The organism is Xanthomonas sp. AC360, assembly GCF_979258225.1.
Map to the genome: position 1 here is coordinate 459939 of NZ_OZ409846.1, position 114634 is coordinate 574572.

101 protein-coding genes, 5 other RNA genes and 2 pseudogenes (2 of these 108 only partly in view) are annotated in these 114634 nt (G+C 64.7%); 48 read left to right on the forward strand and 60 right to left on the reverse strand.

Annotated features, from left to right (window positions below; all coding sequences use genetic code 11):
• A protein-coding gene (gene dinB, locus ACZZ0O_RS01910) for a DNA polymerase IV (protein WP_463592533.1) crosses the window boundary here: on the reverse strand, positions 1-749 show its 5' portion. 331 nt of this gene lie to the left of the window's left edge; only the first 749 of its 1080 coding nucleotides appear in the window; the start codon lies at positions 747-749; the stop codon falls past the left edge of the window.
• A 340-nt stretch (positions 750-1089) separates the two neighbouring features.
• Between dinB and fabA the strand changes: the two genes are divergently transcribed.
• Together fabA and fabB are read left to right on the forward strand one after the other, a co-directional pair.
• A complete protein-coding gene (gene fabA / locus ACZZ0O_RS01915) occupies positions 1090-1605 on the forward strand; it encodes a 3-hydroxyacyl-[acyl-carrier-protein] dehydratase FabA (protein WP_039421849.1) in 516 nt (171 codons plus the stop codon).
• On the forward strand, positions 1605-2813 hold the full coding sequence (gene fabB, locus ACZZ0O_RS01920; RefSeq protein ID WP_115528947.1) for a beta-ketoacyl-ACP synthase I: 1209 nt from the start codon (positions 1605-1607) through the stop codon (positions 2811-2813). The genes fabA and fabB overlap by 1 nt, the downstream gene beginning before the upstream one ends.
• Before the next feature lie 240 nt (positions 2814-3053).
• Here fabB and ACZZ0O_RS01925 read toward each other — a convergent pair whose 3' ends face one another.
• From ACZZ0O_RS01925 to ACZZ0O_RS01935, 3 genes are all read right to left on the reverse strand, one after another.
• Positions 3054-3725, reverse strand: coding sequence for an SH3 domain-containing protein (locus ACZZ0O_RS01925; protein ID WP_463592534.1), 672 nt, complete (start codon positions 3723-3725; stop codon positions 3054-3056).
• Positions 3726-3877: 152 nt separating this feature from the next.
• On the reverse strand, positions 3878-5902 hold the full coding sequence (locus tag ACZZ0O_RS01930; protein ID WP_463592067.1) for a M3 family metallopeptidase: 2025 nt from the start codon (positions 5900-5902) through the stop codon (positions 3878-3880).
• A 96-nt stretch (positions 5903-5998) separates the two neighbouring features.
• Positions 5999-7102, reverse strand: coding sequence for a PLP-dependent cysteine synthase family protein (locus tag ACZZ0O_RS01935; protein WP_055848051.1), 1104 nt, complete (start codon positions 7100-7102; stop codon positions 5999-6001).
• 132 nt (positions 7103-7234) lie between these two features.
• Here ACZZ0O_RS01935 and ACZZ0O_RS01940 point away from each other — a divergent pair, with 132 nt between their 5' ends.
• The 4 genes from ACZZ0O_RS01940 to gloA all read left to right on the forward strand — a co-directional run bounded on the left by ACZZ0O_RS01940 (position 7235) and on the right by gloA (position 11675).
• Positions 7235-7630, forward strand: a complete 396-nt coding sequence (locus ACZZ0O_RS01940; protein WP_463592068.1) for a CopL family metal-binding regulatory protein — start codon at positions 7235-7237, stop codon at positions 7628-7630.
• A 225-nt stretch (positions 7631-7855) separates the two neighbouring features.
• On the forward strand, positions 7856-9664 hold the full coding sequence (locus ACZZ0O_RS01945) for a copper resistance system multicopper oxidase (RefSeq protein ID WP_463592069.1): 1809 nt from the start codon (positions 7856-7858) through the stop codon (positions 9662-9664).
• A 212-nt stretch (positions 9665-9876) separates the two neighbouring features.
• Positions 9877-10935: a copper resistance protein B gene (locus ACZZ0O_RS01950; protein ID WP_463592535.1), complete on the forward strand. Its 1059-nt coding sequence runs from the start codon at positions 9877-9879 to the stop codon at positions 10933-10935.
• A 215-nt stretch (positions 10936-11150) separates the two neighbouring features.
• Complete coding sequence (gene gloA, locus ACZZ0O_RS01955; RefSeq protein ID WP_115513935.1) at positions 11151-11675, forward strand: lactoylglutathione lyase; 525 nt, start codon at positions 11151-11153, stop codon at positions 11673-11675.
• A gap of 102 nt (positions 11676-11777) precedes the next feature.
• Here the strand turns inward: gloA and ACZZ0O_RS01960 are convergent, their stop codons facing one another.
• Positions 11778-12923: a hypothetical protein gene (locus ACZZ0O_RS01960; RefSeq protein ID WP_323537804.1), complete on the reverse strand. Its 1146-nt coding sequence runs from the start codon at positions 12921-12923 to the stop codon at positions 11778-11780.
• A 234-nt stretch (positions 12924-13157) separates the two neighbouring features.
• A complete protein-coding gene (locus tag ACZZ0O_RS01965) occupies positions 13158-13631 on the reverse strand; it encodes a hypothetical protein (protein ID WP_463592070.1) in 474 nt (157 codons plus the stop codon).
• A 643-nt stretch (positions 13632-14274) separates the two neighbouring features.
• Here ACZZ0O_RS01965 and ACZZ0O_RS01970 point away from each other — a divergent pair.
• Entirely contained in the window at positions 14275-16776 is a 2502-nt protein-coding gene (locus ACZZ0O_RS01970) for a hypothetical protein (RefSeq protein ID WP_463592071.1), read from the forward strand.
• A gap of 48 nt (positions 16777-16824) precedes the next feature.
• Here the strand turns inward: ACZZ0O_RS01970 and glmS are convergent, their stop codons facing one another.
• Positions 16825-18654, reverse strand: coding sequence for a glutamine--fructose-6-phosphate transaminase (isomerizing) (gene glmS, locus ACZZ0O_RS01975; RefSeq protein ID WP_055848030.1), 1830 nt, complete (start codon positions 18652-18654; stop codon positions 16825-16827).
• A gap of 205 nt (positions 18655-18859) precedes the next feature.
• Between glmS and ACZZ0O_RS01980 the strand changes: the two genes are divergently transcribed.
• The 7 genes from ACZZ0O_RS01980 to ACZZ0O_RS02010 all read left to right on the forward strand — a co-directional run bounded on the left by ACZZ0O_RS01980 (position 18860) and on the right by ACZZ0O_RS02010 (position 26969).
• Positions 18860-20131 (forward strand): efflux RND transporter periplasmic adaptor subunit, encoded by a 1272-nt coding sequence (locus ACZZ0O_RS01980; RefSeq protein WP_463592072.1) that lies wholly within the window; start codon positions 18860-18862, stop codon positions 20129-20131.
• A gap of 47 nt (positions 20132-20178) precedes the next feature.
• On the forward strand, positions 20179-20898 hold the full coding sequence (locus ACZZ0O_RS01985) for an ABC transporter ATP-binding protein (protein WP_115528958.1): 720 nt from the start codon (positions 20179-20181) through the stop codon (positions 20896-20898).
• Positions 20899-20909: 11 nt separating this feature from the next.
• Complete coding sequence (locus tag ACZZ0O_RS01990; protein ID WP_463592073.1) at positions 20910-22205, forward strand: ABC transporter permease; 1296 nt, start codon at positions 20910-20912, stop codon at positions 22203-22205.
• Between the two features lie 65 nt (positions 22206-22270).
• Complete coding sequence (locus tag ACZZ0O_RS01995; RefSeq protein WP_463592074.1) at positions 22271-23479, forward strand: ABC transporter permease; 1209 nt, start codon at positions 22271-22273, stop codon at positions 23477-23479.
• A gap of 120 nt (positions 23480-23599) precedes the next feature.
• Positions 23600-24070 (forward strand): hypothetical protein, encoded by a 471-nt coding sequence (locus ACZZ0O_RS02000; RefSeq protein ID WP_463592075.1) that lies wholly within the window; start codon positions 23600-23602, stop codon positions 24068-24070.
• Between the two features lie 194 nt (positions 24071-24264).
• On the forward strand, positions 24265-25608 hold the full coding sequence (locus ACZZ0O_RS02005; RefSeq protein WP_463592076.1) for a sigma-54-dependent transcriptional regulator: 1344 nt from the start codon (positions 24265-24267) through the stop codon (positions 25606-25608).
• An 8-nt stretch (positions 25609-25616) separates the two neighbouring features.
• Positions 25617-26969, forward strand: coding sequence for a sensor histidine kinase (locus tag ACZZ0O_RS02010; RefSeq protein ID WP_463592077.1), 1353 nt, complete (start codon positions 25617-25619; stop codon positions 26967-26969).
• A gap of 144 nt (positions 26970-27113) precedes the next feature.
• Here the strand turns inward: ACZZ0O_RS02010 and ACZZ0O_RS02015 are convergent, their stop codons facing one another.
• The 4 genes from ACZZ0O_RS02015 to ACZZ0O_RS02030 all read right to left on the reverse strand — a co-directional run bounded on the left by ACZZ0O_RS02015 (position 27114) and on the right by ACZZ0O_RS02030 (position 29834).
• Positions 27114-28034 carry a right-handed parallel beta-helix repeat-containing protein gene (locus tag ACZZ0O_RS02015; protein WP_463592536.1) on the reverse strand — a complete coding sequence of 307 codons (921 nt, stop codon included), beginning with the start codon at positions 28032-28034 and terminating at the stop codon, positions 27114-27116.
• Between the two features lie 15 nt (positions 28035-28049).
• A non-coding RNA gene (locus ACZZ0O_RS02020) (sX9 sRNA) lies at positions 28050-28119 on the reverse strand.
• Positions 28120-28313: 194 nt separating this feature from the next.
• The gene (glmU, locus tag ACZZ0O_RS02025) at positions 28314-29678 is read right to left on the reverse strand and encodes a bifunctional UDP-N-acetylglucosamine diphosphorylase/glucosamine-1-phosphate N-acetyltransferase GlmU (protein ID WP_463592078.1); all 1365 of its coding nucleotides are present in this window, start codon (positions 29676-29678) and stop codon (positions 28314-28316) included.
• A gap of 80 nt (positions 29679-29758) precedes the next feature.
• A non-coding RNA gene (locus ACZZ0O_RS02030) (sX9 sRNA) lies at positions 29759-29834 on the reverse strand.
• A gap of 134 nt (positions 29835-29968) precedes the next feature.
• Between ACZZ0O_RS02030 and ACZZ0O_RS02035 the strand changes: the two genes are divergently transcribed.
• Positions 29969-30352: a GtrA family protein gene (locus tag ACZZ0O_RS02035; protein WP_046963367.1), complete on the forward strand. Its 384-nt coding sequence runs from the start codon at positions 29969-29971 to the stop codon at positions 30350-30352.
• A 404-nt stretch (positions 30353-30756) separates the two neighbouring features.
• Here ACZZ0O_RS02035 and ACZZ0O_RS02040 read toward each other — a convergent pair whose 3' ends face one another.
• The 10 genes from ACZZ0O_RS02040 to ACZZ0O_RS02085 form a co-directional block, all read right to left on the reverse strand.
• The gene (locus ACZZ0O_RS02040) at positions 30757-31344 is read right to left on the reverse strand and encodes a chorismate mutase (RefSeq protein ID WP_055848013.1); all 588 of its coding nucleotides are present in this window, start codon (positions 31342-31344) and stop codon (positions 30757-30759) included.
• 233 nt (positions 31345-31577) lie between these two features.
• On the reverse strand, positions 31578-32000 hold the full coding sequence (locus tag ACZZ0O_RS02045; RefSeq protein ID WP_055848010.1) for a F0F1 ATP synthase subunit epsilon: 423 nt from the start codon (positions 31998-32000) through the stop codon (positions 31578-31580).
• A 169-nt stretch (positions 32001-32169) separates the two neighbouring features.
• A complete protein-coding gene (atpD, locus tag ACZZ0O_RS02050; RefSeq protein WP_055848007.1) occupies positions 32170-33576 on the reverse strand; it encodes a F0F1 ATP synthase subunit beta in 1407 nt (468 codons plus the stop codon).
• Positions 33577-33700: 124 nt separating this feature from the next.
• A complete protein-coding gene (atpG, locus tag ACZZ0O_RS02055) occupies positions 33701-34564 on the reverse strand; it encodes a F0F1 ATP synthase subunit gamma (RefSeq protein WP_055848004.1) in 864 nt (287 codons plus the stop codon).
• Positions 34565-34745: 181 nt separating this feature from the next.
• Entirely contained in the window at positions 34746-36293 is a 1548-nt protein-coding gene (gene atpA / locus ACZZ0O_RS02060; RefSeq protein WP_055848002.1) for a F0F1 ATP synthase subunit alpha, read from the reverse strand.
• A 47-nt stretch (positions 36294-36340) separates the two neighbouring features.
• Entirely contained in the window at positions 36341-36868 is a 528-nt protein-coding gene (locus ACZZ0O_RS02065; RefSeq protein ID WP_055847999.1) for a F0F1 ATP synthase subunit delta, read from the reverse strand.
• Between the two features lie 3 nt (positions 36869-36871).
• Entirely contained in the window at positions 36872-37342 is a 471-nt protein-coding gene (locus tag ACZZ0O_RS02070) for a F0F1 ATP synthase subunit B (RefSeq protein WP_055847997.1), read from the reverse strand.
• Between the two features lie 113 nt (positions 37343-37455).
• Positions 37456-37758, reverse strand: a complete 303-nt coding sequence (gene atpE / locus ACZZ0O_RS02075) for a F0F1 ATP synthase subunit C (protein WP_002814105.1) — start codon at positions 37756-37758, stop codon at positions 37456-37458.
• Between the two features lie 73 nt (positions 37759-37831).
• A complete protein-coding gene (gene atpB / locus ACZZ0O_RS02080) occupies positions 37832-38632 on the reverse strand; it encodes a F0F1 ATP synthase subunit A (RefSeq protein WP_463592079.1) in 801 nt (266 codons plus the stop codon).
• Between the two features lie 25 nt (positions 38633-38657).
• Complete coding sequence (locus ACZZ0O_RS02085) at positions 38658-39023, reverse strand: hypothetical protein (RefSeq protein WP_074059361.1); 366 nt, start codon at positions 39021-39023, stop codon at positions 38658-38660.
• Between the two features lie 632 nt (positions 39024-39655).
• Between ACZZ0O_RS02085 and ACZZ0O_RS02090 the strand changes: the two genes are divergently transcribed.
• Positions 39656-40468 carry a hypothetical protein gene (locus ACZZ0O_RS02090; RefSeq protein WP_055847993.1) on the forward strand — a complete coding sequence of 271 codons (813 nt, stop codon included), beginning with the start codon at positions 39656-39658 and terminating at the stop codon, positions 40466-40468.
• Between the two features lie 52 nt (positions 40469-40520).
• Here the strand turns inward: ACZZ0O_RS02090 and ACZZ0O_RS02095 are convergent, their stop codons facing one another.
• Entirely contained in the window at positions 40521-41207 is a 687-nt protein-coding gene (locus tag ACZZ0O_RS02095; RefSeq protein ID WP_463592080.1) for a DUF6624 domain-containing protein, read from the reverse strand.
• A gap of 291 nt (positions 41208-41498) precedes the next feature.
• Between ACZZ0O_RS02095 and ACZZ0O_RS02100 the strand changes: the two genes are divergently transcribed.
• Positions 41499-41574: non-coding RNA, sX9 sRNA (locus tag ACZZ0O_RS02100), on the forward strand.
• A 385-nt stretch (positions 41575-41959) separates the two neighbouring features.
• On the opposite strand, the gene ACZZ0O_RS02105 is transcribed toward ACZZ0O_RS02100, so the two are convergent.
• From ACZZ0O_RS02105 to ACZZ0O_RS02130, 6 genes are all read right to left on the reverse strand, one after another.
• Complete coding sequence (locus ACZZ0O_RS02105; protein WP_463592081.1) at positions 41960-43237, reverse strand: Xaa-Pro dipeptidase; 1278 nt, start codon at positions 43235-43237, stop codon at positions 41960-41962.
• Between the two features lie 466 nt (positions 43238-43703).
• Positions 43704-45533, reverse strand: coding sequence for a dihydrolipoyl dehydrogenase (lpdA, locus tag ACZZ0O_RS02110; protein WP_463592082.1), 1830 nt, complete (start codon positions 45531-45533; stop codon positions 43704-43706).
• 16 nt (positions 45534-45549) lie between these two features.
• Positions 45550-46197, reverse strand: coding sequence for a hypothetical protein (locus tag ACZZ0O_RS02115; RefSeq protein ID WP_115513950.1), 648 nt, complete (start codon positions 46195-46197; stop codon positions 45550-45552).
• On the reverse strand, positions 46194-47954 hold the full coding sequence (locus ACZZ0O_RS02120; RefSeq protein WP_463592083.1) for a dihydrolipoyllysine-residue acetyltransferase: 1761 nt from the start codon (positions 47952-47954) through the stop codon (positions 46194-46196). Before ACZZ0O_RS02120 ends, ACZZ0O_RS02115 begins: the two co-directional genes overlap by 4 nt.
• Positions 47955-48081: 127 nt before the next feature.
• The gene (locus tag ACZZ0O_RS02125) at positions 48082-48840 is read right to left on the reverse strand and encodes a DUF2884 family protein (RefSeq protein WP_463592084.1); all 759 of its coding nucleotides are present in this window, start codon (positions 48838-48840) and stop codon (positions 48082-48084) included.
• A 185-nt stretch (positions 48841-49025) separates the two neighbouring features.
• Positions 49026-49586, reverse strand: coding sequence for a DNA-deoxyinosine glycosylase (locus ACZZ0O_RS02130; protein ID WP_463592085.1), 561 nt, complete (start codon positions 49584-49586; stop codon positions 49026-49028).
• Between the two features lie 144 nt (positions 49587-49730).
• Between ACZZ0O_RS02130 and ACZZ0O_RS02135 the strand changes: the two genes are divergently transcribed.
• From ACZZ0O_RS02135 to ACZZ0O_RS02145, 3 genes are all read left to right on the forward strand, one after another.
• Entirely contained in the window at positions 49731-50402 is a 672-nt protein-coding gene (locus ACZZ0O_RS02135; RefSeq protein ID WP_055847974.1) for an OmpW/AlkL family protein, read from the forward strand.
• A gap of 161 nt (positions 50403-50563) precedes the next feature.
• Positions 50564-51169, forward strand: a complete 606-nt coding sequence (locus tag ACZZ0O_RS02140; protein ID WP_463592086.1) for a hypothetical protein — start codon at positions 50564-50566, stop codon at positions 51167-51169.
• Entirely contained in the window at positions 51153-51728 is a 576-nt protein-coding gene (locus ACZZ0O_RS02145; RefSeq protein ID WP_463592087.1) for a hypothetical protein, read from the forward strand. Before ACZZ0O_RS02140 ends, ACZZ0O_RS02145 begins: the two co-directional genes overlap by 17 nt.
• Before the next feature lie 193 nt (positions 51729-51921).
• Here the strand turns inward: ACZZ0O_RS02145 and ACZZ0O_RS02150 are convergent, their stop codons facing one another.
• From ACZZ0O_RS02150 to ACZZ0O_RS02170, 5 genes are all read right to left on the reverse strand, one after another.
• A complete protein-coding gene (locus tag ACZZ0O_RS02150) occupies positions 51922-52479 on the reverse strand; it encodes a DUF1453 domain-containing protein (RefSeq protein ID WP_463592088.1) in 558 nt (185 codons plus the stop codon).
• Positions 52480-52642: 163 nt separating this feature from the next.
• Entirely contained in the window at positions 52643-53443 is an 801-nt protein-coding gene (locus tag ACZZ0O_RS02155; RefSeq protein WP_463592089.1) for a MetQ/NlpA family ABC transporter substrate-binding protein, read from the reverse strand.
• Between the two features lie 217 nt (positions 53444-53660).
• Complete coding sequence (locus tag ACZZ0O_RS02160) at positions 53661-54353, reverse strand: methionine ABC transporter permease (protein WP_193552510.1); 693 nt, start codon at positions 54351-54353, stop codon at positions 53661-53663.
• A 2-nt stretch (positions 54354-54355) separates the two neighbouring features.
• Positions 54356-55363 carry a methionine ABC transporter ATP-binding protein gene (locus tag ACZZ0O_RS02165; RefSeq protein ID WP_055847963.1) on the reverse strand — a complete coding sequence of 336 codons (1008 nt, stop codon included), beginning with the start codon at positions 55361-55363 and terminating at the stop codon, positions 54356-54358.
• A 142-nt stretch (positions 55364-55505) separates the two neighbouring features.
• The gene (locus ACZZ0O_RS02170; RefSeq protein ID WP_463592090.1) at positions 55506-56402 is read right to left on the reverse strand and encodes a DMT family transporter; all 897 of its coding nucleotides are present in this window, start codon (positions 56400-56402) and stop codon (positions 55506-55508) included.
• A gap of 106 nt (positions 56403-56508) precedes the next feature.
• On the opposite strand from ACZZ0O_RS02170, the gene ACZZ0O_RS02175 reads away from it, so the two are divergent.
• The 6 genes from ACZZ0O_RS02175 to ACZZ0O_RS02200 all read left to right on the forward strand — a co-directional run bounded on the left by ACZZ0O_RS02175 (position 56509) and on the right by ACZZ0O_RS02200 (position 61852).
• A complete protein-coding gene (locus ACZZ0O_RS02175) occupies positions 56509-56994 on the forward strand; it encodes a YajQ family cyclic di-GMP-binding protein (RefSeq protein ID WP_055847960.1) in 486 nt (161 codons plus the stop codon).
• A 144-nt stretch (positions 56995-57138) separates the two neighbouring features.
• Positions 57139-57600 carry a hypothetical protein gene (locus ACZZ0O_RS02180; RefSeq protein WP_463592091.1) on the forward strand — a complete coding sequence of 154 codons (462 nt, stop codon included), beginning with the start codon at positions 57139-57141 and terminating at the stop codon, positions 57598-57600.
• Positions 57593-59332, forward strand: coding sequence for an ATP-binding response regulator (locus tag ACZZ0O_RS02185; protein ID WP_463592092.1), 1740 nt, complete (start codon positions 57593-57595; stop codon positions 59330-59332). The genes ACZZ0O_RS02180 and ACZZ0O_RS02185 overlap by 8 nt, the downstream gene beginning before the upstream one ends.
• Positions 59310-60167 (forward strand): alpha/beta hydrolase, encoded by an 858-nt coding sequence (locus ACZZ0O_RS02190; protein ID WP_463592093.1) that lies wholly within the window; start codon positions 59310-59312, stop codon positions 60165-60167. The genes ACZZ0O_RS02185 and ACZZ0O_RS02190 overlap by 23 nt, the downstream gene beginning before the upstream one ends.
• A 130-nt stretch (positions 60168-60297) precedes the next feature.
• A complete protein-coding gene (locus tag ACZZ0O_RS02195; protein ID WP_055847951.1) occupies positions 60298-60858 on the forward strand; it encodes a DUF1415 domain-containing protein in 561 nt (186 codons plus the stop codon).
• A gap of 187 nt (positions 60859-61045) precedes the next feature.
• Entirely contained in the window at positions 61046-61852 is an 807-nt protein-coding gene (locus ACZZ0O_RS02200; protein WP_463592094.1) for an SDR family oxidoreductase, read from the forward strand.
• A gap of 465 nt (positions 61853-62317) precedes the next feature.
• On the opposite strand, the gene ACZZ0O_RS02205 is transcribed toward ACZZ0O_RS02200, so the two are convergent.
• From ACZZ0O_RS02205 to ACZZ0O_RS02215, 3 genes are read right to left on the reverse strand one after another with little or no spacing between them, the layout of a single operon-like run.
• Positions 62318-62998, reverse strand: coding sequence for an HAD family hydrolase (locus tag ACZZ0O_RS02205; RefSeq protein ID WP_463592095.1), 681 nt, complete (start codon positions 62996-62998; stop codon positions 62318-62320).
• Positions 62995-63708 (reverse strand): pseudouridine synthase, encoded by a 714-nt coding sequence (locus tag ACZZ0O_RS02210; RefSeq protein WP_323516718.1) that lies wholly within the window; start codon positions 63706-63708, stop codon positions 62995-62997. The genes ACZZ0O_RS02205 and ACZZ0O_RS02210 overlap by 4 nt, the downstream gene beginning before the upstream one ends.
• Positions 63705-64772: a class I SAM-dependent methyltransferase gene (locus ACZZ0O_RS02215; RefSeq protein ID WP_055847941.1), complete on the reverse strand. Its 1068-nt coding sequence runs from the start codon at positions 64770-64772 to the stop codon at positions 63705-63707. The genes ACZZ0O_RS02210 and ACZZ0O_RS02215 overlap by 4 nt, the downstream gene beginning before the upstream one ends.
• Positions 64773-64984: 212 nt before the next feature.
• Here ACZZ0O_RS02215 and ACZZ0O_RS02220 point away from each other — a divergent pair, with 212 nt between their 5' ends.
• Entirely contained in the window at positions 64985-65245 is a 261-nt protein-coding gene (locus tag ACZZ0O_RS02220; protein WP_115513966.1) for a hypothetical protein, read from the forward strand.
• Positions 65246-66060: 815 nt separating this feature from the next.
• On the opposite strand, the gene ACZZ0O_RS02225 is transcribed toward ACZZ0O_RS02220, so the two are convergent.
• The 5 genes from ACZZ0O_RS02225 to ACZZ0O_RS02245 all read right to left on the reverse strand — a co-directional run bounded on the left by ACZZ0O_RS02225 (position 66061) and on the right by ACZZ0O_RS02245 (position 70873).
• Positions 66061-67398 carry a PQQ-dependent sugar dehydrogenase gene (locus ACZZ0O_RS02225; RefSeq protein ID WP_115513967.1) on the reverse strand — a complete coding sequence of 446 codons (1338 nt, stop codon included), beginning with the start codon at positions 67396-67398 and terminating at the stop codon, positions 66061-66063.
• Between the two features lie 88 nt (positions 67399-67486).
• Positions 67487-67795, reverse strand: a complete 309-nt coding sequence (locus tag ACZZ0O_RS02230) for a DUF3247 family protein (protein ID WP_463592096.1) — start codon at positions 67793-67795, stop codon at positions 67487-67489.
• Positions 67796-67992: 197 nt separating this feature from the next.
• Positions 67993-70026 (reverse strand): PAS domain-containing hybrid sensor histidine kinase/response regulator, encoded by a 2034-nt coding sequence (locus ACZZ0O_RS02235; RefSeq protein ID WP_055847933.1) that lies wholly within the window; start codon positions 70024-70026, stop codon positions 67993-67995.
• A 123-nt stretch (positions 70027-70149) separates the two neighbouring features.
• Positions 70150-70440, reverse strand: a complete 291-nt coding sequence (locus ACZZ0O_RS02240) for a hypothetical protein (protein ID WP_055847930.1) — start codon at positions 70438-70440, stop codon at positions 70150-70152.
• Entirely contained in the window at positions 70427-70873 is a 447-nt protein-coding gene (locus tag ACZZ0O_RS02245; RefSeq protein WP_161961691.1) for a hypothetical protein, read from the reverse strand. Before ACZZ0O_RS02245 ends, ACZZ0O_RS02240 begins: the two co-directional genes overlap by 14 nt.
• Before the next feature lie 248 nt (positions 70874-71121).
• Between ACZZ0O_RS02245 and ACZZ0O_RS02250 the strand changes: the two genes are divergently transcribed.
• Positions 71122-71697, forward strand: coding sequence for a DUF3016 domain-containing protein (locus tag ACZZ0O_RS02250; RefSeq protein ID WP_463592097.1), 576 nt, complete (start codon positions 71122-71124; stop codon positions 71695-71697).
• Between the two features lie 537 nt (positions 71698-72234).
• Here the strand turns inward: ACZZ0O_RS02250 and alr are convergent.
• Complete coding sequence (gene alr, locus ACZZ0O_RS02255; RefSeq protein WP_463592098.1) at positions 72235-73320, reverse strand: alanine racemase; 1086 nt, start codon at positions 73318-73320, stop codon at positions 72235-72237.
• Complete coding sequence (locus ACZZ0O_RS02260) at positions 73320-74609, reverse strand: D-amino acid dehydrogenase (RefSeq protein ID WP_055847919.1); 1290 nt, start codon at positions 74607-74609, stop codon at positions 73320-73322. The genes alr and ACZZ0O_RS02260 overlap by 1 nt, the downstream gene beginning before the upstream one ends.
• 147 nt (positions 74610-74756) lie before the next feature.
• Here ACZZ0O_RS02260 and ACZZ0O_RS02265 point away from each other — a divergent pair, with 147 nt between their 5' ends.
• Positions 74757-75236 (forward strand): Lrp/AsnC ligand binding domain-containing protein, encoded by a 480-nt coding sequence (locus tag ACZZ0O_RS02265; protein ID WP_005992148.1) that lies wholly within the window; start codon positions 74757-74759, stop codon positions 75234-75236.
• Between the two features lie 389 nt (positions 75237-75625).
• Here the strand turns inward: ACZZ0O_RS02265 and ACZZ0O_RS02270 are convergent, their stop codons facing one another.
• Complete coding sequence (locus ACZZ0O_RS02270) at positions 75626-76054, reverse strand: hypothetical protein (RefSeq protein WP_311238827.1); 429 nt, start codon at positions 76052-76054, stop codon at positions 75626-75628.
• Between the two features lie 584 nt (positions 76055-76638).
• Here ACZZ0O_RS02270 and msrB point away from each other — a divergent pair.
• The 7 genes from msrB (at position 76639) to ACZZ0O_RS02305 (ending at position 81801) form a co-directional block, all read left to right on the forward strand.
• Entirely contained in the window at positions 76639-77103 is a 465-nt protein-coding gene (gene msrB, locus ACZZ0O_RS02275) for a peptide-methionine (R)-S-oxide reductase MsrB (protein ID WP_463592099.1), read from the forward strand.
• Positions 77104-77270: 167 nt separating this feature from the next.
• Positions 77271-77450 carry a hypothetical protein gene (locus ACZZ0O_RS02280; RefSeq protein ID WP_463592100.1) on the forward strand — a complete coding sequence of 60 codons (180 nt, stop codon included), beginning with the start codon at positions 77271-77273 and terminating at the stop codon, positions 77448-77450.
• 97 nt (positions 77451-77547) lie between these two features.
• Positions 77548-78402, forward strand: a complete 855-nt coding sequence (motA, locus tag ACZZ0O_RS02285; protein ID WP_055847909.1) for a flagellar motor stator protein MotA — start codon at positions 77548-77550, stop codon at positions 78400-78402.
• 10 nt (positions 78403-78412) lie between these two features.
• Positions 78413-79594, forward strand: a complete 1182-nt coding sequence (gene motB / locus ACZZ0O_RS02290) for a flagellar motor protein MotB (RefSeq protein WP_463592101.1) — start codon at positions 78413-78415, stop codon at positions 79592-79594.
• A gap of 205 nt (positions 79595-79799) precedes the next feature.
• Positions 79800-80381 carry a hypothetical protein gene (locus ACZZ0O_RS02295; RefSeq protein WP_463592102.1) on the forward strand — a complete coding sequence of 194 codons (582 nt, stop codon included), beginning with the start codon at positions 79800-79802 and terminating at the stop codon, positions 80379-80381.
• Between the two features lie 8 nt (positions 80382-80389).
• Entirely contained in the window at positions 80390-80674 is a 285-nt protein-coding gene (locus ACZZ0O_RS02300; RefSeq protein ID WP_463592103.1) for a DUF4031 domain-containing protein, read from the forward strand.
• Between the two features lie 440 nt (positions 80675-81114).
• Positions 81115-81801 (forward strand): response regulator transcription factor, encoded by a 687-nt coding sequence (locus ACZZ0O_RS02305; RefSeq protein WP_463592537.1) that lies wholly within the window; start codon positions 81115-81117, stop codon positions 81799-81801.
• Here ACZZ0O_RS02305 and ACZZ0O_RS02310 read toward each other — a convergent pair.
• Positions 81783-83159 (reverse strand): sensor histidine kinase, encoded by a 1377-nt coding sequence (locus ACZZ0O_RS02310; RefSeq protein ID WP_463592104.1) that lies wholly within the window; start codon positions 83157-83159, stop codon positions 81783-81785. The two genes, ACZZ0O_RS02305 and ACZZ0O_RS02310, sit on opposite strands and share 19 nt — an antisense overlap.
• 230 nt (positions 83160-83389) lie before the next feature.
• Here ACZZ0O_RS02310 and ACZZ0O_RS02315 point away from each other — a divergent pair, with 230 nt between their 5' ends.
• The 3 genes from ACZZ0O_RS02315 (at position 83390) to ACZZ0O_RS02325 (ending at position 88042) form a co-directional block, all read left to right on the forward strand.
• The gene (locus ACZZ0O_RS02315; protein WP_463592105.1) at positions 83390-85837 is read left to right on the forward strand and encodes a YadA family autotransporter adhesin; all 2448 of its coding nucleotides are present in this window, start codon (positions 83390-83392) and stop codon (positions 85835-85837) included.
• A gap of 62 nt (positions 85838-85899) precedes the next feature.
• The gene (locus ACZZ0O_RS02320) at positions 85900-87804 is read left to right on the forward strand and encodes a S8 family peptidase (RefSeq protein ID WP_463592106.1); all 1905 of its coding nucleotides are present in this window, start codon (positions 85900-85902) and stop codon (positions 87802-87804) included.
• Between the two features lie 162 nt (positions 87805-87966).
• Positions 87967-88042, forward strand: a non-coding RNA gene (locus ACZZ0O_RS02325) — sX9 sRNA.
• Positions 88043-88046: 4 nt separating this feature from the next.
• Here ACZZ0O_RS02325 and ACZZ0O_RS02330 read toward each other — a convergent pair.
• On the reverse strand, positions 88047-88598 hold the full coding sequence (locus ACZZ0O_RS02330; protein ID WP_055847893.1) for a DUF6630 family protein: 552 nt from the start codon (positions 88596-88598) through the stop codon (positions 88047-88049).
• A gap of 164 nt (positions 88599-88762) precedes the next feature.
• Here ACZZ0O_RS02330 and ACZZ0O_RS02335 point away from each other — a divergent pair, with 164 nt between their 5' ends.
• The gene (locus tag ACZZ0O_RS02335; protein ID WP_055847890.1) at positions 88763-89029 is read left to right on the forward strand and encodes a DUF3297 family protein; all 267 of its coding nucleotides are present in this window, start codon (positions 88763-88765) and stop codon (positions 89027-89029) included.
• A gap of 453 nt (positions 89030-89482) precedes the next feature.
• On the opposite strand, the gene ACZZ0O_RS02340 is transcribed toward ACZZ0O_RS02335, so the two are convergent.
• The 5 genes and pseudogenes from ACZZ0O_RS02340 to ACZZ0O_RS02360 form a co-directional block, all read right to left on the reverse strand.
• A complete protein-coding gene (locus ACZZ0O_RS02340) occupies positions 89483-90244 on the reverse strand; it encodes an ABC transporter permease (protein WP_463592107.1) in 762 nt (253 codons plus the stop codon).
• Entirely contained in the window at positions 90241-91185 is a 945-nt protein-coding gene (locus ACZZ0O_RS02345) for an ABC transporter ATP-binding protein (RefSeq protein WP_055847885.1), read from the reverse strand. Before ACZZ0O_RS02345 ends, ACZZ0O_RS02340 begins: the two co-directional genes overlap by 4 nt.
• A gap of 372 nt (positions 91186-91557) precedes the next feature.
• Positions 91558-93196: pseudogene (locus tag ACZZ0O_RS02350) on the reverse strand (Na+/H+ antiporter).
• A gap of 474 nt (positions 93197-93670) precedes the next feature.
• Positions 93671-94312, reverse strand: a complete 642-nt coding sequence (locus ACZZ0O_RS02355; protein ID WP_463592108.1) for a hypothetical protein — start codon at positions 94310-94312, stop codon at positions 93671-93673.
• A gap of 141 nt (positions 94313-94453) precedes the next feature.
• Positions 94454-94529, reverse strand: a non-coding RNA gene (locus ACZZ0O_RS02360) — sX9 sRNA.
• Positions 94530-94851: 322 nt separating this feature from the next.
• Here ACZZ0O_RS02360 and ACZZ0O_RS02365 point away from each other — a divergent pair.
• Entirely contained in the window at positions 94852-95409 is a 558-nt protein-coding gene (locus tag ACZZ0O_RS02365) for a fasciclin domain-containing protein (protein WP_005992178.1), read from the forward strand.
• Between the two features lie 300 nt (positions 95410-95709).
• Here the strand turns inward: ACZZ0O_RS02365 and ACZZ0O_RS02370 are convergent, their stop codons facing one another.
• The 4 genes from ACZZ0O_RS02370 to ACZZ0O_RS02385 form a co-directional block, all read right to left on the reverse strand.
• A complete protein-coding gene (locus ACZZ0O_RS02370) occupies positions 95710-97149 on the reverse strand; it encodes a UdgX family uracil-DNA binding protein (RefSeq protein WP_463592109.1) in 1440 nt (479 codons plus the stop codon).
• A gap of 348 nt (positions 97150-97497) precedes the next feature.
• On the reverse strand, positions 97498-98742 hold the full coding sequence (locus tag ACZZ0O_RS02375; protein ID WP_055847872.1) for a putative DNA modification/repair radical SAM protein: 1245 nt from the start codon (positions 98740-98742) through the stop codon (positions 97498-97500).
• Positions 98743-99075: 333 nt separating this feature from the next.
• Positions 99076-99882, reverse strand: coding sequence for a DODA-type extradiol aromatic ring-opening family dioxygenase (locus ACZZ0O_RS02380; RefSeq protein WP_463592110.1), 807 nt, complete (start codon positions 99880-99882; stop codon positions 99076-99078).
• 39 nt (positions 99883-99921) lie between these two features.
• Positions 99922-100332 carry a DoxX family protein gene (locus ACZZ0O_RS02385; protein ID WP_463592111.1) on the reverse strand — a complete coding sequence of 137 codons (411 nt, stop codon included), beginning with the start codon at positions 100330-100332 and terminating at the stop codon, positions 99922-99924.
• Between the two features lie 106 nt (positions 100333-100438).
• Between ACZZ0O_RS02385 and ACZZ0O_RS02390 the strand changes: the two genes are divergently transcribed.
• The 5 genes from ACZZ0O_RS02390 to ACZZ0O_RS02410 all read left to right on the forward strand — a co-directional run bounded on the left by ACZZ0O_RS02390 (position 100439) and on the right by ACZZ0O_RS02410 (position 106976).
• Positions 100439-101335: a LysR family transcriptional regulator gene (locus tag ACZZ0O_RS02390; protein WP_055847865.1), complete on the forward strand. Its 897-nt coding sequence runs from the start codon at positions 100439-100441 to the stop codon at positions 101333-101335.
• A 311-nt stretch (positions 101336-101646) separates the two neighbouring features.
• Positions 101647-102216 (forward strand): flavodoxin family protein, encoded by a 570-nt coding sequence (locus ACZZ0O_RS02395; RefSeq protein ID WP_115513992.1) that lies wholly within the window; start codon positions 101647-101649, stop codon positions 102214-102216.
• 626 nt (positions 102217-102842) lie between these two features.
• A complete protein-coding gene (locus ACZZ0O_RS02400; protein ID WP_463592112.1) occupies positions 102843-103838 on the forward strand; it encodes an aldo/keto reductase in 996 nt (331 codons plus the stop codon).
• A gap of 223 nt (positions 103839-104061) precedes the next feature.
• Entirely contained in the window at positions 104062-104757 is a 696-nt protein-coding gene (locus ACZZ0O_RS02405) for a glycosyltransferase (protein WP_463592113.1), read from the forward strand.
• Between the two features lie 149 nt (positions 104758-104906).
• Positions 104907-106976, forward strand: coding sequence for a M13 family metallopeptidase (locus ACZZ0O_RS02410; RefSeq protein ID WP_115554680.1), 2070 nt, complete (start codon positions 104907-104909; stop codon positions 106974-106976).
• A 613-nt stretch (positions 106977-107589) separates the two neighbouring features.
• On the opposite strand, the gene ACZZ0O_RS02415 is transcribed toward ACZZ0O_RS02410, so the two are convergent.
• Positions 107590-108510 carry an oxygenase MpaB family protein gene (locus ACZZ0O_RS02415; protein ID WP_463592114.1) on the reverse strand — a complete coding sequence of 307 codons (921 nt, stop codon included), beginning with the start codon at positions 108508-108510 and terminating at the stop codon, positions 107590-107592.
• Between the two features lie 513 nt (positions 108511-109023).
• On the opposite strand from ACZZ0O_RS02415, the pseudogene ACZZ0O_RS02420 reads away from it, so the two are divergent.
• Positions 109024-109744, forward strand: a pseudogene (locus ACZZ0O_RS02420) (hypothetical protein).
• 248 nt (positions 109745-109992) lie between these two features.
• Here ACZZ0O_RS02420 and ACZZ0O_RS02425 read toward each other — a convergent pair.
• The 4 genes from ACZZ0O_RS02425 to ACZZ0O_RS02440 all read right to left on the reverse strand — a co-directional run bounded on the left by ACZZ0O_RS02425 (position 109993) and on the right by ACZZ0O_RS02440 (position 114269).
• Entirely contained in the window at positions 109993-111588 is a 1596-nt protein-coding gene (locus ACZZ0O_RS02425; protein WP_055847846.1) for an APC family permease, read from the reverse strand.
• Between the two features lie 187 nt (positions 111589-111775).
• Positions 111776-112159 carry a hypothetical protein gene (locus tag ACZZ0O_RS02430; RefSeq protein ID WP_463592115.1) on the reverse strand — a complete coding sequence of 128 codons (384 nt, stop codon included), beginning with the start codon at positions 112157-112159 and terminating at the stop codon, positions 111776-111778.
• Between the two features lie 44 nt (positions 112160-112203).
• The gene (locus ACZZ0O_RS02435) at positions 112204-112980 is read right to left on the reverse strand and encodes a LytR/AlgR family response regulator transcription factor (protein ID WP_463592116.1); all 777 of its coding nucleotides are present in this window, start codon (positions 112978-112980) and stop codon (positions 112204-112206) included.
• Positions 112977-114269 (reverse strand): sensor histidine kinase, encoded by a 1293-nt coding sequence (locus tag ACZZ0O_RS02440; protein WP_463592117.1) that lies wholly within the window; start codon positions 114267-114269, stop codon positions 112977-112979. The genes ACZZ0O_RS02435 and ACZZ0O_RS02440 overlap by 4 nt, the downstream gene beginning before the upstream one ends.
• A 339-nt stretch (positions 114270-114608) precedes the next feature.
• Between ACZZ0O_RS02440 and ACZZ0O_RS02445 the strand changes: the two genes are divergently transcribed.
• Positions 114609-114634, forward strand: the 5' portion of a protein-coding gene (locus tag ACZZ0O_RS02445) for an FAD-dependent oxidoreductase (protein ID WP_463592118.1). It continues 1183 nt past the right edge of the window; 26 of the gene's 1209 nt are visible here — the first part of the coding sequence; its start codon is at positions 114609-114611; its stop codon lies beyond the right edge, outside the window.

Consider the following 114634-nt stretch of genomic DNA (forward strand, 5'->3'; position numbering starts at 1 on the left):
TCGCTGAAGGTGTCTTCCGAGGACACCGACTGTACTTCCTGGTCTGGCTCCACCGGGCGGTCGTCGATGCCGCGCGCGCGGCGATACAGGCTGTGTCCGAAGCTGCCGAAATGGGCTTGCAATTCTTCCAGTGGGCGCAGTCGCAGATCGGCCACGGTGACGATGCCCAACGCCGCCAGCTTGCCGTCCATCACCTTGCCCACGCCTGGGATGCGATTGACCTTGAGCGGCAGCAGGAACGCATCCACGCGACTGGGTGCGATGACGAACTGACCATCGGGCTTGCGCCAGTCCGAAGCGATCTTGGCCAGGAATTTGTTCGGCGCGATGCCGGCCGATGCGGTGAGCCGGGTTTCGTCGCGGATCTGGGTGCGGATCAGTTGCGCGATTTCGGTGGCCAGCTGCATGCCGGTCTTGGCGTGCGTGACATCCAGATAGGCTTCGTCCAGCGACAACGGTTCGACCAGATCGGTATGCCGATAAAAGATCTCGCGCACCTGCCGCGACACCGCCTTGTAACGCGCAAAATCCGGCGGCACGAACACCGCATCCGGACAGAGCCGCTCGGCGCGCAGCGCCGGCATCGCCGAGCGGATACCGAAGGTGCGTGCCTCGTAGGAGGCCGCGCAGACCACCGAGCGCGCGCCGCGCCAGGCCACCACCACCGGCTTGCCGCGCAGGCTGGGATCGTCACGTTGCTCCACGGACGCGTAGAACGCATCCATGTCCACGTGCACGATCTTGCGCATCAAGCTGGTGTCTCTTAACAGGGCTGTGGCCATGATAGAGCAGCCGCGTCTCACGCCTTGATCCAGTACTCACGGCAAAGCGGCACGAAACGGGCGCGACCGTCGCCGGTTCTCGCCTTCGCCATCGCGCTGGACCGACATGGCGGCGTCCCGATGTCGCTGTTGCCGACGGCTGGATTGCGTGTGCCGGGTCGAGGTGGCGACATACCCCATTGCGTGCCGCAGCGCGCAATCGGCTGAAAACAGCACGCATGCGTACGGATAAAACGTTTGATTGAACCGCGCCGGCTCATGCACCCTTGCCGGCTTCGCCATTCGCTCCTTGCAGGAAACGTTTGTCATGACTCGTCAAAGTGCGTATTCGCGCGACCAATTGCTGGCCAGCGCGCGCGGGGAATTGTTCGGACCCGACAGCGGCCGGCTGCCGAACGACCCGATGCTGATGTTCGACCGCATCACCGAGATCAGCGACACCGGCGGCGCGCACGGCAAGGGCGTGATTCGCGCCGAGCTGGATGTGCGCCCCGACCTGTGGTTTTTCGGTTGCCATTTCATCGGCGACCCGGTGATGCCCGGTTGCCTGGGGCTGGATGCGATGTGGCAGCTGACCGGCTTCTTCCTGACCTGGATCGGCGCTGCAGGCCGCGGCCGCGCGCTCGGTTGCGGGGAGGTCAAGTTCACCGGCCAGGTGCTGCCCAGCGCCAAGCTGGTGAGCTACGAGATCGATGTGAGCCGCGTGATCAACCGCAAGCTGGTGATGGCGCAGACCGATGCGCGCATGCTGGTGGACGGGCGCGAAATCTATACCGCCAAGGATCTGCGCGTGGGCATGTTCACTTCGACGGAGAACTTCTGATGCGTCGTGTCGTCGTCACCGGAATGGGCATCAATTCGTGTCTGGGCAATGACCTGGACACCGTCTCCACCGCATTGCGCGAAAGCCGCTCCGGCATCACCGCCCTGCCTGACCATGCCGAGGCCGGTCTGCGCAGCCAGGTGGGCGGTGCGGTCACGCTGGATCTGGAAGCACTGATCGACCGCAAGCTCAAACGCTTCATGGGCGACGCCTCTGCGTACGCCTATCTGGCCATGCGCGATGCGATTGCCGATGCGGGCCTGAGTGCCGAACAGGTCAGCGATGTGCGCACCGGCGTAATCGCCGGTTCCGGTGGTGGGTCCAGCCAATGGCAGGTGGAAACCGCCGACCTGCTGCGTAACCGCGGCGTGCGCAAGGTCGGCCCGTACATGGTGCCGCGTACGATGTGCTCGGCGGTGTCGGCCTCGCTGGCGACCGCGTTCAAGATTCGTGGCCTGAGCTATTCGCTGTCGGCCGCCTGCGCGACCTCGGCGCATTGCATCGGCGCGGCAGCCGATTTGATCCGGCATGGCGCGCAGGATGTGATGTTCGCCGGCGGCGGCGAAGAACTGCACTGGACCATGAGCGTGATGTTCGATGCGATGGGCGCACTGTCCACCGGCTTCAACGATCGCCCGGCAGTGGCCTCGCGTCCGTACGATGCGCAGCGCGACGGTTTTGTCATCGGCAGCGGCGGCGGCATGCTGGTGCTGGAAGACTACGACCACGCCGTTGCACGCGGCGCACGCATCCATGCCGAACTGCTCGGCTATGGCGTGACCTCCGATGGCGCGGACATGGTGGCGCCCAGCGGCGAAGGCGCGGTGCGCTGCATGCACATGGCCATGCAGGGGCTGGATCGCCCGATCGATTACCTCAACACGCACGGCACCTCGACACCGCTGGGCGATGTCACCGAGCTGGGCGCGGTGCGCGCGGTGTTCGGCGACAACGTGCCGCCGCTGTCGTCGACCAAGGCGCTGTCCGGTCATTCGCTGGGCGCAGCCAGCGTGCACGAGGCGATCTACAGCCTGCTGATGTTGCGCGATGGCTTCATGGCCGGCTCGGCGCATATCGACGAACTCGACCCGCGCGCCGAAGGCTTCCCGATCCTGCGGCAGACACAGGAAGCGACCTTGAACACGGTGATGTCCAACAGCTTCGGCTTTGGCGGGACCAACGGCACACTGGTGTTCGGGCGGGTGTGATGGCTGCATGCAAACGCGCGTTAGCGCGTTGTGCTGCCACGCGGGTACGGAGAGTCGATCCGTGTCCGCGCCGTGCAAGGGCTTGCCCCTCGTACATCAGTGGAAGACGGGCGGTGCAAATCAAGCAACCGCGATGCACCAGAACAGCGTTGCCAGCGCGCATGTTGCCGACATGCCTATGTGAAAGCGCGACGCGCACTCACGCGTTACCGCTCTGCGCCAAGGCGCAGGTGCGGTGTCCTATTCGTCCCGCAAGCGGTCGCAATCTTCCATCGAGGTCCCGCTGCTGGCGGGCTGGCTATTCGCGTCCCTGGCAGCGCTCTGCTCTTGTGCGCGCTGCCTGCTGCGGCACGCCGTGCGGGCCTGATCGCGCTTGAACTGCAAGCTCCTGGCCGCATCGATCTCGGCTCGCTCGCGGTTGGTCCGTTCGGTGTTTACGCGTGTCTCCTGCTTGGCGCGTCTTGCGATGGATGGGTCGCCGGTTTGCGGCAGGCCCTCACCAGGCGCAAGCACTTCCAGCGCCGGCGAGTTGCCGGGTGAATGGTCGCGCCACAGCGCGCGCTCACTCTCCACGGTCCATTCGCGGCCGCGGTAATGCGCGTCCCAATACGTGTCCAGCGAGAACTCGATTTTCGGCACCACGCGGCTCAGATCACCGCGCTCCAGTGCGATCGCTTGCGCAGGCATCCAGCCGCGCGCATCCGGCGCACGCACATCGCACCATCTGCCGTTCTTCAGGCACCCATAGACAGTGAGCGCGTTGCCGGCGCTGGCCTCGCCCACACGCCTGTATTCCTCGCCCGGGCCTGCGCGCAGGCCGGCCAGACTGCTGGCGTGACCGGTGTGCTGCGCCGCGGCCGGTACCGCCGCGGCAATCAACACCACCAAACTCCATGACAGACGTTGCTGCATTGCACGTTCCTTGATGTGCTGATCCAGTCGCGCATCGGCCACCTGGGTGACCGCGCTGCTGCGCTTATACGACAACCCACCTCACTGCATTGCGAACGCTTGTGTTGCGAACGCAGCGCCTACCAGCGATGGCAGGCGCACGACTGGCCCGCTCAGCCCGCCATGCCGTTATGCCGCAGCAGCGCATCGATGCTGGGCGCGCGACCACGGAAGGCGCGGAAGTTGTCGGCAGCGCTACGGCTTCCGCCACGCGACAGCACCTCAAAGCGGAAGCGCGCACCGGTCTCGGCCACCTGCTCGGGTGCTTCTTCGAACGCGGCATAGGCGTCGGCGCTGAGCACTTCGGCCCATTTGTAGCTGTAGTAACCAGCCGCGTAGCCGCCGGCAAAGATGTGGCTGAACTGATGCGGGAAGCGATTCCACGCCGGCGGGCGATTGACGGCGACCTCATCGCGCACGCGCTCGATCAGCTGCAGCACGCTGTCCTGTGCCGGGTCGAAACTGCTGTGCAATTGCATGTCGAACAACGCGAATTCCAGCTGCCGCACGGTGAACATGCCGCTCTGGAAATTGCGCGCGGCAAGCAGCCGGTCGAACAGATTGCGTGGCAGCGGCTCGCCGGTCTGCACATGTGCGGTCATCGCCTGTACGCGCTCCCATTCCCAGCAGAAGTTCTCCATGAACTGGCTGGGCAATTCCACCGCATCCCATTCCACGCCGTTGATCCCGGCCACACCCAGCTCGCCGATACGGGTGAGTAGCTGATGCAGGCCATGGCCCATTTCATGGAACAGCGTGGTGACTTCGCCATGCCGGAAGGTGGGCGGTGCATCGCCGCTGCCACGGCCGAAATTGCACACCAGATACACCAGCGGCGTCTGCACGCCATTGACGGTCTCGCGGCGGTTGCGGCAATCGTCCATCCAGGCGCCACCGCGCTTGCCTTCGCGCGCGTACAGATCCAGATAGAACTGGCCGACCAAGGCGCCTTGCGCATCTTCGAGCCGGTAAAAGCGCACATCCGGATGCCAGACCGGCGCGCTGTCCGGCTTGACGCTTAGGCCGTACAAGCTGTGGATCACATCGAACAGGCCGGCCAGCACTTTCGGCTCGGTGAAATACTGCTTCACTTCCTGCTCGGAGAAACTGTAGCGCGCCTGCTTGAGCTTTTCGCTGACGTAGGCCAGGTCCCAGGCCTGCAGGTCGTCCAGGCCAAGTTCGTCGCGCGCAAAGGCTTCGAGTTCGGCGCGATCGCGTTGCGCATACGGCTTGGCGCGGACCGCCAGGTCGCGCAGAAAGCCCATCACTTCATCCGGGCTTTGCGCCATCTTGGTGGCCACCGAATAGTCGGCATACCCGGAAAACCCAAGCAGCTGCGCCAGCTCCGCGCGCAGGGCAAGAATGCGATCGATATTGGCGCTGTTGTCCAGCGCGGCATCGCCGAATTCGGACGCGCGCTCGGCGTTGGCGCGATACAGCAGCGCGCGCAGGTCACGGCTATCGGCATCGCTCTGCACCGGCAAATAGCACGGCATCTGCAAGGTGAACTTCCAGCCCGGCACGCCATCTTTTTCTGCGGCAGCGCGGGCGGCGGCGATCACTTCGGCCGGCAGGCCGGACAACTGGGTGTCGTCTTCGGTCACGTACGACCATGCGTCGGTGGCGTCGAGCACGTTCTGCGAAAACTTGGCCGCCAACGCAGACAGCTCTTCCTGGATCTGCGCAAAGCGCGCCTTGGCCTCGTCGTCCAGCTCGGCGCCGCCGAGACGGAAATCGCGTAGCGCGTTATCCAGCACTTTGTGGCGTGCCGCGTCGTAATCGGCCGCTTCCGGCGATTGCGCCAGCGCCTTGTACTGCGCGTACAACGCCAGGTTCTGGCCCAGCGCGCTGCCGAAGCGGCTCACCTTGGGCAGATTGCTGTTGTAGGCCTCGCGTAGCTCTGGCGTGTTCATCACCGCCTGCAGGTGGCCGACCTGGCCCCACGCGCGCCACAACCGCTCGGTGGCATCGTCCAGCGGCACCACGAAGCTGTTCCAGCTCACCGGGCTGACCTGCTCGGCCGCCTTCACCGCCGCTTCCGCCTCGGCCAGCAGTTGGTCGATCGCCGGGCTCACGTGCGCAGGAAGAATGGCATCGAAGGACGGCAGTCCGGACAGGTCGAGCAGCGGGTTGGTCATGAGGCGCTCCGGCGGTGGACTGGATCAGGGATGACGAAGATGTCTGGTGACACCTGCCGACACGCGGCGCGCGTCAGCAGGCTCCCGATATGGCGATCATTCCAGCGCAGCACAAGGCAGCTGCGGCAATGCGCCGCCGTTGACAGCGCCGGCAATGGCCGCATCGCTGTCGGTGACATCGATCGCGCGTTCCACATACCAGGCCGGGTTGTAGTAACTGTGCGCGTAGCGCTCGCCGGCATCGCACAGGATGCTGACGATGGAGCCCTGACGGCCTTCCTCGCGCATCCGCTGCGCGGCGTGCAGCACGCCGATGAAGTTGGTGCCGGTGGAACCGCCCACGCGACGGCCCAAGGTGGCGCTGACGTGGCGCATCGCGGCCAGGCTCAAGGCATCGGGCACCTTGATCATTTCATCCACGCAACTGGCGATGAAGCTCGATTCCACCCGCGGCCGGCCGATGCCTTCGATGCGCGAGCCGCCGGTGATCGCCAACTCCTTGGGGCACTGCCCGTCCACCGCGCGGCAATAGCCGTCGAAGAACACCGACACTTCCGGGTCCACGCACAGGATGCGGGTGTGATGGCGGCGATAGCGCACATAGCGCCCCAAGGTGGCGCTGGTGCCGCCGGTGCCGGGGCTGCAGACGATCCAGTCGGGGATGGGGTGCGGTTCTTCGGCCAGCTGCTTGAAGATCGATTCGGCGATGTTGTTGTTGGCGCGCCAGTCGGTAGCGCGCTCGGCGTAGGTGAACTGGTCCATGAAGTGCCCACCGGTCTCGCGCGCGAGCTGGTGCGAGGCGCTGTCCAGATCGCAGGCGCGCTCCACCAGATGGCAGCGGCCACCCTGGAATTCGATCGCGGCGATCTTCTCCGGCGAGGTCGAGGCCGGCATCACCGCGATGAAGGGCACTCCCAGCAAGCGCGCGAAATAGGCTTCGGAAATCGCAGTCGACCCGCTGGAGGCCTCGATCACCGGGCGCCCTGCACGCAGCCAGCCATTGGTCAGCGCATACAAAAACAGCGAGCGCGCCAAGCGGTGCTTGAGGCTGCCGGTAGGGTGGCTGGACTCGTCCTTGAAATACAGGTCGATGCCCGGATAGCCCGGCAGGCCCATCGGAATCAGATGGGTGTCGGCCGAACGATTGAAATCGGCCTCGATCTTCTGGATGGCGGCGGCCACCCACTGGCGCTGCGACATGGGCACGGACGTGATGCGAAAGAGACGCCGATTCTACCGCCGCCAGGCGCGCACCCGGGGCGGGCAGTCATCGGGCGGACAGTTGCGGGCCGGTGGTATGCTCGCAGCGTCCTTTGCCAGCCCCGACCGCCCGTGCTGCGTTGCCTGTTCCGCCTGCTGTTATGCCTGTGCCTGGTCGCCAATACGGCCACCGGCGCGTGGGCGTCGGTAGGCATGGCGATGCCGGACATGGCCAGGCCGCAGGGAGCAGCACACGCGATGCAGGCGCGCATGACAGCAGCAATGCCTTGCCATGACGCCATGCTAGCGCCCGATACGGCGCCGTTGCCCGACAAAACCCAACACGCGCACGCAAGCGACTGCTGCAAGCTGGGCAGCTGCGACTGCCTGCAACATGGCAGTCTGGCCTTGCTGACCCTGCCTGCGGTTCCGGCAGGGCTGCTCGGCCATTCCGCGGTGGCTGCCGCCCTGGACGAAGGCCGTGCCAGCCCGGCACACGAACAACCGGTTCGACCTCCCATCGGCTAACGGCCGATACGACACGACGCGCTTCATCAGCGCTGAGTCGCCGCTGCTCAGCATCGGCAGGGGCTGCGCGAACGCTTCGACGATACGTGCGTCGTCCGCCTGATCTGACGATCGCGCGCCGCGTCCATCGGCCATTCCACGCATGCTTCGCCCCGCGTCCTCGCGCGCGGGATTTCCCAGCGATGCGCTGCGTCTGCCTGCTGTTGCAGACGCGCCGGAGGTGACATGTCTTCCGATTCCCCTGTGTTCGATCCAACATCCACACCCGCCATCAGCCGGCGCCGTTTTGTGCAGGGCCTGGCCCTGGGCGGGCTTGCCGCAGGCGCCGGGCTGTGGCGCACCGATGCGCGTGCGGCCGGCGCGGTCTCCACGCCGGTCCTCCGCGGCAGCAGCCAGTCGCTGCAAATTGGCCGCCTGCCGGTCAATTTCACCGGGCGCACGCGCCCTGCCATCACCGTCAATCAGAGCCTGCCTGCGCCAACGCTGCGCTGGCGCGAGGGCGACACGGTGAGCGTGCGTGTGCGCAATGCGCTGACCGACCAGCCCACCTCGGTGCATTGGCATGGCCTGCTGCTGCCCGCCAACATGGACGGCGTGCCGGGCATGAGCTTCGATGGCATCGCGCCTGGCCAGGAGTATCACTACCGCTTCGCGCTGCGCCAATCCGGCACCTACTGGTACCACAGCCACTCGATGTTCCAGGAGCAGGCCGGCCTGTATGGCGCCATCGTCATCGACCCGCTGACACCGCCGCCGTACCGCCACGATCGAGAACATGTGGTGCTGTTATCGGACTGGACCGATCTCGACCCGGCGGCGCTGTTCCGTCGTTTGAAACAGATGCCCAGCCACGACAATTACGCGCAACGCACGGTGGGCGATTTTTTGCGCGATGCGCGCGAAGACGGCTTGCGCGCGACACTGGCCGACCGCGGCATGTGGGGGCGCATGCGCATGACACCCACCGACCTGTCGGACGTCAACGCCAACACCTACACCTATCTGCTCAACGGCGTGGCGCCGGCCGGCAACTGGACAGGCTTATTCACCCCCGGCGAAAAGGTGTTGCTGCGTTTCATCAATGGCTCCTCGATGACCTACTTCGACATCCGCATCCCCGGCCTGCGCATGACCGTGGTCGCCGCCGACGGCCAATACGTGCATCCGGTCAGCGTGGACGAGCTGCGGATTGCCGCGGCCGAAACCTTCGATGTGCTCATCGAGCCGACCGGCCAGGACGCGTTTACGTTATTTGCGCAGGACATGGGCCGCACCGGATTTGCCTGCGGCACGCTGGCAGTGCGGCATGGCCTGCGGGCGCCCATTCCCGCACTGGACCCACGCGCGATCCTGACCATGCAGGACATGGGGCATGGCGATGGCATGGGGCAAGCCGATCACTCCATGCATGCTGACGATGCCATGCAGGGCGACATGCAGGCCGGACATGCGATGCCGATGCCGATGCCGGCCAAGCATGCGCATACCCCGGACAGCGCATCGAACAGGACACCGCACCACTCCGCCAGCGAAACTGGCAATCCGTTGATCGACATGCGTAGCAATGCCACTGCACCGCGACTGGACGACCCTGGCGTCGGGCTGCGCGATAACGGCCGCCGCGTGCTGTGTTACGGCGATCTGCACAGCCTGTTCGACGACCCGGATGGCCGCGAACCCGGCCGCGAGATCGAGCTGCATCTGACCGGCCACATGGAAAAATTCGCATGGTCCTTCGATGGCATCGCCTTCGCCTCCGCCGACCCGCTGCGGCTGCGTTACGGCGAGCGTCTGCGCATCGTGCTGGTCAACGACACCATGATGCAGCACCCGATTCACCTGCACGGCATGTGGAGCGACCTGGAAGATGCCGACGGTAATTTCCAGGTGCGCAAGCACACCATCGACATGCCGCCCGGCACGCGCCGCAGCTACCGCGTGCGTGCGGATGCGCTCGGCCGCTGGGCCTACCACTGTCATCTGCTCTACCACATGGAAGCGGGCATGATGCGCGAAGTGCGGGTGGACGCATGAGCGCGTCACGTCTACGCCCACTGTTCGTGAGCACGTGGTTGTTCAGTGCATCGTTGGCCGCACAGGAGCACACGGATCAAGCGACCAGCGGTGCAGCGCACGACCCGCATATGCATGCAATGCAGATGACGGCCGAAGCTGACGATGCCGATTTGCACACGGTGACAGCATCGGATGCGGAGTCGACAACTGCGCAGGACACGCCGCCTGCCATGGAGATGGCCCACGCGCACATGCAGCACGTCGGTCAGGCGTCATCGCCTGCAAAGACTGCTAACCACAACGCCGCACAACATGCAGCACACACCGATGTACCGGCGTTGCAGCACGCTGAGACGCAGGAATCCGCATCAAATCCGCCTACTGATCACAGCCACATGTCGCACGCGGGCATGGAACATGGCTCCATGGATCACACGGCGATGAATCACGCTTCCATGGATGAATCCCCAACGCAGCAGATGCCGATGGATCACACACCTATGGACCATGCGCAGATGCATCACGACGCACCTACAAACGTGCCGATGCAAACGCATGTCTCCACCCACAGCACCGCACTACCACGCGAGCCGATTCCAGAGCCGACCGCCGAAGACATCGCAGCGGCCTTCGCCCCGTTGCAGAGCCACGCGATGCATGGCATGGGAATCAACCGGTACGTGCTGCTCGATCGACTGGAGACCTTCGACAGCGATCGCGGAAGCGGCCAGCAATGGGAGGCGCGCGCGTGGATCGGTGGAGACATCAACCGGCTCTGGCTACGCAGCGAAGGCGAGCGACAACAGGGGCGCACGCAAGATGCGTCGGTCGAAGCGTTCTACGGCCACTCCGTCTCGCCCTGGTGGGATGTGCTGGTTGGCGTGCGTCAGGACATCGGCACCGACCATCGCAGTTGGGCAGCATTCGGCGTGCAAGGCCTGGCGCCGTACAAATTCGAAACCGAGGCCACCTTCTTCGTGGGCAGCGGCGGTCGCGCGGCCCTGCGACTGGAAGGCGAATACGACGTGCTGCTCACCAACCGCCTGATCCTGCAGCCGCGTGTGGAAGCAAACATCGCACTGAGCGAGGATACACAGCGCGGTATCGACAGCGGACTGGAGCAGCTCGAAGCGGGCGTGCGACTGCGCTACGAAATCACGCGCCGGTTTGCGCCCTACGTCGGCTGGGTGCATCAGCGCAACTTCGGCGACCGGACCCAGCGCGCCACGATGGATGACGAACCGGCACGCGACAGCCGCTTCATCGCCGGCGTGCGCATCTGGTTTTGAGATGGTCACAGCCGTGCGCATGGACCTGGCCGCTCCGGCCCATGCGCACGGCCTGTACGCAGGCAAACGCAGACATAAAGCAATGATCGACTACAGCGCGTTGCGGCCAGATCACCGACGCGCGCAATGCAGACACGCCGACAACCATTGCCTCGCTAACATCGGCCCCCACTGCAGCACTGACCTGTGCCCCCGATTTCAACAAGGAACCCAACATGCCTCTGACCGATCTGCAACACGTTCCCGGCGCTAGCACCGCGCCCGCTGAAACCAGCGGTTTCGTGTTCAACCACACCATGCTGCGCATCAAGGATGCGCAACGCTCACTGGACTTTTACACGCGTGTACTCGGCTTCCGCCTGCTGGATGCGCGTCACTTCGCCGAAGCAGAGTTCAGCTTGTATTTTCTCGCATTACTCCCGGAAGGCACAGCGATTCCCGACGACGACGCAGCGCGCCGTCTGTGGATGGCCGGCATCCCTGGCGTGCTGGAACTCACCCACAACCACGGCACCGAAACCCAGGACGGCCCGGTCTATCATGACGGCAATAGCGACCCACGCGGCTTCGGCCACATTTGCGTTTCGGTACCGGACATCCACGCCGCCTGCGCACGCTTCGACAGCCTCGGCGTGGCATACCAAAAACGCCTGGAAGACGGCCGCATGAAACACCTGGCTTTCATCAAGGACCCGGACGGCTATTGGGTGGAGATCATTTCCAATACGCCGCTGGCGTAATCCACAAAAATGCCCGGGGTTACCCGGGCATTTTTTTCAACCTTCACGCATTCCGTTGTGCAGACAGCCGTATCGGTCAGTTACCTTCAAGTCTGGTGCTGATCAGTTGGAGGCAGTCACAGTCGCTCTGTCTGGGAACCACTGCGGCAACTGCTCGGCAAATTTTGCAGCGCATTCGTCGCTATAGGCTTGTGCGGCCTCTTTGACCAATGCGTAATCGTTGGCTTCCCACTCTTCCAACGAGGCGGTGCGCGGTGTGGGCGTACAGTCCAGACTGACTGGGCTCGCCTTGCGCTTGAGAAGGCCCGTGCGTTCCCCACCGATCGTCACTGCGTAGCGTAACTCGTAGGGCGATTTGGTGTCGGCCAGGCTCTGATAAACCAGCAGCCAGTCCGACATCAGCACCTGCAATGGGAACCGATCCACCGGCAGCGCTGCCGGATGCCCGGTGAAGTAGGTCTTCAAATGCGCGTTGACCGCATCGCGCTGCAGTTGATAACCGGGATTGCCCACACCTTCCATCTTCTCGCCTTTCAGCTGACCCTTGCTGAAGGCAGATACAGTAACGCCGCGTGCAAACAAGCTGGTCGCGATCTGCAACCCCACTAACGCTCCGGTATGCCCGCGGCGCACCACGCGCAGCATTTCATCGCCATTGGGCAGACCGTTCGAGCCGACACGCATGGTGGCATGTAACGGCAGCAGCAACGCCCAATCTGCCGACGGTGCAACGACCGCGGCTACGTCGGCCTGCGCCTGTGACGAGGATTGCCCGTCTGCTGCCACCACCACTAGCGTCCCCGCCTCGGCAGCAGCGACATACGCGGTTGCGGTAGAAAAGTCCCCGCCCGCAAACGCGGGCACTACCGCGACAGCTTCTGCATGACGCGTCGGAGTACAGAACGTACTGGAAGCACGCATCTGCGCTGCATGGAAACCGATGCCGTTTGTCTGGTGCACCACGGCATCCTTGCCGTACTGCTCCACCAGCTTGGCGATCACTGCATCCGATGGCGGTTGCTGCGCGCAAACCTCGGCAGCCGCGATGCGCGACCAGGCGAACTGCAGTGCAGGATCCCAGCCCATCGCATCTTCGCCCACGAAGCCGTGGTCGTAGTGATACGCATAGATGGCAGGGTCGATTTCCTGCAGCGTCATTCCGCCCTCACCGGCATAGCCCGGCGGCAGGTCTTGTGCAACAGCAAGCCCAGGCAGTGCCAACAGCACCGCCGCGATACACGTCTTCATGAATCCACGTCCCTCTGGATGATTGCGACGCGCAGCATGTCCCCCATGCTGCGCGCACGATGCGCCGCAGCGCATCGACGCTACGACGATCAACACTGCAGGGCATTGATCGTGGGGTAATGGCACTCACCCGGCGGATCTGCCTGCCGGGGTAGTGTGCGCGCGGACGCGGGCAATCGCAGTCGGGGCGGGCCCGACGCGTATGTCGGGACCACCCCTGCCCAGGCTCACTGCTCAGGCATGCAAGATCCCGCCCGCTCCAGGTTGCCAATTGGGTGGCGTGCGTAATGCAGCAAGGACGCGAACCAACTCGCGATAACTATCGGCCAGTTGCGCGAACAGGCTTGCATCGCTGCAGCGGGTGTCGGCAACGTCAGAATAGGCGCCGCGTCCGAGATCGATGAAGTAGTCCACGCTGACCCGGCGACGTTGTGCCAGGCCGGGAAACAGCCCGGCAATCAGCAGACAGCTGTCGCCCACATCCCGCAACAAATCGGCACGCACACTGCCGACCTGCTCCTGCGCGTGTAACCACGCCAATGCCTGCGTGCGCGACAACAGATGCGCATCGCGCTGAAAGCGCAGCAACACGAAGACCAGATAATGCTCGCGCGACTCGTCCAGCGGACGTGCGATCCGCTGCCCCGCCTCGCGTACCAACGCCTGCCACAATTCGGCCGGCGCCCCCTGTTTGAAAGACTCGTGCATACGTCCTCCTGCGTGGTGTGGACCCTCGCAAGAAGCTTATGCATAACCTGGGCCAAAGCGTTGGCAGAGGCTGTGCTCGACCGCCAGAAACCGCTGACCAAGCTGCTGCCGGCCGTCAGGCAAGTATGGTCGTTGCGCGAATCGACCCGCGCTACTCGCAACAGCAGAGATGTCTGCGCCTCGCGACCACGGCGCAACCCCTGCGATGCACGCTCCACTCGCAATCGCTGCCTTGCCGATCGCATCGCATCGCATCGCAGAATGATTCCGTCGCGAGGGCGAAGGGAAGCGAACGATTCCGCAGCGCGATGCGGCAGCGGGCGACCACCCCACATCGCCTTCACATGTCTCAAAGAGTGACTCGGCTCCCGCAGCGAGACATTGGAACCAAGCGAGCACGACTGTGTGACATCTGTTCGCATTCAAACAGCTGCGCATCTCTAGGATGGCGCCTGCCCAGCGAGCCCCACGCCACTGAGCATCATGGTTCTGCGGTTGTAGCAGGCGCATGCGTGTGTGCGATGCACCGCTGTCGTCATCCAGCAATAACCGTTGAACCGTCTTGCACGATCCTTGCGCAACGCATCGCGTGGTGGTCGCACGTTCCGGAAGCCCTTCGCTTCCGCATCAGGAGTGATCCGACATGGGTGTAAAAACCTCCAAACTTACGGCCTTTATCGCAGTGACGCTTTGCGTTGCCAGCACTGATGGCAGCGCATCCCAACGGCCTGATCTGGGCGCTAACCAAGCGCGCACGGGAGGCGCGGCTTCTCCTGCATCGTTTGCTTATCCACGGCCTGACGAGGTGCCGCCAGGTACCGCAATGACGTTCTGGGCATCGCAGCCGGTCGATCGCAACGAGACGGTTGTCGTGAGCGGCGGCAATCTCAACCCAACCGCCACAGTGCGCCTTACCCGGCTCGACGATGGCGCAGTAGGCAGCCCATTGGATGTCGCCGACAGCACCAACAGTGGTTGGATCAACGTGGTGCCGAGTCAGGCCACCGAGCAATCACTCAAGTTTCAGCTGCCTGATCGTGCGCGCGGCGTCTACGCGTATCGGATCGTCACCGGCATCGGGACCGGTGCGACAACGCTGGTGAATGCGCCGGATATCTGGTTCGTGCAAGGCAACGTCGGCGGTGGTGCGTCTCCAGGCGGCAGACTCAACGTCTTCGGCACGGCACTGGGCAGAATGTCGGCATCGAGCCAACCGGTACGGATCGCATTGGTCAGAAACGGAAGCGTGCAGCGAATCCTGAGCGCAGATCTCTCCAATCCGAAGGAAGGCATGTATGTGCAGAGTTTTGCCATTCCCGCCGACGTGCCGCAAGGCGATTATGAGCTGTATCTACACAATGGCTCTGGTGGCCCAAGCGCGTGGAGTCGTTATCAAAACTTCGGCAGCGGACCGGATCGCACGGCGCCGCGTACTACCATCACCAGTATCAACATCGGGTATGCAACCAATTGGCCGCAAACCCGATGCAATGTCGCGCCGCCCATCGGCAACGGCGCTTCGGACGACGCCAGCTTTGCGGCCGCATTCGCCTGCGCGGCCAATGCAAAGGGTGGCGTGGTGTCCATTCCTGCGGGCAGCTACACCTTGTCCGGCCGAGGCTTCGACAATATCCCCAACCACACAGTCATCGCAGGTGCGGGCAAGCAGGCAACCGTGCTGAACTTTCCGCAGGTGGTCGGCAGAAAGGATGCGCCGGCGGTGATCTTCAAGGGTGGCTCCACTGCCTACAACCAGGCCAAACAACCTAAATGTGGCCGCCCGATCAATTATGCCGCTGGCGTGTATGGCATACGCGATCTCTCCATCAACGCGCCGAATCTGCGCGAAGGCAGTGCAATCCTGTTCGAACACATGTCCGTCGAGGACCTGCATTCGATTCCGTTCGTACGCGACTCAATCATCACACTCGGCAAGTCGTCAGATCGGACAAGAACCGATCCGCACACGACCGGCATCAAGGCCATGGATACGTCCAACTTGCAGATCACCGGCAACGACATCACCAGTAGCAAACCAATTTTCATGGACAGCAATGTTTATGGCGTGACAGTGCAGGGCAATACCTTGCGTTGGCACGAGACGGCGCTGGCGTTTAACCACGACGCGCAGAACGCGCTCATCACCCACAACAGGAACATTTCCGCAGGGGCGCCCTATTACGGTACACCGTCGGAACTGCAATTCAGCGCGCCAAGCCGGGATGTGTATTACGCCAACAACGCCAATCAATACCCAGTCGACGCCGAGGCCCCACCGTGGCAGCTCACGATGGACGAAGGCACGGGCAACTACCTCGGGAAGGTTGCTGCGGTCTCGGGGAAGCAACTGACATTGGCAAGGCAAGCCATCGATCTGGCGTACCGCTGCAATGCCGACGGCAACTCAGCGATGATCGTCGCTGGAAAAGGCACCGGACAGCAGCGCTACCTGACAGGCAACCCGCTGACTCTCGGCAACACCGTCACCCTAGACAGCGCCTGGCAGATCCCCCCTGATCAGCAATCGGATCTGAGCATCGTGACGACCAATGGCAGGATGCTGTTCGTCAACAACGATTACAACGGGTCCGGCCCTGTCACCAACTTTTATCCATCCGCTGATGTGATCCATGCGTACAACCGTTTCAATCGCTTCGGCGGGAGCCTGGTGCAGCCGAACGGTTTTTACACCGATGCCCAAGCGCTGCTACCCGGTTGGCATTCGCAAATGCTCAACAATGAGGTCACCGCCGAGGCGACGACGAATCCATTGTCGTCGCAAGACTCGACCGCAACGTTCAACGTACAAGGCGGCAATCGGATGATCAGCCAAGGCGAAGATCTGCAGAACCGCACGTACACCGGCTCCGTTCTCAGTACCGCCATCATCCGCAACAACCGGTTTGCCACCGGTGCGAGCGGCAGCGTTGGGCTGTTGGATCGGGTGAGCAATTCGCTGCTGGAGAACAACATCGTCCCGGCGTTTCGAATTCAGAATGAAAACGTCAAAGACTCGCTGATCCGCGCCAATCGCACTGCGGGCGGAGGCGAACCGCAGCGCTTGATCAATGAGCCCCGGCCTGGCAACGGCAACATGCTTTGCACAAGCACTGACGCCAGCACCTGCGCAGCACTCAACCGCTAGCGCGCACTCCCGGATGGACGCCGGCGCTGCACGCAAGCAGCGCTGGCGTTACTCCACCGTCACCGACTTGGCCAGGTTACGCGGCTTGTCCACGTCGGTGCCGCGTGCCAGTGCGGTGTGATACGCCAGCAGCTGCACCGGGATGGTGTGGATCACCGGCGACAGCACGCCGGCGTGGCGCGGGGTGCGGATCACGTGCACGCCTTCGGACTCGCTGAAGTGGCTGTCCTGGTCGGCGAACACGAACAGCTCGCCGCCGCGTGCGCGCACTTCCTGCATATTGGATTTGACCTTTTCCAGCAGGCGGTCGTTCGGTGCGATCACCACCACCGGCATGGCTGCATCCACCAGCGCCAGCGGGCCGTGCTTCAACTCGCCGGCCGGATAGGCTTCGGCGTGGATATACGAGATTTCCTTGAGCTTGAGCGCGCCTTCCAACGCGATCGGGTAATGCAGGCCGCGGCCGAGAAACAGCGCATTTTCCTTCGGTGAGAAGCGCTCGGCCCAGGCCATGATCTGCGGTTCCAGATTCAAGGCGTGTTGCACACTGCCGGGCAGGAAGCGCAGCTGCTCCAGATAATCGGCTTCTTCAGCCTCGCTGATGCGGCCCTGCAGCTTGCCCAGCACCATGGTGAGCTGGAACAGCACCGCCAGCTGGGTGGTGAACGCCTTGGTCGAGGCCACCCCGATTTCGGCACCGGCGCGTGTGTAGCAAACCAGTTCGCTGGCGCGCGGGATCGCGCTCTCGGGCACGTTGCAGATCGACAGGGTATGCAGATGGCCCAACGATTTCGCGTATTTCAGTGCCTCCATCGTGTCCAGCGTTTCGCCGGACTGCGAAATGGTGACGATCAGATGCTTGGGATTGGCGTACGCGGCGCGGTAACGGTATTCGCTGGCGATCTCCACGCTGCACGGCAGCCCGGCGATGGCTTCGATCCAGTAGCGCGCGGTCATGCCGGCGTAATAGCTGGTGCCGCAGGCCAGGATCTGCACGCCTTCGATCTCGCGCAACACCGCTTCTGCGTTGGCACCGAACAACGACGCCGGGAAGCCCTTCGCATCGATCGCCGCTTCGATGGTGTCGGCCAGCGCACGCGGCTGCTCGTGGATTTCCTTCTGCATGAAATGGCGGAACGGCCCCAGCTCCAGCGATGCCAGCGACACATCGGACAGATGCAGCGGGCGCTCGACCGGCGCGTCGTTGGCATCGAAGATGCGCACGCCCTCGCGACGCAGCTCGGCGGTATCGCCTTCTTCCAGGAAGATCACCTGGCGGGTGGCCTGCACGATGGCCGAGACATCGGAGGCGACGAAGTTTTCGCCCTCGCCCACCCCGATCAACAACGGGCAGCCCATGCGCGCGCAGACAAACCGCTCCGGCTCGGCCTGGCTCATCACCGCCAGCGCGTAGGCGCCGGTGAGTTCCTTGACCGTGCGCTGCAGCGCGCTGAGCAGATCGCCCGCGTCGGCCAGATGGTGATGGATCAGATGCGCGATGACTTCGGTGTCGGTCTGCGACTCGAAGCTGTAGCCGAGCGCACGCAGCTTTTCGCGCTGTTCTTCGTGGTTTTCGATGATGCCGTTATGCACCAGCGCCACGCCGGCACTGATGTGCGGGTGCGCATTGGCTTCGGTGACGCCGCCGTGGGTGGCCCAGCGCGTATGGCCGATACCCAGCGTTGCGCCGAACTGTTCGGCCTGCGCCGCCTGCGCCATCTCGACCACCCGCCCGGTCCGCCGCACCCGCCGCACCTGCGCACCATCGAGCACCGCAATGCCGGAAGAATCGTAGCCTCGGTATTCCAGGCGCTTGAGTCCTTCGATCAGGACCGGGACCACATCGCGCCCGGCGATCGCTCCGACAATGCCGCACATAGGGACAGCTCTTTAGGAAGAAGGCCGGCATTTTAGCGTGTCCGCTGTTGTCCCCTGCATGGCCGTGCCCGGACAGCGTGTCCGCGCCGGTGTCCGCGGACACTGCGGACACACGCACGTCCGGGATGAATGTCTTTTATTTCAGCCACTTGGCAGTTGGCACGCGCCCTGCATTGTCAGCGTGACGCCACCGAGCACGCCGACCATGATTCGCGACACTTCTGCCCAGGACCAGGTTCTCCGTACCCCCGCCCACCACGCGCCATGGCGCCGTTGGCTGTGGCCCAGCGTCGCCACCGTGGCGGTGCTGGCCGGTATCGGTTGGGCAATCAGCGCGTGGAGCGCCGGCAGCAGCTCGTTCGATGCCAGCCGGGTGCGGATCGCCACGGTAAGCCAGGGCGATCTGGTGCGCGACATCGCCGCTGATGGCCGGGTGATCGCCGCCAACAGCCCGGTGCTGTACGCCATCTCGGCCGGCACAGTGACGCTGAGCGTGGTGGCCGGCGATGTGGTCAAGCAGGGCCAGGAGCTGGCGCGCATCGACAGCCCGGAACTGCGCAGCAAGCTGGCGCAGGAACAAGCCACCCTGGCCGGACTGGAAGCCGAGTCCAGCCGCGCAGGGCTGGACGCCACGCTCGCCCGTGCCAACGCCAGCAAGCTCACCGACCAGGCAAAGATCGACAAGCAGGCCGCCGCGCGCGACCTGGAGCGCTATCAGCGCGGCTTTGATGGCGGCGCGGTGCCGCAGGTGGAGCTGGCCAAGGCGCAGGACACCTTGAAGAAAACCGATATCGACCTGCAGCACGCCGAGCGGGATGCGTCGTTGAAGAGCCAGGGTGCGGATCTGGATTCGCGCAACAAACGTTTGCTGGCCGACCGCCAACGCGCAGTGGTGGCCGAGGTGCAGCGCCAGGTCGATGCACTTACGCTGTTGTCGCCGTTCGATGGCCAGGTCGGCCAGGTGCAGGCGGTGCAACACACCCAGGTGGCGGCAAACGCTCCGATTCTGGGCGTGGTGGATCTGTCCAAGTTTGAAGTGGAGATCAAGGTGCCGGAAAGCTTCGCGCGCGATCTGGCGATCGGCATGCCGGCCCAGCTCACCAGCGGCAGCGGCGAACCCTTCCCCGGCGCCATTTCGGCGGTGTCTCCGGAAGTGGTCAACGGCGAAGTCACCGCGCGCATCCGCTTTACCGACAAGCAGCCGCCGGGCCTGCGCCAGAGTCAGCGCATGAGCGCGCGCGTGGTGATGGACACGCGTCGCAATGTGCTCAAGGTCGAACGCGGCCCGTTTGTCGAGCAGTCCGGCGGCAGCTACGCCTATGTGATGGATGGCAACACCGCAGTGCGCCGCCCTGTGCGCACGGGTGTCAGCAGCCTGAGCGAGGTGCAGGTGTTGTCCGGGCTGCAGGTCGGCGACCGCGTGGTGGTGTCCGGTGCAGACAATTTTGGCGACGCGCCGCGCGTCACCGTTCACTGATTCATTCAATCCTCTTCGTCGCACTCTCTTTCGCAAAGGAATCGGCAATGCTCAAGATGCAAGCGGTCTCCAAGGTCTTCCGCACCGAACAGGTGGAAACGCACGCGCTGCGCTCGCTGGACCTGCATGTGCGCGAAGGCGAATTCGTCGCGGTGACCGGGCCGTCCGGCTCGGGCAAGACCACCTTCCTCAACCTGGCGGGACTGCTGGAGACCTTTACCAGCGGCCAGTATCTACTGGATGGCGAAGACGTCAGCCATCTCTCCGACGACGCGCGTTCGCGGTTACGCAATCAGAAGATCGGTTTCATCTTCCAGGGCTTCAATCTGATCCCCGACCTCAACCTGTTCGACAACGTCGACGTGCCGCTGCGCTATCGCGGCATGCCCGCGTCCGAGCGCAAGCAGCGCATCGAAGAGGCGTTGACCAAGGTTGGGCTGGGTTCGCGCCTGAAGCATTACCCCACCGAACTGTCGGGCGGCCAGCAGCAGCGCGCCGCCATCGCACGCGCGCTGGCCGGCAGCCCGCGTCTGCTGCTGGCCGACGAACCCACCGGCAACCTCGACTCGCAGATGGCACGCGGGGTGATGGAGCTGTTGGAAGAAATCAATAGCCAAGGCACCACCATCGTGATGGTCACCCACGACCCGGAATTGGCCGCACGCGCGCAGCGCAACGTGCACATCGTCGACGGCCAGGCCACTGACCTGGAACGCAATCCCAGCCTGATGCGCGCGCCCACCGCCACTGCAAGCCTGGCCGAATAAGGACCGCCCCCATGTTCGGCTATTACTTCAATCTCGCGCTGCGCAGCTTCCGTCGCAACAAAGTGCTCACCGCGCTGATGGTGCTGGCGATCGCGCTGGGCATCGGCGCCAGCATGACCACGTTGACCGTGTTCTACATCCTGTCCGGCGATCCGCTGCCCGGCAAGAGCCAGACAATTTTCATCCCGCAACTGGATGCACGCTCGCGCGATCACCAAAGTACAGAAGCACTCGAGCAGTTCACACGGTTCGACGCAGAAGCCTTGCTCCGCGAGAAACGCGCCGATCGACAGGCGATGATGAGCGGCGGTGACGTCGCTGTGGAACCAGACAATGCATCCCTGCGACCGTTTTCGCTTGACGCGCGCTATACCTCCACCGATTTTTTCTCGATGTTCGACGCGCCTTTTCTCTATGGCGGCGCCTGGCCGACCAGCGATGACGGCAGCCGCGCGCGCGTGGCAATCCTGTCGGAGGCGCTGAACAAAAAGCTCTTCAACGGCGAAAACAGCGTGGGCCGAACCGTGCGCGTGAATCGCAACGCGTTGCGCGTCGTCGGTGTCCTCAAAGACTGGCGTCCGACTCCGAAATTTTACGACCTCAACAAGGGGAGCTATGCCAAGCTGGAACAGATATTCCTTCCCTTCAGCACCGCGATGGAGTTGAAATTTGCCACCAGTGGCTCGCGTTCCTGCTGGGGGTCGAGCAGCGCGGAGGCAAAAGGCATCGATGAGCCCTGTGTATGGGTCCAGTATTGGGTACAGCTGGACACTCCCCAAAAGGCCGTTGCCTATCGCCAGTACCTGGAGAATTATTCCGATCTGCAACGGCGTGCCGGGCGCTTCGAGCGACCCACCAATGTGCAGCTGCGTAGCGTGATGGAATGGCTCGAGTTCAAGAAAGTGGTGCCCAGCGATGTCCGTCTGCAGACCTGGCTGGCATTCGGGTTTCTGCTGGTCTGCCTAGTCAACACCATTGGTTTGATGCTGGCCAAATTTTTGCGGCGCAGCGGGGAGATCGGTGTGCGCAGGGCGCTTGGCGCGACCAGACGCAGCATCTTTGCGCAAGCGCTGGTGGAGGCCGGGACGATCGGGTTGACTGGCGGCCTGTTGGGTCTCGGCCTGGCCGGTCTGGGGCTCTGGGGCGTGCGACAACAGCCCAGCAGCTACGCCGATCTCGCCTATCTGGATCCAGCCATGCTGCTGAGCACCTTTGCGATGGCCCTGCTCGCCAGCATCCTGGCTGGAATGCTACCGGCATGGCGTGCCTGCCAGGTCGCGCCGGCCATTCAACTCAAGTCCCAGTGACGCCTTGGCAGCCGATGCGGCCTTCGTCGCATCGGCTGCAGCCAGCAACCAGAAAGGACATTCTCATGGAAATCCGCCCCATCCTGTCCACGCTGCAACGGCACAAGACCGCTGCTGCGTTGATCGTGCTTGAGATCGCACTGAGCTGCGCCATCATCTCCAACGCGTTGTTCCTCATCGGCAACCGGATAGAGCGTATACAGCGCCCCAGCGGCCTGGCCGAAAACGAAATCGTCAGCATCAGCATCGCCGGCATCGGCGAAGATCAAAACGCCAATGCACTGACCGAAACCGACCTCGCTGCGCTGCGCAACATCCCGGGGGTGAAGTTTGCCTCCTCGGTCAGCCAGGTCCCGTTCGGCGATAACATGTGGATCACCGGTATCAACCTGACCGCGCATCAACGCGTCCCGACCATTGACCTCAACGCTTACACTGGCGATTCCCAAATGCTCGATACGCTCGGCCTGCGGCTGGTGCAAGGGCGGCGCTTCACCGAAGGCGAATTTAGCTGGAGCAATGACAAGAAGGCCACGGTTCCCAGCGTCATCCTGACCAAAAGTGCAGCGGAAAAACTGTTCCCCGGGCAATCGGCATTGGGTAAATCCATCTACGCCGGAGACACGCCGAGTAAGATCGTCGGCATCGTCGAGCACCTGGCGCGTGTCAACAACTACGGTGGGGCGACTGCCTATGACGACTCGATGCTGTCGCCCGTCAAGGTTTCCTACAGCGAGGGGCATCGTTACCTGTTGAGGACCGATCCGGACCGACGCCAGGAAGTACTGAATCAAGCGGTCGCGATCCTGGAGAAGAACAGCAACAGTCGCATCATCCAGGAGAAGAAGACGCTGGAAGAAATGCGTCGCGACTTCTATCGCCAGGATCGTTCGATGTCCTGGCTGCTGGTCACCATGAGCATCGCGCTGCTGATCGTCACCGCATTGGGCATCGTCGGTCTTGCCAGCTTCTGGGTGCAGCAACGCACCAAGCAGATCGGCATTCGCCGTGCACTGGGTGCCACGCGTGGACAGATCCTGCGCTACTTCCAGATCGAGAATTTTCTATTGGCCTCGATCGGGATCGTGCTCGGCATGTTGATGGCCTACTCGATCAACCTGTGGCTGATGGCGCGCTACGAATTGCCGCGCCTGCCGTTGATCTACCTGCCAATCGGCGCGCTCACATTGTGGATGCTCGGCCAGATCGCCGTGTTCTGGCCCGCACGTCGCGCGGCGTTGGTGCCGCCGGCAGTCGCTACGCGCAGCGCCTGAGCACACCATGGGACGCTGCCTCAAACCCATCACCACACCCTGGTGCCCGGCGATGCCGGCCGCTGGTCAGCTGCGCATGCCGACAAACCGCGATACTTCCCTCCCAAGGACTCTCTCCCAATGCGTCCGATCGTCCATCCTCTTATCGTCGCCGGTGTACTCGCCATCGCTGCGATGAGCGGCACGCTGCATGCCGGCAGTGGCGCCTCCGTGCACCCCACAACGCAGACGCGTAGCGAAGTGACTGAGCGCACCGCGCTGCGTATCGACGATCATCAGCTGCGCTGGCAACACAACGCACAGACGCTGGCGCTGACCGCCACAGCCGCCGGTCTGCTGGTCACGCAGGCCAGCGATACGCTGGTACTGCAGCTGCGCAAGGGCGATACCCTGCGCGCAGCCGATGGCCGCGGCATCGCCACCGTGGAAGAACTGCTGCACGCATTACGCGCTGCCGCCGGCCGTCCAGTGCAGGTCCAGGTGGCACGCGGGCAGGCGCAGTTGAGCCTGACCTGGACCGCGCAGATATATGCATCGCTGCTGCCACCATTGCCGCCTGCGCCACCGACACCACCACAAGCGCTGCGGTAGCCGTCGCTTGCAGCCGGGGCACGCACGCGCGCCGGCCTGTCGCACGTCCAGCGCCAACTATGCCGGCGCACTGCCCCGTCGCAACGTCCGTTGCCATCGCCATCGGCTTGCGGCACGCGGTGTGCGGCGACACCGGCTGGCGCCGTATGCTGTGGCAAGTCCTTCCCCAACACCTTTCGCCTTTCGAGCGCGCAATGCCGCATATCCTGATCATCGACGACAACACCGCCGTGGCCACCGCGCTGGAGGTGCTGTTTTCCTTGCACGACATCGAAGCGCGGCATGCGTCATCGCCGCAGGCCGGATTGGCCCTGCTGGACGAGCAGGCGTTCGACCTGGTGATCCAGGACATGAACTTCACCACCGACACCACCTCCGGTGAAGAAGGCGAGGCGCTGTTTAGCCAGATCCGCCAGCGTCATCCGGATCTGCCGGTGATCCTGCTCACCGCCTGGACCCATCTGGGTAGCGCCGTCGGTCTGGTCAAGGCCGGCGCCGCCGACTACATCGCCAAACCGTGGGACGACACCAAGCTGCTGACCACGGTCAACAATCTGCTCGAACTCTCCGAGGCGCGCCGCGAACTCGCGCAGCGCCGCGAGCGCGAGCACCGCGGCCGTGAGCAACTGACCCAGCGCTACGATCTGCGCGGCGCGGTCTTTGCCGACCCCGCCAGCGAGCGGGCCATCGCGCTCGCCTGTCAGGTCGCACGCTCGGAGCTGCCGGTGCTGATCACCGGCCCCAACGGCAGCGGCAAGGAAAAGATCGCCGAGATCATCCAGGCCAACTCGGCGACCAAACATGGCCCCTTCATCGCGCTCAATTGCGGTGCTCTGCCGGGCGACTTGATCGAGGCGGAATTGTTCGGTGCCGACGCCGGCGCCTACACCGGTGCCAACAAGGCGCGCGAAGGCAAGTTCGAGGCGGCCGATGGCGGCACGCTGTTCCTGGACGAAATCGGCAACCTGCCGCTGGCGGGCCAGATGAAACTGCTGCGCGTGCTGGAAACCGGGCGCTATGAGCGGCTGGGTTCCAATCGCGAGCGGCATGCAAAAGTGCGCGTGATCAGCGCCACCAATGCCGACCTGCCGTCGATGATCCGCGATGGCAGCTTCCGCGAGGATCTGTACTACCGCCTCAACACCGTGGAGATCGCGCTGCCCGCACTGGCCGAGCGTCCGGGCGACATCGCGCCACTGGCCGAGCATTTCCTGGCGGGCGGCAAGCCGTTGTCTGCGCAGGCGCGCGATGCGCTGCAACGGCACGCGTGGCCGGGCAATGTGCGCGAGCTGCGCAACGTGCTGCAACGTGCGTCGCTGCTCGCGCAAGGTGCACGCATCGAAGCCAGCGATCTGAACCTGCCACGCGCCGTCGCGGCACGGCCGGTAGCAGCAGTCGCTGGCGAGCCCGATCGCGCGCGCATCGAACAGGCGTTGGCGCGCGCGCAAGGCGTAATCGCGCAGGCCGCCGCCGAATTGGGATTGAGCCGGCAGGCGCTGTACCGGCGCATGGACCGTTACGGCATCAAACCGGAATGAATCTCCGCATGCGGCATCGCTCCTTCACGTTCGCCCTGTTTTTACGGCTGTTGCCGGTGCTGGCACTGGCGGCCGCGCTGCCGTGGTTCATGGCGTACTGGCTGGATCGCGGCTGGCAGGTGGCTGCGATTTCGGTCGTCGTTTTGCTGGCCGCAATGTGGTTCAGCCTCAACCGCGCTACCGCACCGATGCGCTCGCTGTTCCGCGCACTGGCCGGCACCACCAGCAGCTACCGCGATGGCGAATACAACTTCGGCGTGCATTGGCGCGGCACCGACGAACTGGCGCAGTTGGTGCAGGCACATGCCGAACTCGGCGACGTGCTGCGCGCGCAACGGCGCGATCTGGTGCAGCGCGAATTGATGCTCGACACCATGCTGCAGAACACCCCTGTCGCGATGCTGTTGGTGGTGGCCGGCGGCGATGGGCTGCGCCGCATCGGATTTTCCAACAATGCCGCGCGCAAACTGCTCTACGGCGGACGCAAGCTCGAAGGCCAGCATCTGGACGATGTGCTCGAACGCATGCCTGGCGAACTACGCGACGCATTGGCACGCGGCGGCGACTGCCTGTTCGCCGTGCGCGAGGAAGGCGACGACGAGGACGACGAGCAGATCTACCACCTCTCGCGGCGCAGCTTCCACCTCAATGGCCGCGGCCACGAGTTACTGCTGATCCGCACCCTGACCACCGAATTGCGTCGGCAGGAAGTGCAGACCTGGAAGAAGGTCATCCGCGTGATCAGCCACGAATTGAACAACTCGCTCGCACCGATCGCCTCGCTGGCGCATTCCGGCGCCGAGCTGTTGCGGCGCGAACGCACCGACCGCCTGGGTACGGTTTTCGAAACCATCGAAGAACGCGCGCGTCATCTGGAAGGCTTTATTCGCGGCTATGCGCGCTTTGCCAAGCTGCCGCAGCCGCAATTGCAGACCATCGCCTGGGCGCCATTTCTGGAACGCCTGCGACAACAGATTCCGTTCCAGGTGCAAGGCGACCTTAGCGATGTCAGCAGCCGTATCGATGCAGCGCAGATCGAACAGGCCATGCTCAATCTGCTCAAGAACGCACACGAGGCCTGCAGCGAAGCGCAGCCGCCCAATAGCGACGTTGCGGTGCGCGTGACACGCGTATCGCAGTGGCTGCGGATCGAAGTACTCGACCGCGGCAATGGCATGAATGAAGCGGTCTTGCACAATGCCCTGATGCCGTTCTATTCGACCAAACGCAATGGAACCGGGCTGGGACTTGCGCTTACCCGCGAGATTGCCGAAGCGCATGGCGGGCGTATTTCGCTGCACAACCGCGAGCATGGCGGCCTGTGTGTAACCTTGTTGCTGCCCTCGGCATCGGCTGCGTAGGCATCCACTCGCGACACCGTGTTGCCAGCTCGAACGCGTGAGCCGACGCTGCTCCATGATCGATTGCCGAGCCGACAGGAACACTCCCGCCGCGCAGACAGTGACTGAAAAAACACGCGCAATCGCTTTATGAGTGCAGTGCCATCAACCGGATTTCAACGTGCCACGCTCTGCAATGCGCGGCCGTTTAAGCGCACCACATGCATCGTCTGCACCGGTGGTACGTGTCGCATCGATGGCACGGTAGTAACCGATGCCCACGGTATTGCCGACAAATTCACCGCCCTGCGAGGGACACTCGCCATCGGCTTTGAACCAGTCGGAAAACGCGGCGTATTTGCCAGCCCTGAGAAAGTGATTACCGCTGACATAGGTCTGGTCGGACGCATCGCGCGTGCGTATTGCATCGCCGTTGACGTCCACAAACGTATTGCCCTCGATCCGGTTACCAGACGAGTGCCGCGCCAGATACAGCGCGTGGATAAAGCCCGAGGTGCCGGTATCGTTTTCGATCGACTCAAAGCGATTGTGTTCGATGCGGTTGTCGCGCGACTGTTGCAGGCGGATCGCCGCAAACGAATATGCGGCCTCGTCACTGCGGCCGTAGCGCCCACCGATCCGTGCGAACTGCATGTTGCGGATCGTGTTGCCACCATTACCGTCTTCATCGGTCTTGCTGCTGCCCAGATCCAGCGCCATCCAGTAATTGCTGACCTTCAACCCATCGAAGGTCAGGCGCGTCGGTACATTTCGACCGCCTTTCAAGGCGAACCAGGTCGCGCCGCCGCGTCCGTCGAAGAGCGGCGGCGTGGCAGCGCCGGGAGCGACGATAAAACGGATGGGCGCGCCATTGGCAAAGGTCCATTGCACCGACTGTTGAAGATAGGTGCCCGAGGCGATCACCACCTCCACCGCCGCTGCCGGCCGTCGCTCGACCAGGCGTTGCTGCGCAGCACCGAGACTGCGCAATGCGGTCGAAGGCTCGGTACCTGCCGCCGCATCGTTGCCATCGGGCGCCAGATACAGCCGATAGCTCGACGCCGCTGCAATGCCCGGCTGCAGCATCAGCACGCCAAGAGCGGCCAACAACACGTAGCGCGCAATCGTCAGATGGATGCGCCCGGCGAACGGCAATGTGCGATTGGTCCATGCCGCGTCCGAGGAACGGCCACGCCCGCCTGGCGGCTGCGCCGTCGTTCCATCAGCCGCGCCGCGTAGCAGGATCAACAGCGTGTCTGGTCGTAGCTGCATCGTGCACCTTCCGTCATGGCCCGCAACGCTGCCCACCATTGCAGCAGAGCACAACTGCTGTCTCATGCGTCCGCACCGCGATAGCGCTCCATGCTACTTCTTGGTCGGCCGCTCCCAGCCTTCGATCACGGTCTGACGCGGGCGCGCAACGCTGAGCTGGCCGGCCGGCGCGTCGCGGGTGATCACCGAGCCCGCACCGATGGTGGCATTGGCGCCGATCTCGATCGGCGCCACCAACGCGCTGTTGGAGCCGACGAACGCGTTATCGCCGATGGTGGTCTGCGACTTGTTCACGCCATCGTAGTTGCAGGTGATGGAGCCGGCGCCGATATTGACCTTGCTGCCGATCGTTGCATCGCCCAGGTAAGTGAGGTGATTGGCCTTGCTACCCACCCCCATCGTGACCTTCTTGGTCTCGACGAAGTTGCCGATATGCACGCCATCGGCCAACAGCGTGCCCGGACGCAACCGCGCGAACGGGCCGATCATCACCGCACCCTCGGTCACCACGCCCTCCAGATCGCAGTGCGCACGCACGTGCGTGCCGGCACCCAGCGTCACATCGCGCAGCCGTACGAACGGGCCGATCACCACGTCATCGCCCAGCGTCACATCGCCTTCCAGAATCACATCGATGTCCAGTTGCACATCGCGCCCCACCTGCACCGTGCCGCGCTGCTCCACGCGCGCCGGGTCGGCCATGCGCACGCCCTGCAGGCATAGCGCACGCGCCGCACGCAACTGCCAGGCGCGTTCGAGCTGAGCGAGTTGCCAGGGGTCGTTGGCACCTTCCACATCCTGTGGGTCGCCCACATGCACCATGTCGGCCGGGGTGAAGTCGGCAGCGGCGCTGGCAAACACGTCGGTGAGATAGAACTCGCCCTGCGCATTGTTGTTGGACAAGCCACCCAGCCAACGCCGCAGTGCAGTGGATTCGGCGGTAAGGATGCCGGTATTGATGGTGCGGATGCGTCGCTGTTCGTCGTTGGCGTCCTTCTGCTCGACGATCGCCGCCACCTTGCCTTCGGCATCGCGCAGGATGCGTCCATAGCCGGTGGGGTTGGCAAGCTCGGCCACCAGCACCGCCATCCGGCCGGGCGCATGCAGCAACTGCAGCAGGCTCTCGCTCTGGATCAGCGGCACATCGCCGTACAGCACCAGCACGGTGGCCGCATCCGGAATCGCATCCATCGCCTGCTGTACCGCGTGGCCGGTGCCCAGCTGCTGCTGTTGCTCGGCCCACTGCAGATCGGCCTGCCCGGCAAATGCGGCACGCACCTGATCGCCGCCGTGCCCGTAGACGATATGGATCGCGGCCGGCTGCAGCTGCCGTGCGGTGGCGATGACATGCGCCAACATCGGCTGGCCCGCCAACGGCTGCAGCACCTTGGGCAGGGACGAGCGCATGCGCTTGCCCTCGCCCGCAGCCAGGATCACGACGTGCAGGGGCAGGGTCATCAAAAATTCCAAAGGCGGGAGATGCGCTAAATTCTAGTCGCAGCCATGCAAAACCGCGTGCTCGATCGATGTCTTAGAGCGGCTAACAAGACGTAGCGAGCAGTCGTCAGGTGGGTGCAGGCGGCGCGGAGGAACCGGAGGGTACAAGTGGTACATGCCGCACCGAGCACCGGCCGCGCCCGCCTGACGGCGAGCACAGTCGTTTTGTTAGCTGCTCTTAAACACGCGATGACAACTTTTTTAGCACTACGGCCGCTAGGATGGGCGCCCTTTCTTCGTCCCCGGCACGCATGAGCCTGTTTCGCCAAGGCAGCCAGTTCACCCTGATTGGCGGCCTGCAATTGGCTGTGGATTGCGGCATCTTCATCGCCGCCACCGCCGCCGGCATGCCGACGGTGCCGGCCAATCTGCTCGGGCGCATCAGCGGCGCGGTGCTGGGGTTCTGGCTCAACGGCCGCTACACCTTCGCCCAGCAAGGCGGCGCGCGGCTGGGCTGGCAGCGTTTCCGCCGCTTTGCGGTGATGTGGCTGGCGTTGACGTTGATCAGCACCTGGCTGCTGTCGGCGACGGTGGATCTGGTCGGCCTGCGCCAAGCCTGGCTGGCCAAGCCACTGGTCGAAGGCGGGCTGGCGATCGTGTCGTTCTTTCTCGGCCGGCATGTGGTGTATCGCTGAACGCACGCGGGCGACCAAGGCTGGAGCGCGCGTCGTTGAACCAAGGCAGCCGACTGTTTCCCGCTTAAGTCACTCAACAAGGCGCGCACTGCAGGCGTCCACCAAGCGTGCGCCGTCCACACGCTGACGAAGCTTAAGAGCGGCATCTGCCAACGCGCCGCCTTTGCGCACCACGGCGACAGCACACCCCATCTGTTGCAGGAAAACAGCAGCCAGCAAGCGATGCACATTGCCCCGCTGCCGGCTTCATCACCTCGATTGCGTTTTACAGGCGGATTGCGATCGAGGTGGAAGCCGCGCGGCACTCTGCGGCGGATTGGTTCGCATGGAACTGCGTCGACCTTGCTGAAACATCATTACGGCAGTCGCCTTGCGCCACCGTGCCTTGTGCCGACCACACCGCGCTAGCTCTTGGCGGGTACCTGCTGGCAAAAGTCGCCCAGGCCACGCACCAGTGCTGCACGATGCAAGGCATCCAGCTGCCATTGCCCAGCGTAATGTGCCGCCGCACGTGCCGTGCTGGCCGAGCATTGCGCCGCCGAGCGCGCCGCTGCGACATCGGCCAGCGCGTCGAGCAACTCGCCCTGCAACTGGTCCAGGCGCGCGCGCAGCGCGGCCAGATCCGGGCGTACAGTGTCCGGTGCCCGTCCACGTTCATGCCAATGGTTCAACAGCGCGTATTGCACCGATTTATTGGCCTCGATCTGCGCCGCAAAGAAGCGCGCCGCGTCGTCGGCATCCAGTCCGTGCGCCGGCGCCTGATCGCGCACGCTCTGCAGCACCGCCGCTTCGCGTGCCTGGTCCAGCACCGGCTTGCCGCTATCCCACTTGCTCAGCGCCACCGCATCGCCGATCGCATTGCGTTGCACGATGCGATCCAGCAACGGATCCAGCGGCGGCTGGCTGCGTACCGGAAGCGCGCAACCCAGCAGTGCAACTGCAAGCGTGCACGTCAGTGCATAACCGCGTAAGCCATCGATCGAGCGGGTCATGGGGTGTCCTCAATGTCGGGGGTGACCATGCCATGGCGCAGCGAAGCGAAGCGCTGCATGGCAACCTGCCACGCAGTGTGCGCGCTGTCCACAACACGCGGCCTTGTGCCACGCAAGCGCATCTCCCAAAACGAAAACGCCGACACGAAGGTCGGCGTTTCCAATCCACATCTGCCTGCGGCATTACAGCTGAAGCATCTCGCTTGCCCGCAGACAATGGGGCAGGCAATCGATCAGTGCTTGAGGGTGCGGCGCAACCGCTCCAGCGCCTGCAACTGCACCGTCGCCTCGGCCAGCTGACGCTGCGCCTGGGCCACGTCCACCGTGTCGCCACGGTTGGCCAGCAAACGCTCGGCTTCTTCCTTGACTTTGCGGACCGCGGCCTCGTCGATGTCCTGCGCCCGTATCGCGGTGTCGACCAGCACGGTCACTACCTGCGGCTGCACTTCCAGGATGCCGCCGGAGATGGCGAAATCCAGCTGTTCGCCGCTGGCGGTGGTGACCACCACCTTGCCCGGCTTCAGGCGGGTGATCAGCGGCGCGTGCTTGGGCGCAATGCCCAGCTCGCCCAGTTCGCCGGTGGCCACGACCAGCGTCGCCTCACCGTGGAAGATTTCCTTCTCGGCGCTGACGATGTCGCAACGAATAGTGCTCATGGTGCCTCACTGTAGTGAGGCGGGGAATCGGGAATCGGGAATCGGGAATCGGAAGAGCGGCTGACTGCACGCATTTCCAGCTTCCCGTGACTTCCAACTCACCTATCACCCGCCTTTACGATTCCCGATTCCCGATTCCCGATTCCAGCCGCATAGCGGCTGGGATCAATCAGGCCTTGGAGCTCATCTTGTTGGCTTTCTCGACGGCTTCTTCGATGTTGCCGACCATGTAGAACGCCTGCTCCGGCAGGTGGTCGTATTCGCCATCGCAGATCGCCTTGAAACCGCGGATGGTGTCCTTCAGCGACACGTACTTGCCCGGCGAGCCGGTGAACACTTCGGCCACGTGGAACGGCTGGCTGAAGAAACGCTCGATCTTGCGTGCGCGCGACACCGACTGCTTGTCTTCTTCGCTCAGCTCGTCCATGCCCAGGATCGCGATGATGTCCTTCAGTTCCTTGTACTTCTGCAAGGTCTGCTGGACGCGCTGGGCGGTGTCGTAATGCTCGTTGCCGATCACCAGCGGATCCATCTGACGGCTGGTGGAATCCAACGGATCCACGGCCGGGTAGATGCCCAGCGAGGCGATGTTACGGCTCAGCGTGACGGTGGAATCCAAGTGGGCGAAGGTGGTCGCCGGCGACGGGTCGGTCAGGTCGTCCGCAGGCACGTACACGGCCTGGATCGAGGTGATCGAACCGCTCTTGGTCGAGGTGATGCGCTCCTGCAACACGCCCATTTCTTCGGCCAGGGTCGGCTGGTAACCCACTGCCGACGGCATACGGCCGAGCAGCGCCGACACTTCGGTACCGGCCAGCGTGTAGCGGTAGATGTTGTCGACGAACAACAGCACGTCCTTGCCCTTGCCGTTCTCGTCCTTCTCGTCGCGGAAGTACTCGGCCATGGTCAGGCCGGTCAGCGCCACGCGCAGACGGTTGCCCGGCGGCTCGTTCATCTGGCCGTACACCATCGCGACCTTGTCCAGGACGTTGGAATCTTTCATCTCGTGGTAGAAATCGTTGCCCTCGCGGGTACGCTCGCCCACGCCGGCAAACACGGACAGACCCGAGTGCGCCTTGGCGATGTTGTTGATCAGTTCCATCATGTTGACGGTCTTGCCGACGCCGGCGCCGCCGAAAAGGCCGACCTTGCCGCCCTTGGCGAACGGGCACATCAGGTCGATGACCTTGATGCCGGTTTCCAGCAATTCGGTGCTGGACGACTGGTCTTCGTACGACGGTGCGGCGCGGTGGATTTCCCAATGGTCCGCTGCCTGCACGTCGCCGGCTTCGTCGATCGGACGACCCAGCACGTCCATGATGCGGCCCAGCGTACCGGCGCCGACCGGCACCGAAATGGCGCGCTCGGTGTTGGTCGCCAGCAGGTTGCGCTTCAGGCCGTCGGTGGAGCCGAGCGCAATGGTGCGCACGACGCCGTCGCCGAGCTGCTGCTGCACTTCCAGGGTGATGGCGGTGCCTTCGACCTTCAGCGCGTGATAGACCTTGGGTACTTCGTTGCGCTGGAACTCGACGTCGACGACCGCGCCGATGATCTGAACGATCTTGCCCTGACTCATTTGGATAACTCCACTAATGTCTGTTCGATTCTTGTGTCGGGAATGGGAAATCGAGAATGGGGAATGGGAAGATCAAGAGCACCGAAGCCTTGCCTATTCCCGTTTCACGATTCTCCATTCCCGGCTAGACAGCGGCCGCGCCGCTGACGATTTCCGAAATTTCCTGGGTGATCGCCGCCTGACGTGCCTTGTTGTAGATCAGTTGCAAGGTGCCGATCATCTTGTTGGCGTTGTCGCTGGCGGCCTTCATCGCCACCATGCGCGCGGCATGTTCTGACGCGACGTTTTCCAGCACGGCCTGGTACACCAGCGACTCGATGTAGCGCGTCATCACGTGCTCCAGCACGGTCGCCGCATCGGGTTCGTACAGGTAGTCCCAATCGTGATGCGCCACCTTGTGCTCGGCGGCCGGCAGCGGCAGCAGCTGATCGAAGCTGGCCTTCTGCGTCATGGTGTTCACGAAGCGGTTGTAGACCAGATACACGCGGTCGACCTTGCCGTCGATGAAGGCATCGATCATCACCTTGATCACACCGATCAGCTGCTCGACCTGCGGGCTGTCGCCCAGATGGGTCACGCTGCCAACCATGTTGACCTTGATGCGACGGAAGAACGCCGACGCCTTCTGACCGATGGTCACCACGTCGATCTCGGCGCCCTTGTCCTGCCACGGGCGAACTTCGCCCAACATCTTGCGGAACAGGTTGTTGTTCAGACCGCCGGCCAGGCCGCGGTCGGAAGAGATCACGATGTAACCGACCCGCTTGACCTGCTCACGCTCGACCAGAAACGGATGCTGGAAATCGGTGCTGGCCTGCGCCAGATGCCCGATCACCTGCTTCATCGCCTGCGCATACGGACGCGAGGTCTTCATGCGCTCCTGCGCCTTGCGGATCTTGGAGGCCGAGACCATTTCGAGCGCGCGCGTCACCTTGCGGGTGTTCTGCACGCTCTTGATCTTGGTTTTGATTTCGCGTCCGCCTGCCATTGCTCGCTCCGCTCGTGAGAATCGGGAATCGGGAATCGGGAATGGCCAGAGCCTCCCGCGTCCCACTTCACGACTCTCTAATTCCTAAATCTGGGATTCGGCAGCGGTGATTCGACATGGGACAACGCCCCGAACCACCGCTCCTACAAATCCCGAATGCCCAATCCCGAATCCCGGCGCCTTACCAGGTGCCGGTGGTCTTGAACTCTGCGATGCCCTTCTTGAACGCGGCTTCGATGTCGTTGTCCCAACCGCCGGTGCTGTTGATCTTGGAGATCAACTCGCCCTGGGTGTTGGCGAAGTGCGCGTGCAGGCCTTCTTCGAACGCCAGCAGCTTGTTGACCGGCACTTCATCGAGGTAGCCCTCGTTGACGGCGTAGATCGACAGCGCCTGGTTGGCGATGGACATCGGTGCGTACTGCTTCTGCTTCATCAGCTCGGTGACGCGCTGACCGCGCTCGAGCTGCTTGCGGGTGGCTTCGTCCAGATCCGAGGCGAACTGCGCGAACGCCGCCAGCTCACGGTACTGCGCCAGCGAGATACGAATGCCGCCGGACAGCTTCTTGATGATCTTGGTCTGGGCCGCACCACCGACGCGCGACACCGAGATACCGGCGTTCACGGCCGGACGGATACCGGCGTTGAACAGGTCGGTTTCCAGGAAGATCTGGCCGTCGGTGATCGAGATCACGTTGGTCGGCACGAACGCGGACACGTCGCCGGCCTGCGTTTCGATGATCGGCAGCGCGGTCAGCGAGCCGGTCTTGCCGGTCACCGCACCGTTGGTGAACTTCTCCACATATTCCTCGGACACGCGCGCTGCGCGCTCCAGCAGGCGGGAGTGCAGATAGAACACGTCGCCCGGGTAGGCTTCGCGGCCCGGCGGACGCTTGAGCAGCAGCGAGATCTGGCGGTAAGCCACGGCCTGCTTGGACAGATCGTCGTACACGATCAGCGCGTCTTCGCCGCGATCCATGAAGTACTCGCCCATGGTGCAGCCGGCATACGGGCTGATGTACTGCATCGCGGCCGATTCGGACGCGGTCGCAGCCACCACCACGGTGTGCGCCAGCGCGCCGTTTTCTTCGAGCTTGCGCACGATGTTGGCAACGGTCGAGGCCTTCTGGCCGATCGCCACGTACACGCACTTGATGCCGGTGCCCTTCTGGTTGATCACCGCATCGATCGCCAGCGCGGTCTTGCCGGTCTGACGGTCGCCGATGACCAGCTCGCGCTGACCGCGGCCGATCGGGATCATCGCATCGACCGACTTGTAACCGGTCTGCACTGGCTGGTCGACCGACTTACGCCAGATCACGCCCGGCGCAACGCGCTCGACCGGTGCGGTCTGGGTGGCGCCCAGCGGGCCCTTGCCGTCGATCGGCTCGCCCAGTGCGTTGACCACGCGACCCAGCAGTTCCGGACCCACCGGCACTTCCAGGATGCGACCGGTGGTCTTGGCCACGTCGCCTTCGCGCAGGTTTTCGTAATCGCCCAACACCACGGCGCCGACCGAATCGCGCTCCAGGTTCAACGCCAGGGCGAAGGTGTTGTTGGGCAGTTCGATCATTTCGCCCTGCATCACGTCGGCCAGGCCGAAGATGCGCACGATGCCGTCGGACACGCTGGTCACGGAGCCTTCGTTGCGCGACTCCGCGGACAGCTTGACCGTCTCGATGCGGGTCTTGATCAGGTCGCTGATTTCGGAGGGGTTGAGCGTGGTTGCCATCGTTCAGTCCTAGGTGCCGGCCGCGAGGGCCATGCGTTTATGTGAATTCAGTGGGCGAGCGAGCTTTGCAGACGCGCGAGCTTGCCCTTCAGCGAGCCGTCGATGACCACGTCGCCGGTGTCGATCACCGCGCCGCCGATCAGCGATGCATCTACCGCGGTGGTGATGTCCACCTCGCGGCCAAAACGCTTCTTCAGTGCAGCGGCGATCGTGTCCAGCTCGGCCGGCGTCATCTCGGTGGCCGAGGTCACGGTCGCCTTGACGACATGCTCGGCCTCGGCACGCAGCTGTTCGTACAGCCCCGCCACTTCCGGCAACAGCGACAGCCGATGCGCATCGGCCAGCAGGCCGAGGAAACGCAGATAGTGTTCGCCAGCCTGCGGCGGCGCCAGCAACGTCACTGCCTGTTCCTGGCGCAGGGCCGGGTTGAGCAGCAGCGCAGCCACGCGTGGGTCGCCGGCCACCTGTGCCGAAAACGCCAGCGCATCGGACCAGGGCGCGAACGTGCCGCCCTCACGCGCGATTGCAAACGCGGCACGGCCGTAGGGACGGGCAAGTGTGAGGGCCTGACTCATCGGTTAAATCTCCGCCGCCAGCTCGTCGAGCAGCGCCTTGTGGGCGTTGGCGTCGATTTCGCGCTTGAGCAGCTTCTCGGCGCCGCTGACCGCCAGCACCGAGATCTGCTTGCGCAGTTCTTCGCGGGCACGGGTGGCAGATGCGTCGATTTCGGTCTGGGCCAGATCCTTCTGACGGTTGGCTTCGGCAATCGCCTCGAGCTTGGCCGCTTCGATGATCTGATTGGCGCGCGCATGGGCCTGATCGATGATCTCGTTGGCCTTGGTGCGTGCGTCTTTCAGTGCTTCGTTGACCTTTTCCTGGGCCTGCGCCAGATCCTTCTGACTACGATCGGCGGCAGCCAGACCTTCAGCGATCTTTTGCTGACGCTCTTCGATCGCCTGCAGCAGCGGCGGCCAGATTTTGGTCGCGACGATCCAGATCAGACCGGCGAAGGCCAGCGCCTGGGCAAAGATGGTAAGGGTGATATCCATGGGTCGCTCAATCGCTGTTTAGGGGTGAAAGCGCCGCCGCAGTGGCGACGCTTTCCGACCTTCATCCGCGGGCGCAGCCGCACTGGCTGCATCCACATCCTGCTACCGCTGAATCAGCCGGCAGCCTGCGACAGACGCTCGATGAACACCTGGGCCAGCGGGTTGGCGAAGGCGAACAGCAGGCCGACGGCGACGCTGATGATGAACGCGGCGTCGATCAGGCCGGCGGTGATGAACATACGCACCTGCAGCACAGGAATCAGTTCCGGCTGGCGCGCGGCCGATTCCAGGAACTTGCCAGCCATGATGGCCAGACCGAGGCCGGCACCCAGCGCGGCCAGGCCGATCATGATGCCGACGGCGAGGACGGTGGAGCTCTGGACTTGAGCGAGGTTGGTCAGGACGGCGAGGTACATGGTGATCTCCGAACGAAAGTTTCTAAGGGTGATGGATGAATCGAGATGAAGCGTATGAAGGGTGTAGCGAAACTCAGTGACTGTCTTCCGCAAGGCTCAGATACACGATCGACAGCATCATGAAAATGAAGGCCTGCAGCGGAATCACCAACAGGTGGAACAGCATCCAGCCAAGGCCGAATACGCCGCCAGCGACCATGCCGGCGATGCCCGCACCGCCCAGCACCCAGATCAGCAGGAAGACGATCTCGCCGCCGAACATGTTGCCGAACAGTCGCATCGCCAACGAAATCGGCTTGCTCAGCCACTCGACGATGTTCAAAAGCAGGTTGAACGGCATCATCCATTTGCCGAACGGCGCCGTCAGGAATTCCTTGGTCATGCCGCCAACGCCCTTGGAGCGCAGCGAGAACACGATCATCAGGAAGAACACGCTGATCGACATGCCCAAGGTGGCATTGACGTCGGCGGTGGGCACCGGCTTCCAGGCGTGGATGCCTACCCAACCCAGCGGAATGGCGATGAAATCGGCCGGAACCATCTTGATGAGATTCATCAACAGGATCCAGAAGAAGATGGTGATCGCGATCGGCGTCACCAGCTTGCTGCTGCCGTGATAGGTGTCCTTGGCCTGCCGGTCGACGAACTCCAGGCAGATTTCCACGAATGCCTGCCACTTGCCCGGCACGCCGGCCGTGGCATTGCGGGTCGCCGTCCAGAACGCCAGCACCATGACCAGGCCCATCAACACGGCCATGACCAGGGTATCGACGTGGATGGTCCAAAACGTGCCGCCACCCTCGCGAACCGGATAGATCAGGTTCTGCAAGTGATGCTGGATATAGGAGGTAGGTGTTGCTGCCTCGCCCGCCATGTGTCTGGAGCCCTTTAAGTTCGAATCAACGCCTGGCCAGAGCCAGAACCTGAAAAATCAACCCGATGGCGATACCTGCCAACAGAGCCAGAGGAGGCAACCGCCACAGGGCAAAGCCCAGCGACAACGCCGCAAATACCAACACCCACTTCAGCACCATCGCCAGCACCAACCGCACCATCGCGATGCCGGCTGCCTGGATGCCGCCGCCGAGCGCGGTGCGTGCCGCAACCCAACCGCCCAGTACCGTCGCAAACCCGGTCAATGCCAGACCGGCAGAGTAACGGGGACCGACCAACAGCAACCCCAGACTGGTTATAGCTACAGCAGCAAGCGGATATACCGCAGCGCGCAGCATCAACCGCCGACCCGCGTCAACGGAGTTCAGCACTACGGTTACCTTACGTGTGAATGAGGGGGAAGCGCAGTTGCGCCTCGTCGAGCCGCGAAAGTATAGCAATGGGACAAATTGCGAGACAACCGGCAGAAGTCATTCGCTGCTGCAATGCACCAAGCATGCGTCGTGGCGGCGGGTGGGAACTTTGCCACAAACCGACGGTCAGAACCTGCGAGGCCTGCACATCCTCGTCGAAAGGTACCGCCGCAGGTCGCGTATGGGAGCCCTGGGAGACCGGGGCTCCCGCTTTTTACGCATTTTGTCGCACCCTGACACTTTCCCATCCGCGGTCCAATCCGCCGCACTGCACGATGTTTCAATCTGTGCAGTGGCTGGGTTCGGGGCACAGCAACGTGTGAAACGTCATCCGCTGCGCAGTTGGCGGCCATGACCGTACCTGATGGTATGCACTGCGACACACTTTGCGCAGGTCGTCTTCAACCCCCGATTTACCGCGCCCTGCGCGCGATGCCCATGCCTGTTGAACTTGCGGACCGTTTTGTCCGATTGCTATATCGGCCTTCACACGTGTGCGACGATTTCTTCACTTTTGAAAGACGCCGCCTTATCGATAGTGCGCGCCACTGGCCCATCGGCCTGACCATTCCAAGATTACGGAGCTCCCCATGAAACACCTCCTTGCACTGGCGATCCCGTGCGTTCTGGCCGTCGCCTACGTCGCACCCGCGCACGCCGAAGATAGCGATGACCGCTTCCAGATTCGCCTCGGTGCGATGAACGTGGACAACGACAACACCATCCGTGGCAACACGCTGGTGGCAGGCAACAATGTGTCGGTCAACGAAGATTTCAAGCTGGGCGGCAAGGAATGGGAGCCGCGCGTCGATGGCGTGTTCCGCATCAGCACCCGTCAGCGCCTGATCTTCGATTACTTCAAGTACGACAAGGATCGCCGCGAGACCCTGACCCAGGATCTGAGCGCCGGTGGCGTGACCGTTCCGACCGGTAGCTTCATCAAGGGTGAGTTGAAGTATCAGGTCGCGACCCTGGTGTACGACTACTCGGTGATCGATTCGCCGGAATTCAGCCTGGGCCTGCAGATCGGTGCCGAATACGCCAAGGTCGAAGCCAATGCGTATGCCGATCTGGGCAGCGTGTTCTCCGGCGATGTGCTGGACGAGAAGGCCGATGGCGTTGCGCCGGTGGTTGGCGTCCGCTTCACCGCGCGTCCGAGCGAGCATTGGCTGTTCAACGTGCAGGGCCAGTACCTCAACACCAGCTGGGGCAACTTCGACGACTACGAAGGCGACCTGAGCCGCGCCAACGCGATTGCCGAATACCGCTTCACCAAGAACTTCGGCATCTTCGCCGGCTACGACTGGTTCAAGCTCGATGTCGACCAGCGCGGCAGCGATGGCCTGATCGGCCTGAAGCAGGAGTTCAAGGGCCCGGTGGCAGGCGTGACGTTCGCGTTCTGATCTGCGCCACTGTTGCAAGCGAACGGCCCGCCCTGTGCGGGCCGTTTGCGTTTCAGCTGCCGGGCGGCGTCGACGACACCGGGAACAGCTGGGTGGCCACGCACACGTAGTCGGCTAGCGGCATCTCGTCCATGCCGGCGCGCAGTACGTCCACCTGCGCCGGATCGGCGATCGGCCTGGATACCCAACGTCCCTGCTCTGGGATCAGTTGGCTGCCGTAACGCTGCGGCTTGCCGTTCGCGATGAGCACGCGATCAGTCAGCAACACCAGTTGGTGCGCCGACACCTCGCCACCGCGTGCGCCATGCCGGGTCAGCGTGCCCAGCACGCGCTCCTGCAAGGCCGGATCGGCGTCGGCATGCTGCACCAGCAGCCAGGCGGCGGCCACGCCGTCGCGTCCGACCTGCGCCACGCTGGGCAAACCATCGTGTTCGGCGACGATGCGACGCATCTGCGGCAGATGCTCGGCGTCCATCGCCACCGTCTTGCCCATCGCTTCCTGCGACCAGTCACCGTTGCGGACCTGTTGATCCAGGCGCTCCATCTCCAGCAACCGCGCGCGCAATGCGGGGTCGCTGGGAGCCGCCGTCGCCTCGGCAGGCGTGGCGGTCGCGGCATCCGCCTTGGCCTGCTCCTGCGCGCGCACGAACGCCGCCGCACTTGGGCATTTGGCCAGCGCCGCCGCCATCTCCGGATCGTCCTGCGTGGACGCAGCTGCGGCGGTCACCGTCGCGAGCATGCAGCTCATCCATAGTCCGAGCACGGCCTTGCGCATCGATCGACACTCCCTGTGATGGACTGCGTGGCCGGACATCCGGACAGCTTCCACCTGCAGCATGCCCAAGCCACGATGCCTCGTGCAAGACGGGGCGCTAAGGTCTTGCAGCGGCTGAGCGGACGCCTGCGCTGTTGGCAGCGTGCGCAGACGTGGCCGCTCGCAGGGATGTCGTCCACGGCCGGTTCCGGGTAAGAGCAGCCAACAACACGACTGTGCTCACCGCCAGGCGGGGTGGCCGGTGCGCGCTGCAGCATGGACCACGCGCTCACTCCGGTTCCTCCGCGTCGTCCATATCCACCTGACGACTGCTGGCTACGTTCTGTTAGCCGCTCTGGGACGCGGCTGCGTAGCCACATCATCGGCCGGCTTGTGCCGCCATACCCACCTGACGGATGCTGGCTACGTCCTGCTAACCGCTCTGGGGCGCGGTTGCGCAGCCATGTCATCGGCCGGCTTGTGCCGCCATACCCACCTGACGACTGCTGGCTACGTCCTGTTAGCCGCTCTGGGGCGCGGTTGCACAGGAACGCCATCGGCCCGCTTGTAACGCCCATGCCGCTCTTGCCTGCGGACGCGCGGTTTTGCGTGCTCTTTCCAGTTCCGATCGCGTTGCCACGCTACTCGATGAGTCCCTTGTCGATCAGCGCACCAATGGCGCGCGCAGCGTCAACCAGCGGCACGCTGCAGCTAAGCACCGGCGAGCGCCAGGGTGCTCACTCGGCGACGCGTTCGCCGCCCTTGATCACGCCCTCTACCTGCCGCAGCACGGTGACGTCCTGCAGCGGATCGCCGCTGACCGCAATCAGATCGGCGTAGCGGCCCGGGGCGATGGCGCCGACATCGTTGCTGCGCCCCAGGGCCTCGGCTGCATCCACGGTGGCGGCGCGGATTGCTTCCAACGGCGTCATGCCCCACTCCACCATCTTGGCGAACTGGCGGGCGTTGTCGCCGTTGGGATACACGCCGCCATCGCTGCCGAACACCAGCTTCACTCCGGCCGCGTGCGCGGCGCGGAAGGTCTCACGCTGCTTGCGCCCGATCTGGCGCTCCTTTTCCAGCGATTCGGCGAACAGGCCGTTCTTTTCGCCCTCGGCCAGGATGTAGTCGTCGTTGTAGATGTCCATCGAAAACCAGGTGCCGTGCGCCTTGGCCAGCTTGAAGGACTCCGCATCGGCCAGGCTGGCGTGCTCGATGGTGTCGGCACCGGCGCGGATCGCATCGTTGATGCCGGCGGTGCCATGCGCGTGCACGGCGACCTTCAGGCCCAACCGGTGCGCTTCGTCCACCAGCGCGCGCATTTCCTCCAGGCTGTATTGCTGCCCACCGACGCTGTCGGTCTTGGACAGCACCCCGCCGGTGCCGCAGAACTTGATCACTTCTGCGCCGTATTTACGCAGCGTCCGCACCGCGGCGCGGATCGCGTCCGGACCATCGGCGACACCGGGGCCGGTGACCTTGACCGAGGGCGGGAATTCGGTGGCATCGCAGTGGCCACCGGTCGCGCCGATGCCGTAGGTCGCCGGCACGATGCGCGGGCCGGGCACGGTGCCGCGCTCGATCGCCTGCTTGAGCGCGACATCGTCGTAGTTGAGCGAACCGACATTGCGCACCGTGGTGAAGCCTGCGCGCAGCGTTTTTGCGGCATTGGCCACACCGACCACGGTCCAGAAATTGTCGGTGTACTCCAGGCCCTTGTAGCCGCCCAGGGTGGGGTCCACGGTGAGATGCACATGCATGTCGATCAGCCCCGGCAGCAGCGTGCGCTCGCCCAGATCGATGCGCTGCGCATCGGCCGGCAGCGGATCGCCCTGCCGACCGACGCGGGTGATACGGCCAGCGGCCACTTCGATCTGCGGTTTGTCCACATAGCGGCCGGTCTGCACGTCCAGCAGGCGCGCGGCGATGATCACGGTGGTCTGTGCGTACGCACACAGCGAGGCACACAGGCAGCCAGCAGCGGCGAGCAGCGCCGGCAAACGCATCTTCGACATCGGGGTCGTCCCTGAGCTGCGAACGGCGTGTCCGCGACCCGATGGTGCAAGCGCGCTGCGGGCTGTGCAAGCGCCACCGATATCGCACTGTGGTAATGCCATGCGTGGCGGCGTCAGCCCTGCCTGACGCACGCGCGATGCACGAGCGCCACGCGCCCAGACTGGAGGCTGCCGGATGACCTGCTAAATCCGCTTGCAGGGGTCGGCATTGTCGACGCATGCGATCGAGTGCAGCCGCCAAGCCTGTTCGCCACATGCGGCTGCGTACCACGCTGGAAACCGCGGAAAAATCCGCGCGTGCGCAGTAGCACCGCATGCACTTGACGCCTACCACACGCACGGCACGGCACCGCAACTGCAACGGCACAGGCAACGACCACAACAAAAGCGATCACGCGGACTGAGCCCCATCACGACAACGCCCCGCACAAGGCGGGGCGTTGCTGACAGCAGCCTAGGCGAGCCGTTACTTCTTCTTCGGGATGTACAGGTCGGTGATGGTGCCGTCGTACACCTCGGCCGCCATGCCGACCGATTCGCTCAGGGTCGGATGGGCGTGGATGGTGTGGCCGATGTCTTCGGCTTCGGCGCCCATCTCGATCGCCAGGCCGATCTCGGCCAACAGGTCGCCGGCATGCACGCCGACGATGGCGCCACCGATGATGCGGTGGGTGTCTTCGTCGAAGATCAGCTTGGTGAAGCCTTCGGTACGGCCGATGCCGATCGCGCGGCCACTGGCGGCCCACGGGAACTTGGCCACGCCGACCTTCAGGCCCTTGGCCTTGGCTTCGTTCTCGGTGACGCCGACCCAGGCGATTTCCGGGTTGGTGTACGCCACCGACGGAATCACCCGCGCCACCCATTCCTTCTTCTCGCCGGCAGCCACTTCAGCGGCCAGCTTGCCTTCGTGGGTGGCCTTGTGCGCCAGCATCGGGTTACCGACGATGTCGCCGATGGCGAAGATGTGCGGCACGTTGGTGCGCATCTGCCGGTCCACCGGGATAAAGCCGCGCTCGGTGATGGTGACGCCCGCCTTCTCCGCACCGATCTTCTTGCCGTTGGGCGAGCGGCCCACGGCCACCAGCACGCGATCGAAGGCAGTCGCCTGCAGGCCGGGCTTCTCGCCCTCCACGGCCGCTTCGAAGGACACAGTGATGCCGCTCTTGTCGGCCTTCACGTCGGTAGCCTTGGTCTTGAGATGGACCTCGACGCCCTGCTTCTTCAGGCGATCGGCCAGCGGCTTGACCAGGTCCTTGTCGGCGCCCGGCATCAGCTGATCCATGAACTCGACCACGGTGACCTTGCTGCCCAACGCGCTGTACACCGTGGCCATTTCCAGGCCGATGATGCCGCCGCCGACCACCAGCAGGGTCTTGGGAATGTCGTGCAGCTCCAGCGCGTCGGTGGAGTCCATCACGCGCTTGTCGTCCCACGGGAAGTTGGGCAGCTTTACCGCCTGCGACCCGGCGGCGATGACGCAATGCTCGAAGCGCAGCAGCTGCGTCTTGCCGTCGTCGCCGACGATCTCCAACTCGTTGGGCGAGACGAAGCTGGCCACACCGGTGACAGTGCGCACCTTGCGCTGCTTGGCCATGCTGGCCAGGCCGCCGGTGAGCTTGCCGACCACTTTTTCCTTGTACTCGCGCAGCTTGTCCAGGGTGATCTTGGGCTGGCCGAAGTCCACGCCGAAATCGCCGGCATGGGCCACTTCGTCGATCACCGCGGCGGCATGCAGCAGCGCCTTGGACGGGATGCAGCCGACGTTGAGACAGACGCCGCCGAGGCTGGCGTAGCGCTCGATCAGCACCGTGTCCAGGCCCAGGTCGGCAGCGCGGAACGCGGCGGTGTAGCCGCCGGGGCCGGCGCCGAGCACCACCATCTTGCAGTCGATGTCCGCGGTCCTGCCGCTGGCCAGCGCCGGCTTGGGCGCAGCCGGCTCGGCCGGGGCGCGGTGCGACGGCGTCACCGGCGGCTTGCTGCCGGGTGCGGCGGCCGCAGCAGCTGCAGGCGCGGCAGCCTTGGTCTCGGCCTTGGCGGGCGCAGGCGCGGCGGCCTCGCCTTCGGTTTCCAGCAGCAGCACTACGGCGCCTTCGGACAAGTTGTCGCCAATCTTGACCTTGAGCTCTTTGACCACACCGGCGGCCGAGGACGGCACTTCCAGCGTGGCCTTGTCCGATTCCAGCGTGACCAGGCCCTGGTCCTTTGCCACGCTGTCGCCCACGGCGACCAGCACTTCGATGACGGGGACATCGCTGTAATCGCCGATGTCAGGAACCTTGATTTCAATGACCGCCATTTGCTTCTCCTGTGGCTTAACCGGCAGTGCCGGCAAGCGTCTGCTGGAGTTCATCCAGCGACGATTCGATTTGGGTCCAGCGCTTGTCGCGCTTCTTTTCCTTGCCGTCGCTGGCTTCGATCAGCAGCGCGGCCTGTTGCAGCAGCAGTTCGCCGGCGCCGCAGCTCGGGCGCGTGCCGCTGTAGCGCACGCCCTCGACCTGGAACGACAGCACCTCGCCCTCGGTCACCGGCGCAGTGCGGCCGCTCGGTGCCAGCTGGGTCAAGGCCGCGGTCCAGTTGCTGACCAGCCGTTTGGCCAACGCCGCCGGAATCGGGATCTCGACCGTTTCCGGGGTCTGCTCGGTGCGGAACTGCACACTGCCGCGATCGCTCTGGCTGACCCAGCTGTAGACGCGCTCGTCGGCGCGGCTGTGGCGCAGGGTCCAGTCGGCGCCGTCCTTACCCGGCACCAGCGACACGCCGCTTTCCACGCCACGTGTGGGCAGGGTCAGCAACGACAATGCCGGCTTGTTGCCGCCGTCCAGCAGCGTGCTCACCGCGGTGCCGTAGTTGCCCACGGCCGGCGGCCAGCCGCGCCCCAGCGTGCTGTCGCACTCGCGTGCCACCGCGCAGGTCCACGGCAACACGCCGAGCACGGCGATCGTCAGCAGTGCAGTCTTCACAGCAGGACGCGACGCATGTCGGCCAGCACCTGGCTGAGGTAGGTGGTGAAGCGGGCCGCCAGCGCGCCGTCGATGACGCGGTGGTCGTAGCTCAGCGACAACGGCAGCATCAACGTCGGTACGAATTCCTTGCCGTTCCAGACCGGCTGCATCGCCGACTTGGACACGCCCAGGATCGCCACTTCCGGCGCATTGATGATCGGCGTGAACGCGGTGCCGCCGATGCCGCCGAGCGAGCTGATCGAGAAGCAGCCGCCGCTCATGTCGGCCGGGCCCAGCTTGCCGTCGCGCGCCTTCTTGGCCAGCTCGCCGCTTTCCTGGGCGATCTGCAGCACGCCCTTCTTGTCGACGTCGCGGATCACCGGCACCACCAACCCATTCGGCGTATCGGCGGCAAACCCGATGTTGATGTACTTCTTCAGCGTGAGGTTTTCGCCAGCTGCGTCGAGCGAGGCGTTGAACTCGGGGAACTTCTTCAGCGCCGCGGCGCTGGCCTTGACCAGGAAGGCGAGCATGGTCAGCTTGATACCGGCCTTCTCGTTTTCCTTGTTCAACGCCACGCGCAGTGCTTCCAGGTCGGTGATGTCGGCCGATTCGAACTGGGTGACGTGCGGAATCATGGCCCAGTTGCGCGCCAGGTTGGCACCGGAAATCTTCTTGATGCGCGACAGCGGCTGGGTTTCGGTCTCGCCGAACTTGCTGAAGTCGACCTTCGGCCAGGCCAGCAGGTTCAGGCCGTTACCACCACCGGCCGGTGCGGCACCGGCTGCGGCAGGCGCGCCACCAGTGAGCGCGGCCTTGACGAAGCGCTGCACGTCTTCACGGGTAATGCGGCCGCCCTTTTCGCTGCCCTTGAGCTGGTTCAGATCCACGCCCAGCTGGCGTGCGAACACGCGCACCACCGGGCTGGCATAGGCCACCTTGGACGGCAGCACGCTGTCGGCGTCGAAGGTCACCGGCGGGCTGCTCGGGTTGCCGGCCGATGGCTGGCTGCCTTGCGAGGCGTCACTGGAACGTGCGCCCTGCACCTGCGCGATCTCGCGCTGGGCCAGCTTGTCCGGCTCGGCCGACACCGCGACCGGCTCGACCTTGCCGGCAGTTTCGGCGGTGTCGGTGGTGGGTTTGGCCGGAGATTGCGCCGCACCGGCGCCGCCATCGCTGGCAGCGATGATCGCCACCACATTGCCCTGCGACAGCGTGTCGCCGACCTTGACCTTGAGCTCCTTGACCACGCCGGCGGCCGAGGACGGCACTTCCATCGTGGCCTTGTCCGATTCCAGCGTGACCAGGCTCTGGTCCTTGGCGACGATATCGCCGACGGCAACCAGCACCTCGATCACCGGGATGTCGGTGTAGTCGCCGATATCGGGCACGCGCGCTTCGACCAGACCGCCTTCGGCGGCAGGTGCAGCCGGCGCGGCCTTGGCAGCAGGTGCCGGTGCAGCAGCGGGCGCAGCCTTGGCCGGAGCAGCAGGCGCGGCAGCGGCCGGCTTGGCCGCAGTGTCAGCGCCGGCATCGGCCACTTCGATCAGCGCCACCAGGGCGCCCTGCGACAGCGAATCGCCGACCTTGACCTTGATCTCCTTGACCACGCCGGACACCGACGAGGGCACTTCCATCGTGGCCTTGTCCGATTCCAGCGTGACTAGGCTCTGGTCCTTCGCGACCGTATCGCCGACCGACACCAGCACCTCGATTACCGGGACGTCGCTGTAGTCACCGATATCGGGGACAAGTGCTTCCTTGATTTCGGCCATACGGGGAACTCCGGCAACAGATGGGGAAACCCCTATTGTGGCCGGCCACGGGCCGCAGCGCCAACCATTGGCGTCGAAAAAATCGCACGGCCCGCAGGATGCAGCGTCCGCGCACGCAGGTGCATGCTTATTTCGAGGCGCGTCGATCCACCTGCAACAGTTGCAGTGGCGCGCCTGAGGGCAAACGATACGCCAGCGCATTGTCCAGCCCATCCAGCGCTTCGAGGCGGTCACACAAGCGCTGCGCACGCGGGCGTAATGCACGCGCCTGCGGCTCGACCAGACGCTCGATGCGCGCTTCCAGCCCATCGAGCGAACGCAGCTGCATGTCGTTGCCGGTGAGCCCGGACTGCACCGCACCGGCGATCACATCGCCGATCAACTGCGGCAACACCTCGGCGACCAGCGCGCCGATGTCGTCGTCGATATTCACGGGCGTGAGCTGGCTTTTGCTGAAGCTCTGCTTCAAGCGCAGATCGATCTTTTCGCGCACGCTGGCCAGTTGCGCGCGGGTCGCCTCGGGACTGCGGCTGAACCCGGCCGCCACTTCGCCGAGCGCGGTGACCGCGATGTCGGCGGCCTCGCGCCCGACCTCCTGCGCCAGCGGCACCACCTCACGGGTCTGCCGCTCGAACTGGATCAGGCGGGCACGGTCGTCGGCACTCAGCGTCACCCAGCGATCGTCGACGAACAACGCGCCCTGGCGCATCACCAGGCGCTGCGGCGTCCCGGCGCTACGAATCAGGATGAGGCTGCGCGGATTGAGCGTGAGGTCGTAATCGCTACTGACATCGCACTGCATCTCGTCGGCAAGCGCCACATCCGCTGCAGTGAGCATGCCCAGTGCGAGCGTTGCCGCCATCGTCATTGCATGTCTGATCGTCATCGCGGTGCTCCTTCATGTGCTGCCTGCACTGTGCGGCCACGCGCTGCGGGCTGCCTGTGCCGGACGCTGGCATGACTTATGGCGGCAGCTGGCGACATGCTGGTTGCATGCACACGCGCTGACGGGCGCGCATTGCGCAGACACGCATCATCGTCGGCGATTCATTGACGTGGGCCAGGGCCGCATCACCCCAACGCTTCGCGCACCGGTTGCCATGCGGCGCACAAACGCGGCAACGACCAGGCGGCGTTGGCCGGACTGGTGGACGGCAAGGCCAGCAGCGGTACATTGCGCGCGTCCTGCGACAACAGCGGCTGTACATGGCGATGCCAGGCCTGCGCCGCCGCGGCGCCATTGCAGGCCACCATGCGCAGCTGCGGCAAACCTGCCAGCAACGCAGGCAGCGGATTGACCACCACACTGTCTGCGACGATCGCAGCGTCCAGGCTGCCGCGACGCGCGCATTGGCCGATCACATCCCATAACCCGACACCCTGTGCGTTCAACGCCTGCATGCGCGCGGCATACGTCGCGGCAGCATCAATACCCAAGAGGGCATGCATCACTGGCCAGAACCGATTGCGTGGATGCGCGTAATAGCGGCCGGCCTCCAACGAGGCGATACCTGGCATCGAGCCGAGTACCAAGACACGGCAATCGTTAGGAATGTGCGCTGGCAAGCCGTCACGCACGGCGTTTTTCGTCACGGCAATCGCATCTGCGTGAATGTCTTTTTCAGCTTGCATGTCGCAACCACGGCCTTCTTGGGAAAGTTCCTGAACAAACGAAATTTTAGCGAGTCGCAGGTGGGCGTGGATTCAGATTTTCAGGAATAGCTTTGGCGCGGCCCACTCCACGGGCCTAACAAAAATTATGCGAGGAGACCCCCAATGCGTGCCATTTCCATCCTGAGCCTGGCTGCTGTATCCGCACTTGCGATTGCACCGTCCGCGTTCGCGCAGGACACCACCTATACCGGCGATACCTCCTCGACTTCCACCAGTGCTGAGAGCGCGTCCGGCAAGCATTGGGCAGTGGTCGGCGGCGTCGCCTTGATCAAGCCGAAGAACGATCCGGCTCCGGGCCTGGACGTCGATGGCGGCCCGGCACCGACGCTGAGCGCCAGCTACTACATCAACGACAACTGGGCTGTTGAAGTGTGGGGCGCTGCCGACAAGTTCAATCACCGCGTCAACGCCGATGGCGTGGGCAAGGTGGGCACCGTCGAGCAGCAGCCGATCGCCATCAGCGGCCAGTACCACTTCGGCCAGGCCGACAATGTGTTCCGTCCGTTCGTGGGCGTGGGCTACTACGAGTCGAACTTCAGCAACGAGAAGATCGATGCGGCGTCGACCACCGGTCAGCACGTGGGCCTGGATACCGCCAAGGGCGTGATCGGCACCGTCGGTGTTGACATGAACATCAACTCCACCTGGTTTGCACGTGCCGACGCCCGCTACATGCGTTCGCGTCCGGAACTGCGTGTCGGCGGCCAGGGCACCGGCAGCGAGCTGGAACTGGATCCGTGGACCGTTGGCTTCGGTGTCGGCGCGCGCTTCTAAGCACACCGATTGACTAAGCACCTCACCGAACAGGCCCGCAAGGGCCTGTTTTTTTGATCCAAACCTCAGTTCGAAGGGAATTTTACGTCTAGGATTTCGTTGCGGGGGGGATAGATCGCGTAGAAATCAGCGCGACTTCTTCAATTAAATATGGAGATACCATGAGCATAAGATGCCATGCAGCAGCGATATTTCTTCTTGCACTCGTTTCCTTTGGAGCTCAGGCTCAGACAACCGTCCCTACCACAGGACTTGGAACCTGCATTGACTTTATAACTTCCCAATCAACGACACTTACCGGACAAATAAACAGCAGCACCACTTTCAAGATCGCTTACGGCTCGGCCAGCTATACGGACATGCCCAATAAAGTTGTATATATCCGAAATTATAGCTGCGCGAGTCAAGATATGCCGGGCATGTATTTTACAGTCTCAGCCCTAGCCCATGAATTTGGTCATGTGAAATTCAATTATTCGTTCACCAAAACGACTCGGCAAGCATATATAGATGAAGCATGTAAGATGGAAGGACTTGCCGTAACAAATAACATAGTTGCAAGGAATGAAATATGGAGTTCCACTCAAAATAGCATAGACATTAAACTTGCAGCATCAAATCCCGACCAGCTTTTCGGGGCTTACTCTGCTGGAGGACCTAATGTCGCATCAAACGTTGGAAAATCCTTCTGCGCGAACAACGTAACCTCAACCACAGGACAGAACTATAACGTATATTATGGAGAGCAGTATGACAAACTTCCTTAACAGACCATCATATTCCCGCCTTACAATAATGCTACTTGCTGCCCTGATTGCACCTTCATTATATGCAACTAAAATGACAGCAGCGACAGCAGCGGATGCTGCTCGTACGTTTGAACTAGCCGAAGAAATTTCGAGAAATCTCAAAAAATCACCCTCTGAATTTATTAATTCATGGCCTGGAGCCAGAATTTCGACGCCGAATCTGAAAAACGAAGGGACGTATAAAGTTAGCGGAGGAATATTAAAAATAGGCGACCATCTGACTGCCGAGAACTCTTCCATATCAATATCAGCCGATAAAAAAAATATTGAATCAGTCCTACTCAGCCTGGAAGGTTCCTGCGTCTCTCGCCAGGACTTTAAAAGCCGCTACCCGAATTATCTGATTTCAAATATTCCGAGAGGACAGAGTAATTCAGAAACATTAACTTTGGCCGTCGTTAAAAACCATGAGAAGATGGAGTTCTCGTTCCCGGAAACCTCTCCAGATTGCCTAAGTGCCATCCGCATAGCACCAGCAGACGCGCAGATGCTCAAAGCTGCGGAAGCATTTAATTAATTAGGCATACTTGAAATTGTTACTGCTAGCACCGAGAGGGCTGGCAGTAACAATGGTTACACCTTAATACTACTCATCCTGACCGGATAAATGGTACCTAGTGAGACACAATCTGAGCACTTCTTGAAAGTCGAGGTTTGTAGAAACGCCAGTTATTTCGGGATTGTGAGTTGGTAAGGCTTCAATTTAAGGATCACCGCCAGTAGACGCTGCCGCGCAGGTGCGCGCTGCGCCAGCGCCACCACAGCAAGGTGGCATAGGCGAGCGCATAGCCGAGCAATACGCCGGCCGCGCCCAACAGGCTGGCGTGACTGAGCCACCCTTCCGAGGGCCAGGCAGCACCCTGCCAGGTGCTGCGCCACCCCTGCACCATGCCGGCGATCACGCGTGCCGCCACCAGCGCGGTCAAGGCCAGCACCAGCCACAGATTGGGCCGGTAGAACAGCCCCTGCTGGGTGCGCTCGAAGCGGGTCAGACGCAGTGCCAGCAGCCCCAGCGCCAGCCCGCAGGCCCAGCCGAAGGTGGCATGGCTGATCGCGCCGGGCCAGAACGCGGCGGCGATCAACACGAAGATCACGAACAACACGGTGGAAAGGCCGGCCGAGACCAGATTGATCATCAACAGCCAGCCGCGTGCCTGCCGCCGCGCGGTACCGACACGAAAGCGCTGCACCAGCGACAACGGCAACAGCACCGCGAACACCGCCAGGGCGATGATCACGGCCAGCGGTATGGCGAGGAGAAGTGGCATCACATGCTCGTTGGCGGCGAAGGGTGGTTGGCAACACGTAACGAGCGGTCGTCCGGTAAACGTGGACGGCGCGCAGCAAACAGCATGTCCGCGGGGTGCATGCCGATGCCAAGCATCGACCACACCAGCCTGGCGGTGAGCGCAGTAGGTTTGATCGCCGCTCTTAGAACGCCGGCAGGACCGCGCCCTTGTACTTCTGTTCGATAAAGGCCTTCACTTCCGGGCTGGTCAATGCCTTGGCCAGTTTCTGCACGCGCGGGTCGTCCTTGTTGTCTGCACGTGCCACCAGGAAGTTCACGTACGGCGACTCCTTGCTTTCGATCGCCAGCGCGTCGCGGGTGGGGTTGAGCCCTGCATCGAGCGCGTAGTTGGTGTTGATCAGGGCCAGATCGACCTGATCCAGCACACGCGGCAACATCGCCGAGTCGAGCTCGCGGAATTTCAGCTGCTTGGGGTTGTCGACGATGTCGCGCTGGGTAGACAGCGCGTTGCTCGGGTCCTTGAGTTTGATCACCCCGGCCTTGTCGAGCAGGATCAGCGCGCGGCTGTTGTTGCTCGGGTCGTTGGGGATCACCACGTCGGCGCCGCTCGGCAGATCGGCCAGCGCCTTGAAGCGGCGCGAATACGCACCGAAGGGCTCGATATGCACGCCGACCACGGTCACCAGCTGGCTTTTGCGGTCGCGGTTGTAGGCGTCCAGATAGGGCTCGGTCTGGAAATAATTGACGTCGATCTGCTTCTGCACAACCTGGTCGTTGGGCTGTACGTAGTCGTTGAACACGCGCACGTCCAGCTTCACGCCTTGCTTGGCCAGCAGCGGTTCGACCACTTCCAGGATTTCGGCGTGCGGCACGGCGGTGGCGGCCACGGTGAGGGTGTCGCCACCGCTGCCGCCACCACCGCCGCAGGACGCCAATGCCAGCGTGGCCGCAGCAAGAAGGGAACGAAACGCAAATGTGCTCATGAAAGGGTCCGTGGGAGGAGGAATGCGGACGGGCCGCAGGCGTTAAACCTAGCAGACCGCAGGTGCAGCGGCGATGCGGCGGCCCGCACGGGCTGTGCCTGCAAGACAAACACCGGGGCGATGCCAGCGCATCCGCCTGCAGCCCGCAGCAGCGATAGACGCCGCAGCGGCATGCAGCGTCGCATCCACCGAGGCAGCGTGCGGCGACGCGACTGGCTCAGCGGCGGCTGTAGCGGGCCACCAAACGGTCGCCCAGCATCTGCAGCAGCTGCACCAGCACCAGCAAGGCGATGACGGTGATCAACGCGACGTCCGCATGCGAGCGCATATAGCCCTCGCGGTAGGCCACATCGCCCAGGCCGCCGGAACCGATCGCCCCGCCCATGGCGGTGAAGCCGATCAACGCGATGGTGGTGACAGTGGCGCCTGCGATCAGGCCGGGGCGCGCTTCGGGCAACAGCACCCACAGCACCAGCTGGCGGGTGGTGGCGCCCATCGCCTGGCTGGCTTCGATAATGCCGCGGTCCACCTCGCGTAATGCGGTCTCCACCAGGCGCGCATAGAACGGCGCGGCGCCCACCACCAGCGGCAGGATCGCGCCGCGCACGCCGAGCGAGGTGCCCATCAACGCCAGGGTGAGCGGAATCATCGCAATCATCAGGATGATGAAGGGCACCGAGCGCAGCAGGTTGATCACCAGAGCCAGCGCGCCGTACAGCACCGGGCGACGGCGCAGCTGCGGGGCGCCGCACAGGAACAGCGCAACCCCCAGCGGCAGGCCGATCAGCAAGGTCAGCGGCAGCGCGCCGGCCAGCATCAGCAAGGTGTCCAGGGTCGCCTGCCCGATGTCGCCCCACTTGGCGGCATCGAGATTGCGGAAAAAGCCGCCAGCGGCGGCGATCGGCAGCAGGTTCATACGCGCAGGTCCTCTACGTGCACGCCGGCGGCGACGAAGCCGGCGCGCGCTGCATTCTGGTCGCCACCGGTCAGGGCGACGATGAGCTGGCCATACGGCGTGTCCTTGATGCGGTCCACGCGCCCGGACAGGATGTTGTAGTCCACCCCGGTCTCGCGGGCGATGCGGCCCAGCACCGGTTCATAGGTGCCGTTACCCAGGAAGGTCAGCCGCACCACACGTCCGCCGACGGCGGCGAAATCGCGGTGCAGCTCGGCCTCGTCCACGTGCTCGGCTTCGGACACGAAGCGCCGCGTAGTGGCATGTTTGGGATGCAGGAAGACTTCGGTGACCGGGCCGGTTTCCACCAGTTTGCCGGCGTCCAGCACTGCCACGCGGTCGCAGACGCGGCGGATCACGTCCATCTCGTGGGTGATCAGCACGATGGTCAGGCCCAGCTCGCGGTTGATCTGCGCCAGCAGTTGCAGCACCGAGGCGGTGGTCTGCGGGTCCAGCGCGCTGGTGGCCTCGTCGCACAGCAGGATCTGCGGGCGGGTGGCCAGCGCACGCGCAATGCCCACGCGCTGCTTCTGGCCGCCGGACAGCTGCGCCGGATACTTGTTGGCGTGCTCCTGCAGACCGACCCGCGCCAGCAGCTCGGCCACCCGCGCATCGATCTCGGCGCGCGCAGTGCCGGCCAGTTCCAGCGGAAAGGCGACATTGCCGGCCACGGTGCGCGAGGACAGCAGGTTGAAGTGCTGGAAGATCATGCCGATGCGCCGGCGCAAGCCGCGCAGGCCCTGGCTATCCAGCGCGGTGACGTCTTCCTCGCCGATCAGCAATCGCCCACCGCTAGGCTCTTCCAGCCGGTTGATCAGCCGGATCAGCGTGGATTTTCCGGCACCGGAATGGCCGATGATGCCGAACACCTCGCCGGGGCCGATCCGCAGATCGAGCGGGTGCAACGCCACGATCTGGCGACCGTCGACGGAGTAAGACTTGTGCAGGCCCTGAAACTGGATCACCGCGGGTGGCCGATTGGGGGGTCGTGAAGCCTACCAGTCAATGTTTACGGCCGTCATTCCATTCGGTTCTATGGTTCGGGATTGGGGAGGCGTAACAGCGCAGCGCTCTTGCCCTTGCGAATCCCGAATCCCTAATCCCCACTCACGGCCGTTCAAGCGGCAACGGGCGATCGGTCTGGCGAATCCGCTCCCGGCGCAGCAGATACAGCCCGCTGGCGACGATGATGCCGGCGCCGGTCCAGGTCCAGCCGTCGGGCAAGGTCTGCCACAGCAGCCAGTCCCAGCCGATCACCCAGACCAAGCCGGTGTATTCCAGCGGCGCGATCATCGAGGCCTCGCCGCGCAGGAACGCCTGGGTCAGCGCAATCTGCCCCAGCGCGCCGGCCAGGCCCATGCCGGCGATCAGCCAGCCGTGGCTGGCCCGCAGCGCCACCCAGTCGGGGATGGCCAGCACCCCGGCGCCGATCGCCATGAACAGCAAAAACCACACCACCATAGCCTGCGGCGTATCGGTGCGGGTCAGCAGGCTCACCGTGACCGCGGCGATGGCGTAGGCAGTGGCCGCCAGCAGCACCATTAAGCCAGGCAGCGAGACCAAGCCGCCCACGCCCGGGCGCAGCACCACGATGACCCCAACCAGGCCGATACCGATCGCCGTCCAGCGCCGCGGCCCCACATGCTCGCCCAGCAGCGGCACCGACAAGGCGGCCACCAGCAACGGCGCCACAAAGTAGATGGTGTAGGCGGTGGACAGCGGCATGCGCTTCAGGCCGTAGACGAAACAGCCGATCATCACCATGCCCAAGGCCCCGCGCAGCAGATGCAGGCCCCAGCGCACCGGCACGATGGCACGCGGCCCGGCAGTGGCGAACACCCACACCAGCACGAACGGCAGCGACGCGGCACCGCGCAACAGCGTCACCTGCAACGGCGGGTACTGCGCAGCCAGCAGCTTCATCGCCGCATCCATCAGCGAGAAGCAGGCCACGGCGGCGACCATCCAGGCGATGGCGGGGAGCGGAGAACGGGTGCTGGGCATGGGCGCATTATCGCCGTCGCAGCGCGCCGACCGCCATGCGTCGATGACGGCCATCGCGGCACGATGGCCTAGAATGGCGGCTGTTTTCAGCCAACAGGAGCTTTGCATGCCTTCCTTCGACGTGGTGTCCGAAGTCGACAAGCACGAACTGACCAATGCGATAGACCAGGCCAACCGTGAACTGGACACGCGTTTCGACTTCAAGGGCGTGGAAGCCAAGTTCGAACTGGAAGACGGCAAGGTGATCAACCAGTCCGCCCCCAGCGACTTCCAGCTCAAGCAGATGACCGACATCCTGCGGGCGCGGCTGTTGGCGCGCAGCATCGATGTGCGCTGCCTGGACTTTGGCGATGTGGAAACCAATCTGGCCGGCGCGCGGCAGAAGGTCACCGTCAAGCAGGGCCTCGAGCAGAAGCAGGCCAAGCAGCTGGTGGCCAAGCTCAAGGAAGCCAAGCTCAAGGTCGAAGCGCAGATCAACGGCGACAAGCTGCGCGTCACCGGCAAGAAGCGCGACGACTTGCAGGACGCGATGGCGCTGCTGAGAAAGGCCGATTTCGAGCAGCCGCTGCAGTTCGACAACTTTCGCGACTGAGCGTGGTTGAGCGATGCCGGTGAGTGCGGTGACCGACGCGCACCTGCAGACATCTGCAGGTGCTGCGCAGTGGGGCAACCGAGGCCTGCGGCATCCCTGCATGGATCACCATCGCCGCAACGGGCTGCAGGGCTAGCGGCCCCGATGCGCTCGCTGCTCACCCGCTTGTTGCATCGCCTGCACGTCCGGCAGGCAAACGCGTCTGCCGCAGGCGGTGTGCAGGCGACCAAGATCCACGCGCAACCGCAGATCGAAAGCGGCTCGACGCTGCACACCATCGCCGGCTTCGATCCGGTGGCTGCAGCGGCCTTTGCCGACGCCTTTGCGGTGGAGATCGAACACGCCATTACGCGCTGCACGCTTGGCGCTGCCGACACCAGCCAGGCGCAGGCGCTGGAACAGATCCATTCGTTGAAGAACACCATCTCGCTGACCGGCTCCCAGCAGTTGCTCAAGGCCTGCGATCAGCTGCGCGGCGAGGTGGAGCGCGACGCGTTGAGCGACACGCTTGCGCACCGCTTCACCGCCGTGGCCACTGCTGCAGGTCTACTGGTCAAGCGCTACCGGCGCACCCTTCCCATCGACGACGCGGACCCTCATGCGTAGCACTCCCAACCACGCAGCGACCGGCCTGATTCTGGCGGCCAGGCAGTTGCGCAACGACAGACTCGTGCGGTTGTTCGAGTCGTTTCTGGAATACCGCGCCTGCGTCGGCCGCGTGATCGTGCAGACCATGGTGACCCTGTGGTGCCTGGGCTGGCTGTACGGCCCACAGCCGGTGCTGGTCAAGGATGCGCACAACGTCTTCCCCACCGCAGTGACCGTGTGGGTCGTCTCGGTGGCGTGGATGGTGCTGGTGCGCCGCCGGATCATCCCGCCGGGTGAGTGGCTGGATGCGATGGGCTTTGCGATGAGCCTGTTGTTCATCGGCATCCAGACCACACTGGCCTTCATCCTGTTGATGTCGTTGAACGCGTTTCTGCCGTTCATCACCATCGCTGCGGTGGCGCGCTATGGGCAACGCGCCACCTTCCCGGTGCTGCTCAGCACCTTCGTGCTGATGCTGTTGACCGCACCCAGCGGCTACTGGCTGTCGCGGCCGGCGTATTTTGTGTATGCGGTGGCGCTCAGCATGGTATTGCCGCTGCTGGTGGCGCGCATCGTGCTTGCGATGCAGGAAGTGGCGCTGCAGGCGCTGGCCTCGCGCGATGCGCAAAGCCGCTTCATCAGCACCATGAACCATGAGCTGCGCACGCCGTTGAATGCGGTCATCAATTGCGCGCAGCTGATCGATACCGACGGCATGCCAGCCGAACAGCGCGACCTGATGCAGGCGGTGACGGTCAATGCGACCGCGCTGCGCCACCGCGTCAATGAAGTGCTGGACGTGGCCAGCATCGACGGTGGGCGGCTGCAGCTGCAGAGCAAGCCACTGAGCATGCTGGACGTGCTGACCACCGTCAAAGCGGTCTGCGCGACCGCCGCATCCACCAAGGGCGTGTCGCTGAGCGTGCGCATGGAGGCACCGGAGACGCCTCATGTGCTGGGCGACGAGGGCCGCATCGAGCAGGTCATCAGCAACCTGGTCATCAATGCGATCAAGTTCACCCCGGCCGGTGGTGCGGTCGAATTGCTGATCGAAGCCACGCAGCTACAGCAGCGCTGGTCGATCGCCGCGACGATCACCGACACCGGCATCGGTGTGCCCGACGACAAGAAGGCCTACATCTTTACGCCGTTCACCCAGCTCAGCACCGGATTCAGCCGTGCCGAGGGCGGCGTCGGACTGGGGTTGTATATCGCCTTGTCGGTGTCCGATGCGATGCACGGCAGCCTGACGGTGAGCGACAACCCCGCCGGTGGCAGCATCTTCCGCTGGATCTTCGAGCTGCCCGTAGCCGCGGCCGACAGCAACCGCACGCTCGGCCTGCGCGATGCGCTGGCGCACCACGCGCAGACCGTACCACCGCTGCATTGCCTGGTCTTCGAGGACATGGACACCAATCGCCTGGTGATCGGCAATCTGCTGACGCGCGCCGGGCATCGGGTGAGCTTCCATGTCGATGGCACCGATGCGGTACAGCGCATTGCCCAGGCCGCGCCGGATCTGGTGTTTCTCGATCTGCACATGCCCGGCACCTCCGGCTGGGATGCATTGGGCCAGGCCCGCGATGCGATTGCTGCGCTGCCGCCAATCATCGTATTGACCGCCGATACGCGCGCAGATTCGATACGCGAAGCGGCAGTCGCCGGCGTGGCAGGTTATCTATCCAAGCCGATCAATGCCCATGAACTGCTCGCACTGCTGGCCCACCATGCACACCAACGACAGCACTGAGTTGAAGCCCGGCAATGCGGCGCGCATGCATTGGCGCAGCGCTGCCCAGACACGCACCGCCGTGGCGATGCTGTTCCTGCATGGGTTTTCTGCAAGCCCGGGCGAGGCTGGCGCGCTGCCCGAACAGATGGCCGATGCGCTGGGCGCCAACGGCTACGTGCACCGCTGGCCCGGCCACGGAGACAGTGCAGCCGATGCGATGCAGGGGCTGACGACGGCGGCGCTGCAACGCTCTGCGCTGGAGGCGCTGACGCAGGCGCGGCGGATGGGCGAGCGTGTGGCGATTGTCGGCTCATCAATGGGCGGCACCTTGGCGCTCTGGCTTGCGGCGCAGCATCCCGAGCAGGTTGCGACGGTAGTGGCATGGTCGCCCGGCATCCAGCCGGTCAATGCGGGCTTGCTCGATCGGCTTTGCGACGCCGATGCGCCGATTGCCGACCCGTACCCGCGCAGCGCTGAGGAACTGGCGTATTGGTCGGACACCATCCACCCGGACGGCTTTCGTAGCTTGCGCGACCTGTTCGACGCACTCGCCGCCGCGCCGCCGTGGCCACAGGTGCGCTGCCCGGTGCTGCTGGGCTATTACCGCGCGCCCAATGGCGACGAAGATCAGATTGCCTCGGTGCCGGCGATGCTGGCCATGTTCGAAGCGCTGGGCACGGCTGCCCCGCTCAAGCAGGCGATCGCCTTCGACAGCGGCGCGCATGCCATCGGGTCGCCGCACAAGACGCCGCTGGCCGAGTACGTCGCCCAGGTATCGGTGGAGTTCTTGCGCTCGCATGTCGGTGCGCACGTTGGCGAGGCGCCGCGCAGCGACGACAGCGACACACGCTGATTGCGCGTGCGCGGCAGCATGGCGCCGGGCAGCATCGGTTGCGTCTGTTGCGTGATCGCTGGTGAATCGGCCCGGGCGGCCGCTTCGGCAGCGATCGCATACACTGACGCGCCATCACGCTGCCGCCACGATGACCACCACGCCTGCCACGCCCGATCCGTTGACCGCTACCCGCACGTGGATCGAACGCGCGGTGATCGGGCTGAACCTGTGTCCGTTCGCCAAGGCGGTGTACGTCAAGGAACAGGTGCGGCTGGTGCTCAGCGATGCTAGTACGCCCGAGGCGCTGCTGGAACAATTGGCCGAAGAACTGGTCCTGTTGCGCGACACGCCGGCCGAGCAGATCGACACCACCCTGATCGTGCATCCGGACGTGCTCACCGACTTCCTGGATTACAACGACTTCCTCGACAATGCCGACGCGGCGGTGGAAGCGCTGGACCTGCAAGGCATCCTGCAGGTGGCCAGCTTCCACCCCGACTATCAATTTGCAGGCGCCGCGCTGGACGATGTGGCCAACTTCACCAACCGCTCGCCCTTCCCGACCTTGCACCTGCTGCGCGAAGACAGCGTGGAGCGTGCGGTGGCGGCGTACCCGGATCCGGACGTGATTGTCGAACGCAATATCCAGACGCTGGAACGGCTGGGCCGCGCGGGCTGGGAACGCGTGTTGAACGGCGCCCAACACTGAGCCTGCGCCCTGCCGCGCGCCAATGCGTGCAGCAGGGGCCGAACGCCGGCACCGTGCGACGGTGGCAATCCGTTGAAATGCACCTGAAAAGCGCGGTCGCGTCGCTGCCGTAGGCGTCGCCGGTGTTGCTGCAGCACTGACATGCCGCGCGCTACAGTGCCGCACCCTTTCGTTATGCGCGCACGCCATGGCCCTGATTCCCGCTGTTTCCGCATGGAACCCGTCGCCGCTGCAGGACCGCGTGGTGGTGATCACCGGTGGCGCGCAAGGGATTGGACGCGGCATTGCGCAGGCCGTGCTCGGTGCCGGCGGCAGCGTGGTGATCGGCGATCTGGACGCCGCTGCCGGAAAGGCCTGTCTGCAGGATTGGGCGCTGCCGCAACGCAGTGCATTCGTGCGTTGCGATGCGGCGCGCGAGACGCAGGCCGCACGCCTGATCGCCACGGCGCGCAAGCGCTTCGGCCGACTCGATGGTCTGGTCAATAACGCCGGCGTACCGGACCCGCACGTTGCGCCATTGCCGCAGCTGGAATGGGATGACTGGAACCGGCGCCTGGCAAGCCTGCATGGCGCGTTTTTATGCAGCAAACATGCCTTGCCCGCACTGACGCAGGCAGATGGCGGTGGTGCGATCGTCAACATCGCCTCCACCCGCGCCTGGCAGTCGGAGCCGCATAGCGAAGCCTATGCGGCGGCCAAAGGTGGCCTGGTCGCGTTGACCCACGCATTGGCACTGAGCGAAGGCCCGCAGGTGCGCGTCAACAGCATCAGTCCGGGGTGGATCAGCACCGATGCCTGGCGTGCACCGCAGCGTCGTCGTGCGCCCAAACTGTCGCGACGCGACCATGCGCAGCATCCGGCCGGACGTGTGGGCACGCCGGAAGACATCGTGCAGCTGGCGGTGTACCTGCTGTCGCCGCAACTATCCGGGTTTGTCACCGGGCAGGACTTCATCGTCGATGGCGGCATGTCGCGCAAGATGCAGTACGTGTGACGGCGTGCTGCTCTGATGCGATTTGAGTGATGTGCTTTGCAGCGCGCTGCTGCGACGCGGGGACACGCGTGCTTGCCGGTCTGTGGTGTTCGTCATGCACGACATCGACGTTGGGATCGGTGAGGCGGAAGCTAGGAGATCGGCGCGCGCGTCGTGCATCCGCAGCTGCGCTTTGGGCGTTGTCCATGCGTGGTGTGGTGTGGGTCGATTTGCTCGCACCCTCACCCCAACCCCCGCTCCGCGCCCCAGCCCGCGTTTGCAACGCGTGCGCTCCTAGGCACGCGCGCCAGTGGCGCGCAAAACGTGCCTTCTCGCCCCGACGGAAGAGGGGCTTTGATGGTTGCGCACGCATCGCGCGCACGTGGTGGACTGATCGCCAGCGCGTGCTGCAGCGCCCGTCATTTGGGCGCTGCGTTCCAGACGCTTTTTCGGAGACTTTTTCGGACGCTCATCCACACCCGCTGATCAACCCGACAGTCGCGCTTCCAGCAGGCGCTGCGCATCGCCCAGCGAGGGCACGATGCGATGGCCCAACGCGCGCACGTCCGCATCGGGTTCGAGCAGGTCCGGGATCTGGATCGGGGTCATGCCCGCCGCCAATGCAGCGCGCACGCCGGTCGGCGAGTCTTCCAGCACCAGGCAGTGTGCAGGCTCCACGCCCAGCGACTGCGCTGCCAGCAGGTAGATATCCGGCGCCGGCTTGGGATGCTGCACATCGCTGGCGGTGCACACCGCATCGAAGCGCCACAGCAGATCGGCCGCTTTGAGCTTGCGCAACGCAAGCGGACGCTGCGTGGAGGTCGCCACCGCACGTGGCATGCCGAGCGCAGCCAGATACTCCAGCAGCGCAATGATGCCGGGCCGATGCGGGATGCCGCGTTCCGCGACGGCGTCGTAGAGCAGTTGGGCGCGCGCCAGCATGCGTTCGGCAGCGGCGTCGCCGACGCGTTCGCCAAGCAGACGGCGGCAGGCCACATCGCCGGTACCGACCATCTGCAACCAGAACGTCGGTTCGATTGTCAGCCCTTGCGCATCGGCCGCCTGCGCCAGACAGGCAGTGATGGCGCGCTCGCTATCGAGCATCAAACCATCCATATCGAAGATCACCGCCTGCGGGCGAAACGGCAGCGGCGTGGCCGCCGTCATGCAGTCGCTCCGCGCCCGAACAGCACCTCCAGATCGCTTGCCTCCAAGGCACGCCATTGGCCCGATGGCAGCGCGTCCAGCGACAAGCCGCCGATGCGGCTGCGATGCAATGCCGCCACGTGATTGCCGGCGGCGGCGAACATGCGGCGCACCTGGTGATAGCGGCCCTCGTGCAAGGTCAGGCGTGCCTGGCGCGCGCCAAGCACCTCAAGCTCGGCGGGAAGCAATGGCTTGGTTTCGCCTTCCAGCAGCAGCTCGCCGCTGGCAAACAGCGCCGCTTCATCGCCGCGTAGGTCTTCGGCCAGGCTGACCTCGTAGACCTTGTCCAGTGCGGATTTGGGCGAAATGATCCGGTGCAGCAACGCGCCATCGTCGGTCATCAGCAGCATGCCGCTGGTCTCGCGATCCAGCCGCCCCACCGGCGCCAATACTGGCGCACGCGAGCGAAAACGCAGGGGCAGTAGCTCGTAGATCAACCGGCCGGTGTCCTTGGTCGAGCAGGTGTAACCGCTGGGCTTGTGCAGCAACAGGCTAAAACCCGGCGGCGGGTCCAACGGCTCGCCGTCGATACGGATGGCGTCGTGCTCCACCTGATCGTCGGCATACAGCACCTCGCCCTGCACATCGGTCACGGCGCCCTGGCGAAACAGCTGAGTCACCTGCTTGCGGCTGCCATAGCCGAGATTGGCGATGTGTTTGACCAGCTTCATGCGCGTGCCGCCTTGCCGCGCACGGCAGCGATCAACTTGAAGCCGCCGCGCTCGGCGGCGACGCGTACCTGGCCGAAGCTTTCGTTGAGCACCTGCTCGTAAGGCAGATGCCGGTTGGCCACCAGCAGCAGCTGCCCGCCCGGGCGCAATGCCTGCGCGGCCACGGCGATGAAACGCTGGCCAATATCCGGGCGATCGGCGCGCGAGGGCGTGTGGAATGGCGGGTTGCTGACGATGAAGTCGTACTGCGCCGCCAGCCCGGCGGTGACGTCCTGCCAGAGGTACTGCAGCTGCGCCGGATGCGCGATGTCCTGCAGATTGCGTCGCGCCAGCGCGAGCGCACGCGCTTCGGCTTCGTACAGATCCAGCGCAGTGACCTTGGCGCAGCGGGCCAGTACTTCGGCCGAGAGATACCCGAACCCCGCACCCAGGTCGGCACCGTGCCCGGCCAGGGTGGCGGGCAGGTGCTCGACCAGCAACGCCGACGCAGGATCGATGCGATCCCAGGCGAACACACCCGGTCGACTGACGAAGCGTCCATCCAGAATCTTGCGCGGCGCATCCAGCGCCGCCCAGCGCGCCTGCAGCGCGGCATCGGTGTCGGCGGGCAGCGGCGCGGTCCAATAGGTGCGGCAATGGTGCTTGGTCAGGCTGCCGGCCAGACCGGCGAGCTGGCGCAGATCGGCCTCGCCCGAACGCGCGCCCTCGTTGTTGGACTGGCACGCCACCACCCGGCCACCGGGCGCGGTCAGCGCCAGCGCGCGCGCAAACAACGCGCGCGCTTCTTCGCGCTGCCGCGGTGGCAGCACCAGCACCAGCGCGTAGCGGGTGCTGTCGGCCTCGATCTCGCTCTCTTCGCGCACGCTCCAGCCACTGCCCTCCAGCGCCTGCGCAAACGGGCGGAAACTCTGCTCGCAGGTCAGCGCATCGGCGGACGCGTGCTCGCGCAGCGGAAAGCCGTCGCGCGCACGCAGAAACAGCACAGGGCCTGTCGGCCACGGCAGCGCGCCTTGGGCGAAGGGCAGGAACAGGGCTTGAAGCGGGGCATCGTGCGGGCCAGCCATCGGATCATCAGGTCGGGAACAGGCCGCCATTGTAAGGGAGCCCCGCCTGCCGCCCGTGCTCGCCACGCGATCCGTGCTTGCCATGCGCTGACGCGGGTCGTCCATTGCGTGACCTGCGAACGGATTGCCTTGCGCTGTTTATACGGACCGTTGATGCGCACGCAACATCTGCCGGCCTAGGCTGGAAGCCAAGCCCACACCGGAGATACGCGATGCGAGCCCTGTTCGTAGGTGGAGTCGTCGACAACAGCGAAATGGACCTGGACGACACGCCGCCACCCATGCATTACCCCGAAAACACCGGCGCCGGCCGCCCCCGTTACCGCCTGCATCAGGTCGGTGAGCGCGACGATGGCAGCGTGGCCTACGCGGTCTACGGCGCGCCAGAAATGGCCGACGCCGACGTCATCCGCATCACCGAAGAGCGCGGCTACGCACGCCGTTTCAGTGCATCGCCAGAGGCACCACGCTGAGCATGGTTCTTTGTGCAGATGAGTGAACTGCGTGCGGAGCGTACTGGTATCAGATACGTGCGGTATCAGATAACGGTTCGGCTAGCCGCATCTTGTTGAAATCTGGCTAGCGGCTGCTCGTCGATACGCGCATAAGAGCTTGGCTAGAAAGGCATGGATGCGTTGGCTGTCCTGCTTCCATTGACGATGTGGTGCCCACGTTTCATGCCACGGCATCTACGCTACATCGCTATGGTGCCCGCGCCGCATGTCCACCAATAACCGGGCAAATGCCCGGTTTTTCTGGCAGCCCTTGTTGCGACCACCAATGTCTCCTGGTCGCCAAACACGGCTGCATAGATCGAATTGGCGCGTCCGCAGCTTGGGCGCCTCCCAGGACATCGGCGATAGACCAAAGCCCCTTCCCTTCGCAGGAAAGGTTTTGGAATAGGAGTGCGGGGCGAAGCCCAGTACGCAGCAAGTCTACGAGGCTGTGCGCGTACCCTCATCCGCCCTGCGGGCACCTTCTCCCGCCGGGAGAAGGAATAAAGCCCCTCTCCCCTCGGGAGAGGGGTTGGGATGAGGGTACGGGGCGAAGCCACGCTATGCAGCATGTCCACGAGGCTGCGCGCGTACCCTCATCCGCCCTCCGGGCACCTTCTCCCGAGGGGAGAAGGGACAAAAGCCCCTCTCCCCTCGGGAGAGGGGTTGGGGTGAGGGTACTGGGCGCAGCCACACTGCACTGCACGTCCATGAAGCTTCGCGCGTACCCTCATCCGCCCCTGCGGGCACCTTCTCCCGGCGGGAGAAGGAATAAAGCCTGCGAACGCCCTCGCTTACCGCGCCTTCGGCGTCACACGCCAGATCACGTTGCCCACGTCATCGGCCACTAGCAAGGCACCGCTGTTGTCGGGTGCAACGCCCACCGGGCGTCCTTGCGCGTTGCCTTCGGCGTCCAGAAATCCATCCAGCACGGTGATCGGCGTCCCGCTGGGCTTGCCATCGACAAACGGCACGAACAGCACCTTGTAACCACTCGGCGGGTCGCGATTCCACGAGCCGTGCTGGCCGATAAAAGCACCCTGGCGAAAACGCTCCGGCAGCAAACTGCCGCTGGCGAAGGTCAGGCCAAGCGAAGCGGTATGCGGGCCCAGCGCGTAGTCCGGTTTGATCGCCTTGGCCACCAATTCGGCATTTTGCGGTTCGACCCGCTCATCCACGTGCTGACCGTAGTAGCTGTATGGCCAGCCGTAGAAGCCGCCATCGCGCACCGAGGTCAGGTAGTCCGGGACCAGATCGCTGCCGATTTCGTCGCGTTCGTTGACCACCACCCACAGCGATTTGCTCTGCGGTTCCCACGCGGTGCCCACCGGATTGCGCAGCCCGCTGGCGAACACGCGGCTGCTGCCGGTGGCCGGATCGATCTCCAGGATCGCCGCGCGGTTAAGCTCGGCCTCCATGCCGTTTTCGGCCACATTGCTGTTGGACCCGACGCCCACGTAGAGCTTGCTGCCATCGGCGTTGGCTAGCAGCGATTTGGTCCAATGGTGGTTGAGCCCGCCAGGCAGATTGGCCACGAACGTGGGCTTGGCGCTGATGTGCGTGTCGCCCGGCTTGTACGGAAAGCTCACCAGCGCGTCGGCATTGGCCACGTAGAAGCGGTCACCGACCAGCGCCATGCCGAACGGCGAGAACAGCCCGCTGATGAACTGCGTGCGCACCTCCGCCACGCCGTCGCCATCGGCATCGCGCAGCAAGGTGATGCGGTTGGCGCTGGGCACCACGGCGCCAGCTTTCTTCATCACTGCGCCCTGCACTTTCTTGCGCAGACCACCGCCGCTTTCGGCATCCTCAGGCTTGGGCGGTTCGGCGGTTTCGGCCACCAGCACATCGCCATTGGGCAGCACGTACACCCAACGCGGGTGATCGAGATCGCGCGCAAAGGCATTGACCTGCAGATCGTCGGCGGCCATGGGTTTGGCGTTGGCGGCCCAGCGCTTGACCGGGGCTACCTTCACCGTGGGGATCAGGCGTTTGACCGGCTCGGGCAATTGCGGGTCAGGCCCGGTCCCCTGTTCGATGGCCAGCGTGGCGGTGTCGCCGCATCCGGCGAGAACGGCAACCGCCAGCAGCGACAGCGGCCAGCGAATGAGCGGGAGCAGGGGTGCATGCATTGCGAGCCAATCCTGAACAGTTGCGACAGTCGGCCATCATGCCGGCAACCGCCCAGGAAGAAGTAAATACATCGTCAACACGCCCGCGTCACGGCATGACCTCTGGATCTTCGCCCAGTGGCAGCGGGTGCACGGCCACGATGCGATCCATCCAGATCCAGTGCGGCTCCTGCGAGGCATCGAGCTGATCCAGCCGCAACTGCCCGTTGACGCCTTCGTTGTCGTTGTCATCGAGATAGGTCTGGATGGTCGGGCGCACTGCGACGGTGCCGCTGAGCATGCTGCCGTCGTCGAGCTCGATCCGCACACGCTCCTGTCCGTTGAGCAATGAGACCCAATGTTCGAGCGTGGCGATTTGCACGTGTTCGGAATACACGTGCGGGGCGTATTTGGACATCGCGATGTCTCCCAGAGCGGAGCGCATCACGCTAGGCCATCGTGCGTGAACGATGCAGCAAACGCTGCACCTGTTTTTGCCTGACGTGTGCACCGCGCATGCATGGGCGGCGATCTCACGCAGTCCACTCCCAAACCGAGCGACCGGTGCCTGTGGCGACACATTCAGCTGCTCGCGACGTTGCCGCCGCGCCGTCATTACTCCACCGCTTCGCGCGCCGCACGGACCGCGGTGACCAGCTGCGCCACGCTATACGGCTTGGCCAAGTGTTCCTGAAACCCGGAGTCCAGCGCGCGCTTGCGATCGTCGTCGCGGGCCAGTGCCGTCACCGCGACCGCCGGCAATGCATGGGCATCCAGGCCCAGGTTATCGCGCACGGTGCGGATCAATCCGTAGCCGTCCATGCCAGGCATGCCGATGTCGGTCAGCATCACGTCGAAGCGTGCGTGGCCGCGGTGATCGATCAATGCCAATGCATCGGTGGCGCTGCCGGCAGTGACCACTTCGGCACCCTGCTCTTCAAGCAGGCGACGCAGGTAATCGAGCATGTCCGGTTGATCTTCCACCGCCAGCAGGCGCAGGCCGTTGAGCGCACGCGCTTCGACGATCTGTTCGGACATCAGGCGCCGACGCAACTCGCGGCGCGGGCGCTTGGCCTGATCGGGAATATGCTCGGGCAGACGCACCGTAAAGGTGGCGCCCTTGCCACGCCCGCCACTGGTGGCGCCGACCTGCCCACCGTGCATTTCCACCAGCTGCTGCACGATCGCCAGACCCAGCCCCAGGCCGCCGTGCTGGCGGGTGGTGGTGCCATCGGCCTGACGGAAGCGGCCGAACAGGTGCGGCAGGAACTCGGCCGCGATGCCGTCGCCGGAATCACGCACAGAGACCAGCAGGTGCCCGTCGTCGCGTTCGATGGTGACATCGATGCGGCCGTGCGCCGGGGTGAATTTGATGGCGTTGGAGAGCAGATTCCACAACACCTGCTGCAAGCGGGTGGCATCGCCCAGCACCAGACACGGTGTCGGCGGCACATGCAGTTCCATGACCTGATCTTTGCCGTCGGCGGCAAGTTCCTGCGTGCTCAGCGCCTCGCGCACCTGCTCGGCCAGGTCCAGCGATTCGACTTCCAGCTGCACCTTGCCCAGCAACATGCTGCTGAGGTCGAGCATGTCCGAGATCAGCCGCTTCTGCGCGCGTGCGCTGCTGGCAATCACCGACAGGCCCTTGTAATTGGGATGTCCTTCTTCGACCCGCTGCAACAGCAACTCGCTCCAGCCCAGGATGGTGGTCAGCGGCGTGCGCAACTCATGCGACAGCGTGGCCAGGAACTCGTCCTTCAGCCGCGCCATGCTTTCGGCTTCGTTACGCGCACTGCGCTCCGATTCCAGCAGTTGCTCGCGGGCCAGTTCGATTTCGCGCTGCTCGGTCACGTCCGGGCTGCTGCCGGCCAGGCCGATGAAGCGCCCATCGGCCGAGTAGCGCGGTGTGGCGGTCATTTCGATCCAGCGCCACTGCCCGTCGTGGCGGCGCGCACGTACCAGCGCGCGCAAGCCGCGCTGTTCTTCCAGCGCAGCGGAGAGCTCGAACTGGAAGACGGGCAGATCGTCCGGGTGCAGCAATTCGCTCCATGCCGACACGGTGCCGCTGGAAATATCCAGGCCGAAGAATTCGCCGTACGCACTATTGACGAAGCGCACCACGCCCTGCGCGTCTAGTACCCACACCGGCATCGGCAGGCCGTCCGCCAGCGCGGAAAAACGCGCCTCGCTTTCGGCCAGCTCGCGCTCCACGCGTTTGCGCTCGGTAATGTCCATGAACAGCACCGCGACCCGCGCCTGCTCCGGTTGACCGACCCGGAACGCGTCCACCGAATACCAGCGGCGCAGCGCTTTGGCCTGCATTTCGAAGTGAATGCGGTTGCCGGTGCGGGCGACCTGGCCGTAACGGTCGAACCATTCCTGCTCATGCTCGGGGAGCATGTCGCGAATGGACACATTGAGCGCATCGGACAGACCGGTATAGCGCTCGAACGCGCCGTTGGTCGTGCGGATCACGTAATCGACCGCCTGCTCGCCCTCGAACACCATGTCGATGACGCAGAAACCGGCATCGATGTTGTGGAAGATCTCGTGATACATCGCCGGATCGAGAAACGGCTCGGCGATGACGGCCGGCAAGGCGGCGGCCAGATCAGGGCTGGAACTGGAGGTGCTCAAATCGGAAACCACGGATGCTGCCGGAGCGGATGACGGGCAGATGAAACCACGGCCGATGTCGTCAGCGGGTGCACAGGGGGCCGGCCTGGTTCACGCCGCCATTGCAGGGCGCCATTCCGCCACCGTGTCGCGGGCTCACCACAGCGTGGCCGCGGCCAGGGCGATGCAGGTCGCCAGCACCACGATGCCGGCGATCACCCCGCGAAATACCCATTCGCCTTCGCGGCGCAGCTGCTCGTCCATCCAGCGTTGCGCTTCCTCGCGCCAGGCGGTGGAGCGTGCGTAGTCGGCATCCAGCAACAGCAGCCTCACCCGCGACAGCCCCAGTTCTGCGCACTCACCACGGCAGCGCTGGCTGAAGCCGTCGTCGCCCGTTGCCACCTGCGCCCCGAGCGGCAGTTCCAGTTCCAATTCATGCCTGGACATAACGCGGGCGCTCCTGATCTAGCTCGTTTTCCAGCGCCATGCGCGCCAGCTGGGTGTAATTGGCACGCGGCCCTTGCCCACGGCCGGTGAGCATTCCCTGGTAATCCAGGTCCTGCCAGATCCGCGCGGTCCACTCGACACAGTCCTCGGCGATCACCAGCATCAGCGAGTAGCGATAGGTCAGACCCGTCGCGGCGGTGTAGGCGTACACCGGCGGAAACTGCACTGCCACATCGACCTGACGTGCCAGCCCGGCCAAGTGCTCGCGCAACGCATCGCGCGGGTCGGTACCGGGTTCCATGTGCAAGGCGCGCGTGGCCAGGTCCAGGTCCACCTCGCTTTGCAGGGCGACGAAGGCGGCGGCCCCGGTGGCGGGGTTGTGGCCGTGCTGTTTTGCCCAGTCGATGAACTGCAGGCGCACGTCCGCCGGCATATGCGCCGGCGCCGAAGAAACTGACTTTGTGCGAAAAGAGTGGGTGTCCATGCGAGCGATCTTCCGGCCTATGCCGTGAAGCGCGGGCGCAGGCGCAGTGAACTCGCCGTCATGGTCGCTGCGGTGCGGATTAACCGGGCGGCAACGCAAGACGCCCCCGCGCGCAGCGTGCGTTGCGGGCGGCCTGGTGCAGCCCCACACTGCATTGACACCTGGTACGCAACGTACCTTCCGCTTGGAGGCTTTCCATGAACCTTTCCAGTGTTTCCGGCGCCGGCCTGTTGCTGGCAGGACTGCTCGCGGCGACCGGTGTGCAGGCCCGCGTACGCAACGTCACCGACCCGCAGGCGCCACGTGCGCTGAGCAGCGATGGCAAGGTGGACGTGCGCTGGACCGACCCGGCCGACTTCTCCGAAGTGCGCTTCAGCGGCAACCGCTGGGAAGCGCAGCGCGGCGATTGGGTAACCCAGCTGGCGACCCATTTCCAGCAGAGTGCCGCCCGCAAGCTCCCCGACGGCCAGCACCTGAGCGTGACCATCACCGACATCCGCCGCGCCGGCCAGTACGAGCCCTGGCACGGGCCGCGCATGCAGGACGTGCGTGTTGTAAAGGACATCTACCCGCCGCGCCTGAGCTTTACCTATACGCTGACCGGTGCCAACGGCCAGGTGATCGACCAGGGCGAACGCAAGCTGGTGGACTCGGCGTTTTTGATGAGCGGCCCGCGCCTGACCGACAGCGACCCGCTGCGCTTCGAGAAAGCGATGGTCGACGACTGGGTACGCAAGCAGTTCCGCGGCGATCGCAGTACGGCTGGATTGTGAGCTGACGCTTCGAGCCCCTCTTACTTCGGTAGAGGGGTTGAGGTGAGGGGACGAGCGAAGCGCGCGTATCGCCCAGCCTGCACGAGGCTTCGCCCGTCCCCTCATCCGGCGCTGCGCGCCACTTTCTCCCGCCCGGCGGGAGAAGGATAAGCAGTCGAGCTGCCGCTCAGGCCCCTCTCCCCGCGGGAGAGGGGTTGGGGTGAGGGGACGAGCGAAGCACTCGTATCGCACGGCCTGCAGGAGGCTTCGCCCGTTCCCTCATCCGGCGCTGCGCGCCACCTTCTCCCGCCCGGCGGGAGAAGGGCAAGCAGTCGAGCTGCTGCTCAGGCCCCTCTCCCCGCGGGAGAGCGAAGCACTCGTATCGCCCAGCCTGCACGAGGCTTCGCCCGTCCCCTCATCCGGCGCTGCGCGCCACCTTCTCCGGCCCGGCGGGAGAAGGGCAAGCGGTCGAGCTGCTGCTTGAAGCCCCCCTCATCTCCTCTCATCTCCTCTCCTCTCGGGAAAGGGTTGGGGTGAGGGGCGAAGCACTCGTGTCGTTCACACTGCTGCAGCCTCGTCCACATATACCCGGGGCACGCGTTTGAGTCCGCATAGCAACTGATACGCGCTGACGTTGCACTGCGTCGCCAGCGGGCTGACGCGTGGCGCATCGCCCCAGAGCTGGACGCTGGCACCGATGTCGGCCTGCGGGTGATCGGTGAGGTCCACGGTGAGCATGTCCATCGACACGCGCCCGATCAGCGGGCACACCTGGCCATCCACCAGCACCGGGGTGCCGTTGGGCGCGAACTGCGGGTACCCGTCGGCATAGCCCATCGCCACCACGCCCACGCGCGTCGGCCGCTCGGCCACGAAGCGCGCGCCATAGCCCACCGGCTCGCCAGCCGGCAGGTCGCGCACCGAGATGATGCACGAGCGCAGCGTCATCACCGGGCGCAGTTGCGCGGTGATTTCGGTGTCCTGCGGGAACGGGTTCGCGCCGTACAGCATCAGGCCCGGGCGCGACCAATCGTTGCGCAGCGCCGGCCAGCCCAGCAGGCCGGGCGAATTGCGAATGCTGGTTTCCGCACGCATGCCGCCAGCGGTGAGCGCGAACGCCACCGCCTGCTCGTCGGTACGGCTGCATTCCAGCTCGTCGGCGCGCGCCAGATGCGTCATCAACACCAGCGAGGCGATCTGCGGCAGCCCGCGCAGACGCAACCAGGCGGCGCGAAAATCCTCCGGCGACAGCCCCAGCCGGTGCATGCCGCTGTCCAGCTTCAGCCAGATACGCAACGGGCGCGGGCTTTGAAACTCGGCCAGAGCGCGTACCTGTTGCGGCGTGGCTACCACCGTCCACAGATCATGCTCGGCGATCAGGCGCAGCTCGTCCTGCTCGAAAAAACCTTCCAGCAGCAGGATCGGCGCGCGGATGCCGGCCTGGCGCAGTTCCAACGCTTCTTCGATGCACGCCACCGCAAAGCCGTCGGCCTCCGGCTCCAGCGCCTGCGCGCAGCGCACAGCGCCGTGCCCGTAGGCATCGGCCTTGACTACCGCCAGCGCCTTGCCGCCGCCCAGCTGCTTGGCCAGGCGGTAGTTGTGACGCAATGCATCCAGATCGATCGACGCTTGCGCAGGACGCACTACGCGGCCTCCCGCTGCGGGCGCTGGCTGCGCGTGGACAGGTAGCGGAATACGTCCAGGCCCTCGGTATCGATCTCGGGCGTGCGGCCCTGCATCAGGTCGGCCAGGTAACGGCCGGAGCCGCAGGCCATGGTCCAACCCAGCGTGCCATGGCCGGTATTGAGGAACAGGTTGGCGTACGGGGTGGCGCCCACCACCGGGGTGCCGTCTGGCGTGGCCGGGCGCAGGCCGGTCCAGAACTCGGCCCGGGCCAGATCGCCGCCGCCGGGATACAGGTCGTTGACCACCATTTCCAGGGTGGCGCGACGGCGCGGGTTCAACGACAGGTCGAAACCGGCCACCTCGGCCATGCCGCCGACGCGGATACGGTCGTCGAAGCGGGTCAGCGCGATCTTGTAGCTTTCGTCCAGCACCGTGGAGGTCGGCGCGCGCGCGGCATCGACGATCGGGATCGTCAGCGAATAGCCCTTGAGCGGGTAGACCGGCAGATGCAGGCCGAGCGAGAGCAGCAGGTCGGCCGAATAACTGCCCAGCGCCAGCACGTAGCGGTCGGCGGTGTCGAGACGGCCATCGATCTGCACGCCGGTGACGCGGCCGCCGCTGTGTTCCAGGCGCTCGATCTGCTGCCCATAACGGAACTCCACCCCCGCCTGCGCAGCCAGCTCGGCCAGGCGTTGGGTGAACAGGCGGCAGTCGCCGGTCTGGTCTTCGGGCAGGCGCAGCGCGCCGGCCATCTGCGCACCACCGCCGGCCAGGCCGGGCTCGAACTGCGCGATCTGCGCCGGGCTCAGCAGCTCGTACGGCACCCCGTATTGGGCCAGGATCTCGATGTCCTGTGCGGCGGCGTCCAGTTGCTGCTGGGTACGGAACAACTGGGTGGTGCCGAGCTGGCGGCCTTCGAATTCGATGCCGGTGCTGGCCCGCAGCGCGTTCAAGCAGTCGCGGCTGTAGTCGGACATGCGCACCATCCGCGCCTTGTTCACCGCGTAGCGCTCGGCGGTGCAATTGCGCAGCATCTGGCTCAGCCACGTCAGCTGGCGCAGGTCGCGGGTGGGGCGGATCGACAGCGGCGCATGCTGCTCGAACAACCACTTCATCGCCTTGCCCGGCACACCCGGCGCGGCCCACGGGGAGGTGTAGCCGAACGAGAGCTGGCCGGCGTTGGCATAGCTGGTTTCCAGCGCAGACGCCGGCTGGCGGTCGACCACGGTGACCTCGCAGCCCGCCTGGGCCAGATACCACGCGGTGGTGGTGCCGATGACGCCGCTACCGAGAATGAGCACCCGCATGTCGCTCTCCTGAAAGGGTATTCCCCCACAAGCACGCGCCGGGGGAGACAGTTAGACGCAGTATATTGCGATCCAGGCAGTGCGATTTCTGGAATCGACTCGCCTTTGCAGTGAAACTTCCTGTCAAAGCTTGTGGAGACAAACCCCATGGCCACCCGCGCGCGCGAGCTGGACAAGATCGACCGCAAGATCCTGCGCATCCTGCAGCAGGAAGGGCGGATTTCATTTACCGAACTGGGCGAACGGGTCGGCCTGTCGACCACGCCGTGCACCGAGCGCGTGCGCCGGCTGGAGCGCGACGGCGCCATCACCGGCTACTACGCGCGGCTGGACCCGCACTATCTCAAGGCCAGCCTGCTGGTGTTCGTGGAAATCAGTCTGGCCTACAAATCCGGCGACATCTTCGAAGAGTTTCGCCGCGCCGCGTTGAAGCTGCCCAACGTGCTGGAGTGCCATCTGGTGTCCGGCGATTTCGATTACCTGCTCAAGGCCCGCATCAGCGAAATGGCGTCCTATCGCAAGTTGCTGGGCAGCACCCTGCTCACCTTGCCGCATGTGCGTGAATCCAAGAGCTACATCGTGATGGAAGAGGTCAAGGAGACGCTGGCGTTGCCGATTGAGGGCTGAGATTCGGGATTGGGGATTGGGGATTGGGGATTCGAAAGTGCGGCTCACGAGGCCCGGTGGCAAGGCGGGTGGAGCGGCGGCTGGCTCGGCTCGGCTTGGTGCTTGGTGCTTGGTGCTTCGTGTTTGGTGCTTCGTGCTTCGTGTTTGGTGCTTCGTGCTTGGTGCTTGGTGTTTGGTGTTTGGTGTTTGGTGCTTCGTGCTTCGTGCTTCGTGTTTGGTGTTTGGTGTTTGGTGGCTGGCGGCAGATGTGCGGGGAGTGTGTCGGCTGAGCATCTGCCTGCTGGATGGCCGCTGATGCGATAAGCACAGTCACCCTGCGGCGCTGACCACGTTGCCACTGCATGCCGGCGCTGCCGCTGGCTGACAGTCGGCAGGCACCACTGCCGCCGTCAGCGCACCACGCGCATGCCGTCGCCGGCCGGGACTGCGTCGTAGTAGCGCCCGGTTTTGGTATCCAGCACCCGGTTGGGGCCGGCCGGCTGCATGCCTTGCAGCAGACGCCCGTTACGGTCGTAGACCATAGGCGTGGCGGTCGGTACCTGACTGCCCGCTGGCGCAACCGGCGTTGCGGCCGGGCCACGCGTGGGGATGCTGGGAGCGGCCGGGCGCTGGCTCAGCTGTGACGGCACCGGGCTCAACGCATTGGATGGCTGCAGCGCGCGCGGCGGCGCCACCTTGGGCTGCGCGGGGGCCGGCGTCGCGATGGGCTGCAGCGTGTTCGATGAGCGCGTGCTGGTGGCGGACTGCGCGAGGGCAGCGCCGGCAATACCGAGCAGGGCGCAGGCCATCAGGGCGCGCGTGGAAGGATGGATCGCCATGTCAGCCGCCGCAGTGAGTAAGGACACTCACGGAGTGGGGGCGCCACCTTTGCGTGGCAATGGATGTGCCCGGCCGGCACATGAACGTCAGTGCTCGACGAACCATCCAGGTGCCGGGAAACGGACCTATCCGGGCGCGAAATAGAGGTGTCTGCGGCAGCGGATCCCGATCAGGCATGGGAACCACCGTTGGCAGACCCCCGGTGCTCACTGTTCCATCCCTTGTCGGCAATGCTCCCCTGCCCCGCAAGCGCTCCGCAGGTGCGCATTGCCGCTCCGACAGTTCGGCAAAACGACCGATGCAACCACGCCGATTCCCGCAGGTCTGCGCGAAGACTCGGCAAGCGTGTGCCCTCGCCTGGGAGCGCCTGCGGGGCAGCGGCGGGCGGTGAACGGGTCGGCCAGCGTTGTACTCCCCGCTCCCCGTTCCCCGTTCCCCGTTCCCCGTTCCCCGTTCACCGTTCACCGTTCACCGTTCACCGGTCGCTGGTCGTCGCCAGCCAACACGGTTGAACCGGGCCCGCCGTGCCCATATCACCTGTGCAGACGCCGGTACGTCGCCAGCGCGCGCATGCGAGAGCCCTATGAGCCAGTTCGACCTGACCCCTCCCTCCCCCGCCCAGCGTGATGCCTTGATCGCCGGGCTCAGCGACGAGGAACAGCGCGTGCTGCTGCACCATGGCACCGAGGCGCCGTTCTGCGGGGTCTTCCTGGACAACAAGCTCGACGGGGTCTACACCTGCCGGCTGTGCGGGTTGCCGCTGTTCCGCTCCAGCGCCAAGTTCGAATCCGGCACCGGCTGGCCGAGCTTCTTCGCACCCTACGATGTCGCCCATGTGCGCGAAATCCGCGATGTCAGCTACGGCATGATCCGCAGCGAAATCGTCTGCGCACGCTGCGATAGCCACCTGGGGCATGTGTTCCCGGACGGCCCGCCGCCGACCGGCGAGCGGCATTGCCTCAACTCGGTGTCGCTGGGCTTTACCGAAAACGGCCAGGCGCTGCCCAACCCGCTGCATCGCGATGGCGCCGAGGCACAGCCGGCCTGATGGAAGCGACGGGTCCGGGAGCGTGGCTGAGGCAATGCCGCATCCCGGCTGGTGCCGACCGCAGCTAGCACCACGCCGGCCTCTGATGCCACACACCTCGCAGACGCAGTGGGCTGGCGCTGCGGCGAGCGGGCGATCGCCGCCCGCTTCGATCCGGCCACCGGGCGGTGCGGCTGATCTTCGCCGGCCGCATGCTGGTCCTGCCCGGTACCCAGGCCGCCTCCGGCACGCGGTTTGCCGACGCCCAGGGCAATCGATTCCGGGAATATGCCGGCGACACGCCGCTGTCGCTGACGGGCGGCGATGCGCTGAAATGCGTGCATGAGGCCGCCACGACAATCGGCTGAGCGTTCAGTTACAGCGCACATCTTCACGCCGTGCACTTCAAGAATCCGCCGCGCAAGCCGAAACAACTAGCACTCCCAGCTTGCTTCCGGCTTCGCCATGCTCATCATCGTTGGCTTCATTGTTGTCATCGTCAGCGTCCTCGGCGGCTACGTGCTGTCGCACGGAAAGCTGGGCGCGTTGTGGCAGCCGTACGAACTGATGATCATCGGCGGCGCGGCATTGGGCGCGTTCCTGGTTAGTACGCCGGCCAAGATCGTCAAGGAGACCGTCGCCGACGTGCTGGGCGTGTTCAAGGGTCCGCGCTACAAGTCCGACGACTACAAGGACACCCTGAGCCTGATCTACGAGCTGCTGAACAAGGCGCGTCGCGATGGGTTCATGGCGCTGGAAGACCATGTCGAAAAACCGCAGGACAGCACCATCTTCGGCAACTACCCCAAGGTGGTGGCCGACCATCACCTGCTGGACTTCATCACCGACTGCCTGCGCCTGATGATCGGCAGCAACATCGAGCCGCACGAACTGGAACCGCTGCTCGAACTGGAGCTGGAAAAGCACCACCACGAAGCGATGGCGCCATCGCATGCGCTGAGCAAGGTGTCCGACGGCCTGCCCGGCTTCGGCATCGTGGCTGCGGTGCTCGGCATCGTGATCACCATGGGGTCGATCGGCGGCCCGATCGAAGAGATCGGCCACCACGTCGGCGCCGCGCTGGTCGGCACCTTCCTGGGCATCCTGCTGGCCTATGGCTTCGTGGCGCCGCTGTCGGCGGCGATGGAAGCGCGCGCCGATCAGGACGGGCGCATGTACGAAGCGGTCAAGACCGCGCTGCTGGCCTGCCTGCGCGGCTACAACCCGAAGATTGCACTGGAATTTGCGCGCAAGACCCTGCCGTCCAATGTGCGCCCGAGTTTCGGCGATTTCGAAATGCACCTGAAGACGATCAAGTAGGACCGCGGTCATGGCCGAGGGCAAATCCACCGTCGTCATCCGACGGGTCAAGAAGGTGCAGGGCGGCGGCCATCATGGCGGCGCCTGGAAAGTGGCGTTTGCCGACTTCGTGACCGCGATGATGGCCTTCTTCCTGGTGTTGTGGCTGATGGCCGCCACCACCAAGGAACAGCGCGCGGCGATCTCCGAATATTTCCGCAACCCCAGCCCATTGTCCGGCAAATCGCCAGCGCCTTCGCCCGGCATGAACGGCCCCGGTGGCGCCAGCACCTCGATGATCAAGCTCGGCGGTACCGCCGACATGGCCAAGGGGCAAAAGGACGAGATGGGCCGCAAGCGCGACAACGCGGCCGATACCGACGTGGACAGCCGCGCCAAGGACAAGAAGCGCCTGGAAGCGCTGATGCAGGACCTCAAGGAAGCCATCGACAAGAGCCAGGCGCTGGAGCCGTTCAAGGACCAGTTGCTGCTGGACCTCACACCCGATGGCCTGCGCATCCAAATCGTGGACAAGCAGAACCGCCCGATGTTCGACATCGGCCGCGACCAGCTCAAGCCGTACACGGTGGACATCCTGCGTGAGCTGTCCAGCTTCATCAATCAGGTGCCCAACCACATCAGCATCACCGGCCATACCGACACCACCGCCTACAGCAGCGATGCCGGCTACACCAATTGGGAACTCAGCGCCGACCGTGCCAACGCCGCGCGGCGTGCGCTGGTGGTTGGTGGCATGTCCGATGCCAAGGTGACCCGCGTTGTCGGGTTGTCGTCATCGGTGCTGTTCGACAAGACCGACCCGCAGAACCCGATCAACCGCCGCATCAGCATCGTGGTGATGACCCAAGACGCCGAACAGGCGGCGCTGGCCGGCGCCGGACAGGGCGTGGCGCTGGGCAAGTCGGTACACGACGCCGACACCCAGGTGCCGGACCTCAGCGCCGCTGCTACTGCCGGCACGGCCACGGTGGGCGCGCCAGCAGCCGGTGCTGCGCCGGCTGCGTCGGCCACGACGCCGCCCGCTGCAGCAAAGGGCGCCGCGGGGGCGACTCCGGTGCCGGCCAGCACGGCCGCTGCACGCCCGGCCGCACCGCGGATGTCGTCCAGCGCGCAGGTGGCTTCGGCCGCTGCGCTCGCCAAGGCGGCCGAAGCGGCGGTGGCCGCGCCGCGAGTGGCGGTGGAGGGGCAGTGATTGGCGCTGGGGAGCAGTGATTGGCGCTGGGGATTCGGGATTGACCAGGTCTGCGGGATTCGGGATTTGAGCTCCAGAATTTGCCAAGCAATCGCACCTGGAGCGGGGACTCCGCCTGGCCCGTGACCCCGCCGATTCCCGCGACTCATCGCATCGTGCGGCGCACGTTCTAGAATGGCCGGCCATTCCCAGCGTCGAGAACACCGTGTCCCGCAATTCCAAGGCCAAGCGCGACAAGCGCAAGAAGCAGCTCCCCAAGCGCCCCATCGTCCGTCTGGGCCAGGCGCCCCAGGTCACCAACCACGCCGTGCTGCAGGACGCCGACGGCCGTGTCGTGGCAGCGATCGGTCTGCAGGGTAGCAGCGAGTGGATGCTGTCGATCGGTGGCCAGACCATGGGCAGCGCCGACAACCCGGTTCCGATGCTGGCCATGCTCAAGCACCTGGCCAATCTGCAGGAAGCCGAAGGCAAGACCATCTCGCTGGAATATTCGACCCAGCTGCAGCAGATGATCGACGACCTGGCCGCCGAAGAAGGCCAGACCGCCGAGGAATATCTGACCGCGCTGGTGGCCGAATTCCAGAACGCCGATGCCGATGAAGACGGCGAGGCAGAAGACGCAGCCGACGATGCCGGCACCGACGCCGTTGCAGAAGAGGCGGCTGGCGACGACGCTGCCAGCGACGACGACAGCGCGGCAGACGCAGACGCCAGCTCCGATGCCGCAACGGACGACGCCGACGGCGAGAACGCCGCTAAAAAGCCGAAGAAATCCAAGAAGGCCTGATCCGGCCGATGGCTGTCTACATCGACGATGCGGTGCATCTGTGGCGCGACCAGCGCTGGGCGCACCTGCTCGGCGACACGCTGGACGAGCTGCATGCCATGGCGGCGCGGTTGGGCATTCCCCGCCGCGCCTTCCAGAACAAACTCAGCGGTGCGCACTACGACGTGCCCGCATCGCTACGCCTGGAGGCCATCGCCCTGGGCACCCTTCCCATTTCCCGCCATACCGACCGCGCACTGCTCAAGGCGCTGATCGCCAATGCACGTGCGCAGGCGCGCGGTGAGGTGCCGTAGCGCCGATCCAGCGATCGCGCCAGTTACGCGACAGGCACGCACCGCCGAATACGCATGGCCGCAGCCATCGCGCCAAGCGCGTAACGCTGTGCGTTGGCGGGCAGCAGCACGCCGGCGTTTCCAGGTGTTGCAGCGCCACATCAAACCGCAAGCCGCACACCTAACGCCGCAGAAAGCAGCGAGCAGCGCAGATCAGCACGATGATGCAACCAACGCGAGTCGCGCGCAGGCGAAACACGCATAGCGCTGCAACTGCGCATCATGCTCGCGCATACAACGCATGCATCTTTGCAACCCGATGACGCCTGTGGCGCACACACCCGTGTGACCGGCAAAGCCGCTTCCGTGCCCACGCACAAGCCTGTCACTATCGAAGCGACCCATCTTCCGGAGCCGTTGCATTGTCTGTTCGCGTCCCGCCCTCCGAGCTGCCGTCCATGTTGCGCGTCGCCGTTCTTGAAGACGACGATGTTCTGCGCGAAGAAATCCTGATTCCCGGCCTGCAGGAGTTCGGATTCGTCGTCAGTGGCGCCGGCACCGCCGGAGCGCTGTACCGGCTGATGCTGGAGCAGACCTTCGACATGGTGGTGCTGGACCTTGGGCTTCCGGACGAGAGCGGCCTGAGCGTGGTCGCGCATCTGCGTTCGCTGTTCACTGGCCTGGGCATCGTGGTGCTCACCGGCAACCGCGGCCGCTCGGACCACGTGCATGCGCTGAGCAGTGGCGCCGACGCGTTCCTGCGCAAACCCGCCGACCCGGAGATCCTGGCGCTGACGCTGCGCAATCTGTCGCGGCGCTTGCGCCCGGCCGATGCCAGCAGCGCGGAAAAACCGGCGTGGCGCCTGGAATCGGATGGCTGGTGCCTGGTCGCGCCGGATGCGCGGATTGTCGTCCTGACCTCGCTCGAGCGCTGCCTGATGGGTTGCCTGGATGCACAGCGCGGCCAAGCGGTGGAGCGCGATGCGCTGGTGTCGGCATTGGAAGAGTGCGTCGGCGATTTCGACCTGCATCGGTTGGAGATGCTGATCCATCGCCTGCGGCGCAAGGCCGCGCGCATCACTGCAGCGGATGCGCCGGCGTTTCCGCTGCTGTCCTCGCGCGGAATGGGTTATTTGCTGGCTAGCTGATCGGCACGACTCGCTCGCTCCGGCGGCGCCGCAGCCGGTAACAACAGTCGGATACAGGCACCATCGCCCGTGTTGCCGACCTCCACACGCCCGCCGGCGGCGATAACGATTTCGTTCACCACCGACAGCCCCAGACCGGTGCCCTTGCCGGCCGGTTTGGTGGTGTAGAACGGCTCCAAAATGCGCGCCAACAACTGCTCGGGAATCCCCGGGCCGGTGTCCGAGAACTGCAGCACCACCATGCCGGCCTGCTGCTCGCCGTCGATGCGGAACAGCCCCTGCCCGTCCATCGCATCGCGCGCATTGGCGGCGATGTTGAGCAGCGCCAGTTCCAGTTCGTCCAGATCCATCGCGATCCACAGCGGCGGCCCCGGCGCAATGCCTTGCAGGCGGATCTCGTGGCCGAACAGTTGCCTGAGCGTGGGTTCGATCTCCAACAGCGCGTGGCGCGCATCGAATAGGCGCGCAATGCCGGGTTCGGCACGGCCGAAATTGAGAATCCTGCGACTGACAGTCAGCGCGCGGCGCGATGCGGCTTCGATGTTTTCCAGCGTCTTGAGCAACGGCGCCTCGCCACGGCCTTCCAGCGCATCGCGACGCTGCGCAAAGCCGATGATCACGTTGATCAGATTATCGAAATCGTGCGCAACACCGGAGGCCAGGCGTCCCAGCGCTTCCATCTTCTGCGTGTGCAGCAGCTGCTCCTGCACCCGCTCGCGCTCTGCCATTTCGCGCACCAGCTTGCGGTTCACCGCTTCGAGTTCGCGGCGGCGGCGCTCCGATTCCACCAGGCTGTCGCGCAGCGCGGCGATGGTGCGATCGAGCATCAAGGTGATCAGCAGATACACCACAACCGTCAGCAGTCCCAGCCCGACATTGCCCCATGTCGAACGCGATGGCGGGAACCACAGCAATTGCGCGGCCAGCGCCATTGCGCACACCATCGCCAGCAGCGCAAACACGCGCCATAGATTGCGCCGACCGAGCACCATGCCGGCGAGCACCAACGCAATCACCGGCATCGGATTGGTCAGCAGGTCGAAGATGTCGACCCGCACGTAAGTGACGAAAGTGCCGAGCAACGCGGCGGCAATGAAGACCTTGACGCCTGCCGCACTGCGGCCGCGCCGGATCATCGGCACGCCCGCCAGCGCGCCGAACGCGGTGAGCACAGTCCCGGCCAACGCGCAGGCCAGATCGGGCCTGGCCTGCAAGCGGCTCAATCCCGCGACGTAGAGAAAAAATCCGACATCGCCCAGGTTGTACAGCGCGATGGCGATCAGCAGCAGCTGCAGGAAGGCCACCTGCCGTCGGTCGATCGGCTCCTCGCGCCAGCGCGTGGCCAACCAACGCGACACGAACCTGGATTTTGCGGCAGACAGCATCACGACAGGACGTCTTTGAGTGTTTTTGCATCCTCACATTCGTGGTGAGTGGATGCAATCGTGGCTTGGTGACACGTGGCGGAGCCCATGACTATGTTGCGTTGTCCCGCAACATGAAATGTACGGAATTCCAAGACACGTGGGGATGTCTGGGAGCCGATGTGCAGCGGTCGACCACTCCATCCACGCGCCAGGGAATCTCCATGAGCCAGATTGATCGCTTCTCGAACCGGGCCTGCGCCCGGCACGCGACCACCACCGCGCCGCACCCCCATGCCGGCACACGTCCGCAGCGCGTGCTGCTGCATGCTGCGGTCCTGACCGCGCTGCTGCTCAGCAGTAGCGCGGTGATGGCGCAGGTCGCCACCCCGCAGGTCGGCGCTGCCGCCGCTGCCGCCGCTGCCGCCACCGATGGTCAGACCGGTACCGATGCATCCGCCATCGCGGCCGACCAGGACACCACGGCGCAAGCCGATGCCGACCAGGACGATGCTGCCGACACCGGCAAGCATTTCCATATCGTCGGCGGCGCCGACGCCACCACCGATGTGGGCGCGTTCGCCGCTGAGCCGTATGCAGTGGCGATCGGCGAAGCAAGCAATGCGCTCGGTGAGGGCGGCATCGCACTGGGCGCCGGTGCCACGGTCACCGAAAAGTTCGCCATTGCCGCCGGCTACGCGGCAGCGGCCACCGGCGAATCGGCGGTTGCGGTGGGTGGCACCACCGACGTGTTCGATTACGACGACGGCGGCAATATTCTCGCCGTGCACGCCGAGTCCACCGAAGCCACCGGCTTCGTCTCCACCGCGCTCGGCGGCGGCGCCAAGGCGCTGGATGCGATGACCACCGCCGTGGGCAGCGGTGCCGAAGCCAGCGTCTTCGAGGCCACTGCACTGGGACATCGCGCACGCGCACTGGAGCAGGGCGCCACCGCCATCGGTACCCGCTCGCAGGCGATCGGGCTGGGCAGCAGTGCGCTCGGCAACGGCGCACGCGCGGTCGCCGACAGTACCGTGTCCATCGGTTTCAATTCCTTGGCCAGCGGCACCGACAGCATGGCGATCGGCGGCATCAGCACCGCTGCGGAGAGCGCAGGCAACAGCATCGGGATCACGGCAGCCACCGGCACCGGCGCGGTCGCCCTGGGCGCGGGTGCGCAGACCCAGTCCGACTACGCCATCGCCATTGGCTACAACGCCAACATCTTCCCCAACCTGCCGGGCAACACCGATTCGGTGGCGATCGGCCACAGTGCCGGCTCGTTCGCGGCCAACACCGTGTCGATCGGCGGGTTCGCGTTGACCCAGGATGCCGAGTCGGTGGCGATCGGCCACCGTGCAGTGACCTACACCGCCAACAGCGTGGCACTCGGCGCCAATGCCGAAACCTCCTGGTTCAACCCCAACAGCACCGCGATCGGTGCCGACACTGAGGTCAACGGCGTCGATGCAACCGCCATCGGCTATGGCGCAAAGGTCGGCGACTGGGTCGACGATGCCTGGAACCGCTCGGCCAGCAGCGCAGTCGCATTGGGCGCGTATTCGCATGCCACCCGCAGCAATAGCGTGTCGGTGGGCGATGTCGCGTCCGGGTTGACCCGGCAGATCACCAGCGTGGCCGCCGGCAGCGAGGCCACCGACGCGGTCAACCTGGCACAGCTGCGCAGCGTGGCCACCGCCCTGGGCGCCGGCAGCGTCTTCGACCCTACCGGCAATCTGATAAGCGGCAGCTACCTGGTGCAGGGCGCGAGCTACGGCAACATCGGCGAGGCGATGGGCGCCATCGATGCGGCTTTGACCGGTTTCGATGGCCGCATCGGTGCCTTGCAGAATGTCACTGCGGGCAATGTGGCGGTCGGCGGCGGCAGCTTGGCGCCGGTGGTCGGCAGCGGCACCAATGCCGTGGCGATCGGCTCGTCCGCCACCGCCAATGGCGAGAACGGCCTGGCGGTCGGCGCCGACGCGCTGGCCTACGGCCCGCAGGACACCGCGCTCGGTGCCAATGCCAAGGTCAACGCCGACGGCAGCACCGCAGTCGGCGCCAATACGACCATCGCCACCGCCGCCACCAACGCGGTGGCCGTGGGCGAAAGCGCCAGCGTCACCGCAGCCTCGGGTACCGCGCTCGGCCAGGGCGCGCGCGTCGACGCCGATAACGCAGTCGCGCTAGGACGTGGCGCGGTGGCCGATCGCGCCAACAGCGTCTCGGTCGGCAGCGCCGGCAACGCGCGCCAGATCACCAACGTCGCTGCCGGACAAAGCGACACCGACGCCGCCAACGTGGCCCAGCTCAACGCCGGCAACAGCCGCACGCTGAGTTCGGCCAACAGCTACACCGACAGCCGGGTGTCGGCGCTGAGCGACAGCTTCACCCAATTGCGCGATGGCAGCGAACGGCGCTTTCAGACGATGGATCGCCGTATCGACCGCATCGGCGCAATGAGCGCGGCGATGCTCAACATGGGCATCAATGCTGCCGGCACCCAGAGTGCGCGCGGGCGCATAGCCGTCGGCGCCGGCTTCCAGAGCGGCGAACGCGCGCTCTCCATCGGCTACGCCAAGAAGGTGGGCGAGCGCGCCTCGTTCAGCCTCGGCGGCGCGTTCAGCGGCAGCGACTCGTCGGCAGGCCTGGGCTTCGGCGTGGACTTGTAACTCCTGCGCCGCGCCGTGCACGTCTTCCCCTTAACTCCATCGATTCTTGCGAGAGCCATCCCATGAACAACGCTTCGCTGCCGCTCAAGCCCCTGCTATTGAGCGCAATCCTGGCCACGGCCACGTTTCAGGCCCATGCGGCCACCGATCAACTCAGCCTGCGCGGCCTGCCTACGGCCACTTCCCCAACCGCACTCCCCGCCCGGCTGATCGTCAAATACAAGAGCAGCGTGCCGTCCGACAGCTCGCGCCTGTCGATCCTGTCTGCAGCCGCCAACCGCGCCGGTGTCCTGCGCGCGGCCAGCGGTGCCGCGCGTGCCACGCCGCTCAACGCACGCGTGCTGCGGCGCACCGGGACCGGCGCCAGCCTGCTGGACCTTGCGCGCACGCTCAGCAGCGCCGACCAGGCCAAGTTGCTGACCGAACTGCGCGCCGATCCACAAGTGCAATACGCCGAGTTCGATCGCATGCTGCGCGCGGTCGATGACGTAGCCGGGCCCAGGCTCAAGGCCGGTGCCGTCGCAGTGACGCCGCAGGCCACCGCCACCGCCGTAACCCCCAACGACCGCCTGTATGCCGGGTTCCAGTGGCATCTGCAGGACAGCATCGGCGGCATTCGCGCTCCACAAGCCTGGGAGAGCTCCACCGGTGCCGGCGTGGTGGTGGCGGTGCTCGACACCGGCATCCTGCCCGACCATCCGGACCTGAAGAACAACGACCACATCCTGCCGGGCTACGACTTCATCAGCAACGCGGCGATCTCCCGGCGCGACAGCGACGCCCGCGTGCCGGGCGCGTTGGACTACGGCGACTGGACCGAAGAGGACAACTTCTGCGGACTGCCGGCGCGCTCCAGTAGCTGGCACGGTACCCATACCGCGGGCACGGTCGGCGAACTCACCAACAATACGATCGGCGGCGCCGGTGCTGCCTACGACGCGCAGATCCTGCCGGTACGCGTACTCGGCCAATGTGGCGGTACCAGCTCGGACATCGCCGATGCCATGGTGTGGGCCTCCGGCGGCCATATCGACGGCGTCCCGGACAATCTCCATCCGGCCGAGGTCATCAGCCTGAGCCTGGGCGGCCCGGGCACATGCGACAGCACTACCCAGAGCGCCATCGACACAGCAGTGGCCAATGGTGCTGTGGTGGTGGTGGCGGCTGGCAACGAGGCCAGCAACGCCTCGCAGTTCAGCCCGTCGAGCTGCGGCAACGTGATTACGGTGGGCGCCACCCGCATCACCGGCGGGATCGCGTTCTACTCCAATTTCGGCAGCAGCGTGGACCTGTCCGGCCCCGGCGGCGGTGCCACCGACGACACCGGCAACGGCGGCTGGGACGGGGTGGTGCTGTCGACCGGCTATAGCGGCAAGACCACGCCGACCTCCGGCGAGTACGAATACGTCGGCTTTGCCGGCACCTCGATGGCCACGCCGCATGTGGCCGCGGTGGCCGCCCTGGTACAGAGCGCGCTGGCCGCCTCCGGCAAGACCCCGCTGGCCGCTGCGCAGATGGAAGCCATGCTGCGCCAGACTGCGCGCGCCTTCCCGGTCAGACCACCGGCCGGTCGCGCGATCGGCACCGGGATTGTCGATGCCACCGCGGCACTGGACTACGTGCAGAACAGCTGCAGCGGCAGCGTCTGCATACCGGTCACCGTGAGCCTGACCAACCGCGATGCCCTGACCGGCCAGAGCGGCGGTCAAAGCGAGGAAAAGACCTACCGCTTTACCGCCAACGCCGGCAGCGCCTTGAATGTGCTCAGCTTCGGTGGCGGCGGCAACGTCGCGCTGTATCTCAGCTACGACGTCGAGCCGACCACCAGCAGCTACCAGTTGAAATCCGCACGCACCGGCAGCGCGCAGACGCTACGGCTGACCGCACCGCAGACCGGCACCTACTACATCAAGTTGGTCGGCGGCACAGGGGGGTTCAACAACGTGTCGTTGATGGCGCGGCAGTAATCGGCAAGCGTGAATCGGCAAGCGTGCCGGAGGTGGTGCACGCCACCTCCGGCACCAGGCGTGCGGCTGGCTTGCAGCAGCTAACAAGAGGACCGTGCTCACCGCCAGGCGGGTGCGGGCGCGGTCGGTGCTCGGTGCTCGGTGCTCGGTGCTCGGTGCAGCATGGACCACGCGTAGGCTCCGGTTCCTCCACGCCGTCCACACCCGTCTGACGACTGCTCGCTACGTTGTGTTCGCCGCTCTTAGAACGCCTCGTTGCCCAGCCGCACTTCCACGTCCAGCAGCGAGGTCAGTGCCAGCATCGCCTCGTCGTCGCGACTGAGCGCGATCCAGCCGGCATAGGCATCGCCGCCGGTGTTCCAGTTCCACAGCGAATAGCCATGCTCGCGCAGGCGGTCGAACGCCACCGCCATCAGGTCGGGCACGCCAAGGCCGTTGGCGAAGTCTTCATCGTCCAGATCGCCGCCCCACGCGATGCGCAGGTTCCAGCGCGCGCTCAGTTCGTCGATGGCGGCAATGAACGAATCGGTATCCTTCCAGTCGACATAAAACCCCGAGCGCCAGTCGATCGCGTCCTTCAGCGCCCACAGCCAGGCATCGTCGCCCTCATCGTCGTCCGCCTCGGCCTGCGTTTCGCGCCAGGCGTCGAACTGCCCCAGTGCGGTGTCTTCGTCGCCCGGGTTGATCAGCACAAGCAGATTCCAGACCCGCGCCGGATGGTCGTCGACATCGTCTTCGTCGGTCTCGGGTGGCAGGCCTTCGTCGTCTTCGTAATCGGCACTGTTGTCGGGCATGGCGGTCTCGCTCAAGGATTGCAGGTGCGAAGTGTGACGCCTCACGCGGCGCAAGCAAACCGGCGGGCGAGCGCGTCTGTGGCATCAGGGCTGGTCTTCCCGGCACAGGCCCGTATCCTGTGCGGCCGAAGACGGCTATCCCGGTCCGTCATGACGCCTTTCCCATGAGCGATACCCCTCCCGATCATCTGGCCATCGACCCACGCAGCCCGTTCCACGATGCCGACGTCCTCAATCGCGGTATCGGCGTGCGCTTCAACGGGGTCGAACGCGACAACGTGGAGGAATACTCGGTGAGCGAAGGCTGGATCAAGGTGCAGGTCGGCAAGGCACGCGACCGCCGCGGCAACCCGATGACGATGAAGGTCAAGGGTGAGGTGGTGGCCTACTTCCTGGACACCAAGAGCGACGCCCAGCCTGCTGCCGAGTAAGAGCGGCCGACCACACTACTTCAAGCTGTTCTATTGCAGAGCTGCTCAGCTGCTCAGCTGCTGAGCTGCGAGTTTGCTGCAGGGCCCTTGCCCGCCCACCATCGCGGGACACGCCGTGAATCCGTCCCTGGAGGCTCTTACGCGGCATCCATGCCGCGTAAGGTCCCGCGACGGTGGGCGGGCAAGGACCAGTCGAGATGGTCGGTGTGCAAGGCTTTCAACAAAGCAACCAGCAACCTGTCTGGTGCGGTGTCCTCGCCGCTTGCGGGACCGTGTGGCGGCATGGATGCCGCCACCGAGCCCCCAGGGATGGGTTCACGGCGTGTCCCGCGAGCGGTGAGGGCACCGCGCACTCGATCCACTCAGCGTTTGACCTGGACTTCTGACGCGTTTGACCTGGACTTCCGACGGCATCCACCAGAATGCGACCGACAACACCACTGCACTCACCACTCACGCCTTGAGCCGATAACCACTACGGAAGATCGCCGCCACCACGCCCAGGCACACCACTAGAAACAGCAACGTCATGCCGGTGCTCACCGCGATATGCACGTCGGCCTTGCCGTAAAAGCTCCAGCGGAAACCGCTGATCAGATACACCACCGGGTTGAACAAGGTGACCTTCTGCCACAACGGCGGCAGCATGTTGATCGAATAGAAACTGCCGCCCAGGAAGGTCAGCGGCGTCACCACCATCAGCGGGATCACCTGCAGCTTTTCAAAGCCGTTGGCCCAGATGCCGATGATGAAACCGAACAGGCTGAAAGTCAGCGCGGTGAGCACCAGAAAGCCCAGCATCCATATCGGGTGGGCGATCTCATACGGCACGAACAGGCGCGCGGTGAGCAGGATCAACAAACCCAGCATCACCGACTTGGTCGCCGCAGCGCCCACATAGCCGATCACGATTTCCCACCACGCCACCGGCGCGGACAACACCTCGTAGATGGTGCCGGCCCAACGCGGCATGTAGATGCCAAACGAGGCGTTGGAAATGCTCTCGTTGAGCAAGGACAGCATCACCAGCCCGGGAATGATGAAGGCGCCGTAGCTGATGCCGTCGATGTCGCCCATGCGCGAGCCGATGGCCGCGCCGAAGACCACGAAATACAGCGAGGTCGAAAGCACCGGCGAGGCGATCGACTGAGTGAGCGTGCGGAAGGCGCGCGCCATTTCGAAACGATAGATCGCTGCAATCGCATGCCGGTTCATGCGCGCACCTCCGCGTTGCGTGCGCCATGCACCAGGTTGACGAAGATTTCTTCCAGCGAACTCTCGCTGGAATGCAGGTCCTTGAAGTCGATGCCGTGCTCGTTGAGTCGGCGCAGCAACGCACCGATGCCGGTCTGCTCGGCCTGGGTGTCGAAGGTGTAGATCAGGCTGTTGCCATCGGCCGACAGTTCCAGCGGCAAGTCTGCCAACGCAGCGGGCAGCGTGTGCAATGGCGATTGCAGGCTGAGCGTGAGCTGCTTTTTGCCGAGCTTGCGCATCAGCGTGTGTTTGTCTTCCACCAGCACCAGCTCGCCGCGATTGATGACGCCGACACGGTCGGCCATGTCTTCGGCCTCCTCGATGTAGTGGGTGGTCAGGATGATGGTGGTGCCCTGCTCGCGCAGGCGCCGCACCATCTGCCACATGTCGTGACGCAGTTCCACGTCCACACCGGCGGTGGGCTCGTCCAGAAACAGAATGCGCGGCTCATGCGCCAGCGCCTTGGCGATCAACACGCGCCGCTTCATGCCACCGGACAGCGTGGAAATCTTGTTGTTGCGCTTGTCCCACAGCGAGAGCTCGCGCAACACGGTTTCCAGGTACTGCGGATTTGCCGGCTTGCCGAACAGGCCGCGACTGAAACGCACCGTGGCCCACACCGTTTCGAATGCATCGGTGGCCAGTTCCTGCGGCACCAGCCCGATGCTGGCACGCGCGGCGCGATAGTCGCGCACGATGTCGTGGCCATCGGCCAGTACGCTGCCGGTGCTGGGGTTGATCAGCCCGCAGATGATGCTGATCAAGGTGGTCTTGCCGGCACCGTTGGGGCCGAGCAGCGCGAAGATTTCGCCGCGCTGGATGTCCAGATCCACCTGTTTGAGGGCCTGGAAACCGCCGGCGTAGGTCTTGCTCAATCCCTGGATGGAAACGATGGGCGTCATGGGTTTTGCACGGGAACGATAAGCGCCCAGGGTAGGCGGTGCGCCGTGACGATGGGAGGGGGTCAGATGGGATGGTGTCTCCCGAGGCGCCGTGATGGCGGGTGTGGGTGCTCGTACGATTCCCGCTTCACCAGCGAGTGAACGCGCGCATCACACGTACGGCTCCGTCGCGCCCAGGTGCGCTCCTACAAAAGACCGTGGCTACCGGCCTGGCTCTTGCGATTCCCGATTCCCGATTCCCGATTCCCAATCCCTACGCGCATGAGCGCGCACCAGACGTACGGCCCCGTCGCGCCCAGGTGCGCTCCTACGACGGGCGTGCCATTGCCCGGCTCTTGCGAATCCCTACTCCCGACGCCCTAGTCCCGTGCATCAAGCCCGCTTACGCGACTCGATCAAATCCAGATTGCGCACCAGCCTGCGCGACAGGTCGTCGGAGATCTCGCGACGGCGTGCAAGCTTGAACAACTCGTTGCGTTCGGCCACCAAGGCCGCGTGCCGGAACTGACGCAAGGCCTGCTCGTAAGCACCGGCCTCTTCCGGGTCGGTTTCGGCCATGTCCACCGCGCCCAGCTTGCGTTGGTAGCGTTGGCTGACCTGGTTGGCGGCGGCGTTGTAGCGCTCGGCATGGGCGCTGTCTTCCACCAGTCGCTGACGCAGCTTTTCCACTGCCTCCAGCGCTGCCTGCGAGGCTGCCTTCACCGCCAGGTCTTCTTTCTGCTGCTCGTCTTCTTCTTCCGGCAATTCCAGTCCGCGCAGCAGGGGCGGCAGTGCCACGCTGGCCACCAGCAACGACACCAGGATCACCGAGGCGGCCAGGAAGATCGCCAGCTGGCGGGCCGGAAATGGCGAGCCATCTTCCAGCATCAACGGTAGCGTCAGCACGCCGGCCAGGGTGATCGCGCCGCGTACGCCCGCCAGCGACACCGCCACCACAATCCGCCACGGCGGGCTGACATGCTGCTCGCCGCGCCGCTGCGCCTTGAAGATGTTCCAGCGCAGCGACAAAAATACCCACACAAAGCGCAACGCCATCAGGCTGGTGCTGATAGTGGCCACATATACCGCCAGCCACCAGGGATTGAGGTGCCCGGCCTCCTGCACGCTGCGCACTGCGCCATCCAGGATGCCCGGCAACTGCTCGCCCAGCAGCACGAAGATGATGCCGTTGAAGGTGAACTGCACCGTGTCCCACACCGCCGAACGCTGCAGCCGCATGTTGCCCGGTGCGTTGCCGGCCATTTCCACGTAGCTCATGGTGATGCCGGCCGCGACCGCAGCCAGGATGCCGGAGGCGTGGAAGGCTTCGGCCAGCAGGTAGGCGGCAAACGGCGTGAGCAGGTTAACCAGGATCGCCGAACCGGGTTCTTCGCCGAAGTGACGCCAGATCCAGGCCTGGATCCGGCTCAGCCCAAAGGTAGTGCGCAGCGCCCAGTGCAAGCCCGGCCAGGGCCACCCACAGGAAGGTCAGCGAAGCGGTCGCCACCGAGAAGGTGCCGGTGAGCACCGCAGCCACCGCGAACTGGAAGCACACCAGGCCCGAAGCGTCGTTGAGCAGCGACTCGCCTTCCAGGATGTGCATCAGGCGCTTGGGGATCGGCACCTTGGAGGCGATCGACGACACCGCCACCGGGTCGGTCGGCGAGATGATCGCCGCCAATGCAAACGCCACCGCCAACGGCATCGCCGGGATCAGCCAATGGATCAGCAACCCCGCCCCGACCACCGTGAACACCACCAGGCCCAGCGCCAGCTCCAGGATCGCCGCCTTGTCGCGGAACAGGCCTTGTTTGGGAATGCGCCAGCCGTCCAGGAACAGCAGCGGCGGCAGGAACAACAGGAAGAACAGCTCCGGCTCCAGCTCGTGCCCCGCATCGAACACGCCGGAGACCACCGCGCCTAGCGCGATCTGGACCAGCGGCAACGGCAGCGAGAACGGCAGGATGCGGATCAGATAACCGCTGGCCGCGACCGCCAGCAACATGGCGAGGACGACATCGATCGAATGCATAAAAACCCGGAAGAAGAAACGGCCGCACGTGCGGCATCGTCATATTGCGACGCACAACCACGTACTGACGGGACCATACCGGTTTGCAACCGGTGATGAAACCACTGCACCGCCTGGGCCTGGGCGTGGTCCTGCGCGGTGACCGCCACAAAGGGTCTAGTGCTGCAGCGCTGTAGCGGGTGTGCATCGATCAGCCACTGTGGCTGCCGGAAGGACAGGCCGACCCAACGATGCGGCGGTGCTTCGTCAAGACAGATGGCCTGTAGGACGATGAACCGCTGCGCCATCGTGGCACTGCAACGGGCCCGCAGTGCACCTGCGCGTTGCAGGCAGCGGGCAGGCGATCGATCCATCGCCAACGCCAATAGTCGCTCAGTCGCCTGGAACGCGGTGCCGTCGAAAGCGACCGGCACATGATCGCTCGCGACGTCGCGGATGCCGACGGCATGCCCGCGCGGGTTGGCCGACCGAGGATCAGCTGTGGTGCACGTGCCTGTTCGCGTGCGGCGTCGATTGCCCAGCGCCCTCGACCGGAAGCAGAAAGGTCGCTTCATGCAATTTCAGCTTGGAGTCGTAGTGGCTCACCGTCACCTTGACCGCCGTGACCTTCTTTTTGAAGGCGTACGGCCACTGCGCGCCGAGCATCTCCTGCCCGGGCGTCTGACCGTCAGCGTCTCCGACGAGCTTGATGCGCACGGGGTAATTGCCTGCGCCGCCGTTGTCCGCATCGTTGGCATCGGACACGTCGATATGCGCTTTCGAAAACGCCAGCGTCGACGGGCCGCTGTCCTTGTAGTTAGCGCTGTCGTCGAATCCGATGTTCTTGTAACTATAGGTCAGCAGGATCACTTGCGTGGGAACCCACGAGCCGCCGCCATGGTTGGGAATCTTCACCTTGGCCACGCGCGCAGAATCAACCGTGAATTCCCACTCCCCCGGCACAATCCATTTCTGCCCTGGTCGATAACTGTCACTCGCAGACACAGCAGCGGTCGCTGATGGCGCAGGCGTTGGCGTGACGGCTGAAGCGTGTGCAGTACCGACTAACGCCAGCGCGCCTGCCACCCACACTGTCGGCAGCAACAGTCGATTGAATTCAATTTTTTTGGACTTCATGGTCTACAGCGCCTTAGAAAGGATTATCACGCAAGGGCATCAAGACTAATCGCACTGACCGATGTCGCTTTTTCCAATCGCGAACATTCGTGCAGCATTAGGGAGGTCATGCGATAGCGACGACGCCGCTGGAATTAGAGCGCCTAACAACACGGAGCGAGCAGTTGTCAGGTGGGTATAGACGGCGCGGAGAAACCGTAGTGTGCGCGTGGCACATGCCGCACCGAGCACCGGCCGCGTCCGCCTGGCAGCTGCACAGTTGGTTGGTTAGCTGCTCTTCGTGACAGCCGGATCGCGCGTCCTGCATTGCAGTTTCGCCAAGGAGTTTTTCAACCGTCGGTCGGAATGTGCGGCCATCGCTGATCGAACAGACTCAACCACGGGCCACTCGATCGCGGTTCGCTACAGCGGATTATGACAACGGTGCAGCGCAGCATCTTTATGTAAAAACCACGTGATGCATCCGCGCCGCATCTGGCCGCGTATCAAGATCCACGATTGCCATCCAGGTAATCGCTCACCCAAAGGATCGATGCCTCATGAAGACCTCATTCCAGTCGCTTGCCATTGCTACCGCTATTGCCCTCACCAGCGCGATGGCTCCCGCTTACGCTGCGTCCAATCCGATGGTGGGTGGCGCGCCGATGCTGGCGACCAAGGACATCGTCGACAACGCGGTCAACTCCAAGGATCACACCACCCTGGTGGCCGCCGTCAAAGCGGCTGGCCTGGTCGACACCCTCAAGGGCCCGGGCCCGTTCACTGTCTTCGCCCCGACCAATGCTGCGTTTGCCGCATTGCCGGCCGGCACGGTAGACACGCTGCTGAAGCCCGAATCCAAGCCGATGCTAACCAAGGTGCTCACCTACCACGTGGTACCGGGCAAGGTGGACGCCGCCTCGTTGATCGCCAAGATCAAGGCCGGTGGCGGTAGCGCCACGCTGACCACCGTGCAGGGCGAGCCGCTGACCGCCAAGCTCAATGGCAAGAAGGTCACACTCACCGACGTCAAGGGCAACACCGCCACCGTCACCATTGCCGACGTCAACCAGAGCAATGGCGTGATCCATGTGATCGACAAGGTGCTGATGCCGTAACTGCAGGCACGTCGCTGGCGCATGCCCGTATCTCCCACCGACGCGAACAGATCGAATGTTCGTCGGTGGGTACGCAGCGTTGCATGCGCTAGTGCGTGATTGCATGGCGTCGGTGGGCGATCTTTGTGGGCACGAGTTGGTCATGTCCACTGGCCCATCGACGCGCCGATTCATGCGCGTGAAGTTGCAAGACGCGCGACCCAACCGCGAAGCGGCGGTAACGAGGTCGCCGGCATGCCGGCGACCTCTCTTGGTGTCTTGTTCTCCGACACCATGCGCGTGCATTTGCACGCGCTTTTTTTATGCCTTGGCCAGATCGCTTGCCGCACTCGGCGGCGCCAACAATAGCCGCAGGTCCTCCACAAAGCCGCGATAACCTTCCTCGCGCGCCGCCTCGGAGCCTTGTCGCAGCACCCAAGACGGATGCACCGTCGCCAGTACCGGCGTGCCGTCGTCCAGCCGTTGCCACTGCCCACGCTGCTGCATCAAACGAAAGCCCGGCCCCAGTACTGCCTGTGCCGCAGTCGCTCCCAGACAAACGATGTGTGCGGGCCGTAGCTGCGCGCGCTCGGCCTGCAGCCAGCCACTGCATGCCTGCACATGCGCACGCTCCGGATTGCGATGCAGGCGCCGTTTGCCGCGTTGTTCGAAACGAAAATGCTTGACCGCATTGGTCACGTAGAAGGCCTGGCGATCCACGCCCAGTTCGCCGAGCGCCATGGTGAACAGACGCCCGGCCGGGCCCACGAACGGACGCCCGCTGAGATCCTCTTCGTCGCCGGGTTGTTCACCGATGACCATCACCGATGCATCGTCCGGCCCTTCGCCGAACACCGTTTGCGTCGCCGGTTGCCACAGCTCGCAGCGGCGACAGTCGCGCGCCGCCGTGCGTAACTGCGCCAGGCTTTGCGTTGTAACTTCCACGGCGGGCGCAGGTGCCACCGGCACGCGCCGCCGCACCGGCTCGGGCGCACGCTCGGCCATCTCGCGTACGCGCACACCCGCCTCGCGGATCAACTCCGGCAACAGCGCCGCTTCGGGCAGGTTTTTCCAGTATTTCTGCGGCATTTCCTGCCGCATCATGGTGGGGTTGAGCCGCGCAGGATTGAAGATGTGCGCGTAGTACGTGCGCCACAGGGTTTCCTGCGCGTCGTCGGCCGGCACCTGCGACCGTACCGCCGCATCGCCAAACGACAACGCCTCGCCATCCCAGCGCACGCTGCGGTATGGCGTAAGGATCGCCCACTGCATGCCGGCAAACCGCCGCGCGAAGAACGGCGCCACCCGATCCACGATGCAGTGCTCGGGTTCGAACCAGGCCACAAAATCTTCCTCTTCTCCAGGCAACCGCCGAAAGCGCACGAATGCCTTCATCTTGTGCGTATCGCGCTGCACCGCCTTTTGCCATTGTCGAAGCCGGTGTACATCCACATCGGTGGCGCGCTCCAGCAGCGCCTTTTCGCCAGAAGCGATTCGCCACAACAACCGGTACAGCACCGCGTGCCGCTGTGGATCGCGATGACACAACACCGATGCAGCCAGCTGCATGAAGTCCGCCGACACCCGCGGCGGCGGCACGGTCAGCGGCAACTCCAGCAACCCCTGCCCCATCAACAACCCGCCCTGCGCCCCACCGTTCCACGCCACATCGTCCGGTTCTACCTGCGCACACCACCCCGCCCGCGCCAACGCACGCCACGCCTCGAAACTCCACGGTGGTTCGACCTCAGCGCTGAACATTACGTACACCCGACCTCAAGATTTCCGATCCGGCCGTCGCTTCGTCGCCGGCACTCTGGTTGTGTCTTGCATCTTTACTGCTGCTTTTTTGCAGTGGTATCGCTGCTATCGCTTTGTCGCTTTGTCGCTTTGTCGCTCCCGCGCAGGATTGCATCAGGCGATGGCGGTTTTGGTGACGTTTGCCAAGACACGTCACCCGCGCCGCAAGGCGCCCAACCGCTTGAAACATGGATCCGGCGACCGAAGTTGGAGATTCGTAGTAGCCATCAAGAACGTCCAGCTCATACCTGCGGGCGCACCCTCATCCGCCCTTCGGGCAGCTTCTCCCGATGGGAGAAGGCAGGGGCATCAATCGAACAAACTTGCCTGCCGCGGTGCGGGCGCCAACTGCGCACGTAACCGCGCCGGATCATCCAGCCGCTGGCGCGGATGATGATCCAGCACACTCACAAACGGCAGCAGCTTCTTCATCGGCACCCGCAGCCGCGCCAGATCGCCCACCCGCAACCGTGCATGCCGGCGCGACAACAGCAGCCGCTCCACATTGCGGGTACCCAACCCTGGCACCCGCAACAACATCTCACGCGGCGCCACATTCAGATCCACCGGAAACCGCTCCGGGTTACGCAGCGCCCAGGCCAGCTTGGGATCCACATCCAGGTCCAGCATGCCGCTGGATTGTGCAGGCGCGATTTCCTCTACCGAAAATTCGTAGAACCGCAGCAACCAATCGGCCTGATACAGCCGATGCTCGCGCTGCAACGGCGGCGCCTGCAACGGCAGCTTGGACGATGCATCCGGGATCGGGCTGAAGGCCGAGTAATACACCCGCCGCATGCGGTAATTGCCATACAAATTATGGCTGGTGTCCAAAATGGCGCGGTCGTTGGCATCGTCGGCGCCAACGATCATCTGCGTACTCTGGCCTGCCGGCGCAAAGCGCGGCGGCTTGGCCCGGCGCACTTTTTCGGCCTTGCGCTCCAGCTGGTTTTCTTCGATGCGCCAACGTAGCTCGCCCATCGCCGAGCGAATGCCGCCAACGCTTTTTTCCGGCGCCAGCAAGGTCAGGCCCTGCTCGGTCGGCAACTCCACATTGATGCTCAGACGGTCCGCATAGCGGCCAGCCGCAGCCAGCAGCTCGGGCGCGGCGTCGGGAATGGTCTTGAGATGGATGTAGCCGGCAAAACGATGCACCTCGCGCAACTGCCGCGCCACTTCCACCAGCTGTTCCATGGTGTAGTCGGAGTTGCGGATGATGCCGCTGGACAGGAACAGGCCTTCGATGTAATTGCGCTTGTAGAAATCCAGCGTCAGCGTGACCACTTCTTCCGGCGTGAAGCGCGCACGGCGCACATTGCTGGACACGCGATTGACGCAGTACGCGCAGTCGAAGATGCAGAAGTTGGTCAGCAATATCTTCAGCAGCGACACGCAGCGGCCATCGGGCGTGTACGAGTGGCAGATGCCCATGCCCTCGGTACTGCCGATCCCGCCGGTACCGAGCGAATTGCGCTTGTTCGCCCCACTGGAGGCGCACGAGGCATCGTATTTGGCGGCGTCGGCGAGGACGGCGAGCTTGTCGAGGATTTTCACGCGGGCAGCATGCAGCCAGGGCGTCTCAGCCTATGAGACTGCACCGCAGCAGATCGTGAATGCTTCAGAGCGCTGCGGGGCAGCGGTGATGCCTCAACGCTGCGCGGCTGCAGTCATGCCTCAACGCTTCTGTGTTGTGGTCATGCCACAACACTACGGTGCGGCGGTGATGTCGTCAGCGCTGCGGTACAGCGTGATGCCCTTATCGCTGCGGCGTCGCATTAATGCACTCAACGCTGCGGCACGGTAGTCACGCCGTTACCGGCGTGTGCCAAAGTGCTGCCGTGAGTGCTCCAGTTCCGCCGCAGCAGCGGCACTGCCTTCACACCCCGATCAAGCGGCAATCGCGGCATCGCCGTCGAAGCGATATAGATCCATCGCCAGAAAGCCCAGATCGATCCCGGCATCGATCCGCTGCGCGCCGAGGTGGTCGCCACCGGCTGCACCCATCGCGACATAGAGCGGCAACAGGTGCTCGTCGCTGGGATGCGCGCGCTCGGCATACGGCGCCTGCCGACGATAGTCGAGCAGCGCGGGGATGTCGTTTTCCAGCAGTTTGCGCTCGATCCATTCGATGAAGGGGCGCACATACGGCGCCTCGCGCTCCACGCTGTAGCCGTGGCGAAAATCGTGCAGGTTGTGGGTGATGCTGCCCGAGCCGATCACCAGCACGCCGTCGTCGCGCAGCGGCGCCAGCGCGCGCCCCACCGCAAACTGGTGGGCAGGGCCGAGTTCGGGCTGGATCGACACCGACACCACCGGGATGTCGGCCGCCGGGTACAGCAAGCGCAGCGGCACCCACACGCCGTGATCGAAACCGCGTTGCGGGTCCAGCTGCGGATGCAGGCCGGCCTGTTCCAGGCGGCGGGTGATCTGCTGCGCCAGCGCGGGCTCCCCGGGCGCGGGATACTCCAACTCGTACAACGGCGCAGGAAACCCGCCGAAGTCGTGAATGGTCGCCGGCCGCGCGGCAGCGCTGACCAGCGGGCGACGGCCCAGCCAGTGCGCCGTGGCGACAACGATCGCACGCGGCCGTGGCAGCAGTTGCCGCAGTTCTTCCAGGCGCAGCCCGACCTGGCCAGGCTGCAACGCCGTCATCGGCGATCCGTGCGAGATGTACAACGATGGCATGCGGCTCATGCGTGGCTCCTTAAATGACAGGCTTCAAAATGACAGGCTTCAGTGCGCCGGCTTCAGCGCAAGCGCGCCATCGCCCAGCAGCGATTGCACGACCAGTAACACCGCCCACAGCGCCGGATATTCCCAACCGCCACCCGGGTTTGAGAAACCGAACCCGTTGGCGCCATGCACGCTGACGATGGTGCCCAGCAGCAACGGCACGCCCAGCAGCGCCACCCAGCGCGCGTAAAGGCCCAACAGCAACGCCAGGCCCAGGCCGAGTTCCAGCGCCATGCTGAGATAGGCCAACGCGGCGGGCAGGCCGAGCGACTGGAAGTAGCCCACGGTGCCGGCCGGGGTGAACACCAACAGCTTGGTCAGACCATGCAACAGAAACAGCGCGCCCAGGCTGATACGCAGCAGTGCCGCGCCGTAGGCAGCAGTCCCAGGCGGTGCGAGGTGGGTGGACATGACGGGCACTCCGTTGAGGACCCACACAGCCTATTACTTACTAAAATCTGATAAATACATCGGATTCGGATAATTTATTGCAACCAAAGAAACAATCGGAACGGCCATGGATACCCTCGATGCGATGCGCGTGTTTACCGCGGTGGCCGAACGCAGCGGCTTCAGCGCCGCCGCCGATGCGCTGGACCGTTCCACCGCCAACGTCACCCGCCAGGTCGCCGCGCTCGAACAACGCCTGGGCACGCGCCTGCTCAACCGCACCACGCGCCGGGTCAGCCTGACCAGCGCCGGCACGGCGTACTACCAGCGTTGCCTGCAGTTGCTGGCCGATCTGGACGACCTGGAAGCCACCATCGGCGCGCAGGCGCTGGAGCCGTCCGGTGTGCTGCGAGTCAATGCGCCGGTGAGCTATGGGATCGAGCGTCTGGGCGCGCTGCTGCCCGGCTTTCGCGCACGCTACCCGCAGGTGGAGCTGGACCTGTCGCTGACCGATCGCCTGGTCGACATGGTCGAAGAAGGCTTCGATGTGGCCATCCGCATCACCCGCCAGCCGGCGCCGATGCTGATCGCGCGGCAACTGGGCAAGGTCCGGCTGCTGCCCTGCGCAGCGCCGGCGTATCTGGCGCGCGCCGGTACGCCGAAGCACCCGTCCGACCTGGCCGGCCACGAATGTCTGCTCTACCAATACTCGCCCAGCGGCGACGAGCTGCGCTTCCATGGCCCGGACGGCGATGTCGATGTGCGCATCCACGGCGGGCTGCGCGCCAACAACGGCCACGTGCTCAATGCGGCGGCGCTGGCCGGCCAGGGCATCGTGATGCAGCCGGACTTCCTGGCCGATGCGCATATCGCCAGCGGTCGCCTGCTGCGCATCCTGCCCGACTACCAACTCGGCGAGATCGGCATCTTTGCGGTGTACGCCAGCCGCAGCCATCTGGCGCCGAAGGTGCGCAGCTTCATCGACTACCTGCTCGAATGCCTGGCCGAGCCGGCGGCCGGCTAAGCGCGGTCGGCAACACGCGTCAGCTATCGTCGGTTGGTGTGGCGGCGCGCGCCTGGCACACGCCGCACCTAGCGACGGCGGCTGGCTAAAGCGGCCGGTAACACGCGTCAGCAATCCTACGTTGGTGTGGGTGGCGCGCTCAGAACAGGGACATGTGAGCACAGAACGCCGGCTGCGCCTGCCCGGTGGCTGTGCAGTGGTTGTATTGGCCGCCCCAAGCGGCCGCGGCAACAGTTCATCCCGCACGTGGTCATTCTTCTGTCGCGGCTGGTGTGCGCACAATCGGCCTCCTTCGTTCAACAGGAGCGTCCATGAGCAAGATCGCCATCGTGTATTTCAGCGGCTACGGCCACACCGTCAAGCAGGCCGAAGCCGTGCATGCAGGGGCCGCCAGTGTCGGCGAGGCCACGCTGTACCGCATCGACCAGGACGGCAAACTGCCCGACGACGCCTGGGAGGCGATCGGCGCAGCCGACGCGATCATCTACGGCAGCCCCACCTACATGGGCGGGCCGGCCTGGCAGTTCAAGAGGTTTGCCGACGACAGCTCCAAGCCGTGGTTTGCGCAGGCATGGAAGGACAAGGTGGCCGCCGGCTTCACCAACTCGGCCTCGGTGAACGGCGACAAGTACGCCACCATCCAGTATTTCTGGACCTTGTCGCAGCAGCACGGGCAGGTCTGGGTTGGCACCGGTCTGCCGCCGTCCAACACCAAGGCGCACGGGCCGCAGGACATCAACTGGACCGCCGGTTGGGGCGGCGCGCTGGCAATCTCGCCCTCGGACGCATCGCCGGACGAAGCCCCGCGCAGCGGCGATCTGGAAACCGCAAAGCTGCTCGGCAAGCGCGTCGCCGAGTTCGCCAACAAGCTCAAGGGCTGAGGCCACCATCGCAGCGCCCGCGCGTTTGGGCCGGCTTGAGGCGGCCCGATACGCGCGGGCGTTGGTTTGTTTGACGGTACGGTTGCAGGCGTGGCGCCGAGAGAACGCGTGCAGCTTGGCCGATGTCGTTGGCATTGACTGCGTTGTGTGACCGCGCTGGCGGATCGCTGGGGCTGCGCGCACTGCACTCAGTGATACCTAAAGCGCGTGGCAATGCGAGATCGCGCCGTGCGTCGACAACAGCATGATGTTCTGCAACATCGCGCGTGCAGTGTTCGACATCAGGCCAGAGTGCCGATGGCGGCGTCGGCAACACGTCGCGCGCGATGGGCGATACGGCAAGCGCAACGAGACGCAGACGCTGTGTGTCACCACAGGTCATCGAATGCCGCAGCAAACGCTGTTCACTACGCGACGCTGCCTTGCAATCAGCGCTTTCAACAACTGGCCCCTTGCTCAGCGAATCCGCTGTTAAATCCGTGGAAACTGCACAGCGCCGCAATTCCCAAGCAAAAAGCATCGCCCCCCCTACTCACCGGCCTCAAGCATTCGCGCGCGGGCCACATCGCGCTAACGCACGCCGCGCCACTCTCCCCGCCTACCTCGCTGCACGGAGCTTCCCCACCATGCAAACCCGCACACTTGGCCGGTCCGGCCCCACCGTTTCCGCACTCGGCCTCGGCTGCATGGGTATGAGCGCGTTCTATGGCGATCGCAGCGATGAGGCCACCTCGATCGCGGTAATCCATCGCGCGCTCGACCGCGGCATCAGCCTGCTCGACACCGCCGACATGTATGGCCCGCACACCAACGAAGTGCTGGTGGGCAAGGCGATCGCATCCCGCCGGCACGAGGTGTTTCTGGCCACCAAATTCGGCATCAAGCTCGATCCCAACGACCCGTCGGTGCGCGGCATCGATGGCAGCCCGGCCTACGTGCAGTCCGCCTGCGAGGCCAGCCTGCGCCGTCTTGGCGTGGAGCACATCGATCTGTACTACCAGCACCGCGTGGATCCCAACGTGCCGATCGAAGACACCGTCGGGGCGATGGCACGTCTGGTCGAACAGGGCAAGGTGCGCTTTCTCGGGCTGTCGGAAGCGGCCGCAGCCACCATCCGCCGCGCGCATGCCGTGCACCCGATCACCGCGGTGCAGACCGAATACTCGCTGTGGTCGCGCGAGCCGGAAGACAACGGCGTGTTCGCCACCGTGCGCGAGCTCGGCATCGGCTTCGTGCCGTACTCGCCGCTGGGCCGCGGTTTTCTCACCGGCGCGTTCTCATCGCCCGACGACTTCGACGCGGACGATTACCGCCGGCATTCGCCGCGTTTTCAGGGCGACAACTTCACCCGCAATTTGCAGTTGGTGGAGCAGGTCAAGGCGATCGCCACCGACAAGGGCATCACACCCGGGCAACTGGCATTGGCCTGGGTGCTGGCGCAGGGCCAGGACCTGATCCCGATCCCCGGCACCAAGCGTCAGGCATATCTGGACGAGAACATCGCCGCGCTGGAGGTGGCACTGATGCCCGACGAACTGGCACGCATCGATGCGATTTTCCCGGCGCAGGCTGCGGCCGGCACGCGTTACCCCGAAGCGATGATGGGCGCGGTCAACCGCTGAGCCATGATCGCGAGACCGCAGCGATCGCTGCGGTCTCGCGCTGGGCGACTGAAAGCGTCTGTGCACAGCGCCGGCACGAAGAAATACACGTGGCAGACATGCGTGCCTCGCCCCGACGGCCACGTCCGGCTGAGCACGGTGTGGCTGTGCCGATCGCATGCACTCACGCCATCACACCACCGCTGCTTGCACACTCGGCGCATCATCGCTCACACCACGTCCCATGCTGTCCTTCGTGATTCCCGCGCATAACGAGGCTGCACTGATCGGCGAAACGCTGCAGTGCCTGCATGCCTGCGCACAGGCGATGCAGCTGGACTATGAAGCGATCGTGGTGGCCGATGCCTGCGAGGACGACACCGCACGCATTGCGCGCGACAACGGCGCACAGGTGCTGGAGGTCGAGCTGCGGCATATCGCTGCCACCCGCAATGCGGGCGCGCAGGCCGCACAAGGCGAGCGCCTGCTGTTTCTGGATGCCGATACCTTGATCAACCTGCAGGTGGTCGGCGCCGCACTGGCCGCACTGGAGGCCGGCGCGATGGGCGGCGGTGCGCAGGTACATCTGCAGGGCAAGCGGGCGTGGTTCGAACGCGTCGCGCAAGCGGCGTTCGGCTGGTTTTTCCGCGTTGCCGGCATCGCGCCCGGCTGCTTTCTGTTCTGCACGCGCGTGGCCTTCGTCAGCGCGGGCGGCTTCGATACGCGGTACTACGCCGGCGAAGATGTGGCCTTGAGCCGTGCGCTGGCACGCTGCGGGCGCTTTGTGATCCTGCGCCAGACCGTGCACACCTCCGACCGCAAGCTGCGCAGTTTTTCCAAGCGCGAGCACCTGGGCTTGCTGCTGCGTTTCCTGTGGCGCGGGCGCCGCATGCTGCAGACCCGCGACGCGCTGGGTTTTTGGTATCAGCGACGGCGCTGAACCGAGCGTGTCCACAACGCGCCAGGATGCATAGGCGCCTGCCCTCAAATCGGGACGTGGCACCGCATGCCACTTACACTGCGGTCCTTGTTCCTGTTTCCGAGTTGCGCCGCATGGCTTCTTTGCACCGCCCTGTCCTGATCGCTGCCATGGCGGCTGCGGCATTGACCACTGCAGCCTGTCACCGCGATGGCGCGGCGCCAGCGGCCGACACCCGCACCACGCCCGCCCCCAGCACGCCCAAGCTCGGTGATTTCGGCTTCGATATGGCAGGCATGGATCGCAGCGTGGCGCCGGGCAACGATTTCTTCAGCTACGCCAGCGGCAACTGGGTCAAGACCACGCAGATTCCCGACGACCGCTCCAGCTTGAACAGCTTCGTCAGCATCGCCATCGACACCGAGCGCCACAGCCGCGACATCATCGAAGGCGCCGCCGCCAACGACCGCGTCACCGGCGAGGACAAGCAGATCGGCGACTATTACGCCGCCTATATGGACGAAGCCAGCATCGAGACCAAGGGCGTGCGGCCGGTGCAGCCGGAGCTCGACGCCATTGCGCAGCTGGAAGACAAGCAGGCGCTGGCACGCACCCTGGGTGGGCAGCTACGCGCCGATGTGGACCTGCTCAACTCGACGAATTTCTACACCGACCGTCTGTTCGGCCTGTGGGTCTCGCAGGATCTGCACAACCCCGGCCGCTATGCGCCATACCTGGTGCAAGGCGGCCTGGGCATGCCCGAGCGCAGTTTCTACCTGGACGGCGGGCGCATGGCGCGGCTGCGCGATGCCTACCGCGCCCACATCGTCAAGTTGCTGGAACTGGCCGGCATCGACGATGCTCCGGCCAAGGCCGAGCGCATCCTGGCCCTGGAAGTCGCAATCGCGCGCGTGCACGCCACGCCCGAGCAGACCAACAACGTGCAGGCAGGCGCAAATGCCTGGAAACAGGCCGATTTCGCGCGGAACGCTCCCGGCCTGGACTGGCCGCTGTTCTTCGACGCCGCCGGTCTGAAGGCGCAACAGGACTTCATCGTGTGGCAGCCGCAGGCCGTGCGCGGCTTGTCGGCGTTGGTGCAGTCCGAGCCGCTGCAGACCTGGAAGGACTATCTGCGTTTTCGTGCGCTGGACCGTGCATCGCCGTATCTGTCCAAGGCGTTTGCCGATGAGCAGTTTGCGTTCTACGGCACCACCCTGGAAGACACGCCGCAACAACGCCAACGCTGGAAGCGCGGGATCGATGCCACCAACGCCGCCTTGGGCGAAGCGGTCGGCAAGCGCTACGTGCAGAAGTACGTCAGTGCGCAAACCAAGACCCGCGTCGAAGAGATGGTCAAGAACCTGATCGCTGCATTCGGCAAGCGCATCGATGCGCTGGAGTGGATGACGCCGGAGACCAAACAGCACGCCAAGGCCAAGATCGCCGGATTGACCGTGGCGGTGGGCTACCCGGACAGCTGGCGCGACTACAGCGCGCTCGACGTGCGCCGCGACGATGCGCTGGGCAACGTGGAACGCGCCGGCCTGTTCGAGTATCGCCGCAACATCGCCAAGCTGGGCAAGGCGGTCGATCATCGCGAGTGGTACATGCTGCCGCAGGAGGTCAACGCGTTGAATGTGCCGCTGGAAAATCGCCTGCTGTTCCCGGCCGCGATTCTGCAACCGCCGTTCTTCGACCCGGCCGCCGACGATGCGGTGAACTACGGCGCGATCGGCGCGGTGATCGGGCATGAAATCAGCCACAGCTTCGACAACACGGGCGCACTGTTCGACGAACACGGCGAGCTGCACAACTGGTGGACGCCGCAGGATCTGAAGAAATTCGAGACCGCCGGCAATGCGCTTGCCGCGCAGTTCGGCGCGTACAAGCCGTTCGACGATCTGGCGGTCAACGGCAAGCTGACGCTGGGCGAAAACATCGCCGACGTTGCCGGCCTGGCCACCGCGTACGACGCTTACCAGTTGTCGCTGCAGGGCAAACAGCCGCAGACCATCGATGGCTTCAGCCCGGATCAGCGCTTCTTCCTTGGCTTTGCGCAAGCCTGGCGCGGCAAGTACCGCGACGCTGCGCTGCGTAATGCGGTGCTCACCGATGTACACGCGCCCGGACGCTTCCGCGCGCAGACCGTGCGCAATCTGGATGCGTGGTACCCGGCTTTCGATGTGACGCAGGATCAACAGCTGTATCTGGCGCCCGAGCAGCGGGTCAAGATCTGGTAAGTGCTGGTGCCGGTCGTGAAGCGGCGATGTAACCGCAACTGTCAGCGTGACTGCCGTCATTGGACGGTCATCCTGCTCAATAGGCCATCGCTCACAACGCGGCCTGTGCAGTAGGTTGCAGTGTCGGCCTGATGTCGGCCCGACATGCCTGGCGTTGTCGCCCCGCGCGCGCTGTTGCCTCACCCAAACGCATCTCTCGGGGGAGAGGGTCTTGGCTGCTGATTGCCCTTTACTGGCGTTGTCGCTCCACGCGCGCTATTGCCTCACCCAAACGCATCTCTCGGGGAAGAGGGTCTTGGCTGCCGATTGCTCTTTACATGCAGGTCAATCACCGCGAGAGAGGACGTTGCAGGCCGCTCGCTCGGGCACGCCGCAGGTCAAATCGCTGCGTGAGACAAACTTGGTGCCGGATGCGCAGACACATCGCAGGTCATTCACTGCAGGATTGATCGGTTATTGCAGCCTTGCGAGAAGGCGCCGCAGACAAGCCCCTCTCCCACCGGGAGAGGGGTTGGGGTGAGGGTCGGTAGTCGCGGCGATGTAACCGCACCCGCAGCACCATGCAGCACTAAACCAGCACGCAAGCCACACACACATCTCACCTACCAAGCCGCTACTCAGGCCACTGCAGCAACGTCGCCGGTTCCAACTGCATGCGCCGGCAGGCACGGGCCGATAAGCCGTCGCGCAACGCGGTGCGGAACAACGGCGACAGGCTACGCAGCAGGCGGGCGGATGCGCGTGCCTGTGCGCGCTGGGTGGTGGTGCGGCCCAGCATGTCGCTGGCCCAGACCGGCAACAACGCAGTGCCGGCACCGAGGAACACGCCGCGCGACAGCCCTGCCGCAGGCACCGGCAGCTGGATGCTGGTGAGGATGTCGAGCACCTCGCGCGAGCGTGCGTCCATGCGCAGCTCGCCGCGCACCGACGCAAAATACGCCTCCACCTCGGCCTCGCTGGCGGGCACGTCGGTGGCGCCGAGGGCTTCGGCCACGCGTCGCGCTTCGTCGTAATAGCGGTCGGCGATTGCGCCCGGTACATCGCGGCAATAGCGCCGGCAGCCCTGCAGAAATCCGTAGGCTTCGGTGACATGCACCCAGGTCAGCAGCGCAGGATCGTTGGCCTCGTACGGCACGCCGTCGGCGGTGTGGCCGCGGATATGCGAATGGATACGCCGCACGCGCGCGATCAGCTGTTCGGCTTCGGCCTGCGGCGCGTAAGTCGTGCCGGCAACGAAGTTGGTGGTGCGCCGCAGCCGACCGACCAGATCGGCGCGGAAGTTGGAGTGATCGTAGACCCCGGCCAGCGCGCGCGGATGCAACAGTTGCAGCATCAATGCGCACAACCCGCCGGACAACATGCCGGGAAATTCGGAGTGCACGCGCCAGGTGACGCTGTCGGGCCCGAAAATGCCGGGATCGCCGAGCGGCTGGTCGTATTCGATGGTGCTCTGTCCACGCGGAAACGCGCCCAGCACCCAGCGGCGGATCTGTTCGGCGGCGGGGGCAGTGAGGGTACGCAGGACGGCTGACATGCCGCCATGATACGGATGCGCCTGCATGATCACGTCAGTGCGCGGCTACCCTGCCACAGCTGCCTCATCCACCGGTCAGCCACAGCCACGCGCCGTCGTTTTTGTTTAGCCGGCTGCGTGGGCGCAGCGCCCGCGCTTGGAGCGACCATCACCTCATAGCGCAGTCGTCAGGTGGACGCGGACGGCGCGGGCGCGCCGGACGCGTCCGCAGTGCAGTGCCAATGATGAGCACCGGCCGCGCTCACGCCGAGGCGGCGCCGTCGTCTTGGTAGCCGCGCTCGCCACCCCCGCCGACGCGCCCCACTCCCGAGCCTGCAAATCCCCAACCTGCCCAAGCCGGTCACGCGCGGGATCGCCGCAGTACCAAGTGTGCAGTGCAACAAGAGTGGCGATGCAATGCGCGCGCGATGCCATGGCATTGCAGACAAACCGCCTGAATTCAGCGTTTTGTGCGCAAGCGCGCAACTTTACGCGGCCACAGGTTCGCCGCAGGCATTGCCATGCACAGCGAAAGTGCTAGAACTAGAGCCGTCCGACCTCTGTCATGCAGCGCAAGGCGCGTCGGTCGCTCCAGGGCACCGGCAACCGCCGATGCAGCAAGTCGTTCGTACCAGTCATCCGTTAGGAGCTTGTCATGATCGCTTTGTTTCAGGGTTTAGGCCTGCTATTGCAGGACAACGCACTCCATCGACGCTCCTTCGACGAGCAGGTCGTCTACTGGCGCGACAAGACCGACACGCAGCTCGACGAAGAGCTCGATCTGCTCAAGGTGGCCAAGAAACAATGGGTGATCGCCTCGATCATCGGCTGGCAGGCGATTTCGCTGGTGCTGCTGGGCGTGATCACGCATCAGCTGTGGCAGAACGACTACCACCTGACCTTCAGCCGCGTGGTGATCATCTTTACCTCGTGGGCGTCGATCCTGTTCATCATGTGGTACATCGCCGATCTGTTCGATCACAGCGCCGGTTTCGAGCGGTGGTTGCGCGCCTTCAACAGCCGCGCGCGGGTGGCGCCGGACGCAGACTCGGTCGAGTGCGTTGCCGACGCGCTGGACATGACGCGTCGCTACCCGGAAGTGCTGCACTACAAGCAGGAAGTGACCTCCAAGCGCGAATTGCGCCACGAGGACATCGTCAACATGCGTGAGATGGGCCGCCTGCGCCGCTACACCGAATTGCTGCGCGACCTGGACCGCTTCGATGGCGCACCACGGTTGGTCGTCAACGCCTAAGCGACCAGCGCACCGCTGCAGCGATGGATGTCGCTGCAGCACGCCGTAGGTAGACGGTGAGTACTCCAAACAAGAACGGCCGGTGCGCAGTGCACCGGCCGTTTTTTATGTCATTGGATCGCGGCGAATGCTCCAGCGCGATCGGCTGGCAACGCCATCGCAGGCGGGAACACCGCTACGATCAAGCTCCATCCGCACTGTCTGCTGCGCACAGCGGTGTACAACCCGCGTTCCGCCGACCCGCCTACTCAAGCCCGCGCCACCGCCTGTTCCACCGACGGGGTGCGCCAGCCGCTGCGGACGCCCCAGATGTAGAACACCACGCCGACTGCGGCGACCACCGCCAGGTCGGTACCGTAGCTGAGGTAGCCATGGCCGCCGAAATCGCTGCTGCCGGCCCAGGACAGCAGCGCAATGATCGGCAGGTAGCAGATCATCCAGGCCGCGCCCTTGAGATTGCGGCGCAGATCCGGCCAGCCCTGCTTGGCCTGGTAGTAGCAGTACACCGGCAGCGCCACGACCATCAGCAGGATGATCTCGCCGGTCAGCGGCCAGCGCGCCCAGTACAGCAGTTCGGTCGCCATCACGAACGCGACGCCGGCCAGCACCGGCAAGGCGGCGATGCGCAGCGGGCGATGCAGTTCCGGCGCGTGGCGACGCAGCGCCATCGCACTGATCGGTCCGGTGAGATAGGAAATGATCGTCGCCACCGAGATCACCGCCGCCAGCGTGCCCCAGCCGCGGAAGAAGAACAGGAACACGAACGACACCGCCAGGTTGAAGAACATCGCCATGCGCGGCACGCCCCACACCGGGTGCAGCTTGCCCAGCGCGGCAGGCATGGTGCCGTTCTTTTCCATGCCGTACACCATGCGCGCGGTGGTGGCGGTGTAGGTAATGCCGGTGCCGCTGGGGCTGACGAACGCATCGATGTACAGCAGCATCGCCAGCCAATGCAGGTTGACGATGATGGCCAGCTCCGCGAACGGCGAGCGGAAATCGATGCCGTGCCAGCCGGCCTTGGCCAGCAGATCCGGCGGCACCGCGCCGATATAGGCCACCTGCAGGATCACGTAGACCACCGTGGCCAGCGCGATCGAGCCAAGCACCGCGAACGGAATGCTGCGGCCCGGGTTGCGTGCCTCGCCGGCCAGATTCACCGGGCTCTGGAAGCCGTTGAAGCTGAAGACGATGCCGGCGGTGGCCACCGCGGTGAGCACCGCCGCTAGGTCGATCACGTGGGCATCGCCATGGATGCCGACGCTGAAGTTTTCGCTGTGGAAGCCGCTGGCGATCAAGGCCACGCCGGTCGCCGCCGGCACCACCAGCTTGAACACGGTGATCAAGGTGTTGGAGCGCGCAAACAGCTTGACGCTCCAGAAATTGAGGAAGAAATACACCAGCACCAGTACCGCCGAAATCAGCAGCCCGGGCACCGACAACTCGCCAGCTCCGCCAGGTGCCTGCACATACAGACCCTGCGCCCAGGCCCACGGCCAGGAGGCCATGTACTGCACCGAGGCTTCGGCTTCGACCGGGATGACCGAAACGATCGCGATCCAGTTCGCCCAGCCGGCGATGAAGCCCACCAACGAGCCGTGCGAGTAATGGCTGTAACGCACCATGCCGCCGGATTCGGGGAACATCGCCCCCAGTTCGGCGTAGGACAGCGCGATGGTGGTGATGATCGCCGCACCCAGAATCCAGGCCCAGACAGCGCCCGGACCGGCCAGCCCAGCCGCGCGCCAGGCGCCGAACAACCAGCCGGAACCAATGATCGAGCCCAGCCCGGTGAGCATGAGCGCAAAAGGGCCGACGTCGCGGCGCAACGAATGTTCGGACATGAAAAGCCTGGCAGTGAGGGCGCCGCAAACCGGCAACAAGCCGACAATGATCGCAGAAGCGGCCGCTTGTCGTCAGTGCGTATTCAGGCTCTACGCGACACCGCGATGCGACGGCGCGCGCATCCGTGCGGCCGTCGCAGCTGTCGCTTGCACTACGCAACACTGCCGCGCTGCCACCTGCTGCGGCTTACCCGTGGCACTCGGCAGCGGGCACGTTGCGGTCCACGCAGGTGTGGGCTGCCGCCGGAAGACCGCGCAGCGCGCGGACCTGCCCCGGCAGCAGCGCAAAGCTGTCCAGCGTCTTGCGCGCACACACCGGCGCCGGTGCGCCGCCGCTGGCCGTGGCGGCGCTCGTGGCAGCCGGGCACTGCTCTTCATAGATCAGGTAATGGCACTGGCCGCTGCTGCTGGCCAGGCAATGCACATTGGTCTCGGCGTCGGTGACCAAAGTCTTGCTGAAAAGCACGTCGCGGCCATCGCTGGTGGCGCGGGTGATCGAAGTGGTGCCGTTGCGTTCGTGGCAACCGGCCAGGGCGAGCAGGCAATACACCAGGGAGGCGATCAGGCGCATGGAAGCAGTCCTTTCTTGTCGATGCGGTATGGGGAGACGGGGGATTACATGCCGCGGAACAGGGTCATGAACGGCTGGCTGACGGTGAGCGTTTCGCTGCGCCCGCGCAGGGCCAGCCGGCCCTTGCCGGTGTCGTCGCGCACTACCGAGGCCACCGCCTTCATGTTGACGATGGTGGAGCGATGGATCTGCTTGAACACCTGCGGGTCGAGCACATCGAGCAACTCGCGCAGCGGGGTGCGCAGCAGCGCCTCAGCGCCGGCCGTCATCACCGTGGTGTATTTCTGATCGGCCTGGAAATACGCCACCTCATCCAGTGCGATCAGACGCGTCTCGCGGCCGCTGGTGGCAGTGAGCCAGGCCAGTGGCGGCGCGACGCCGGGCGCTGCCGGGCGTGCCGACAGGCGCTGCAATAGCGCTTCCAGCAAGCTGCCGTCCGGCTGCCCGGCGGCGGCGCGTTGCTGCACGCGGTGCCAGGTGGCCTGCAGGCGTTCGCGGTTGATCGGCTTTAGCAGGTAGTCCACCGCGCCGTGTTCGAACGCATCGATGGCGTATTGATCGTAGGCGGTGACGAACACCACCTGCGTGCGCGGGCTGACCTCGCGCATCGCGCGTGCCACCTCGATGCCGGTGAGGCCGGGCATGCGGATATCCAGAAACACCACATCCGGCTGCTGAGTGGCGATGGTCTCCAGCGCGCTGGCGCCGTCTTCGCATTCGCCGACTACCTGCAGTTGCGGGCACACCTCGGCCAGCAGCGCGAGCAAGGATTGCCGCAGCAGCGCCTCGTCTTCGGCAATCACCGCACGTAGCGCGCTCACGCCTGCACCTGCTCGGTCGTGGCGGCGTCAGGCAGCGGCGGCGGGCGCGTTGCGGCCGGTTGCGCTGGCAAGGGCAGCGTGAGCGTGGCCGCCACGCCGCTGGGGAAATTGGACACGATGGCAAAGCTGGCGGTGCCGGAGTAGATCAGCTGCAGCCGCTCGCGCAGATTCTTCAGTCCGATGCCGGTGCCGTGGCTATGGGTGTTGAACCCCTGGCCGTCGTCGGCCACGGTCAGCGTGGCCTGGTGCTCGTCCAGGCGACGCGCCAGGATCCACACGGTACCGCCGCCGGGCTTGGGTTCCAGTCCATGTTTGATGGCGTTTTCCACCAGCGTCTGCAACATCATCGACGGCAACTGCAGGCCGCGCAGCTCGTACGGCACTTCCACCTGCAGCGCCAGCCGCGTGCCCATGCGGATGCGCAGGATTTCCAGATACGCCTGGGTGCGTTCGAGTTCTTCGCCCAATGTGGAAGTGGCATCGTCCGCGCTGGGCAGCGAGCGGCGCAGGTACTGGATCAAGTGGCCGATCATGATGTCCGCGCGCGGCGGATCGGTGCGCGCCAATACCTGGGCGCTGGCCAGCGTGTTGTAGAGAAAGTGCGGCTCCACCTGCGCATGCAGCAGGTTCAAACGCGCCACGGCCAGTTCCTTTTCCATCACCGATTGCTCGGCGGCGGCCTGCTCGTCGCGACGCTGCTCGCCGACCCGGCGCACCACCGCGCGATTCATCGCTTCGGCGTTCTCGAAGTTGCTGCCTTCGTCCACCGCAAACAGGTCCACCCAGGCGCCGGCATCGGGCTCGCACAACACGGTGACGCTGCTGGTGCCCTGCCCTGGCGCAATTGTTACCAGCACCTGGTTGTGGGTGATGGCAAAGCGCGCAAACAGATTCCAGCGCGAAGGCTTGCGGCCTGCGTATGGGTCGAAGCGGCGGATCTTGGCACGGATCAGCAGGCTGCCCGGCGCGCATTCGACATCCTGCACGCGAGGCAGCGCACGCACTGCCTCTTCCACCACCGCAAAGCTGGCCTGCGCCTCCAGCGGCACTTCGATCTGGCGGCGCTGACGCGTAGACAAGGTGTCGTGGTCCAACCGTCCGGCGATCAGGCGGACGCGCCGCACATGGGTGATCGCGCTCATCAACGCCAACGTCAACAGCACCATGCAGATCAGGCCGAAGAACGCGCCGGTAGAGCCGAACAGCTGCGCCCACATGCTGCCCGCCACCACCAGCGCGGCAGCCCAGGCGAACACGATACGCACGATCAGAAAGACGCTGGCAGACACGGTAGGGACTCGTCGGAGATGGGACGGGAGCGAGCATAGCCGGCACGTGCCGCTGCGAAAGCCCTGGGCGACGAATGGCCGTTAGCGCTACCTCAAGTGCCGGGATCGCAGGACGAAACCCGACCTGGCTGGTCGGCAGGCCAAGGCCTGCGCGGTATGCTCGACACACGCAAGCAACAGACCGCTTGCCTGGTTGCCGTAAGGCATGCGGCCTAGCACGCTGTCGTGCCAGGTCGGCGTGCGTTGCCATCGGGTGGCCCCGCTGTGTCGCTGCGGGATGCCGGCGCGTCTTACATCGCAGTCGGTCGACCACCCTCCACACCACCGCACAGGAGTCGCATGCACCGCCGTCATTTTCTGCACAG

Excerpts from the sequence above, each read along its gene's own strand:
- fabA (WP_039421849.1), top strand. The coding sequence starts at position 1,090 with ATGACTCGTCAAAGTGCGTATTCGCGCGACCAATTGCTGGCCAGCGCG.
- fabB (WP_115528947.1), top strand. The coding sequence starts at position 1,605 with ATGCGTCGTGTCGTCGTCACCGGAATGGGCATCAATTCGTGTCTGGGC.
- ACZZ0O_RS01925 (WP_463592534.1), bottom strand. The coding sequence starts at position 3,725 with ATGCAGCAACGTCTGTCATGGAGTTTGGTGGTGTTGATTGCCGCGGCG.
- ACZZ0O_RS01930 (WP_463592067.1), bottom strand. The coding sequence starts at position 5,902 with ATGACCAACCCGCTGCTCGACCTGTCCGGACTGCCGTCCTTCGATGCC.
- ACZZ0O_RS01935 (WP_055848051.1), bottom strand. The coding sequence starts at position 7,102 with ATGTCGCAGCGCCAGTGGGTGGCCGCCGCCATCCAGAAGATCGAGGCC.
- ACZZ0O_RS01945 (WP_463592069.1), top strand. The coding sequence starts at position 7,856 with ATGTCTTCCGATTCCCCTGTGTTCGATCCAACATCCACACCCGCCATC.
- ACZZ0O_RS01950 (WP_463592535.1), top strand. The coding sequence starts at position 9,877 with ATGGAGATGGCCCACGCGCACATGCAGCACGTCGGTCAGGCGTCATCG.
- gloA (WP_115513935.1), top strand. The coding sequence starts at position 11,151 with ATGCCTCTGACCGATCTGCAACACGTTCCCGGCGCTAGCACCGCGCCC.
- ACZZ0O_RS01960 (WP_323537804.1), bottom strand. The coding sequence starts at position 12,923 with ATGAAGACGTGTATCGCGGCGGTGCTGTTGGCACTGCCTGGGCTTGCT.
- ACZZ0O_RS01965 (WP_463592070.1), bottom strand. The coding sequence starts at position 13,631 with ATGCACGAGTCTTTCAAACAGGGGGCGCCGGCCGAATTGTGGCAGGCG.
- ACZZ0O_RS01970 (WP_463592071.1), top strand. The coding sequence starts at position 14,275 with ATGGGTGTAAAAACCTCCAAACTTACGGCCTTTATCGCAGTGACGCTT.
- glmS (WP_055848030.1), bottom strand. The coding sequence starts at position 18,654 with ATGTGCGGCATTGTCGGAGCGATCGCCGGGCGCGATGTGGTCCCGGTC.
- ACZZ0O_RS01980 (WP_463592072.1), top strand. The coding sequence starts at position 18,860 with ATGATTCGCGACACTTCTGCCCAGGACCAGGTTCTCCGTACCCCCGCC.
- ACZZ0O_RS01985 (WP_115528958.1), top strand. The coding sequence starts at position 20,179 with ATGCTCAAGATGCAAGCGGTCTCCAAGGTCTTCCGCACCGAACAGGTG.
- ACZZ0O_RS01990 (WP_463592073.1), top strand. The coding sequence starts at position 20,910 with ATGTTCGGCTATTACTTCAATCTCGCGCTGCGCAGCTTCCGTCGCAAC.
- ACZZ0O_RS01995 (WP_463592074.1), top strand. The coding sequence starts at position 22,271 with ATGGAAATCCGCCCCATCCTGTCCACGCTGCAACGGCACAAGACCGCT.
- ACZZ0O_RS02000 (WP_463592075.1), top strand. The coding sequence starts at position 23,600 with ATGCGTCCGATCGTCCATCCTCTTATCGTCGCCGGTGTACTCGCCATC.
- ACZZ0O_RS02005 (WP_463592076.1), top strand. The coding sequence starts at position 24,265 with ATGCCGCATATCCTGATCATCGACGACAACACCGCCGTGGCCACCGCG.
- ACZZ0O_RS02010 (WP_463592077.1), top strand. The coding sequence starts at position 25,617 with ATGCGGCATCGCTCCTTCACGTTCGCCCTGTTTTTACGGCTGTTGCCG.
- ACZZ0O_RS02015 (WP_463592536.1), bottom strand. The coding sequence starts at position 28,034 with ATGCTGCAGCCGGGCATTGCAGCGGCGTCGAGCTATCGGCTGTATCTG.
- glmU (WP_463592078.1), bottom strand. The coding sequence starts at position 29,678 with ATGACCCTGCCCCTGCACGTCGTGATCCTGGCTGCGGGCGAGGGCAAG.
- ACZZ0O_RS02035 (WP_046963367.1), top strand. The coding sequence starts at position 29,969 with ATGAGCCTGTTTCGCCAAGGCAGCCAGTTCACCCTGATTGGCGGCCTG.
- ACZZ0O_RS02040 (WP_055848013.1), bottom strand. The coding sequence starts at position 31,344 with ATGACCCGCTCGATCGATGGCTTACGCGGTTATGCACTGACGTGCACG.
- ACZZ0O_RS02045 (WP_055848010.1), bottom strand. The coding sequence starts at position 32,000 with ATGAGCACTATTCGTTGCGACATCGTCAGCGCCGAGAAGGAAATCTTC.
- atpD (WP_055848007.1), bottom strand. The coding sequence starts at position 33,576 with ATGAGTCAGGGCAAGATCGTTCAGATCATCGGCGCGGTCGTCGACGTC.
- atpG (WP_055848004.1), bottom strand. The coding sequence starts at position 34,564 with ATGGCAGGCGGACGCGAAATCAAAACCAAGATCAAGAGCGTGCAGAAC.
- atpA (WP_055848002.1), bottom strand. The coding sequence starts at position 36,293 with ATGGCAACCACGCTCAACCCCTCCGAAATCAGCGACCTGATCAAGACC.
- ACZZ0O_RS02065 (WP_055847999.1), bottom strand. The coding sequence starts at position 36,868 with ATGAGTCAGGCCCTCACACTTGCCCGTCCCTACGGCCGTGCCGCGTTT.
- ACZZ0O_RS02070 (WP_055847997.1), bottom strand. The coding sequence starts at position 37,342 with ATGGATATCACCCTTACCATCTTTGCCCAGGCGCTGGCCTTCGCCGGT.
- atpE (WP_002814105.1), bottom strand. The coding sequence starts at position 37,758 with ATGTACCTCGCCGTCCTGACCAACCTCGCTCAAGTCCAGAGCTCCACC.
- atpB (WP_463592079.1), bottom strand. The coding sequence starts at position 38,632 with ATGGCGGGCGAGGCAGCAACACCTACCTCCTATATCCAGCATCACTTG.
- ACZZ0O_RS02090 (WP_055847993.1), top strand. The coding sequence starts at position 39,656 with ATGAAACACCTCCTTGCACTGGCGATCCCGTGCGTTCTGGCCGTCGCC.
- ACZZ0O_RS02095 (WP_463592080.1), bottom strand. The coding sequence starts at position 41,207 with ATGCTCGCGACGGTGACCGCCGCAGCTGCGTCCACGCAGGACGATCCG.
- ACZZ0O_RS02105 (WP_463592081.1), bottom strand. The coding sequence starts at position 43,237 with ATGTCGAAGATGCGTTTGCCGGCGCTGCTCGCCGCTGCTGGCTGCCTG.
- lpdA (WP_463592082.1), bottom strand. The coding sequence starts at position 45,533 with ATGGCGGTCATTGAAATCAAGGTTCCTGACATCGGCGATTACAGCGAT.
- ACZZ0O_RS02120 (WP_463592083.1), bottom strand. The coding sequence starts at position 47,954 with ATGGCCGAAATCAAGGAAGCACTTGTCCCCGATATCGGTGACTACAGC.
- ACZZ0O_RS02125 (WP_463592084.1), bottom strand. The coding sequence starts at position 48,840 with ATGACGATCAGACATGCAATGACGATGGCGGCAACGCTCGCACTGGGC.
- ACZZ0O_RS02130 (WP_463592085.1), bottom strand. The coding sequence starts at position 49,586 with ATGCAAGCTGAAAAAGACATTCACGCAGATGCGATTGCCGTGACGAAA.
- ACZZ0O_RS02135 (WP_055847974.1), top strand. The coding sequence starts at position 49,731 with ATGCGTGCCATTTCCATCCTGAGCCTGGCTGCTGTATCCGCACTTGCG.
- ACZZ0O_RS02140 (WP_463592086.1), top strand. The coding sequence starts at position 50,564 with ATGAGCATAAGATGCCATGCAGCAGCGATATTTCTTCTTGCACTCGTT.
- ACZZ0O_RS02145 (WP_463592087.1), top strand. The coding sequence starts at position 51,153 with ATGACAAACTTCCTTAACAGACCATCATATTCCCGCCTTACAATAATG.
- ACZZ0O_RS02150 (WP_463592088.1), bottom strand. The coding sequence starts at position 52,479 with ATGCCACTTCTCCTCGCCATACCGCTGGCCGTGATCATCGCCCTGGCG.
- ACZZ0O_RS02155 (WP_463592089.1), bottom strand. The coding sequence starts at position 53,443 with ATGAGCACATTTGCGTTTCGTTCCCTTCTTGCTGCGGCCACGCTGGCA.
- ACZZ0O_RS02170 (WP_463592090.1), bottom strand. The coding sequence starts at position 56,402 with ATGCCCAGCACCCGTTCTCCGCTCCCCGCCATCGCCTGGATGGTCGCC.
- ACZZ0O_RS02175 (WP_055847960.1), top strand. The coding sequence starts at position 56,509 with ATGCCTTCCTTCGACGTGGTGTCCGAAGTCGACAAGCACGAACTGACC.
- ACZZ0O_RS02180 (WP_463592091.1), top strand. The coding sequence starts at position 57,139 with ATGCGCTCGCTGCTCACCCGCTTGTTGCATCGCCTGCACGTCCGGCAG.
- ACZZ0O_RS02185 (WP_463592092.1), top strand. The coding sequence starts at position 57,593 with ATGCGTAGCACTCCCAACCACGCAGCGACCGGCCTGATTCTGGCGGCC.
- ACZZ0O_RS02190 (WP_463592093.1), top strand. The coding sequence starts at position 59,310 with ATGCACACCAACGACAGCACTGAGTTGAAGCCCGGCAATGCGGCGCGC.
- ACZZ0O_RS02195 (WP_055847951.1), top strand. The coding sequence starts at position 60,298 with ATGACCACCACGCCTGCCACGCCCGATCCGTTGACCGCTACCCGCACG.
- ACZZ0O_RS02200 (WP_463592094.1), top strand. The coding sequence starts at position 61,046 with ATGGCCCTGATTCCCGCTGTTTCCGCATGGAACCCGTCGCCGCTGCAG.
- ACZZ0O_RS02205 (WP_463592095.1), bottom strand. The coding sequence starts at position 62,998 with ATGACGGCGGCCACGCCGCTGCCGTTTCGCCCGCAGGCGGTGATCTTC.
- ACZZ0O_RS02210 (WP_323516718.1), bottom strand. The coding sequence starts at position 63,708 with ATGAAGCTGGTCAAACACATCGCCAATCTCGGCTATGGCAGCCGCAAG.
- ACZZ0O_RS02215 (WP_055847941.1), bottom strand. The coding sequence starts at position 64,772 with ATGGCTGGCCCGCACGATGCCCCGCTTCAAGCCCTGTTCCTGCCCTTC.
- ACZZ0O_RS02220 (WP_115513966.1), top strand. The coding sequence starts at position 64,985 with ATGCGAGCCCTGTTCGTAGGTGGAGTCGTCGACAACAGCGAAATGGAC.
- ACZZ0O_RS02225 (WP_115513967.1), bottom strand. The coding sequence starts at position 67,398 with ATGCATGCACCCCTGCTCCCGCTCATTCGCTGGCCGCTGTCGCTGCTG.
- ACZZ0O_RS02230 (WP_463592096.1), bottom strand. The coding sequence starts at position 67,795 with ATGTCCAAATACGCCCCGCACGTGTATTCCGAACACGTGCAAATCGCC.
- ACZZ0O_RS02240 (WP_055847930.1), bottom strand. The coding sequence starts at position 70,440 with ATGTCCAGGCATGAATTGGAACTGGAACTGCCGCTCGGGGCGCAGGTG.
- ACZZ0O_RS02245 (WP_161961691.1), bottom strand. The coding sequence starts at position 70,873 with ATGCCGGCGGACGTGCGCCTGCAGTTCATCGACTGGGCAAAACAGCAC.
- ACZZ0O_RS02250 (WP_463592097.1), top strand. The coding sequence starts at position 71,122 with ATGAACCTTTCCAGTGTTTCCGGCGCCGGCCTGTTGCTGGCAGGACTG.
- ACZZ0O_RS02260 (WP_055847919.1), bottom strand. The coding sequence starts at position 74,609 with ATGCGGGTGCTCATTCTCGGTAGCGGCGTCATCGGCACCACCACCGCG.
- ACZZ0O_RS02265 (WP_005992148.1), top strand. The coding sequence starts at position 74,757 with ATGGCCACCCGCGCGCGCGAGCTGGACAAGATCGACCGCAAGATCCTG.
- ACZZ0O_RS02270 (WP_311238827.1), bottom strand. The coding sequence starts at position 76,054 with ATGGCGATCCATCCTTCCACGCGCGCCCTGATGGCCTGCGCCCTGCTC.
- msrB (WP_463592099.1), top strand. The coding sequence starts at position 76,639 with ATGAGCCAGTTCGACCTGACCCCTCCCTCCCCCGCCCAGCGTGATGCC.
- motA (WP_055847909.1), top strand. The coding sequence starts at position 77,548 with ATGCTCATCATCGTTGGCTTCATTGTTGTCATCGTCAGCGTCCTCGGC.
- motB (WP_463592101.1), top strand. The coding sequence starts at position 78,413 with ATGGCCGAGGGCAAATCCACCGTCGTCATCCGACGGGTCAAGAAGGTG.
- ACZZ0O_RS02300 (WP_463592103.1), top strand. The coding sequence starts at position 80,390 with ATGGCTGTCTACATCGACGATGCGGTGCATCTGTGGCGCGACCAGCGC.
- ACZZ0O_RS02315 (WP_463592105.1), top strand. The coding sequence starts at position 83,390 with ATGAGCCAGATTGATCGCTTCTCGAACCGGGCCTGCGCCCGGCACGCG.
- ACZZ0O_RS02320 (WP_463592106.1), top strand. The coding sequence starts at position 85,900 with ATGAACAACGCTTCGCTGCCGCTCAAGCCCCTGCTATTGAGCGCAATC.
- ACZZ0O_RS02330 (WP_055847893.1), bottom strand. The coding sequence starts at position 88,598 with ATGCCCGACAACAGTGCCGATTACGAAGACGACGAAGGCCTGCCACCC.
- ACZZ0O_RS02335 (WP_055847890.1), top strand. The coding sequence starts at position 88,763 with ATGAGCGATACCCCTCCCGATCATCTGGCCATCGACCCACGCAGCCCG.
- ACZZ0O_RS02340 (WP_463592107.1), bottom strand. The coding sequence starts at position 90,244 with ATGAACCGGCATGCGATTGCAGCGATCTATCGTTTCGAAATGGCGCGC.
- ACZZ0O_RS02345 (WP_055847885.1), bottom strand. The coding sequence starts at position 91,185 with ATGACGCCCATCGTTTCCATCCAGGGATTGAGCAAGACCTACGCCGGC.
- ACZZ0O_RS02355 (WP_463592108.1), bottom strand. The coding sequence starts at position 94,312 with ATGAAGTCCAAAAAAATTGAATTCAATCGACTGTTGCTGCCGACAGTG.
- ACZZ0O_RS02365 (WP_005992178.1), top strand. The coding sequence starts at position 94,852 with ATGAAGACCTCATTCCAGTCGCTTGCCATTGCTACCGCTATTGCCCTC.
- ACZZ0O_RS02370 (WP_463592109.1), bottom strand. The coding sequence starts at position 97,149 with ATGTTCAGCGCTGAGGTCGAACCACCGTGGAGTTTCGAGGCGTGGCGT.
- ACZZ0O_RS02380 (WP_463592110.1), bottom strand. The coding sequence starts at position 99,882 with ATGAGCCGCATGCCATCGTTGTACATCTCGCACGGATCGCCGATGACG.
- ACZZ0O_RS02385 (WP_463592111.1), bottom strand. The coding sequence starts at position 100,332 with ATGTCCACCCACCTCGCACCGCCTGGGACTGCTGCCTACGGCGCGGCA.
- ACZZ0O_RS02390 (WP_055847865.1), top strand. The coding sequence starts at position 100,439 with ATGGATACCCTCGATGCGATGCGCGTGTTTACCGCGGTGGCCGAACGC.
- ACZZ0O_RS02395 (WP_115513992.1), top strand. The coding sequence starts at position 101,647 with ATGAGCAAGATCGCCATCGTGTATTTCAGCGGCTACGGCCACACCGTC.
- ACZZ0O_RS02400 (WP_463592112.1), top strand. The coding sequence starts at position 102,843 with ATGCAAACCCGCACACTTGGCCGGTCCGGCCCCACCGTTTCCGCACTC.
- ACZZ0O_RS02405 (WP_463592113.1), top strand. The coding sequence starts at position 104,062 with ATGCTGTCCTTCGTGATTCCCGCGCATAACGAGGCTGCACTGATCGGC.
- ACZZ0O_RS02410 (WP_115554680.1), top strand. The coding sequence starts at position 104,907 with ATGGCGGCTGCGGCATTGACCACTGCAGCCTGTCACCGCGATGGCGCG.
- ACZZ0O_RS02415 (WP_463592114.1), bottom strand. The coding sequence starts at position 108,510 with ATGTCAGCCGTCCTGCGTACCCTCACTGCCCCCGCCGCCGAACAGATC.
- ACZZ0O_RS02425 (WP_055847846.1), bottom strand. The coding sequence starts at position 111,588 with ATGTCCGAACATTCGTTGCGCCGCGACGTCGGCCCTTTTGCGCTCATG.
- ACZZ0O_RS02430 (WP_463592115.1), bottom strand. The coding sequence starts at position 112,159 with ATGCGCCTGATCGCCTCCCTGGTGTATTGCCTGCTCGCCCTGGCCGGT.